The organism is Legionella sp. PC997, assembly GCF_014109825.1.
Lineage (GTDB): Bacteria > Pseudomonadota > Gammaproteobacteria > Legionellales > Legionellaceae > Legionella.
Map to the genome: position 1 here is coordinate 2,255,073 of NZ_CP059576.1, position 115,343 is coordinate 2,370,415.

Consider the following 115,343-nt stretch of genomic DNA (forward strand, 5'->3'; position numbering starts at 1 on the left):
AGCTGCTCAGCGGTCATCCCTTTATAAGGATTATTATCTTCATCATCTTTACCCCACCAGGTTTTACATGCTGACAAAGAGACAATAAGACCAATTAGGAACAACATTTGAATTCGTTTCATAAACTACACCTATCTAAATATACATCTGTTGCATCCGCGACAACAGCCACAAAAGTTGGAATATTATACCTAGGACTATTTAATTTGCGAACATTCTTCAGTTTTTTTTAAAAAATGGTAAAAATAAAAACAGCCTTGAAAAGGGGTTGCCAAAAATTACATAAAATATCAAAAAATATTTGCAAAACCAAAGACGTTAGGATAGTATTCACGCCTGGAGAGATGGCAGAGCGGTCGAATGCGGCGGTCTTGAAAACCGTTGAAGGGCAACCTTCCCAGGGTTCGAATCCCTGTCTCTCCGCCAAATCGTAATTCCTTTATTCTTCAAGTATAAAAACAACCATCTTTTCTCAATGTCCAGTTTCTTTTCACACTAATTTACATTTCGACAATAAAACCATATGGAATATTGAAATTATATAAGCCATTGGTATAGTAGGCCCATCTATTACCCGTGGAGAATCAATATGTTAAGGAATACCGTAAATCGATTTGGTAGTATAACTAAACTGCTGCATTGGCTAATTTTTATTTTAATGATCGCACAATTTTATTTTGTTTGGTCTCTTAGCGAACATTCACCGCTTACAGATCTTTATATCATGTTGCATAAGTCTGTAGGTCTGACTCTCTTAATATTAGGAATTGTTTTTTTTATTTGGCACATTATTAATAGCAAACCTCGTCCCCCAGAAGATCAACCTCTTTGGCAATACATTGTTTCCAAAGCGGTACACCATATTCTTTTCCTGCTTATAATACTTATGCCAATTATTGGATATCTATTAACGTGTGCGGATGGAAAACCTATTAATTTCTTTGGTTGGTTTACGATCCCTTGTCTTATCTCAGCGAATGAACACTTTGGAGGCATAATGTTTTTAACTCATGAAACACTTGCTTTTATTATTCTATTTTTTGTGGGAATTCATATACTAGCAGCTCTATATCATCATTTTATATGCAAAGATTCTGTAATGAAGCGCATGTTTCCATTTACGTCTAATGAATAAGTGGTATAACTAGGTCATTACATAGAAGGATTTAATCGGGCAAAGATAAACTTTACCCGATTAAAGCTACACCTTTAGATGTATTGAGGGGCTGTAGGCTCGTACGGGGCTGTAGGTTGTACTACATAATATTGTGATGATACTTGGGGCTGTGAATAAAAAGTTGGCGTATATACAGGTTGGGGAATTTCACAGTCAAACCATAAACCACCTACATCAACAATCTTCAATTCACCTTTACGTAATTGCCTTAATGTTTTCAGTAAGTCGTTAACTTGACTTCCATTTTTATCAAAATAGCGAGTAAAAAAAGAAGGTATTGGTTTTTCATTTTCTAAAAGTTTCGCCATTTCTGCACGCAATGCAACCATTGCACATTTGACGGCGAGCGGATCAATATTTTTTTTAAGTAAAGATGCTTCTTCTGCCGAAGTTAATTGAAATCGCTGTGGATCTGCGGGATCCATAGACTCTTCATTCTTCGATTGATTGATTGAATCATAAATCATGCTCATTGCCAAACATCCAATGCCAGCGCCGATTGTTGTAAGCAATACTGTGGCCAGTATCACTACCCCAACAGGATTAAATCCAGCTGCTACAGCAAGAGCAATTAGAGGTGCTGCAGCAAAATTAAGAGTCAAAAGGGTTGAACCTGCACCGAATCCAAGGGAAGTTGCGAATAACAATGCACCTTTTAACCAACCCTCCCCATACCAAAATCGTTCAATACCGTTTGCAAATTCATCAATCATGTAGGCTAAAGCAATGAACGCCAGGATAACTGCAAGCGCTGCTAATGCAATAATCAGTAAACCTAGGATTAATTTGCCCAAATCATCGTCCGAAGAGGAACTACGTCCGTGATGGTTAGAAGGAAAACAGCAGCTTGAGTCGTGAGAGTGAGAATGAGAATGATGGCGAGAATCGAGGATAGTGCTCAAAATCAACCAATTTGTTAGTGTTGAATCGTGGCAATTATAATAGTTATATTCATTAATTACATATTTAGCTTTTGGGTTAAATTCAGGTTTTTTAGGATTAAAAGTACGCTGATCTTCAGTCGGTAGCTTTCTAAATAACGGCAAAGCATAAAATATTTTATTAAAAGCAGCATATGCTTTAGCTTTTTCTTTTTCTTCTAGAACAGAAAGAGGGCTCATTGGGTTTTCTAACGTAAACTGAACCGCTAGATACATCTCATTATACATTTGAGTAACATCTAAACCACGATCAACGCATTTTTTATAATGAGTTAATACATGACCATAAAACTCCTTCAACTTAAGGTCGGTAAACTTTGTACGTAAATCAGACATAGAGAGACTCTCCTAATATTGGGTAACATCGGCAAACCATGCCATTTAGCTTCTAGAAGTAAGAAGCCGTTAACACGTTTGCTCTAAAAACTAATGCTTCACAATTTGTGCGCGACTAATTAAACTTTTTTCATACAAGTCATAATCCATCATGCCATAGCTCGCTTCAATTTGCTGAATTAAGCTATCTTGCTGCTCCCTGTCTAATGTACTTAATTTCCCATCATGTATCTGTTTCAATCTGACTACTACATAATCACCATTTGGCATAACTAGTCCATCACGACTTTCAGGTCGTAATAAATTAAATGCCGTATCATTGATATCAGTATCAACCTTATCATTATCACGGGTTGACTTAAGCTCGGATTTCCATAATAAATGATTTGAACTTATTAGTTCTTGCTGCTTCTTATCTACAACTGGACTTAATAAATTCATCCCAATCTCTTTGGCTTTAGCTTCAGCTTTTTTCTTAACTAGAATTTTATTAATTTGATCATGAACTGATTCCAAAGGCTGTTCTTTTTCATCCCAGTGCTGATTAATTCTAACAACTACAACTGAATCATTATCAATTTGTATTGGTTCACTATTATTGCTTAAATCAAGAACATCATGGCTGAATGCGGCATTTATTACTTGTTTATTTTTTGTAATATTATCGACACCATCCCCTCTTGAAAAAGGTTTTGTAGTTTGAATTTTCAAATTTAAAGCCTCTGCAACTGGCTGAAGTGAATCAGGGGATTGATAGCTTAAATCAGACAGCTGTTCCAAAGCTTGGGTATATTTGTTTTGGGCTGCTTCAGTGTTTAGTTGTTCTTTGATCGATTGCTCGACTTCAGAAAAAGATTTTGTTGAGACCGGCTTATAAGCAATTACTTTAAAAATTTCATAACCGTGTTTCGTTTTTTCAGGTGCGGAAATCTGCCCTGGCTTAGTTAAATTAGATAAAATTCGATTGTAATCATTCTGTCCTGCAGAAATCCAAGGCAATACACCCTTATCTGTTACAGAGAGTTTGTCATCGGATAGCGTTGAAACAAAATGGTCAAATTGCTCTGGATTTTTTTGTAATGCTTGATAGGTATCATTCGCTTTTTTCTGAATTTTTTCCAAATCGGCTTGACTTGCATCATCTGGAACAGCAAATAAAATATGGGCTACTTGCCAACTTGCAGGAGTTAAATAGTTGTTTTGGTTTTCTTCATAATAACGTTTTGCATCATCATCAGAAATTTTGATTTTGTTCTTAATATCATGCATTGATAGAGAAACATAATCCAAACTGACTTTTTCGGGAGTCATGAAATCCTTTTTATGCTTATTATAATAGTTAGCGATTTCCTCTGAAGATATCTGGACATCCTTCTCAAAAAGTGCTGCAGGGATAGTTAAATAATCATAGTCCCTGCTTTGCATATACAAACTTACAAACCGATCAATCTCATCAGGTAAAGCAAAAGAACTTCCCATAAAAGCAAATCGTTGTTGATTTAGGAGCATTCCCTGTTTTACTTCATTTTGGAAGCTTGATTGTGTGAATAACGCAGCATTTAAGGCTTGCTGATATTTTTGGGCGGAAAAATGACCGTCTTCTTGGAACTGGGGAATGCTCAAAATTGCTGCATTTGCTTGGTTCAAGCTGACATCAAACCCATTTTTGCGAGCGGCTTGCACTAAAACTTCATTAGTAATCATTTGGTCTAGAACTTGATTTTGCAGCTTTTTCTCATCAGCAGCAGTCATCTGTTCAATATCTTGCATGGAACGGGCGCGTCTGTAATTAGTCTCAAATGCTTGCATTGTCAAAGGCTGACCATTGACAACAACCTTGGAGTTTGTTGTTTGGCGTGATTGTAGATAGTAATCCACACCAAAAAGTGTGAACGTAATACCGATTAAAATAACTACTAACCAAGCTACTACACCCTGTATACGTTCATTTAACTTTTGTAACATGTCCCGAGATCCATATATTAATTAAGGCTTTATTTAATTAGCGAGGCAGATTATACCCCAGACTGAAAAAAATCAAAACAAAAACAACAGCTCTTATTTTTCAAAATTGGTTTTCCTAATTCAGCCTGAAATTAAGGTGTGGGTATGAATTTTTTTCTTCATACTACATCTAGCTTTCTCTAAATAGAAAGAAATCAGAAATGAAAGGAAATAAATTTTGACATAAAAATTCATTCCAGATAAAAAAAACGCGCCTTTCGGCGCGTTAATCTGGCGGAGTGGACGGGGCTCGAACCCGCGACCCCCGGCGTGACAGGCCGGTATTCTGACCAACTGAACTACCACTCCATTTCTTGGTGGGTGCTGTAGGGATCGAACCTACGACCCTCGCCTTGTAAGGGCGATGCTCTCCCAGCTGAGCTAAGCACCCAGAAAACTTATGCTTCTTGCACTGCTTCTTTCAGGTTTTTACCCGCTTTAAACTTGGCTACTCGTGACGCTTTAATTTGAATAATTTTACCAGTTTGTGGGTTTCTACCTGTTCTTGCTGAACGATTGCCTGTTGAAAAAGAACCGAAACCAGGTATTACCACTTGATCACCATTTTTTAAAACATTAGTAATAGTATCAGTAAAAGTTTCGAGAACTCGGCTTGCGTCAGCTTTTGTTAAACCCGAACCGCTTGCTATAGCATCAACTAATTCGCTCTTATTCATTGCTTCCCCTATACTGTTAATCTTCCATACTTCAAAGTTAATTTAACTTACTTCATTAAACTAACCGGTCGAGTAGTTACTTCCTTGCAATGCCCGCTAGTGGCGGGCTACGAAACGAAATATACCTCTAATTAATGGGTATGTAAATCATTATTTTTAATTTTTTTTGATTTTTTACCTACTAAAGCCTCAGACTGTACATTTGTTGGCTGATCCACCCAAGGAGTGCGTTGTAAAGCCAGCTCTAACACCTGCTCTATGGTCTTAACAGGATGTATGGATAGCTTTCGCAGAACATTGTCTGGAATCTCTTCCAGGTCTTTTACATTCTCCTCAGGAATAATGACATGTTTGATTCCGCCTCGATGAGCAGCCAATAATTTCTCTTTAAGCCCACCAATTGGCAAAACCTGACCTCTTAGAGTAATTTCTCCTGTCATGGCTACATCCGCTTTTACAGGAATATGTGTCACTACAGAAACTAACACCGTGCACATACCTATACCCGCACTTGGACCATCCTTGGGAGTAGCACCTTCCGGAACATGGACATGGAAATCATTCTTATCATAGAAATCATCTGGCAAATCAAATTTCTTGGCTCGGCTTCGTACTACCGTCATTGCGGCATGGATAGATTCCTGCATAACCTCACCTAATTGACCGGTATGCGTTACCTTACCTTTGCCAGGCATCATGGATGCTTCTATTGTCAGCAATTCGCCACCCACACTAGTCCACGCCAACCCTGTAACCTGCCCTACTTGATCAAATTCCTCAGCTAAACCATAACGGAATTTTTTTACACCTAAATATTTTTCAATATTGCTGGTGGTTACTGTCATTTTTTTAACTTTTTTATTGGATAAAATTTCTTTTACGACTTTTCTACAAACACTCGCAATATCCCGTTCTAAATTACGTACGCCTGCCTCACGTGTATAGTGCCGAATTACCTCTCGTATCGCTCCTTCACTAATATGTATTTCTTGTTTACTCAAACCATTCAAGACAACTTGTTTCGGAACCAGATATTTTTCAGCAATACTTACTTTTTCATCTTCCGTATATCCTGCAAGTCGAATTACTTCCATTCTATCTAATAATGGTGCCGGAATTTCTAGCGAGTTTGCTGTCGCAATAAACATCACGTCACTCAAATCATAATCTACTTCGAGATAGTGATCGTTAAAGGTATGGTTTTGTTCTGGATCCAAAACTTCAAGCAATGCCGCCGCTGGGTCACCACGGAAATCCATAGCCATTTTATCCACTTCATCCAACATAATAAGTGGATTTTTTACTCCCGCCTTACACAATTTTTGAATAATTTTTCCTGGCATAGAACCAATATAAGTTCTCCGATGACCACGAATTTCTGCTTCATCTCGAACACCACCTAAAGCAATACGAATAAAGGTGCGCCCTGTAGCATTCGCAATAGATTGCCCTAGCGAGGTTTTACCCACTCCTGGAGGTCCAACGAGACAGAGAATAGGACCTTTCAATCGTTTAACACGTTGTTGAACCGCCAGATATTCAATAATGCGTTCTTTAACCCGCTCCAGGCCATAATGTTCTTTATCTAATAATTTTTCTGCTTTAGGCAAATCAAATTGAATTTTAGTTCTTTTTTTCCAGGGCACTGCAAGCATCCAATCAAGATAATTGCGGATAACCGTGGCTTCAGCAGACATTGGAGACATCATTTTCAACTTATGAAGCTCTGCTATGGATTTTTCTTTAGCTTCCTTAGGCATGCCAGCTTTATTGATAGAATGTTCCAGTTGTTCAATCTCACTACCTTCTTCACCTAATTCACCTAATTCTTTTTGAATCGCTTTCATTTGTTCATTGAGATAATATTCTCGCTGACTTTTCTCCATTTGTCGCTTAACTCGTCCTCTCACACGCTTTTCTACGTGCAATAAGTCAATTTCATTTTCTATGGCTGACATTAAGCGTTCCAGACGAGTGCCAACATCCATTGTTTCTAGCAATTCTTGTTTATCATCAACTTTCAAAGTTAGGTGAGCTGCAATGGTATCTGCTAAACGTCCGGGTTCTTCTATACCCGCAAGAGGAGATAAAACCTCAGGTGGAATTTTTTTATTCAATTTAATGTATTGCTCGAATTGAGACATCAAGGAACGCATTAAAATTCCGATATCCGGTTCCTGAACTGCAGCATTTTCCTCCTCCAGCAATTCCAGATCCGCTTCTAAATATCCTTTTGCCTGATTATATTCCTTTGCTTTGGCACGCTTCTCCCCTTCAACTAGAACTTTCACAGTTCCATCAGGAAGTTTCAACAATTGAAGCACACTGGATAATGTGCCTACGTGGAAAATATCTTCTGCTCCAGGATCATCATTGGATGATTTTTTCTGTGCTACTAAAAAGATTTGTTTACTATCAACCATAGCCGCTTCCAGGGCTTTTATTGATTTTCCTCGCCCAACAAATAGAGGAATAACCATATGGGGGTAGACCACTACGTCTCTTAATGGTAATACAGGTATACTAGACAGTTTTTCTGTCTCATTCGAAGTCTCTTTAATTTCAGTGGACATAATGAACCCTTATTCAAACGGAAAACTTTAATATTTACGTGACTACTAATTATAATTTAAAAGGAAGGGAGAGTTATTGCAAGAAATCAAAGCGTTATAATTAAGAAAGTTTCGAAGAACCTCTCTCCCATCTTATGGATAGGAGAGAGATAGAGCAAAAATTTTACTCTTGGGCACCGGCTGCACTCTTCATCCCATCTTGTTCATAAATAAGGATGGGTTTAGATGAGCTAGTCACCGCACTTTCATCAACCACAACCTTAATTACTCCTTCAAGAGAAGGTAATTCATACATGGTGTCTAAAAGAATATTTTCAAGTATGGCACGCAAACCTCGTGCACCCATTTTTCTTTCAAGAGCTTTCTTAGCGATAGCATTCAATGCCTCTTCTCGAAACTCAAGCTCAACCTCTTCCATTTTGAATAAAGACTGGAATTGCTTAGTCAAAGCATTTTTAGGATTAGTTAAGATATCAATAAGAGCAGATTCATCCAGTTCCTGTAGGGTGGCGACCACGGGCAATCGGCCAACAAACTCTGGTATTAATCCATATTTAATCAAATCATCAGATTCCAGTTGGTTCAATACCTTGGATATTTCATCATTGTTTTCTTTTTTATTTTTTAATTGAGCAGAAAATCCAATGCCTGACTTGTCACTACGCTCTCTTATTACTTTTTCTAGCCCAGCAAACGCACCCCCACAAATAAATAAAATATTAGAAGTATCCACTTGTAAGAATTCTTGTTGTGGGTGCTTACGACCACCTTGAGGTGGGACTGAAGCAATTGTACCTTCAATTAGTTTTAAAAGTGCTTGTTGAACACCTTCTCCAGAAACATCGCGAGTAATTGAAGGATTATCTGATTTGCGTGATATCTTATCGATTTCATCAATGTAAACGATACCATGTTGTGCTTTATCTACATCATAATCACACTTTTGTAGAAGCTTCTGAATAATGTTTTCTACGTCTTCACCTACATACCCAGCTTCAGTAAGTGTAGTTGCATCTGCCATAGCAAAGGGCACATTGAGAATACGAGCTAATGTTTGTGCTAAAAGTGTTTTTCCACTGCCTGTAGGTCCGATGAGCAAAATATTACTTTTTCCAAGCTCAACCCCATCTTCACTTTTATGTTGTAATCGCTTGTAATGATTATATACAGCTACGGATAAGACTTTTTTTGCATGTGATTGCCCAATAACGTACTCATCTAAGAAGGTTGAAATTTCTTTAGGTGATGGCAAACGAACTTCTGCTTCTTCATGAGATTCGTGTGTTTCTTCACGAATAATATCGTTGCATAACTCAACACATTCATCACATACAAATACAGAAGGACCAGCAATCAATTTTTTTACTTCATGTTGGCTCTTTCCACAAAAAGAACAATACAAAACTTTATCGCCACTTCCGTTACCGGATTTACTCATAACCAAACCCCTTCTTACAACGATTATCGGAAAAATAGATAATATATGTAAAATATTAGTCAATCAGAAAAAGATATGCCACTGTCACTATTTTTTAAAACAAAGCGAATACGAAGAGGTAATAATGAATCAATCTAAAAAGGCCCCCTCGCATCCTAGCCTGGGTGCAGCGAAGCGGAACCGGAAAAACCTTAACCCAAACCCAGGTTCCGCTTCGTTACAGCCGGGCGATGATACATTATAGTTCAGTCTTTAAATTTAATGTAAATAATTACTCTACTTTACTTGCTGATTCACGATCATAAAGCACTTGATCAACTAGGCCATATTCAACAGCTTGTGTCGCACTCATAAAATTATCACGCTCTGTATCGCGCATAATTTGCTCAGGAGTCTTTTTCGTGTGCTTTGCCATAATGGTATTTAATCGCTCTCTTACAGCTAAAGTTTCACGAGCGTGAATTTCGATGTCAGTTGCTTGACCACGATAACCACCTAAAGGTTGGTGAATCATTACTCGTGAGTTTGGTAAGCAGAATCTTTTACCCTCTGCGCCAGCACAAAGTAGTAAGGCAGCAGCACTTGCTGCTTGCCCTATACATAATGTACTTACATCTGGTTTAATAAACTGGATGGTATCATAAATTGCCAACCCTGCAGTTACTACTCCTCCAGGTGAATTGATGTAAAGAGAAATATCTTTTTCAGGATTTTCAGACTCAAGAAACAACAATTGAGCAACCACCAAATTAGCCATATGATCTTCAACTTCACCCAATAGAAAGATAATACGCTCTTTCAATAATCTTGAGTAAATATCATATGAACGCTCACCGCGTGAGGTTTGTTCAATAACCATTGGGACTAATCCACTGGCATTCCTAATTATGTTCTCTGAATAGCCCGACATATAATTACTCTCCTTTTTTCTCAGTTGCATCAGTCTCTGGCTTAGGATTCATTACTGAATCGTAATCCTTATTCTTATATTTAACTTTTGCATCCTCAGCAATTTTATCTGCAACCATCTCTTCCATAACCAGTGCTTCAATTTCGGCCATATGTTCTTTACTGCTTTGATACCAAGAACGAAGCTCATCTGGATTTTCATAAGCACTAGCAAATCGCTCGATCACTTCCTTAACTTTATCTTTATCCGCTACGATTTGGTGCTTTTTAACATATTCGGAAAAGAGTAAGCCAAGATGAACACGACGTTTTGCTTGTTCAACGAACAATTCACGAGGAAAATCAGGAATCTGTTCGTTATCATGATGCTCATGTCCAAAAAGACGATGATACATATCATGTTTCAAATGTTCGATTTCTTTGTCAATTAAAGCAGTTGGTAACTCAATAGAATTAGCTTCCATTAATTTATCAAACAACTTTTCTCTATTCATCATACTAACCCGGCGCTCTAATTCACGCGCCATATTCTCTTTAATATCTTTTTTGAGTGCCTCTACGCCACCTTCCTTGATATTAAATTTCTCTGCGAATTCATCATTAAGCTCAGGAAGCTTTCCTTCCATTACATTATGAATAGTAATTTTGAATACAGCTTCTTTACCGGCTAATTCTTTATGACCATAGTCTTCTGGGAAGGTTACTTTGATATCAAAAGGTTTTTCCTTCTTATTACCGATAATCCCATCTTCAAATCCAGGAATCATTGATCCGGAGCCAATAACTAATTCATGGCCTTTAGCACTTCCGCCATCAAAAAGCTTATCGTCTAGAAACCCTTCGAAATCGATAACTACTTTGTCGCCTTTTTTAACAGCTCGAGATACATCATGCCATTCTTTATTTTGCTCACGAAGTTTATCCAGCATGTTATCAACATCTTTATCAGTTACTTCTGAACGTGCCAGTTCAACCATGGCTTGGTTTAATTCAACAATCTCGAATACTGGCATTACTTCAAATCTTGCAGAATATCTGAAGTCTTTCCCTTGCTCAATTTGTTCAGGCTCTACAGAAGGATACCCAGCTGGAACCAATTCGTTTTTTTGCAATGCTTCGAATAAAGTTGATTGTACCATGTCGCGAGCGACCTCTTCACGAACACTTTGAGAATAACGACTAACAACAACATGCATGGGTACTTTACCAGGACGAAAACCGTCCATTTTAGCTTTGCGAGCAAGATTCTTGAGACGTAAGCTCACTTCTTCCTCAACTTTCTCCGCAGGTACAGAAACTGTTACCTTACGTTCCAAACCTTCTAGGGTCTCAACAGAAACTTGCATTAATGTCACCTCTTGGAATTTATAATGATAATGGTGCGAAAGGAGAGACTCGAACTCTCACGGGTCGCCCCGCTGGAACCTAAATCCAGTGCGTCTACCAATTCCGCCACTTTCGCAAATCAGGTTGGATTATCAATCAGTAATTCGGTCTTGTAAAGACTCAGATAAATCTTTAGCGATAAACCATTTGTTTCTTTCTCAAATGGGGTGAACGATGGGACTCGAACCCACGACAACCGGGATCACAACCCGGGGCTCTACCAACTGAGCTACGCTCACCATAAAAACTTTTACCAGAAATTCTTATGATAAATAAAATCTGGGCTGGCACGCCCGGCAGGATTCGAACCTGCTACCCTCGGCTTAGAAGGCCGATGCTCTATCCAGATGAGCTACGGGCGCAAATTTGGTCGGGGTGGAGGGATTCGAACCCCCGACATCCTGCTCCCAAAGCAGGCGCGCTACCAGACTGCGCTACACCCCGTAACCCGTCCCAAGGACAGAGCGCAGATAATACTAGGTGCTTTCATCAAGGTCAATATCTTAAATCACTTAATTTTAATTAATTTAATTTTTTTGTGTTTGCTATTTATTTGGCTTGAACAACTAGGCTTTTTTTAAACCATATAGCCAATCACACATACAATATCTCAAGCTGGCCCTACTCGTATCTTCATCGTTTTTCAGCTAGCATTGAGAATTATATTAACCCCCTAATGAATTTATGAAATTTAAACTACTTCCTATATTTGACAACATAAATTATCTCCATAAAAATCATGAGCACGCTATATTGCCTGATTTACATTTTCAGCAGGATTTTAATTATGCTTTGAATTTTCTAAAAAGCTACACGGGGAGCCAGGGTACATTTAATAGTTACCGAAGAGAAACTGAACGTTTGTTGCAATGGACCTGGTTAATTAAAAAAACAACCTTAAAAGAATTAAAACGTGACGATATAGAACAATACATTCATTTTTGTCAAAACCCACTCAAATCCTGGATTAGTTTGAAAAAAGTACCGCGTTTTATTGAAAGGGATGGGAGACGTATTCCCAATGAAGAATGGAGGCCTTTTGTAGTTACAGTTAGTAAATCTGCACTAAAAAGCGGCCATAAACCTGAAATCGACCAATTCAATTTATCTCAGGGAGCGATACAAGAAATCTTCGCTATTTTAAGTACTTTATTTAATTTCCTAATCGCTGAAGAATACCTGGTTTCCAATCCAGTTGCCCTCATTCGACAAAAAAGCAAATTTATTCGTAAGAGACAACAAAATGCCCCCATCCGGAGACTTAGCCTGGTGCAATGGAGTGCCGTTTTAGAAGCCGCTGACTCACTAGCCGAAGAATCTCCCTTAAAACACGAACGCACTCGTTTTATGCTCAGTATGTTATTTGGGATGTATCTCCGTATCTCGGAACTCGCAGCAAGTGAGCGCTGGATTCCTAGCATGAATGATTTCTCTAAAGACAGTAACGGCCACTGGTGGTTTACCACGGTAGGTAAAGGAAATAAAGAACGCCAAATCGCGGTAAGTGATGCGATGTTAGATAGTTTAATGCGATGGAGATGTTTTCTAGGGTTATCCCCTCTTCCTTCCCCAGCGGATAATAGTCCGCTTATTCCAAAAATTCGTGGCAACGGCCCCATGAGTGATACAGCCCCGATACGTAGAATTATTCAACGATGCTTTGACTTGGCGGGTGAGCAACTTCGGATAAAAGGGTATACAGAAGAAGCCGATAATTTGGCTGCAGCTACGGTCCACTGGCTTAGACATACTGGAATCTCTGAAGATGTGAAAATTCGTCCCCGTGAACATGTTCGCGATGATGCAGGCCATAGTTCCAGCGCTACAACTGATCGCTATATCGACATTGAAAAGCAAGCTCGTTATCAATCGGCAAGGAAAAAAACTATAGAACCTGAGCCAAGTTAAAGGTATTTGTGTTAAAATTCGTAAAATATGCGTGATTCATAGCGAGGATTGAGCATCTGTCTTTTATTTCGTATTCTCTACACCCTGCCCTCGCGACTTATTACGTCTAACGCAGTTCCTCTGGAGTTGCGCAGACAAGTCGCAGACTGTCGAGAGCAACTTTTACTTTTTTTCAGAGATATGTAGAAGATTTAGATACAACACAGGTGACCAAGTTTTGCTATGAATTCTTAATTTTGTACCTACTCTATTTATGGCTAAAGATTTATCATGCTTACTCTTCGTCAAATTACTCTAAGTCGTGGCAATAAAGTTTTATTGGATCAAGTCAATGTCACCCTTTATGAAAAACAAAAGATAGGTCTTATTGGCCATAACGGCTGCGGAAAATCAACATTATTCGATTTTTTATTAGGAAAATTAGCTCCCGATACAGGTGAGTTTTTAATTAACCCTCAACTGAGCATCAGCCATTTATCTCAGCAATTACCTGACAGTGATGAACAAGCATTAGATTTTGTCCTGGGCGGTGATGATGGTTATATGAATTTGCTTCAACGCTTACAAAAAGCTGAAGAAACGGGTAACGATGCTGAAGTGTTAGCGTGTCATGAGGAATTAAGCCATTCAGGGGGCTACAGTAAACCCGCTCAAGCAGCTACGATTATGTCTGGTCTTGGTTTTAGTAGTGCACAGCAAAAGTCTTGCGTAAATAGCTTTTCCGGAGGGTGGCGAATGCGCTTAAGTCTAGCACGGTGTTTAATGAAGCCGGCGGATTTACTTTTGTTAGATGAGCCTACCAACCATTTGGATATGGAAGCCATTTTTTGGCTAGAACGCTTTTTAAAACAAAGCCCCAGTACTATTATTCTTATTTCTCATGACCGAGAATTTCTTGATGCCTTTGTCACTCACATTTTACATATTGAAAAACAAAATCTATCGCTTTATGGCGGCAATTACAGTTGTTTTGAAAAAACACACGCACAACAATTGGCCTTACAACAAACGATGTATGAAAAACAACAAACTAAAATCAATCATATGATGTCATTTGTAAATCGTTTTAGAGCAAAAGCAACTAAAGCAAAACAAGCGCAAGGACGTCTTAAAGCTATAGAAAAAATGGAAATTATCGCAGCAGCCCAAGTTGATTCACCTTTTTCTTTTGAATTCTTTCAATGTCCCCGTGCAGGAAACCCATTGATACAATGCACTATGGTTGATGCAGGATATCAATCAGAAAAAACGATATTAAAGAGAATTAATCTTTCACTCAATCCAGGTGACCGAATCGCTTTACTTGGTCCAAATGGCGAAGGAAAATCAACATTAATTAAGACTTTAACTGGTTCCTTAACTCCTTTGAATGGAACTATTCATCGTTCAGCTCATTTGAAAATCGGCTATTATGCACAACATCAATTAGAACAGCTTGATTGCAATTTAAGTCCTGTGGAAACGATCCAAGCTCTATCTCCAGAAACACGTGAACAAACTATTCGTGATTTTTTAGGTGGCTTCAATTTTGCTGGGGATATGGCGGTTCAGCCTATCACCCATTTTTCCGGGGGTGAAAAAGCACGCCTGGCTTTGGCAAAACTTGTGTGGCTTAAACCTAATTTACTTCTTCTTGATGAGCCGACAAACCATTTGGATCTGGGGATGCGCTCAGCTATCGAGCTCGCATTACAGAGTTATGAAGGCGCATTAATTTTGATTTCTCATGATCGTCATATGCTGAAAACGAGTGTAGATAATTTCTATCTTGTTTATCAGCAAAAAGTTCAACCTTTTGAAGGGGACTTAGATGATTATTATTCCTGGCTTCAAACTAAAGATTCAAACAAAGAAAATACAATAACTGCCCCCACAAATGATTATAAAGAAAAGAAAACGTTACAAAATCGTCTCAAAAAATTGGAACAATTGATTGAACAATATCAAAATGAACTTTCCAAACTGGATATACTGCTTGGCGATGCCAGTCTTTATGAGGACGGTTCCCAACAAAGTAAACTCAATCAGTTACTCCAAAAACGTACTGATTCACATACTTCTTTAAATAATGCTGAAGAAGAATGGTTAGAAATTAGTAGCAACTTAGAAGGTTAATTTAACTATGCCTGTGTAGCTCCTTGTAATACGGGATAAATAAATACCTATACTGACTCGCTGGACAAGTAAATCGTTGGCTCCGGATATTTTTCTTTGTAAAGCCTTTGATTTTTTATTACAGCTGAAATTATTTTTTATAGCCTATAATTTAACCATATGGGATTAAATTGAGGCAAAAATGGAAGCGAAACTACTCGAGAAACTCAAAAAAATCAATCCCTTAAATGCCCAGGGTATTCCTAAAAACAAAGGAAATTGCCAGTGGTGTGCTATTGAGGGGGCTCGGGTATTATTACAAGGCGTGGAGCCAAAGGAAATACCCGAATACGATGAAGGAAATGACCCTGTAGAAGGGTTAGTACATAAAGTCCATGACAGTGAGGAAGTCGATGATTTAGAGGAATTTTTCAAAAAAATACAAGAATTAAAAAAAGGTGAACTAATGTTAGTCAGTCTGGAAAGCACCAGTGAAGAAAAAGATAAGGATTTAGATCATACCTACATCATCTATGCAAGCGATAATGATAAAGCATATCTTATTGATCCCGACAGACAGGTTTTTGTTCAGTTAGAGGAGCGGGAGGATTTTCTCCAAAAAGTTAAGGGCTGGGATAAAGTTAACACAGTGAACTATCTGAATGGGGATCTGAATTCCGATTTTTCGGATCATGTTAACGTTTGCATATGTAAATTGACTAAAGAAGCCGTTAATGAGGTTAATGGCGAACCATTACCAGAGTATGGAACTGAGGTTCCTAGCTTTCGCTTTGGCTAGATTTTTTATTTCCAGCTACCCTACCCTTTGTGTAGATGGGTCTTAAGAGTAGCCAGAATGATAAATTATGAGTGGTTATAAATTTCAACGGCTACCTGGCTAACATCTTTTTGAATTAGGAAAGCGTCATTTAGAGATTCCAAAGGCGTATTAGAGACTGCAATAATAAAGGCAAGTAAATGCCCATTTTTCGCGCTAATATATCCTGATAATACTTCTGAAAAGGAATAAAACCGTTGGTTCGCAAAGTCATAAGATAACGAGGTACCTGTTTTCCCATGAATCTTTCCGACCGCAGGAATATTCTGGGCTGCTTTCGCAAGACTACCATCCACACCAAGTATAGGTAATCCATCATAGAAGGCATTAAATTGAGGTTCAGGAAGCTTATGCATATAAGTTAATAATTTAATAGCAGCCTTGGGAAGAAGCCTGTTTGTATCCCCACCAGCACCATCACCGAATACAAACTCATTTTTATTTAATCCTACTTTATCAAGTAAAAATTTTGCAATATGAGGCAACCCTTGAGCAAATGATGTTTCTTTATAGTGTTCGGCTAATATAAGCGGTAGTAAATCAGCGCCTATGTTATGACTTAATTTTAAAATAATTTTAATATATTCAGAAAATGGTGGAGAAATATATTGCGCAATTGGAGTAAGTTGCTTATAGGTCTCAGCATTGGGTAGCTGACTACTTTTATTATCAAGATGAACAATAATCCCTTGTTGTTTTAATGCCGCAATAAATGCTTGCTTGGCAAAAAGAGCAGGTTTAAGAATAGGTGCTACTCTCAATAGCTCTCTGGAATTGGCAGCAATTTGTCCTTTTATGACCAAAACAGTGTCACTATTTTTGCTTGAAATTTTGATATCAGTTTTTTCTCCATCACGAACCGTTATAACCTGGTTATCAATAGAATAACCTGGAGCTTGTGGGCGCCAATTTATTAAGGCTTTCTGGGCTACAATGGTCGGTTTAATTTGAAAATCGAACAAGTTTTCATTAATCATGATCGGGGAAATAATGTAATTGCGTAAATGTTCTGTTTTGAATAAACGGTTATCTACTAATACATCACCATTAATTTGTGTAATACCTTTCGCTTTAATTTGTTGAGCAAGGTTAATTAATCCATTAAGTGGGTTTTCTGGAACCATACCTGCTCCAGGTAACTCATTTGCATAAATATGATCGATGTATCCAAAAGTGAGTTTGTCCTCATGAACACGGCCGCCTAATTCTAAATCCCCTTTACCAACAAGAATAAGGTTGCCATTTAAGATGTTGTTCTCTTGATGTCCCATAAAATATACTGGTGTTTTAAAACGGTAGTCGTCACCTAAAACATTCAACGCAGCTGCAGAAGAGAATAATTTAGTTACAGAGGCAGGCATTAATAACTGGTTGCCATTTAATTGATAAACTATTTCTTGAGTATTCAAATCTTTAACTTCAATCCACCATTGTGCATTTTGATAACGCGGTTGATGCATGACATTGAGCATGTCCTGATGCAATAATTTCGCTGCGTGGGAAGAAGCAGATAGTAAGCACATCAAAAGAAGGATAAGCGTGTTGAACTTTATTTTTATTGATTTCAGTTTAATGTGCACAATTAATTCCCTATTTACCTAATAATCCTTAAGATAAAGTGTCAGATATACATCATCATATCAAGTTTCTTGAATTCTTTTTTAAGATCATTTAAAACAAAATTTAGGATTACGATTGCCATAGCTTAAGTACAGGCAGAGCAAAGTAAACATAAAGTGAACCTTATCTAATATAGGGAGCGCCTCTATGCGTTAAACAATCCAATATTACAGTGATTTGGGGGAACGCAATAGTTCCAACATTAACTTTGCAGCTAACTGTTCTGCTTTTCTACGGTTAGAGCCTTCGCCAAAAGTTTGTTGTTTTGTTCCCATTACTGTACAAGTTATGTAGAATATTTGATTGTGCTCATCACCTTCCACCTTAGTCAACGTGTACTCTGGAAGAGCCATTTTTTCAGCTTGCAAATACTCTTGCAATTGAGTTTTGGCATCTTTTAAACAATCGTTCAAATTAGAATCTTCAAGTCTAGAGCGATATAATTTTAATATTACCTCTTTTGAAGCCTCTATTCCCCCATCTAGAAATATTGCTGCAAAAACAGCTTCCATAGCATCTGAAAGAATCGAGGCCCTGCGAAAACCGCCGCTCTTCAACTCACCTTGTCCAAGAAAAAGGAAATCACCTAGATCAATTTCTTTAGCCAATTCAACCAGCATCTCGCCCCGTACTAAAAATGAACGCAAGCGGCTTAATTGGCCTTCGCTTTGTAAAGGAAAACGATGAAACAATTCATTGGCAATTACAAAACTTAAAATTGAATCTCCAAGAAACTCAAAACGCTCATAGTTTACACTTCCCACACTACAATGCGTTAAAGCTTGCTTAAGATAGGCAATATTATTAAATTGATAATTTAATCGCCTGCATAACCTTTCTAAATCAACTTTCACTGCCTGCTACAACCTCTTCAGTGTGATCAAAATCAAATAATAAGCTTATATTATATACTAGGGGTTTAATAACTTGATATTTAACTTTTACTCTAAATTTATTCGTCCCTATAGGCTCAATCATTAATTGATTTTCCTTTAGACTCTCAACCCCATTAATATTGAGGCGCTTATCTACGGTACTCTTTAAAACATTAACATCTGCCATCGGATCACCACTTAGTGAGGATACAGACATTGTATTCAATCCTTTTATCGATTTGATAACCGAGTAATACTGCAAATAAACAGGAATAACACGCATTACAACGATTGCAGCCATAACAATCACAGCTACAGTAAGTATCATCCCTATAAAAGTCATTCCCTTTTGTTTATGCATTTGCTTATTCCTTTCAATTTTAAGTGAGTGTTTTGCTCAGAGAATCGAAGTACCACATACTTACGGAATCAATTTTCCTATTCTAGACCAACGAACGTTATCTGTTTTACCATTCCAACTCATCCAAACTAAAAATGCTCTACCCCGCAGATAGGATTCCGGTACAAATCCCCAGAACCGGCTATCTGCACTGTCATCGCGATTATCACCCATCATAAAATAATTTCCCTCGGGGACCACGATATCAAAATCTACAGCTGGAACATCCGTTCTAACAAAAATATTATGTATTGTACCATTCAAATCTTCTTGATATTTTGCTACTGCTTTTCCTGAACTTTCATCAATAGTGTACTCAAGAAAAGTCTGTTCTGCTTTTTTTCCATTAATTGTTAGCACTTTATTATGATAACTAATTTTATCGCCAGGTATTCCTATTACCCTTTTGATGTAATCATAAGAAGGATCAGGAGGCCAACGAAATACTGCAACCTCTCCTGTTTTAGGATCAGAAATCGAAACCACTTTCTTTTCCCAAACCGGAAGTCTTAATCCATAAATAAATTTATTAACCGCTACAAAATCACCCACTAGTAATGTCGGTTCCAAGGAACCAGATGGGATACGAAACGGTTCAATTAAAAATGAGCGTAAAATTAATACAATGAAAAATACAGGAAAAAACGATCGTGAATATTCAATAATACGATTTGGTTTTTGATCCTCAGCACGTTTTCTTGCCCAAAAGAGAACATCTAAAAGATAAATAAAACCGCTGATGAACGATAGGACAACCAATATTAAAGCAAAATTCATAAATTATATCCTAAACTTAGTTTCGTAATAATACATCCAACAGCATTGCGTTTATGCTCTTGTACTATTTCTTTTTATCTGTTTGGAAAACAGCCATAAACGCTTCTTGTGGTATTTCCACGTGTCCGACCTGTTTCATACGTTTTTTCCCTGCTTTTTGTTTTTCCAACAACTTTCGTTTTCGAGTCACATCTCCACCATAACATTTTGCAGTAACGTTTTTACGTAATGCTTTTACTGTTTGTCTGGCAATAATATGGCTTCCTAATGCGGCTTGGATAGCCACATCAAACATTTGTCGAGGAATTAAGTCACGCATTTTTTCAGCGATTAATTTACCACGACTATGTGCTGAAGAACGATGAACAATAACTGAAAGTGCATCTACACGTTCACTATTAATTAAAATGTCCATTTTAACTAAATCAGCTTCTTGAAACCGTAAAAAATTATAATCAAGTGATGCATATCCACGGCTAACTGATTTTAATCGATCAAAGAAGTCCGAAACCACTTCACTCATAGGAATATCATAAGTTACAGAAACTTGACGACCACTGTAAGTCATATTGACTTGTATCCCGCGTCGCTCAACACACAAGGTAATTATTGAACCCAGAAAATCCTGCGGTACCAGTATGTTTGCCCTTACAATAGGCTCATACATTTCTTTAATTTGTGGCAATGGAGGCAATAGAGAGGGATTATCAATCAGCATCGTCTCGCCTTTGTGGGTCAATATTTGATAAACCACAGTAGGCGCAGTGGAGATTAAGTCCAGGTTATATTCTCGTTCTAAACGCTCTTGTACGATTTCCATATGCAACATGCCCAAGAAGCCGCATCGAAAACCAAAACCCAATGCTTCTGAAGATTCAGGCTCATAAAATAAGGACGCATCATTTAAGCTTAATTTAGCTAAAGCTTCGCGGAATGCTTCGAAATCATCGGAACTGATAGGAAATAGACCTGCATAAACTTGGGGTTTCACACGTTGAAATCCAGGAAGTTGTTTATCCGCTGGAGTTTTTTCTAAAGTAAGTGTATCACCAACAGGAGCACCTTGAATTTCTTTTATTCCTGCTACCAAATACCCTACTTCGCCAGCATTTAATACATCCAGTCTCGTGCGCTTAGGAGTGAATATGCCTACTTGGTCGACTTCGTAGGAACGTCCAGTAGACATTACTCTCATCTTATCCCCTTTACGGATTGAGCCATTAACAATACGTACTAAGGAAACAACACCAAGATAGCTATCAAACCATGAATCAATAATTAAAGCTTGTAACGGTGCATTAATATCGCCTTCTGGTGGAGGAATACGCGTTACTAAAGCTTCAAGCACATCATCCACCCCTAAACCACTTTTAGCACTAACTCTTATTGCATCATGTGCATCAAGACCAATGATGTCTTCGATTTCTGAGATAACGCGTTCAGGTTCGGCTTGTGGTAAATCGATTTTGTTAAGGACCGGCAAAACTGATAATGATTGATCAATCGCGGTGTAACAAACAGCAACCGTCTGAGCTTCTACACCCTGTGCTGCGTCAACAACAAGTATCGCACCCTCACAGGCAGCTAAAGAGCGGGATACTTCATAACTGAAATCCACATGTCCAGGAGTATCAATAAAATTCAAGAGATAGTTTTTACCGTCTTTAGCCGTGTAATTCAGAGAAACACACTGTGCTTTAATCGTGATGCCTCGCTCTCGTTCTATATCCATAGAGTCAAGTACTTGAGCACTCATTTCACGTTCGGATAAACCACCACAAATTTGGATAAATCGATCTGCCAAAGTAGATTTACCATGATCAATATGGGCAATAATTGAAAAATTACGAATTCGCTTTAAATCACTCAACTGAAATAACCTTTTTGCAAATAGCGCATTCTAGCTTAAATATGCGCGACCTTAAAGTATTTGCTAATATAGTGCATTTTTAATAAAATTTATCATTTCATTTTTATTAGGATGCGCTATGCGACGAAAACCAAGTTTGGGGTTCATGGCAATAATATTGCTAATTTTTTCATTCTCAACTTATTCAGATACCGCATTTACTAAAAGAAAAGATGTACAGCTTTTTATTAAAAGTATGGTCAAAGAGCACCACTTTACTGCTAAAGAGCTTACAGCAATAATGAATCAAGTCGTCATCCAGCCTGATATTATTGAATCCATGGAAAAACCTTATGAGAAGAAAAACTGGGATGTTTACAGAGATTTGTTTCTCACCCCAGCACGTTTAAAAGGTGGATTGGACTATTGGGTTGCTAATAGAGAAGCTTTAGATAGAGCACAAAAAAAATATGGTGTTCCACCAGAGATTATTATTGCAATTCTCGGCGTAGAAACACTATATGGAGAACGACAAGGAGATCATCGGGTTTTAGATGCTTTGGCTACCTTGGCGTTCAACTACCCCAAACGCTCGCCCTACTTCACTAAAGAATTAAAAGAGTATCTGCTTTTATGTCGTGAGCATGGAGTTCCTGCAACTCAATATAAGGGCTCTTATGCGGGAGCTATAGGGCAACCCCAATTTATGCCAAGCAGTTACCGTAATTTTGCTGTTGATTTTAATAACACAGGCAAGCGCGATCTCGTTTCTAATAATGCGGATTCTATAGGGAGCATCGCGAATTACTTCCACCAACATGGTTGGAAAACCAATGATGGGGTAGCGCAGAATGCTAAATTGGTGGGTTCACTGCATAAACGTATTCAAATGAATCCTAAAAGACCCAATTATTACTATTCACAGCTCCTTGCGCATGGAGTCAAACCAATAACCGCCGCGCATAACCACCCCTCTCGCGCAGCATTGATTGAATTGGTTACTGCAAAAGGAAATGAATATTGGATAGCTTATCCTAACTTCTTTGTTATAACCCGATACAATTCCAGTCCTCAATATGCGCTAGTAGTTTATCTTTTAGCACAACAATTGAAGCAGCAGTGGACCGCAATGAATAAAAAAAAACTTAGAGCATATGCTTAGGAATGGATACTCTTTTTCTCTTTACTAAACATCTTGATGAAACCGGATGTTTTTGTCTTCAATTAAATGAAGGTGGGACATTAACTCTCCCACCCTCACAACGGAGTTTTGCAGAAATTAAATCATTGCAAACGGATTGCAGAACTTTAGTGATCGAAACTTGTGAACAAGTTAGTCTTCTTGATCTGGAGTTTTCATGGCTTCCTGAAAGAAAAGCAAGAGCCGCAATTCCTTATGCTTTGGAAGAAAAGGTAGCACAACCCGTAGATGAGCTTCATTTCGCTTTCGATAAAGCTAGGTATCAAAACAACCACTATCTTGTTACTGTCATAGGAAAACAGCGAATTCGATATCTGATGGAATTATTCAATCAACAAAATATTGAATTTTTTGCAATTACTGTAGATTGGTTTGCCTTGGAACCCCAGGAACTATGTATCAATGAAACCACTTTACTCATCAATACAGATGACTTCAAAGGTGCACTTTCTGGAGAGTTAGCTAATATCTATCTAAAAAGCCATCCACAATACCAACCCTTACTTTTTACAGACAGCGCAATGCAAGTTGATACATCATCTGCAATAAACCAGGAATCATCGTATACCTGGATTGCTCAACGGATATTAAAAGTCAAATTGATGAATCTCTGCCAAGGAGAAATGCAACACGGGAATAAAAGTGATTTAATTAAAAAAGGCTATCAGCTAGTCGGCCTCCTTTTTTGTATCTGGTTAATTTCCCTACTTGTTGTAAATGGAATCAAGTTGCATCTCTTAAATAAAGAAACTCAGAAAATTGATGAGCAAATTGCAGTGATCTATCATGAGTTTTTTCCCGATGCCAAACAAATTATTAGTCCTAAATTTCGCATCACCCAGCTTTTAAAAAATAGTAACACAGAGGAACAAAATCGTTTTTGGTTTTTACTCAATCAATTAGCTAAAGTAATGAAGAATGATCGTAATACTGTAGAGCAATTGCGATATCAAAACAAAACCTTATCTGTAACTATAATAAGCATGGATTTCGCCAGTTTAGAAGAGTTGGAAAATGAATTAAAAAAACTGCAACTCAAAGTAAAACAAACTCAAGCATCAACTCGCGAACAACAAGTCGCCGCCACCTTGGAGTTAATGTGAAAGCTTATTTAAGTACGCTTAACGAAAGGGAGAAATGGATGCTAATTGGAGCAACACTTTGTCTTTTGCTCTATATTTATTATTTATTATTATATAGCCCATTGAGCCTGAAGGTCTCCCAAAAATCAACTCAGCTCGTAGAAAAAACTGCTACATTGGCATGGATGCAAAAAATAAAACAACAAAATCTACTCAAACAAACAAAGAAACAATCAGTAGATAACAGTCAACTCTTGACGACGCTAGCGACCCAACTAAAAAATGATCCTACGCTGAAGTTTCCTTATCAATTACAACAAACTGGCTTAGGAGATATTCAACTCACGTTTGATGCCGTAGCTTTTAACTTATTTATTGCTTGGTTGGAAAAATTAAATCAACGTTACGCAATTACAGTGAAGCAGTTTGAAGCAGACCGCTCAAAAACCCCAGGCGTAACTCGTTTAATGATTCTAATTAGTTCCGCTTCTAAAGCAACATAGCCTCAATTCACCCCAAATTAAGATATCTCCTAATTTGCGGTGAATTGTTCGTTTTATTGTTGTACATTACCCCAGTTAATTACTGTGGCATTACCCCTAATTTCAGGTGGTAACGTACTTAGGGCCTTTTGTGCTTCTTCCGCTGAACCGTAAGTTCCATACACACCCTTATAACGTGTTTTGCCATCACGCTCATATTTGATCTGAGCCATCCGATCTTTTTTGGGGGCTTTATAAAGGACTTGCGCTACTTGAGATGCCTTATCACCCTCTGTCAACTCAATAGTATACCCTTGTGGATTTTGGCTATTTACCCAATTCTGATCTCTATCCTTAAAAGAAACAGGAGAATGTAATTCACCAACATGATACGAATTGGGAACATTAACTTCACGTCTTTGTTGATACTTATAATCATAATTTACCATACGGTAGCTATTTATAGCATAGGGTTCAGTAATGTCCGTATATGAGTAAGCGGGATAGGAGAGATATTCACTATCCTTGGTACAAGAAGACATAATAAAAGCACACAGTACCATAAGTGCTAAGTTTATTTTCTTATCCATTGTTCTTCCCCTAGTTTATTGTTCTTATTATTAACTTCTTGATAACTGTATCTACATATTTAAAAAAAACTTTAGAAAATTGTGTTGTTAAAGAACAAATTTTGTCTTACAGTAATTATTTTTTCATTTCTACGGCCAAAAACTTATGTGGACACATCGACGTTCGGGACAAACTAATCAAAGAGGAAATCTGGATCATCGAGATCCTTATGAACGAGATCGAACCCGAGTGATTCACTGTCCTGCATTCAGACGACTGCAAAGAAAAACACAAATTTTAGGAACTGACGAAGGAGATTTTCATCGAACTCGATTAACCCATTCTCTGGAAGTGGATTCTATAGGACGAAGTATTGTCCACAATCTCTTGATGAATCAAGAAAAGCAGATTAGCCTAGCTGGCTTGTTACCCAATGATGATCTAATCTCCGTTATTTGTTTACTTCATGATATTGGTCATCCCCCTTTTGGTCATGGGGGTGAAGTAGCGCTAAATTATATGATGCGCGATTATGGTGGATTTGAAGCTAACGGCCAAACACTAAGATTGCTAACTAAAGTAGAAAGCAGCTATGGAACCTATGGTCTTGATTTAACCCGACGTGCACTGCTTGGCATTTTAAAATATCCAGTGAAGCGCTCTACGGTTGTTGCACCCAACCAAGCGCCAGTTCATGAATCCATCCATAAAACCATTAAGATTAATGATTGGCTACCGCCCAAAGCTTATTTTGATTGTGAACAACCCGAGATCGATTGGTTGCTATCGCCTTTTTCCAATAGTGATAAAGAATTATTTCAATCCCTGTCGCAAAAGCCTCAGGGCACAAAAACAGGAAAATCGGCCTATCATAGTTTTGATTGTTCTATTATGGACATCGCAGATGATATTGCTTATGGGGTTCATGATCTTGAAGATGCGATCCATTTACGTCTCATCAATCCCACACACCTAGATACGCTTGAATTTCGACAGTTATTAAACAATACAATGTTAGCCGGTCGTCAAAATCAATTAATTGAGTCTCTTTTTTCTGCAGATCTTTATTCAAGGAAACAAACCATCGGAGAAATGGTTAATTATTTTATAACTTCAACCCAAATCATAACCACGAATGAACAATTCGAAAATCATTTACTTAAATACAATTTAGCCCTTACTCCTGAAGCAAATGCACTTTTGAATTATTTAAAACAATGCATCTATAATAATGTCATCGATTCTCAAGAAGCCCGTACTTTTGAGTATGGAGGCCAAACCGTGGTGTTAAGACTCTTCGATGCCATCAGCTCCAATCCCGGTAGTTTATTAGACAATAAAAACAGAGTTTTGTTTAAACAAGCCGAAGATGAAACTACGGCTTATCGAATCGTTTGCGATTATCTGGCTAATATGACAGATGAGTATGCCTATAGGATGCATGAGCGCTTATTTGGATTTAACACAAGAACAATATTCGAAAGACTATGATCATTATCTATGGGGGTGGCGCATTCATTAAAGGTGAACAATACCTCTAGGAAAGCTTCAGGATGATTGGATAAAAGAAGAAACAATAGAATGATAAATATGGCGTCCCCAAGGGGGTTCGAACCCCTGTTACCGCCGTGAAAGGGCAGTGTCCTAGGCCGCTAGACGATGGGGACCTGGATCTTTATATTTTATACTTCTTACTACTAAACTACAACACCAATAATGGCGTCCCCAAGGGGGTTCGAACCCCTGTTACCGCCGTGAAAGGGCAGTGTCCTAGGCCGCTAGACGATGGGGACCTTGAACGTTTTCCCCATCAACATCAATGATGTTGATGGTGGAGCTAGGCGGGATCGAACCGCCGACCTCTTGCATGCCATGCAAGCGCTCTCCCAGCTGAGCTATAACCCCAAAATTAGGTTCGCAGTTTAATGAGCTCCCCAAGATCTGTCAAGTAAATTTTTGCACTTTTCCTAAAGAAGTTAATTTTGTAATCGAAAAACCAAGAATAAACTTTTTAAACGCCTTATTAACAGAAAAATCAATAGATGTGATAGCAACGAAGGAATAAAAACACGAACTATGGGTGCAAAATTAATCCTCAAAAAAATACTCATTAAAGCTCAACCTTAAATGAATAATTTTTTTACATATAGCATTGTATATATTCTTTTTTTTCCAATATAATACGCTTCACCATTAGCGAAATAAAAAAATATTCATTACATCTTTAACGCTTAATCTCCTGTTAATAATAGCAATGTATTCTTTTATTTCTTTTGATTCTGGGAGTTTTTGCTGTGCCACAATATTCAGAAAACAAATACATTCAGTCCCTACTAGAAAATCTAATAAGTTCATATGAAACTGAAATAAACTATACTCCCTTAGAAATAGAACTTGATTCAAAACAATTCACTGAAAAAGATATTGACGCCCTCCTCAACTTTATTAACGATGATCGTAAACGCCTCTTTATTTTTAAAATTCCAGAAAACCAACAGGCATCAAATCGACTTGGACTTATTGCACGTCGAATAATATTAAATAAAACTGCAGAAACCTTACTTAAAAATACATCCAACGAACCCAAAATCAACCCTTTAAAGTACGCATTAAGTTCTAGCTCTCCTGCGGTGCGTGCGCGCATCCAAATTCAAAAAAGCATTCTTTTACCTAAACCCCCAAGTATCCAGAAAGTCATTCACCTCGAACAGAGTGAACATGTAGGAGGCCCCGACCTCAATCTTGTTCCAATTGAATCAACTGAGATTCCTGAATTAATCAAACAACTCAAAGCTTTAGGGATTGATAATCTGCAAGAATCAGCACTCCCCTTAATAAAAGAACATATTTACGCGTTTAGTGACGGTATCATTCCTGGAAATCTTCCTAAAGGATTTTATATAAACAAAGATAAAAAAGCGCTTTGTTATACGGATGCACCAAGAAAACTACCCTCTGGTTTAGCCCCTGTACTCAAAAAACAAGAATTGTTAACCTTACCCTCAATTGAGGAGGCAACGGCACTGTTGCCCCATCTTCCACAAAATACTCTTTCTCTACTTTTGAGATCTAAGTTCTCATTAGCCAAAAAAAATATGCTTCTAAGTCTTACTCCTGCATATGAAAATGAAATTAAAACGTTTTTAATGGAGCTGTATAAATCAAATGGCTCTCTCTCCCCTAAACAACACGATGAATTCATCGTTCCTCTCCTTTGTAAGCAATATATACTTGGAGGTGAAGCACATACTGTTTTATTGGTCAGACTGCTAAATACTTGTTTAAATAAAAAAATAGATCTTGAGTTTCTTAAAAATCCTGAAGTACAAAATTCACTTTTGAGTACGCGTGGAATTAAAAACCTACAAAAATTAACCCAGCTTCCATCAGAACAAAAAGAATGGTGGAATACACTGGTTCGGTCGCATTTAGAGTTTGATAAAAGCAGTTTTGATTTTAATACCTTTTTTGATGCTTATACTCAAATCATTATTCCCCGGATCGCTGAAAAAAATCTTACGCTTCCCAATCCGTGTCCGATTCATCATAAGGGACATTTCCTCGTTACATTAAATAGGGTATTGGATGTAATCGAACATGCAAAAAATCCGCAGGAACAGTGTCTTTCTTTATCGGATCTTAATTGGGGAGCAACAGGTGTACATTATGCCATGTTGCAAAAACCAGCTTCAGAGCAATTTAGGCAAGTTGCTGCGTGTATGCAGCTTGAAAACCCTGAAGATACAATCACAGATCCCCTACTCGTTTATCAAAGAATTACCACGGAACCCTATGAGCTTACTCCCTGGCTATTTCGATACATGGGTCAGCATTGGAAAGCTGAAATTAGATTAGCCGACATTCAGGAACAACTTCGTGAAATTGAAAAACTTACTTCATGGACTTCCGCCCAGAAGAATCAATTAACATTTATTTTGGCCTGTACTTTTGCAAATGATGCGGCTTTGGATCCTGCGCAATGGAAAGAAACTTTAATTCATTGTATCCATTCATTACAAGGTCTGGAAGAAAACGAGCGTACTCATTTATTGCAAGGATTCTCTCGATGCTTTTTATTCAAACCTCAACCTTCATTGATGCAAATTAAAACATTAATGAAACAATGTCGGGAGTTTAAAACTGAATTTCCTGATAAAGACCTCAACGTTGATTTCATTGTTCCCCTGGTTTCATTTCTGGAAAATGAAGGGTTTGAATTACTCAATACACTGCAAGAACGTATTCAAAAAACTGCTCCAGCCGAAATCGATAAATTTTCTCTATCTGTTACTGCTGCATTTACAGCGATGTTGCAAAAAAATCGTCAGAACTTCTCTACGGAGATCATTAAATTGCTCGCAAAGCTCAATGAACCTGATTTAAATCAGGAAAGTCTTGAGCGGTTATTAGGAGCAATTCAAAGCATAAAAGATAAGAAAGGCGAGCTCTTTCAACACGTTATATTAAGTACTTTAAGTCAAATTAATCTTTCAAAGTCACAAACTTTACCGAAAGCAGAACAAATTCAACTCCTGCTCCAGGGACTTGCGGATTCAGCAGAGACAATCCCTGCTGAGTGCAAAACTTTAGAAAAACAGGAAGCATGGTTAAAAGCGCTCATCATTGAAAAAAATCCTTTTCCGGGTTGTGTGCTGGGTAATGGAGATATTTCTAAGCTCGATGATTTAATTGTTGATGCCCTAGTTGAAGCAATTAAAAAAAGAAGTGCTGTATTCAAAATTGATGTCCTCAAAAAGGCATTACAAAAAAACCTAGACAATTTAATTGTTCCTAAGCAATTACGTGATCAACTGAATAGAGAATTAATACCCCTATTTGATGCAGTTGAGGACTTAGTTAATCTATTACAAAGCCCCAATCCCAAATTTTCTGAAGTGATCGAAAAACTTCGATTTTTCGAAGAAAAAAAACCCCTCTTACTTGAAGGAATGTATAGTCTTCTCATTGGAGAGACTAAAGGGGAATATATTTTAAGTTTCCTACTAACTGGAAAAAGAAAAGCTACCGATCAAACAACTAACAAAACGTTTGCTACTGTTTTAGGTCAAGTACATAACCTGTTTCTTTCACAAATGAGACCTTTTTTTGACAATCCTTTGAATAAGCAAATTGTCAAAGATTTGGATTTGAATACTTGCCTATCGTGGATGGCCGCTTTTAATGAGACACATTCTTTGACATTCTTCTTCAAAGAGGAACTGATTCAGAAAAAAGTACTACCTGCCCTGAAAAAAACCTTACAACAATTAAATACTCAAGATTCTGAATTTGAAAAAAGCATTCTTGAGGAAGCGGCTTTAATCGATGAAAATGCTCCCGCAGATCAAGCATTAGAAGGTTATAAAAACAAAATTGAGTCATTAGCTAATTATCTCAACTTACTCATAGAGATCAATGATCGACTTCCTCAACAATTTATTAAAATTTACAAACAACTTAATACAGGAAGCTTAGCTCGTTTAAATTATCACCAAAAACATACCTTAGTTAATAAATTAATTAGTGACAGTTCGGAGAAACTGGATCTTTATTTGAAATTAACAACCCAAACTCTAGATGAACATCCTAATGCGGATAATATTTCCATTGGACGCGCTGTTGATGGTCTAGTTGAGCTTTTTGATTTACCGGATCTTGATCCCGAAACTCAAACCATGTTTTTCAAAATGAGCATGGCTCATAACTTGAAAAGTACTACAGCCTTCCCACTTGCAGCATTAAATAAATTCAAGAAATCAGATCTTTCAGAAGAGACCAAATCATTAATTATCAAACAAATTATTCAAATTTTAGTTGGGCTATCGACTACGGAATCGGGACTCATCCCAGAATTGGTTGAAAAGACTCAATTATTTTTAACTCATAATATCAATCAACATGAACTTTGTATTGCACTACTCAATAGAATCTCTCAGGATAATGCTACACAAAATATGAGCACTTATCCTCATATTCTCGAACAATTAGCTGAAATCAATCCAGAGGAGAAGAGAGCAAAAGTAGCTACAATTTTGACTGGTTTAGCTAAAAATAAAAAAGACTCCACCGTAACTCTAGTTTCTTTGTTAGAAATCACTAAGGGATTAAAACGGCGTTTGTCTGCTGATGTCGATCAGGTCCTTAAATTATTCAGTACACCTCCTTACCCCAATGCACAGAGTCTCAACGCTGCATTACTTGCGCACGACTCTGAAAAAATTAACGCCTATTACCTGAGCTTTGACACGAATCCTTTTGCTAAACCGGGAGAAAAAAGAGATTTAGTAAAACAGTTTGCAACCGATCGAATAAAAGATGCCTTAACTAATCTACAAGATTTGCTTCATGAAGAAGATTTACCTCACGCATTGCAAATGAAGCTTGCAAGACAATTAACGTTCATAGAAACTTTAGGTTATACCGATCCCCTAAATCCTGGTGATTTTACCGGCCTAAAAGGGTTAACTGCTTGCTCGCGTCATGACTTAAAAGTACAAGCCGAACGTCTACTTCAACAACTGCGTTCGCAAAGGATAGGCCCCAAAGATCGAGAGATAGCTCATTTAGAACTTTTAGCGTATTTAAGAGAAATCTATTTCCGCACCACGGGGATATTTCCTAACACCACACAAATGCTGGTCCTATTGCTTGCATTAGAAGATCCATCCTCAAATTTATTAATGCGTATTAAAACGGGAGAAGGAAAAAGCATAAATACTCCGATGCTTTCTGTTATACAATGGGCCCAAGGAGGTACGGTGGTTCAATGGACAGCAAACCCGACTCTACTGATTCGAGACTATGAAAACAGCTGCGAACCTTTTTTTAATTTTTTGAAAATTAAGTCCGCACTAATACAAAGTAATAGCCCTATCGAACGATTCATCCCTAATGGGATTAACTGTTCTACAGTTGAGGACATGGCCAGCTTTCACCTAGCTGCAAAAATGGAAGGAACAGAAAAATTACTTGAAACCGATGGTCCAGTCCACATTGTTTTAGATGAATGTGACGACGCACTTTTGGATCAAGTAACGCTTTATAAACTCGTTGCAGAAGTCGAGGATGCTAATGCAAACAATCCCGCACAATGGATTTATCCCCTTGCATACCAATTCATTAATCTTCCGGGATTTCGTAAACTCAACCCTGCCTGGGATGAAGATGAAGATTTGGACCAATTCAGACTCTTTCTCAATAAGCAAATTAATGAACAATTTAACGGCGATGTTGAAAAGCAAAATTATTTGATGGCATCGAGTAACACCCAATTGAAACAATGGATTCATGCCAGTTGTATCGCAGCAACTCTGGTTGAAAACAAGCATTTCATCATGCAACCGCTCAAAGAAAAGAATGAGGCTGGGCACGAAATTACGAAAAAAATTGCCTGCATTCCTTTAATTCGCAGTACTCCCAAGACTGGCTCAATTTTTACCGAGTCAGTTCAACAAGCGCTAGAAGCACGGCTTAAAGCAGAACGAAAAGATGAAGCCCAATATATTTGCATTGATGCTGTTCCTTCGGTACTTGGCAGTCAATCTGCACGAGGGTTAATCAAATTCTTCCAAAAAACTTTAGGCCGCCTCCTTGGAATCTCGGCCACTCCGGGAGATAAAACGGAACTGGAGAGTTTGGCTACATCAGTGGGAACTCAAGCAATCAGTGTGGCGCCCTATGCAGGCGATAAACGTATAAACCATCCTCCAATATTTACCTTCAATCGGGATGAGACCGTCAAGGCAATACATGAAACGTTTAAAAAAATTAAGCGCCCTGTCACAAAGCCAACTATGGAAATTAATCCTGATGAAACAATTCTTCCCTATGATGAAACCTTAATTTTACAAAGAAAAAATGCTATTGAAAAATGGAGTCACACACAAACCCAACCTATCCTTATCGTAAATGAAGATTTTGATGAAGCCCAAGCTATTGGTACCAGTTTAAAAATCTATGAGGAGCAAGGGTTTAAAGTTCAAATTATTACCGGGAAAGAATCCGCGGCAGAGTTAGACAAAATCATCAAGCAAGCAGGTCAAGCGAATACTATCACGGTAGGCACTGCAATGCTTGCAAAAGGCATCGACATTAACACAGGCGATCATCCTAAAGGTTTATTTGTAATACAAACTTATCCTGACACTGAACGAATGACCACCCAAATCGCTGGTCGCGCTGCACGTAATGGAAAACCTGGAGAATGGCTGCCAATTTACCAAGTAAAAGCTCCCAAGGATTTACTTAATAAGTTTTTCTATTATGTGTTCCCCTGGACCCGCCAACGTATTAATGAAAATACTATTGAAGAAGTGAGAGATAAACTCAAGCTACAAGCGACGGTCGATAGAACCTACACTCAGGCAATTGATGAGGCCCAACAAATTTTGATGCTGCAAATTGAAGCATGGGAAAGCTTGCTTCTCGAGATCTATCCTAATGATCCTAAAATGAAATATGAGCTTTATCAATGGCGTGAAATGCTGCTGAGTGAATTAACTCGATCCCAAGACGCAGCTGTATCTGAAACTTCCTTGTATGAAAGTATAACTCAGTTTAAAAAATCAGCGTCCAAATTTTGGGAGGCTGCACGCGAAGAACAATGGGCAGCTAAAGCTGCAAAAGCTCCTATGACGAATGAACAGGCTCTAAGATTTAAGTATTTGAAAGAATTAGATTTTGTTCAAGAATTGAACATTCAAACAAAGCTGCAACAAAAAGGCAAACAGTTCACTGCAGCAACAAAAGCATTAATGTACCAGAACCTTGAAACCGTGATTGCTGATAAAGCAGGGGCTGTTTTGGAGTATACAAATCCTTCTGAACAGATAAGAAAAAGTCTTGAATTGGCTCAAAGCAAACAAATTTTACCTAATTTAATTGGAGAGTTTTGCTCTATATGTCCCAATGCGATCAAAATATTTTTCCCTAAAAATTCGCCACAAAATTCTTCCTATATACCCGAAATAGTTAGAAATGTGATTGACAACCTCATAGAACAAAAAAACAAAGTGCTACATGGTGATGAGCAACAAGAAGTTTCTGAAAGTATCATCCAGTTTTATCAAAAGAAACTAAAAGATGCGGACAGTAAACAAATTCGGGAATTATTGGCTAAAATGAAACCTTTAATTCTAAATCGTTGCGCTGAAATTACAAAATTTTCACTGGTAGAACAATTTAAAATGCAGGGGTTGATCCTTTCATTTTCAGCTCTTTATCGAAATTTGGAGTTGCCTGAAGATGCAGATTTAAATAATCTGCAAAGAAGTTATGATGCAGAAATCATGAAAAAACTGGCAGAATATTTACGCAATGAATTTGCATGGATAAACGAAAAACCAGCTCCTTTTCATGCGATTTTTGAACGCACTGAAGCCAAGAAAGCAGCATTGGATATTTTTAACTTGGCTGGTAATCTAATCAATTCACCTCAAGATCCAGATCTAATCGGTGAACTGTATAAAGCGCTTCAACAACATAAAGTCATTTTAAAAAATAAATATTTATTTTCAATAAGTCACTCATCTCCTCGAAAAGTAATTAATGATGCACTTGATGCGATTGACTCATTAAATAATGCCCCGCACTGTGATCTTGATTTTCGCCAAAATTGTCATGATAAAGTGGTTTCCGAGCATCAGATCGCTGTATTTCGTAATTTGTTAACAAAAATGTCCCCTTACTTTTTTAAAACTTCCGATCCTACCTGGAACCATTTGAAACAAACGCTGCTTCGTATCAGTGAACAGAGTAAAGATAATCCAAGTCATGTGATCCATGAATTATATGAAGCCACTGTCCGATTTAGCACATATAAAGCATATCAGCCTTACTTAACGCAATTGAGTTCTTTACAAAAGCAACTTACACGCTCCATAGAGGAGTTGGGTAAAAAGGATGGATTAAATCAAGATGTTCAGGAAAGTCTATTTAAACAGAAACAAGCTCGATTTGCTGAATTACTACAGGTGGACCCCGGAAAGTTGCACATTCAAAATGGAACTGATGGCATTCAGTCCTACATAGAACTTCAAGTAGAAGATATGCCCTACCGAAAGGAATTTACCGGGTATCAATCCTCCTTTTTAGCCCGCGTAGATTTAGAACGAAACAAACTGAAAGCGGCTAAGGAAACACTGGATAAAAATAAAGACTCTCTACTTAAACTTGATGATAAAGCGATTGAAGTGCTTCCTGAACAAAAACAGGTTGAATTTAAAAAACTAGCCCGATTAAAAGCTCTTTTAACATTGGATTGGAATAATTTAAATATCGATCATCATGAACTTCCTGATTTAATCCGCCAAAAAATGGAGTATGTCGATGAAATAAAACAGTGGAATTGGAAATTAAACCCTGTAGATCAAAATCGACTTAAGGTTATTTTTGGCAAAATACCTGATGAGCGCTTTTTTGTTCTTATCACCAAACAAGGTAGAATAGAGGAGGATCTGGGGGGGATACGCCGTAGAATACAAGATATTTCCGAAAAAATAACTGCCCAGGAAAAAGAGATTGAAAATATAGATAAAACGATTAAATCTGCAACAAATCGGATGAATGAAGCCAGCTGTTCTTACCTGGAAAGCGGGCAATTGATAGCAAAGAACCTAATAAACCAACGAGCTATTCGGCATATTAAAGCACAGATTGAATTACTGAATGAAACAAAAATTTCTATCCAAGAACAGGAACGAGACTGTCTGCATGCTTTAAAAGATCACAATGAACTATTGGACACCCACCGAGGGGAGCTTGTAAGAAGACTTCTGGAGCAAACCAAACTCGATCTTGCATCCTTCATTGATGATACGTCTCAAAAACAAGTTTCTTTGATAGAACAAGAGTTCATGGAAACTGAACCTGTTATCGAAAGGATTGAAAAAGAAGAACGTCAAAAAACCAAGTATCAAACGCTTCGATTCTTCAAAACAAGTGAATTGTTACGTTATGAGGCAAGCTTGGCTCAAGAGGAAGCTCAAATACTACTCCCTGATCAGCAAGAACAGGTTCAAAGTGCAGAAGTACTTGTCTATTAGTACTGAATAAATTGCCCGGCAGGACCGGGTTGCACCAACCAGGTTGTTTTTTTATACTCGAAATCATGGATTATTAGCGCAAACATTATGCTAAATTTATAGTTTTTAAATAAATAGAATATTTTTATAACTATTGACAACCCATTGAAAACGATGATAAAAAAATCACACCCAAACTGATTAGGCATAAAAATGAAAAAATTCTATACTTTTCTTCTCTTGGGGTTAGCAACGGGTTCATCCTTAGCAAATCCATGTATCAGTTCACAAAGAAGTTGTTTAAAGCTCAAAAATCAACACCCTCAATCAGCAAAAATTGAGTGTAACTGGTTGAATGAAGTGGCTTCTGCCGGTAGATCGCAGGGCTCCACTCAATTGGATTTAAGTTATGGTGACGGTCTTGGAGCTCCGGAACCTCGACAAGTTTCTTGCAAACTTACCATAGGACAAACCAAACAAAGCTTCGAATTTCATAATCCATATTGGGGTTCATTAATTGAATTTAGTTTGATCTCTGAACGGCAACTCGAAGTACACATTACAGATGGATGGAGCACGAGAGAAACACGATATGCATTTACTTGGTAATTACCCCCTTAACTTGGGTGAAACGAAGTTCAGTTAGGGTAACAGCTTCCTTCACCGAAGCTAAAAAACATTAGTCCTAAGAGGATCTTGACGATAAAATTGAGTGAGTAAATCATAAATATCAGGATAGTACCGGTTGATTACTTCAGGTTTTTCAAAAAATAATTCAGAAAATACGGCAAAAAATTCAGCAGGTGAGGTAGCTGCATAGGGATCAATTGGAATAGGATCCTCTAGCTGGATACGGCTTATCAGATTTTCATATCCCTTGTTGAATGCCTCAGCCCAGTGTTTCGCTGACATTCCTTTATGAAGTGGAGGAAATCCATTCGCCCTTCCATTTTGCATATCTAATTTATGGGCAAATTCATGAATTACCACATTACGCCCTCCTTTTCCACCATGATGTAATGCATCATCCCAAGAAATAATGACTGGCCCCTGCTGCCATGACTCACCACTTAAGTAGGATCTTCCTAAATGTTCTATACCAAACTCATCAATTGTTTTGCTTTCATGCGAGTAGGCGCCGGGATATATCACAACCGAAATCCAACCGTCGTACCAATCGAAACCAAGATTCAAAATAGGGAGGCAGGCTTGTAGTGCAATAGTTAATTTCATAGCAAGTGTTATTTGCAGGTCTCCAACCGCTTCCAAGGATTTATAGTGAAGAAATAAAATTGCCAAACGCTTAAGCTTTATTTGTTCTTGCTCACTTAAACGTCGTAGTAACTGTAAGTTCTGAAATACGTCTTCCCATTGTTCGTCCCTGACAGGTGAATGACCTATGATTCGTTTGTACCGCCATCTTTTTAGCCAGTGAAACATTACTAGAACCTGGCTGGAACTAAGAAGATTAAAATTCCTTTTACAAGAATATCAAGGGATCGGCTATTTACATAAAAATGAAGTATTGTATTAATTTTTTTCCTTAATTCTTTAGCCATATGATCCCTTATAACTTATTGTTTCAATTATATTTATGTATCACAAAAAACCGTGATCAATCTAAATTAGCATCTTATATCCATCTTCTCCAAGAGAATGATCCGCTACTAAATCAAAATTGACTCTCATATCTTGACTATTAAAATGTCCTGGATCATCGCGGCCCAAAACATAGCTAGTCAAATCAGAGTATTCAATTGGTTTATCATCAAATTGGAGCAGTTCTTTAATTGCAATAAATTTGGATTGATTTAATGCATTAACCAATGCAAGTCCAGAAGTAGTTGTACTGTAAAAACTATAACTGTAACGATCGCGTTGCAATGCAACTGCCAGAATATCTCTAAGGATATAACTCAGCTGTTCTTCATCGAATGCATCTTCGCCTTCGCGTTGAAGATCATTTCTTATTTTAAGTAATAACCCACCTTTTTCACCTTGTTTACTTGTATTGGTCATCTTACTGTTAATAAATTCGATCAAATCGACCAATACTGCGTTTGTTAAAGGGGTCTTTTTCCTTTCTAAATAAGGCCGCTCTGGCTCTACTTTTAAACAGAGTTCCCCTGGATCCTGGGATTCAGTATCGATAAGTTCACGATGGGTTTTATTTAAATATTTTGCTGAATTCGAGACTGTAATCTTCGATTGATCCTGAGAATGCAAGACTCTACTTTTAGGGATGATGGTGGCAATAATTTCAGCTAAAATACATTTCCATTTCGCTCCCTCTCGTTGAAATTCATTAATGATCTCGGACAGTTCTATATTCTCTCCGGATTTTACTATGCTCCCCACCCTATCCAAGAACTGATACATAATCGCTTTACTCAGTTTTCTGATTACAGGAATCACATCCACTCCATAACGTAGATGAACGGCATCATTTTCTTTATCAACATCCTGAAATGCTTTTAAATGCGCACCTAAAATAACTTCTTCTCTAACCTGACAATGTTGAGGATAAGTAGGTCTTATAGGAATATGGAATTTTGCAAGGATCTGATCGACAAAGTCTTCAGTGTCATCACCCACTTCAAGATAAGGATAGAGCGTTTCAACATAATTTAAATTTTTAGAATGAGATAAATCAATTGCGTTATTGGTTAAGGTATACTGAAAAACATCTAAAAAAGGAACATAAAATAAATTACCAGGTACAGGATCTAAAAGAAGCAAATTGGTTTCCAAATGAAAATGATCAATATGAGCTAACTTTATAGCTGCCATAATCGCAGCAATACCACCTCGACTTAAACCGATGCCATTAAATTTTACTTTATATCCATCTTTAATTAATCTTTTGATCACTTCGACTACTTGATCACTTTGTTTTTTAACTCCAGCACCGAATAAAAGCCCTTTCACTCCATAATCAACACCGCATCCATTAAAACCCATTTTAAAATGGGTAGCATCTTTATATTGTTCAACCTCCTGAGCAGAGGTAATGCGTACCCCCTTACAATCTTTCGATAAAACTTGATGCAAATGAGTATTCGGTTCTTCAATACTGTAGATTGTTCCTTCAAATATCGCGGTTAGAGTGATCTCTTTCATTAATTAAAACCTTATAAATACAGATTGTAAGGAACCGCATTCTAACAACATCAAGCATGATGGGCAATTAACAATCAAACAAAGAACTTTTTTTATCCAGTTGTTTTATTTTTATAAGTCTGATTTAATCCGCTATGTATTTTAAGTAGAAGCTGTGGATAAAAAGTAATCCTTGCGTTTATAAGATAAACGAATTTTTTGTACGTAATCAAGATCGAACTGTAACCTAGATAATGAATCAGCCACTCACTTTTTTAATAGATAAATTAAACAAACAACTCCATGAACTGGACTTAAATTTACATGCGGCGCAGTGTACGAAGCAAGAGCTCGAACAACAAATCCAAAATATTGAAGAACAGATTGACCAAACACAAACTAACTCCCGTCTCGTTAATCCTGCAAGTGAAATCAATTGGCTTAACTTCATTATTCAACAGCAAGAAAAAAAAGAATCGATTACTCTGGATCTTAAAAATTACCGAGATGTAGAAAATAAATTAAAGGAGAAAATCAATCGAATTAAAATGGAATTAAGCATGTTAACGAATTATTTGCATCGACAATCAACTAATGAGCAGAAAAGTTCATTAGTTTAATTTTTTCTTAATTACTAATCCCTAATCGTTAAATAGACTTTACTTAAATGCATCGGAAAGCACACTCTTCTATACTAACTTCCGCCTTTACCTCATCATGAATTCCCGGCGCATCCACGACCTTTCCTGAAAATAATGCCTCTATTGAAGCAGTAGAACGAGTAACTACAGAAATTAAGCTATGAGGAACACTAAGAATTGCTAATAAAGCACTCACAGCAGCTGTAAAAAGGGCAACTCCAACAAACTGTACCATAAATCCCGTAAATTCTAGTGCGTCATCCCGGAGCGTCGGAGCATCAAATAAAGCACTGCCAGCTGCGACAAGCAAACCTCCAACGCAAATTACGGTAGAAAGAACTGAAGCATATACGGAAAATCCAGCAGTCACAACTCCAGAGAGCGGGTATATACCTGGAGCAATTAATTCACCGAGGAACTCATATCTATTTTTATACGGAGTGAAAAAACCAGGACGAGCTCTGTATGTGTTAATTGCTCGATGGGCGATATCCTCAATGGTTTCACCCTCTAAAATGAAATTTATTTCTTTTTCGCCAATCAAATAAAACATAAATCTTCCACATTTCATGTGTCCATTATTTTTAAATAAAACCAAAGAGAGTTTTTATTGCAGTTTACTTGTTTGTACTTCAGTAGTAGTTTCCATATTGTTCATGCATTCTAGTACTTCAGCGCCCATAGAAGCAAAACTACGAGTACCCAAAGTAATCAAAGCACAGGGAATGCTAAGAGCTGCAAGTAAAAGACTGGCTGATGCGACTAAAAGCGCATAGCCTGTTAAATATAAAAAAATAGAAGCGGCTCCAAATGCTGTATCGCAGAGTTCTGTATTTCCGAAGGCAGCAGCTCCAAGACCTAAAACCACCCCCCCAATGCAAATAAGTGGGGAAATAACACCTACAACAACCCCCATTATACCCAAAGCAGCAAACTCCAAGGGATGCACAACTGGAGCGAGCACACCGCCAAGAAACTCTTTATTGTCTTGATAGGGTTGAAAAAAACCAGGACGCTTTTTATAAAGCTCAATAAATCGTGCTCTTTCATAGGAAAAAAATGAAGAATCATCCGGATCGTTCATATCATTTAATAGATACCAGATATCATCTAAACTTATCATTCCCAGCATACAATCTCCCTCGCTTATTTTTTGCCCATGCTAAAGAGATGCCATGTGGATGTCAATCTATTATCTTCTTAGAACTGTCGTTATTTTCAAACTGAGGATGGAACAAATTCTTACTAAATTCCTTTAATAATCTCAATGCAGAACCTTATCCGATCGCTTTTTTATAAATATCACTTCACTCAAATAGAATTAAGTTTTATGCTTTGGTGGCCTATGGGCAACCCAACCGCCCCCTAATGCTTTAACCAAACCAATTGCAGAAGCCATTTGCAAACCGTCTATTTGTGTTGCAGCCTGCGCAAGTGTAAGAGCGCTAATTTGCGCCGTAAGTACATTTATATAAGGGACAGTGCCCGCTTTATATTGGTTTTTAACCAGTTTAAGTACGTACAGCGCATCTTTTGCTTCTTTATCTTGGACCCTACTTTGTTTTTCTAAAAAGCGTAACGAAACCAGGTTATCTTCCACATCCTGAAATGCAGTTAGGACTACTTGACGATAGTTGGCGACTTGGGCCATATATTGTTCTTTAGCACCCCTCACTCCTGCCGACCGGTACCCTCCATCAAAAATAGTTTCTGCTAATTGCATCCCTGCTGACCAACTAATTGTAGGTTTATGAATTAATTGATGAAAACTATGACCCGCTGCGCTGACAGTTCCATTTAAGGCTAAGTTGGGGAAATACGCCGCAACTGCAACTCCAATTAAGGCACTCGCTTGTTGCACCAACCGTTCAGCTTGGGCGATATCCGGCCTGCGTTCGAGCCAAACGGAAGGGACCTCCAAAGGAATCACGGGTGGTTTTAATTTTATAATGGCAGGTTTTAATGAGAAATTAGCAGGCGGACGTCCCATTAATACAGCAATGGCATGTTCATATTGACCTCGTAAAATTCCATTATTAATTGCTGATGCTTGAGCTGATTCAAGTTGGATTTGTGCCTGAACCACATCAGCCCGCGATACAACACCTGATGCATATTGGTTTCGTGTGAATTGTAAGACCTTTCTATAAGCGGTTAGTATGTCGTTTAAATATTTTTGAACTCGATCCAATGTGCGTAATTCAAAATAATACTGGGCCAAAGCACCTTGGGCTGATAAACGAGTCACACCAATCAACGCTTCATTGGATTGCGCAAATGCAAGATCAGATTCAATAGTTCGGCGAACCAGCCCCCAAAGGTCGGGTTCCCAGCTTGCATTCAAAAATGAGGTATAAATTGTCGTGGTGGTTGCTACAGAGGCAATATTTGTTGTAGCAGTTCCCGTAGTACCAGAAGAACTAATAATTGAGGTAGTTCCTCCTGCCTGTCGTTGTCGGAACAAACTAAATGCACCCACGACTGTTGGGTATAAATTGGCACGCGTTTGATCTACAATAGCAAGTGCTTGCCTGTAATTTGCCTCCGCATTCACAATATTTTGATTGAAATAATTCAACTGATTTTCCAACTCATTTAATACAGGATCATTGAAAATTTTCCACCATTCACCACGATTCATATTGTCTTGGGGCTTGATGGGTTTCCAATTTTTGCGCTTTTGTCCTATTGCTTCTTTACCTTTGGCTTCTTTGAATTGTGTTGGAACTACAAGTTTCGGAGGCACATAATTGGGACCGACCATACAGGAACATATAAAAAAAGAAAATAGAATTAAACACTGTAGCCTGAGAGCTTCCAGACAATAGCTATAGAGTGCTTTTAATCGATTATGATTGGCCATAGGCGCCTCGCAACTTAAGCCGGTTCATAAAATTTCGAAAACGTGTGCCTGCATTGTCCATTGCCAAATAAATAACTGGTGTCGTGTACAGGGTTAATAATTGACTCATAATCAGCCCCCCAACAATAGTTATACCTAATGGGCGACGAAGCTCTGAACCCACTCCAAAACCAATAACCAGAGGCATAGCACCTAAAATAGCAGCCATGGTTGTCATCATGATTGGGCGAAAACGTAATAAAGCAGCTTCATAAATTGCTTCGCGTGAGGATTTATTTTCTAAGCGCTCCGTTTCTAATGCAAAATCAATCATCATAATTGCATTTTTTTTCACAATTCCAATTAAAAGAATCATTCCAATCAAAGCAATAATGCTCAAATCGGACTTAAATAACAATAAAGCCAATAATGCGCCTACACCAGCGGAGGGTAATGTAGACAATATAGTTATTGGATGAATTAAACTTTCATACAGCATTCCCAGTACAATATAGACTGCTAAAATAGCAGTCATTATTATATATTTCTCATTTGCAAATGATTCTTGAAACGCTTGTGCTGTCCCCTGAAAAGTACCTCGCATGGTTCGCGGTAAATTCATTTTTTTGATTCCTGCACTAATTTGTTTCACTACTCCACCTAACGATACTCCAGGAATCAAATTAAATGAAAAGGTTGCCGCAGGGGCCAGACCGAGATGATTTACTGATAATAATGTAGAACCCGTCTCAAAACTGGCAAATACCGATAATGGAACTTCCTCTCCTATTGACGACTTGACGTAAATTTCTTCCAAAACAGCAGGATATTGCCAATATTTTGGGGCAACATTCATGACCACATAATATTGATTCATTGGCATATACATTACCGAGATCTGACTTTGACCAAAAGCATAATACAGCACTCGATCAATCTGTTCTGGGGTAATCCCAAAACGCGATGCAGTATCATGATCTACATTCACATAAGTTTGCAAGCCATTATTAAGCTGGTCATTATTTAAATCAGTAATTCCATGGATCTTTGCCAATTGTTCCATAATCCGTGGCGTCCAAGTAGCGAGATCGTTTAAATTATCAGAAGTTATCGTATATTGAAATTGAGCTGCCGTTTGTCGGCCCCCTATTGTTAAATCCTGGGCAGCCTGCATATACAAAGTAGCACCAGTAATTAAAGATAATTTGCTACGCAATCGCTCGATTACCTGAGAGGTAGTTGGACTATTATTTTGGACAGGCTTAAGCGTAATAAAGACAGAGCCTGTATTCGCTGTATTATTACCCGGCCCACTACCAATAAAGGCACCCACATTAGCGACAGCCGAGTCTTTGCGAATTTCTGAGACAAATTGAATTAGTTTCTTCTGCATTGCTTGAAACGAAATATTTTGATCTGCCCGTAAAGATCCTGCGATTCGATCGGTATTTTGTTGAGGGAAAAATCCTCTAGGTATCGCCATAAACAAACTTGCAGTCAGTAAAACAGTCGCAAAAGTAAGAATTAACATGACTCGTGGGTGAAGTAACGCCCAATGCAAACCCTTTGCATAATGCAAACGTACTTTTTCTGTAAAGCGCATAAAAAAATTGCTTTTCGTTCCTTCATTCTCATGCAACAGTTTGGAACACATCATCGGTGTCAAGGTTAGGGAAACAACCAGTGAAGTCAAAATTGCTACCGAAAGGGTCACAACAAACTCACGAAATAAGCGTCCAACTATCCCACTCATAAGAAAAATGGGAATAAAAACGGCAATTAATGAAATACTAATCGACAACACTGTAAAACCAATCTCTTTTGATCCATCAAAAGCAGCTTGCAACGGCTTTTTTCCCATAGCGATATGACGAGAAATATTTTCCAGTACTACAACTGCATCATCGACAACAAAACCTGTAGAAATGGTTAAAGCCATCAACGATAAATTATCTAAACTGTAATTTAATAATTTCATTACCGCAAACGTACCAAGTAAAGATAAAGGAACTGCAATTCCCGGAATTATCATCGCCCGAAAACTTCCAAGAAAAAGATAAGTAACAAAAATTACCAAACACATCGCTATAAGTAGAGTTAGCTCCACATCATGTAATGAAGTACGAATTGAGGTGGTTCTATCCATTAAAATATTTAATTTAATATCCTTAGATATGGAAGCCTCCAGTTGGGGTAATATTTGTTTAACATGATCCACTGTTTTTATCACATTGGCCCCAGGTTGCTTAAATAAAACTAAAAGCACTGCGGGTTTCCCATTTGCCAGACCCGCAGTATGAACGTCAGCAACTGAATCAAATACATGGGCAATATCAGAAAGGCGTACTGGTTGATTATTGAAATAGCTAATAATAAGCGGTCCATAGTCGCTTGCCTTTTGTAGCTGATCATTACTACGGATTATGGAAACAGTATCATCATGAATCAATTGTCCTTTTGCCAAGTTCACGTTGGCATTATTAATTACTCCTGCAAGCTGGTTTAATCCAATTTTATATTTATTTAAAGCTGTAGGGTTAATTTCAACGCGAACTGCGGGCAATGAGCTCCCACCAACACCAACCTGCCCTACACCTTCAATCCGCAAAATCTTTTGTTGCAAAATAGTTGAAGCGACATCATACATCTTTCCTGGAGTATATTTATCCGATGTCAATGCAAGAATCATAATTGGCGCGTCAGCAGGATTTACTTTTCGATAAGTAGGATTATTCGTTAAATTAGTCGGTAATTGACTTAAGGATGCATTAATTGCTGCTTGGATGTCTCGGGCAGCTCCATCAATATTACGGGATAGATCAAATTGTACGGTGATGCTGGCTTGTCCTAAAGTACTTGAGGAAGTCAGTTGAGTGACACCTGAAATACGCCCTATCTGACGCTCCAAAGGCGCTGCAACTGAGGTTGCCATAATTTCTGGACTACCTCCAGGTAATTGAGCTTGAACCATAATTGTTGGGAAATCAATTTGAGGTAACGGTGCCACAGGTAATAAATTAAATGCGAGAATTCCTGCGAAGCTTAATCCAAACGCTAATAAGATTGTGGCAATGGGTTTGTTAATGAATAAGGAAGATAAATTCACAATCCAGCCTCCGTAACACCTGGATTATGTTTACCATAACTCATTATCTTACGTGAGATACGATCAAATGTTAGATAAATAATCGGAGTCGTATATAAAGTAACCAACTGACTGACCATCAGCCCCCCAATTATCGCAATACCTAATGGACGTCGTAACTCACCACCAAGCCCATTACTAAATGCCAGAGGAATTGCCCCCAGCATAGAGGCCATTGTAGTCATCAAAATGGGTCTGAAACGTAATACAGCGGCCTCATAAATTGCATGTTCTGGTTTGAGTTTGTATTCACGTTCTTGTTCAAGCGCAAAGTCAATCATCATAATTGCATTTTTTAATACAATTCCAATTAATAAAATAATCGCAATCAAGGCAATGATACTCAGCTCATTGTTTGTTATATACAATGCAAGTAAAGCCCCCATCGAAGCTGAGGGTAAGGTTGATAAAATAGTTAGTGGATGGATGTAACTTTCATAGAGTACCCCTAATATAATGTAAACCACAACCACTGAAGCAATTACCAGCCACCCTTCATTAGCTAGGGATTTTTGAAAATTTTTTGTGGTTCCTTGAAAACCCGCTTCTACATTGAGAGGCATATTAAGACTATTTTTTATATCGTCAATCTGAGTCACTGCATCTCCTAAGGATGCATTATTTGCAAGATTGAACGAAAGCGTAGCAGAAGGGAATTGGTCTTTATGCGCAATAACTAAAGGACCTACAGTCTGCTTTAATCGAGCAAAAGTCTTAATTGGAACAGAGCCACTGGCTATCATCTCCGAAAAAGAATTATTATTTTGTGAGGTACTCGAGGAGCCGGAAGCGTTGGTAGAAGAATTAATTACAGAAGAATTAATATAAATATTGTCAAAAGCAATCGACTCTCTTTGCAGTGGGGGCAATACTTCCAATACAACCCGGTATTGGTTTCGTTGAGTAAACATAATAGATATTTGCCGCTGACCAAATGAATCATATAAAGTCTGGTCAATCGTCTGCATGGTAATACCCAGTCGGTATGCGGTATCGCGATCAATATCCAATAAGGTAACCAAACCTGTATTTTGTTGATCGGTATTGACCTCTTTTAAAATAGATAGTTGGCGCATTTTCTCTAACATTAACTGCGACCATTTAGTAACGTCCTCCCTATCAGGAGCGCTAATGCTGTATTGATATTGTGTGCGACTGGTTAATGTATCAATCGTTAAATCTTGTACCGGCTGCATGTATAAGGAAGCACCAATAACTTGATTGATTTTAGATTGCAAACGATTCATAACCTCGGTAACACCTGAACGTTGCTCAAAAGGTTTCAAATTAATCAAAATACGCCCGCTATTTAGCGTTATATTCGTACCATCAATACCAATAAAGGATGATACATTTTCAACAGCGGGATCAGAAAGCACTGCATGCACCAAAGCTTGTTGTCGGGTTGTCATTTCTTTAAATGAAACCGATTCAGAAGCTAGTGATATTCCTTGAATAATTCCTGTATCTTGAATGGGGAAAAATCCTTTAGGAATGATATATAATAAAATGCCTGTGATTAATACAGTAATGAAAAAGACCAGTAAAATAAAAGGTTGGCGCGAAAGAACCCAATGAAGAGAAATTTTATATCGCTCTATAAGAAAATCGGACTGACGTTTAAGAAAGCGCTCTAATTTATTGACTTTATTATCATTTTGTACCTTTAACAGTCTAGAACACAGCATAGGAGTCAGCGTTAACGAAACGAACGCTGAAATTGCAATAGTCATGGTTAAGGTCACTGCGAATTCACGAAATAATCGACCGACTATATCCCCCATAAATAATAAAGGAATCAGTACCGCAATCAGAGAAATAGATAAAGAAACAATAGTAAAGCCAATTTGCGCGGCTCCTTTATGAGCAGCATCCAAAGGGTCCTTTCCCATTTCGATATAGCGTATGATGTTTTCAATCATCACGATCGCATCATCAACTACAAAGCCTGCAGCAATGGTTAATCCCATCAAAGTAAGATTATTAAGACTAAACCCGAGTAAATACATTAAACCTAATGTGCCTACGAGTGCCAATGGTACTGAAATACTTGGAATTATTGTCGCGGATAGTTTACGTAAAAAAAGGAAAATCACCATTACAACCAAGGCAACGGACAACAGTAATTCAAATTGAACATTTTCTACGGAAGTACGAATACTGGTCGTACGATCGGTAAGAATTTTGATATCCATTCCTGCCGGAATTGCCAAGCTCATTTGTTTCAATAGAGTTTTGACTCGTTCGGCTACCTCAATGACATTTGCTGCTGGTTGGCGTTGGATATTGAGTATAATCGCCGGTTCTGTATCCATCCATGCTGCTTGCATTGTATTTTCTGTCCCATCTATAACATCAGCTACATCAGATAAACGAACGGGAGATCCATTCTGGTATGAAACAATTAAAGGACGATAATCTGCAGCAGACAAAAGCTGGTCATTGGAATTAATCGTATAGGCTAAGCGTGGGCCATCGAAATTTCCCTTAGCAGCATTCACATTGGAAGCTATAACGATAGAACGTATGTCTTCCATAGTTAATCCATATGCAGACAATGCATTTGGATTAGCTTGAATTCGTACCGCAGGTCGATGCCCGCCACCGATGCTTACCAACCCCACACCCGATAATTGAGAGATTTTAGGAACAAGACGTGTTTCTGCATAATCCTCTACTTGAGTTAATGGTAAAGTTCTTGCAGTCAAAGCCAAGGTTAGGATGGGTGTATCTGCCGGATTGACTTTACTGTAAACAGGAGGATTGGGAAGATCGATCGGCAAATAACTACTTGCAGCGTTTATCGCTTGTTGAACTTCTTGCTCTGCTACATCCAAACTCATATCCAAATTGAATTGCAAAGTTATAATGGATGACCCATTTGAGCTGTTTGAGGTCATTTGCTCCAAACCTGGCATTTGTCCGAATTGACGTTCAAGTGGGGCCGTAACGGTAGTGCTCATTACATCTGGACTGGCTCCAGGATAAAAAGTTGATACTTGAATTGTCGGATACTCCACGTCAGGGAGCGCTGAAATAGGTAAGAGTTTGTAAGAAAGAACGCCCGTCAGCAAAATAGCAAACATCAACAATGAAGTGGCTATAGCTCTTGCAATAAAGGGGCCTGAAATACTCATGTGAGGTTATTCACCTTTAAACGAAACTCGCTTTTTTGAACTGAGACACTTGCTGGATATTCTTTTTGGACCAATACTTTGGCCCCATTCATTAATTTATCGGCACCGTTTACCACTACTCGTTGATTGGGTAATAAACCATTTTTAATTACAGTTTCATCACCAAGGGTAGGTCCCAGAATTACCGTTTGAATATTTACTGTATTATCCTCATTAATGACGTAAATAAAATCTTCTGTTGTAGTATGTTGAAGCGCAGCTGTGGGCACAACCGTCGCTTGGGGCAACGTCTCAACGAGTATTTTCACATTCACAAATTGGTTAGGGAATAATTTGTTTTTATGGTTATCAAATATCGCCCTAAGTCGTACGGTTCCTGTTGTCGTACTAATTTGGTTATCCAAAGCCAATAATTTTCCTGTGGCAAGTAAGTGGTTTTGTTGTCTATCAAAAACGTTCACTTGCATCTCTTTACCACCATAGGCTTGGGGTGCAATAAGCGACACAAAATCTTCTGCTACAGGAAAAATTACCGTAACAGGATCATGAGTAGTGATCACTGCAATACCTTGGGTACCTGAAGTTTGAACAAAGTTCCCTGGATCTACCAAACGCAAACCGATTCGTCCCTCAATAGGCGAAGTAATATTGCAATAAATAAGGTTGACTTTAGTACTTTGAATGAGACCGAGGTCGGTTTTAACATTTCCTTCATATTGCTCTACAAGTGACTCCTGAGTAGCTAATGTTTGTTGGGAAATCGAATCTTCTTTCCATAATTTTTGATAACGTTTTAAATCAATTTTGGCATTCGCTAACAAAGCGGAATCCCGTTTGAGATCTCCTTCATATTGAGTGAGTAAGGCTTCGTAAGGCCGCTGATCAATTTGGGCAAGTAACTGGCCCTTTTTAACCAATTGACCTTCCTTGAAGAGAACCTTCATTAATAAACCATTTATTTGGGTTTGAACCGTCACAGTATAAACAGGTGTTACTGTGCCCAGTGCCGCAATATAAATAGGTACATCTCGAGTTGTAGAAATTCCTGCAACAATTGGAATAGGTTGAGGACTAACAGTTTGTGTTTTTTTAGTAGAGATATAGAACCATAATACAGCAACTAAAGTAAGTAAAATGATGATTAAACCTAAGGAATTTTCTGCCGGGAACTGTTCTCGCCACCGTCCAGTAATCACCATTTTTTTATTCCGGGTAGGTGATTTTTCTCCTTCCATAAGTCCTACGTCCCTTCAGCAAAATAATGAAATTCATCATAACGAATTTTCATTTGGGTAGCAAAAAAATCTAGATGAACCACTGCAACTCTTGTTTTGATTAAAATGAGGTCAATTAATCAAGAAAAAAACCAAAATTGACACTATACTAATAAAAACATTTTCTGATTGTCATACTTAGTTACAAGGAGTGCTTTATGGAAATAAAAGCCTTTCAATTCCTCAGAAATAAAGGATGGAGTTTGAAAGAATTTCCAGATCTTGATTCAGAGAACACCCTAGTGCTTATTTTTGCAGCCCCTGAGTTCATGGATTTTCAAGAGCCAATAATGAAGCTGGCTAACTTTTATTCTAAATCGAAAATCATCGGTTGCTCTACTGCTGGAGAAATTTTTGGTGATCATCTTTTTGACCACAGTATTACCGTGGCAGTAATCAAATTTGCTAAAACCTCTTTGAAAATTGCAAAAGCTGAGGTGAATAACGGTAAAGACTCTGAAAAAGCTGGCCAGCTCATTGCTGAACAGCTCAAAGCAGACGATCTGCACAGTATTTTTATTTTGTCCGATGGACTTAATGTAAATGGTTCCGAATTAGTTCAAGGATTAAATACAGTCAAAAGTCATCAAAAACTTGTCATTACCGGTGGCTTAGCAGGTGATGGCAGTCACTTCACAAAAACATGGGCAATTTTAAATAATAAAATAATGGACCATTATGCCGTTGCGGTTGGTTTTTATGGTGCGGATATTCATATTGGACATGCTTCTAAGGGAGGATGGGATATTTTTGGTCCGGTTCGTCGAATTACCCGGTCCGAATCCAATGTCTTATATGAGCTTGATTATCAACCCGCCTTACAACTATATAAAGAATATTTAGGTGAAAAAGCCTCTGAATTACCTTCTTCAGGATTACTTTATCCATTGGCTATTAATAATCCTCAGGCACATGATGATATCCAATTAGTGCGTACAATCCTTGCAGTTAATGAGAAAGATCAATCCCTGACTTTTGCGGGGGATATTCCAATGGGATGGCATGCGCAATTAATGAGAGCAAACTTTGATCGATTAATTGATAGTGCTAATGAAGCAGGTCTGCTCGCAAATAAATTGATGCTCAATGATAACTTAGAACAACTAGGCCCCGTTTTGGCGATTGATATCAGTTGTGTAGGCAGGAGATTGCTTTTAGGAGAACGAACAGAAGAAGAAATTGAATCCACTCTGACTGCTCTACCAAAAGGTTCTACGCAAGTGGGGTTTTATTCATATGGTGAATTATCACCTTTTTCTGTTGGGAATTGTCAATTACATAACCAAACCATGACGATTACAACCATTTATGAGACATAAATACTTAAGGCTAAAATAAGACAATATGGAAATTCATAAATTATTAAAACGACAACTTGAAAACTCAAATATTGCTCAAGATAAAAAACCAGAATCGGATGAGCAATGGGAAATTTTTCTCCACCGCATCAATAATACGTATATAGAAGCGGATCAAGAGCGTTATTTGCATGAACGTTCTATAAAAATTTCTTCTCGAGAAATGATGAGCTTGAATGAAAAGCTTGAGTTTGCCCAACATATTGCAGGATTAGGATATTGGTCGTTTGATGGGAACACCGGGCACACCATCTGGTCAAGTGAATTATTCAATCTGTTTCAGTTAAATCCAATTAATAAACCTCCTTCTTTGCAGGAATTTCTAGAGTTAGTTCATGAACAAGATCGATTTGAGTTACTCCAAAAGGTAGAGTGTGCTTTAAACGATAGAATGGATTATGAATGTGAAATACGGGTAAGGAAGTCTGATGGAAATTATCACTGGTATAGAACAATTGGGCGATGCCAAGAGGGAGATAAACAGCTTGCTGGCATTGTTATTGATATTCATAAAAGTAAAATTGCCGAAGAAAAAATCAAAGAATTAAATCAAAAAATATCATCTACCGCCCGTCGTGCGGGAATGGCAGAGGTCGCTACAACCATTTTGCACAACATTGGAAATATTTTAAATAGCTCCAATGTTTCCATCACCTTATTAAAAAATAGCTTTAAACAAAATTATGATAAAAAATTATTAAAAATTACAGAGATGATGGAGAAAAATCAACTCAATTTAGCTGACTTTTTAACCCAGGATCCTAAAGGTAAAATTATCCCTGAATATCTATTAACTCTTGCTAAAATTATTTTGGAAGAAAATAAAAAAAATAGTATCGAAGTACATAATCTTCAGAATGATTTACAGCATATAAGTCAAATCGTAGATACCCAAAAATCGATTAGTGGGCTATCGAGTATGAATGAAAGAGTCTATCTTCCAGAATTGTTAGAGACAGCATTGAATATCACTATGAGCTCCTCAAAAAATGGGATTAAGATAATTAAAGAGTATCATCCAGCACCTTTAGTCATTGTTGATAAATCCAAGTTATTACAAATATTGATCAATCTAATTCAAAATGCCAAAGAATCGATCTTGGAAAACGCGACTACTCCCATTAAAGAAATCAAATTGATAATACAAAAAACAGAAAAAAAATCAGTACAAGTTATTGTCAAGGATAATGGAGTTGGGATCAATGCAGATAATTTACAACGGATTTTTGCTTTTGGATTTACTACAAAACAAAATGGGCATGGTTTTGGATTACACAGTTCTGCACTATCAGCTCGTGATATGGGGGGGTCTCTTTTAGCAGAGAGTAAAGGTGAAGGATATGGCGCGCAATTTGTATTGACTTTACCTAACCGGGACAGGTTAGATAAATAGGGAGAACTCATGAGTGAAATAGCACTAAATATTATGATCATTGATGATAATCCCTCAATTCATCAAGATTTTATTAAAGTCTTGACTGCTTCGAATACAAAGTCGGAACTTCGCCATTTAGAACAACAATTATTTGATGACGAGCCTTCTTTAAACGGTTCCTATAACCCGGATATCGAATACTTTTTACCAAAATTTATTTTAAATACCGCGTGCCAGGGCAAAGAAGCAATTACCAAAATTAAAGAGGATGTAGAAAAAGGGATACATTATGCCCTGGCCTTCGTCGATATAAGAATGCCGCCAGGATGGGATGGTATTGAAACCATTAAACATATGTGGGAGATTGATCCCGAGATTCAAGTGGTAATTTGTACTGCTTATTCGGATTACAGTTGGGAAGAAACCGTAAAAGAATTAGGAATGGGAGATAATTACCTGATTTTAAAAAAACCATTTGATGTAGTCGCGGTAAGACAACTCGCTTGTGCATTAACAAGAAAATGGATTTTGGCCAATAATGCAAAACATCATGAACAAATACTGCAGCAGACGGTTAAGAAACGTACAGAATCCTTGCAGCAATCATTATCTCTTTTAAGGTCCACATTTGAATCTTCCGCAGATGGAATTTTAGTCATCGATTTAAATAACAAGTTAATCGATTGTAATTCCAAGTTTATCTCAATGTGGAATATTCCTAAATCCATGTTAGAAACTAATGATGGTAGCATCTTTTTATATTATATGCTGAATCAGATTGCTGAGCCTGAAGAGTATTTAGCGGATATAGAGCGTCTTAGAAAAAACATTGACGAAATCAGTAGAGTGATTATTACTTTCAAGAATGGCAAAATATTGGAGTGTTATACCCTTCCCCACAGATTAAACAAGAAAATCATCGGTCGTGTCTGGAGTTTTCGTGATATAACAGAACAAGCAAACCTTGAAAAACAGCTAAAATACCAAGCCCTGCATGATCCATTGACTAAATTACCTAACCGAGCCCTATTATTCGATCAAATACAAGCGAGTATTGATTATGCACGGAAACATGAACACCAATTTGCCATCCTGTATTTTGATTTAGATCGATTTAAATTAATTAATGACAGTTTGTCGCACGAAGTTGGCGATCAACTATTGCGTATGGTGGGGCAACGATGGTCTTCTCTAGTTAGGAAAGAAGATACCTTAGCGAGGATGGGTGGTGATGAGTTCGTCATGATTTGTCAGATATTTAAAAATGAGGATGTTAGTGTCATTGCTAACAAAATTATAGACTCCATGACAGAACCGTTCAAAATTGTAAAAAGAGATATAACTATTACTACCGCTGCCGGGATAAGTATTTATCCTAAAGATGGAAATACACCCAGTGATTTGTTAAAAAATGCTGATCTAGCAATGTATCAGGCCAAGAGATTGGGAGGAAATCAGTATGCTTTTTATGCTACTCAACTACATGAATATACTGATCAATGCTTTAAAATCGAAACCGATTTAAGGAAAGCCCTTAAAAACAATGAGTTCTTTTTACTGTACCAGCCTCAATTTAATGTTGATAACGAAAACCTATTGGCTGTAGAAGCCTTAATTCGTTGGAATCATCCAGAGAAAGGATTGATGTTGCCAATCGATTTTATTCCTATAGCTGAGGAAACGGGTTTAATTGTCCCTATAGGTGAGTGGATTATTAGTGAAGTGTGCCAGCAAATTAAAGCTTGGCATAGAAAAGGTCTGCCTTATATTCGCGTTGGCATTAATATTACTACTCGGCAATTACAACAGCCCAATTTTATTACGGTTGTAGAGAAGATTTTAAAAGAACATTTACTTTCTCCGGAACATATAGAATTTGAAATTTCTGAAAATGTGATCATTACCCATAGAGACATTATAAAGACACTAAATCAACTCAAACAACTTGGTATTCGGATTTCATTAGATGATTTTGGGACAGGAAACTCCAGCATCAATTATCTAAAACAACTTCACATTGATTGTTTAAAGATCGATCAATCTTTTATCCAAAATATATCGGCGTCGCGTAGTGATGAAGTAATTATTGAAGCGATAATTTCTATGGCTCGAAGTTTTAATTTTAAGGTTCTTGCTGAGGGCGTTGAAAGTAAAAAACAATTAGATTTTTTAAAACAACAACGTTGTGACGAAGTCCAAGGCTTTCTTTTCAGTAAACCATTAACACCTACTGCGCTTGAGAAATTCATAAAGCATCATATTTAGGTGCATCACCTGATTTAGGGAAGAAATTATTCCATACTTAAATTTAAAGTCCCCAAACTTAGATAGAGCTTGGGGAAACAGTATAAAGATGTTAACAAAACACATGGTTTCGTAACCGTCGATTAAGCTTCTGTAGGGAAATCCTCAATTGGAGGAGCTATCCATAGGCTGCAGTTTGGAGATGGCATGACATAAGTCGTCACCACATGAGAGTTCAGGCTATTTAGCATCGCTCTTCGGGTGGACTGCATCGTATTTTTAACCGTACAGACCATATTTTTTTGGGCTAAAAAAGCTGCGCAACCACTATTTCCTGGAGAATTAGTATAATCGATATCACGAGTTGTCATGAGATACACTCGTGTTTTTAAGGACGGTGATTCTGATATGAGCTTAAAGCTGAACGGGCCCGCGATGTGATGTTGCCCCCAAGACGTAATTTTTTCTGAGGCTGCAACAACCACTTCCGCAAGTCCTTGGGCACTCACAGTAACTGTTTGTGTACTATTCGGCTCTATAGGTAAGTTATTAATTGTTAGGGAAAAGTCCTGACTAAGTAAGTTAGGAAATTCTTGATTAAATATAAACGCCTGAGCCTCTGGATCGCCTCGATGCTGAGCCTTTACACTATCGAAAACATGCCAAAGCTTATTATAGGCATTAGTACAAAGTTGAGCATCTTTTGCGCTAGGAAGTACCCCCGCGAAAACAGAATGTGAACCGACAGCGATTAAACAGAGGGATAAAAATCTATATTTCATTAACAAGCTCCTTGTTATCTAGTTAAAGAAAAATGAAGCCTCTTTATTAACGGTTTTATATACGGTCGAATAAATGTGGCTCCATACGTGCCATTCCATGGCATTTACTATATTTACACAGCTAAAAAACAATTGTCAAAAAGCAATGACCGATTGGAGAGATCGTAGATAAAGGCCTATCTAAATATGAGATCTTACTTCTGGTCTAATTTTCTGCCATTGATTTAATGGTGAGTTATCAGGCGTTGCCATTTTATCGACAGGTAAGTAAAACGTTTGTTCTAACAAATGCTGACCACTCAATGCTGCATGCGACACATGATCGGTAAAAACTATCCAAGTGCTTTTAGGAGGAAAATCAATTTGCATCTTCTCAACATTTGCCTGATAAACATCATCCAACTTCATTGTGTCATGTAAATGAAGCATATAATGATCATACGGGGGTCTTAAAGTTTTTGTTGCTTTGACCCACTTCAGCATTTTGGCTTTTATTTTACTGTACGGCGCAATTTTAGGTGCAAACCGATTAAGAACCTCTTCAAATGGTTCACCAAGATTCCAAACTCGAGGTTCTGTAGGATTGATATTACAAAAAACTCGTAAAATCCTTAAACCATGGACAGGACTTGCCGAAAAAGAATCCACATGCAAACGTGTATCATCTTTACGTTTTGAGGAAACACGACCATTAATTTCCGCAGGTCTAAAACTGGTCCTGCCCCATTGCAAATGAGATACGTAAGAAGGAAGAGCACTCTGAATTAAATGGTGGGCAAATTCTGCATAACCATGCATCATATCCCTGAGTTTAACCTCAAGATCGCCAATATCTTTATTATAAGCGCTTAACTTTTTATTACGAATATCATAACTTACATTTTTACGACTACCATCCAAGACATTTTCAGATAATAAAAGCGTGTCTACGGGAGTAAAAAAATATTCTGGGAAAAACAAGACCTTGCCTGCTTCTAATTGATTAACGCTCTTTTGATGATCGATTTGTTCTACGCTTTGTGTAAATAAATAGGAATTCATTATTTTACCTTAAATAATGTGTAATTTAGTAAAAATTTGAAGCTATATCGAATATAATTCAAAATCCAATTTTTACTTTTAGCTGCTGGATCATATCATGTCACTTTGCCCTTGTGGATCACAAAATAAATATGAATTGTGTTGTGGTTTATACCTTGAAAAACAACAGCACCCACAAACTCCAGAACAATTGATGCGATCACGCTATACAGCGTACAGTATGGGTAAAATTGATTACATCAAAAAAACAATGAAAGGAAAAGCTTTAGTAGGCTTTAATGAACTTCAAGCGGAGCAATGGGCTAAAAGCGTAACCTGGGTTAGTTTAGAAGTGTTGAATTCGAATATCCCGGATCCCAATATTGGTTATGTTGAATTTGCAGCACGTTATTCCGAAGATAACACAATAAAAATTATCCATGAGTTAAGTGAATTTCACAAAGAAAATGACCGTTGGTTTTATGTAAGTGGAGTACATAAGCAGGGGTTAGAAAAAACCAAAAAACCCAAAGTTGCCCGGAATGCACCGTGCCCCTGTGGTAGTGGAAAAAAATTTAAGAATTGTCATGCCAAATAACAATCAGAGTTAAAATTATGAATGGTCACTTAATGCTTAATATCTTCATCTTTCTTGCCGCGGCCAGCATTATGGTTCCTATTGCCAGCCGTTTCAAATTGGGCTCAGTTCTCGGTTACCTCACTGTAGGTATTCTTATTGGTCCTTTCGGATTCAAACTCATAGCAAACTCACAACAAATTATGAATTTTGGTGAATTTGGCGTGATTATGATGTTGTTTTTGATTGGATTGGAATTAGAACCAGTCATGTTATGGAAACTTCGCAAAATAATTGTGGGTTTAGGTGGTTTACAAGTACTCTTAACTACAAGTATCTTAACAGCCATTGGGCTCCTTATTGGCTTTGATTGGCGAGCGACTTTAGCAGTAAGTATGGCTTTGTCCCTGTCATCCACTGCTCTAGTTTTGCAGATGCTTCAAGAAAAAAACTTGCTCAAAACCGCAGAAGGTGAAACCTCATTCGCTGTACTATTATTCCAAGATATTGCAGTAATCCCAATTCTAATTATTATTCCATTACTTGAACAACATGCAAATATAAAAATCAATATCCACGAAACGGCATTTATCATGAATCTCCCACGATGGATGCATGCAATTTTGGTAACGGGCGTGATTGGAGTAGTTATACTAGTGGGTCACTACTTATCTAGACATTTGTTTTCAATTATTGCTAAAACCAATCTACGCGAAGTATTTACCGCATTTTCGCTAGCTTTAGTAGTAGGTGTGACTTTATTAATGGAATCTATAGGGGTCTCTCCTGCTTTAGGCGCCTTTATTGCAGGTGTAGTGTTAGCTAACTCTCAATATAAACATGCAGTGGATGCTGATATTCAACCTTTTAAAGGCATTTTATTGGGATTATTCTTTATCTCTGTAGGGATGGGGATGAATTTCTCCCTTTTTTCTAATAAAGCCATGCTGATTATTATGGCTGTACTTTCTTTAATTACCTGTAAAGCAATTATCTTGTATATATTGGGACGTTTTTTTGATTTGACAAAATTGCAAAGCTTGGGTTTTGCTTTTGCCTTATCTCAAGGAAGTGAATTTGCTTTCGTACTTTTTGAATATGCAGGGGTGACCAAAGTAATTAGTCAAGAAAGTGCAGCTTTTTGCACTCTAGTTGTTGCATTATCTATGCTTGCGACTCCTTTTTTGGTGCTTTTTTATCATCGATTTGTGATACCCAAATTTATGAGCTTTTTACCGGAACGAGAATACGACTCGTTTAATGAAAAAAATGGGATTATTCTTGCAGGTTATGGACGTTTTGGGCAAATTATAGGGCGCCTGCTTAACGGTGAAAATATAAAAATGACCGTATTGGAAAAAAATCCAGAACAAATTGAGCTGCTCAGAAAATTCGGTTATGTCGGATATTTCGGGGATGCAAGCCGATTGGATATGTTAAAAAGCGCGGGGGCCGAACATGCAAAACTCCTGATAGTCGCCGTGGGAAATGTAGAGGCTAATTTAAAAATTGTGAAGTTAGCCAAACAACATTTTCCCCATTTAAAGATTTATGCCAGAGCTCGTAATCGACGCCATGCTTATGAATTACATCGAGTAGGTGTGGATTATTTTATTAGAGAATTATTTGATTCTTCTCTGAGTATGACCAAAGAGATTATGAAATTCTTAGGATATAATCAGGAGGACATTCAAAAAAAAGCAACAGCCTTCAAAGAACACGATGAAACTACATTAGTTCAATCCTTTGATTTTTTTGAAAAAGAAAGCGATTTAATCAGTTTCTCACGCCAAGCGAAAGGTGAATTAGAACGGATTTTACAATCGAATTAACAGACACGTTTGTTTACCTATGTTCCCGGGTCTTACGCAGTGGAATTAAGGCTACAAATGACTATGGAGTATTAACGACCCATGATCAATCTTCAGCAAATTTCTGTAGAAACTTTTCTTAGTGAATATTGGCAAAAAAAACCTCTAATAATTCGCAATGCTATCCCGGACTTTATTAATCCCTTATCTCCCGATGAGTTGGCTGGTCTGGCTCTGGAAGAAGATGTTGAAAGTCGGTTGGTTTTAGAAACACCCAATGAAAAACCCTATTGGCATTTAAAACGGGGGCCGTTCTTAGAACATGATTTCAATACTCTCCCGCCAACACATTGGACTTTGCTCGTACAAGGGGTTGATCGATTAATTCCTGAAGTTTATTCCTTGCTTGAACATTTTGATTTTATCCCACAATGGCGGATCGACGATATCATGATTAGTTATGCTGCACTTCAAGGGAGTGTTGGACCTCATTACGATAATTATGATGTTTTTTTATATCAAGGCGTGGGAAGACGAGAATGGTTACTTACCACTAAAAAATGCAATACTCATAATTATCTCAAAGATCTCGAACTTCGTATTATGGAGCAATTTGATGTCGAAGAGCGTATTGTTCTCGAAGAGGGCGATATGTTGTATCTTCCTCCCCATGTGGGACATCATGGCATTTCACTGACCCAGGATTGCATGACCTATTCTTTTGGTTTTCGCAGTTATCAAGGACAAGAATTATTGGAAAGTCTTAGTGAGTATTTAGCGGAAAAAGGTACATTCAAAACTTTATATCAAGATCCCAACTGGTCTCATTTGCGCAATACTTCTGAAATCACTCGCCCGGCCTGGAACAATGCGCAAAGATTGTTACAACAATTAATCAGTGATGAACACATTATGAGATCATGGTTCGGATGCTTTGCAACACAGTTGGATCAACAAGCAGAGCATCAATTACCTTTGCCATTAGAAGAAGATGAATTAATTGATTTACCAAGTTTTATTAACGAATTAAACACAGGATTAGATCTCTTTAGAGATGCCTCGTGTCGCTTTGCTTATCAAAGTGCAGATGAGCAATCCGAATATCAACTCTATATTAACGGCTGTGAGTGGGAAATAACGGGTGTATCACATGATTTACTTAGCTATGTGGCAAATCATCGTTACTTAACCCATCAAGTACTTGCGGTATATTTAAATACTACACAAAATCAAATATTTATTTATAATTTATGGAAATTGCAATGGCTACAAATTGCAGAGCATTAGAAATTAATAACCTTTTTTCTCAATCCATAATAGTGAGAAAAAACGTTAGAAAACTTGAATATAAATTGGTTAAACTTAAAATCGTAGAGTATAGTTAATATACATACTATAACAAGGATAGGTAATGAAAAAAATAATACTGGCCGTAATTCTAGTGTGTTCAACTGGGTTCTTAGTCAACTGTTCTAACGGTAACGCATGTTGCGGAACTTGTGCGAGTGATTGTGGGGGCTGCGGTGGTTGCAATGGAAGTTGGTATTAAAATTATCTGATCACTACAGTATGTGTCGTAATCCGGAGGCTCTTGCTTAGTTCCGGTTTACGACTGCGCCATCTTTCAGGTAGCCAGCATTTTACGAGGATGCTTATACTAGGGTCTAAAACAAAGCTACCCAACATCTTCACTGCGTCGTATGAACTCAAACTTTAATGAGCCCAAATTAATTTTATGGCTGAATAAAGTAATAAGTGCACCTGTCAATACCAATACCACTCCCACACCCCCCCATAGGCTCACTTTTTCACCTAAGAGGAATACTCCAAAAATGACCACAAACACGGGTTCTAGAACTGACAAAATGGAAGCTTTTTCTGAGCTGATGTATTTCAGACTGTACAACAACAAAATAATGGGAGCTACAGTTGCAATAATTGAAATTCCAAAGAGATGGTACCAAACATCTATTGATGAAGGAATTGTAAAGGAATGATTAAAAAGTGAAAAAAATAAACTGGTTACCATGCATCCCAAACAAACCATAAAGGTAGACATATTTGGAGAGAGCTTGTTTCGTTTACTGCCAATCACGTAACAAGCATAAAAAAAAGCTGAAGCAACGCCTAACAAAATACCCCACAAGTTAAAAGACAATGCATCGAAGTCCACCATAAGCACCATACCCATTAAAATTACTAGAATAGCGAAATAGTAAACACGTGGAATAGACTGCTCATAAAAGAAATAATTCAGCAACATAATTAGTACTGGGTAGGTGAAAAAGATAACCATTGCCAATCCAGAACCTATATATTGAGATGCTAAAAAGTAAAGCCAAGTTGATATACCGTAAAAAAAAGCACCTGTTAAAAAGGCAATCCCCATATTTTTGTAAGAATCGGTCGTTTTTTTTATTTTGGGCAGCATTATAAGCAAAATAATCATGCTGGAAATTAAAAAGCGCCAAAATAACATTGTGCTGGCAGATAGATTGCCATTAATCGCACTCAAACCAAAATAACCTATAAAACCGTATAGGAAACCGGATAAAATGGCATAGATAGAACCGCGATATTCTTGATTTATCATTTTGATACTGCCTGAAGACTAACTTAAAAAGCAGGTTAGATTATTTCCAACCAGAAAGCATGAAGGTTCATTTACCTACATAAAAATATAAAAAAGTAGTGTATCATTTTTTCAACATAATATCATGTTGAAAACAAATAATACATAATGTATCATTTGCTGACTTTTTATTGAGACTTTTCCCATGCTTCGATTTTTATTCATTATCTCATGTCTTTTTGTATTAGTTAATGAGGGTTATGCTGATCCTGCTGCGTGTAATGAACATCAATGTATCGCGGTAGTAGATGCTGGAAGTACCGGTTCAAGACTTCATATTTTTGGTTATGATCTTGATGAAACCAATACCCCATCCGGTATTGCAGAAATATGGTCCAAAAAGATAAAACCTGGATTTGCTACCATTGAGGCAAATCAAAATACTATAGATGCATATCTCACTACCCTTTTCTCCGGAGCTCCTGCACAAAACATTCCTGTTTACTTCTATGCAACCGCAGGAATGCGTCTTGTACCACAAACCAAACAAAAAATTTACTATCAAGAAGTACAAAAATGGTTTAACCAACAATCTGCATGGCAGCTTATAGAAGCCAAAACCATCACTGGACATGATGAAGCATTATACGACTGGCTAGCGGTAAATTATCATATAGGCGCACTCAAATCGTCCTCTAGTACTCCCGTAGGAGTCATGGATATTGGTGGGGCCTCAGTACAAATTGTATTCCCAATACAAAAAAATACTGAAGAGAAAGGAACCCAAGTTGAATTGGATCTCTACGGCCAACATATCAATTTATCCGTACATAGTTTCTTAGGACTTGGGCAAAATGAAATGGCCCATCAACTTCTCGATACTGCTTCTTGCTTTTCCGAGGGTTATCCACTTTCTGACGGACGTACTGGACAAGGTGATGCTTTACTTTGTGAGCAAGAGGTATCTCCTTTAATTAAAATGCATAAGGTCAAAAAAGAGGTACAACCTATTCTTTCTGCGAGTCATATCAGCTCTTGGTACGCCATCGGCGGTTTTCCAAATCTTGCAGAAAGCAAACCGTTCCAATTTCAAAACAATCAATTGACCATTCAAGATTTGTTTCAACAAGCAAACAATCTGATTTGTCATCAACAATGGGAACGTCTCAGTAATCAATTTCCAAACAACGAATACATTGAGTCATATTGTCTTCTACCTGCTTTTTATTATGCGCTGATGGTCGAGGGATATGGTTTAACAGCAAATCAACAGTTAAATTATGTTCCTTCAGCGGAAAATCTGGATTGGACATTAGGAGTAGCGTTACATCATTGATGTATAGTGTAACTGGAGTGACACCATTTAAATCCGCTGTAGTGCGCTCCACGTAACTATATGGATTCTATAGAGCTCATAATTCTTCTAAAGAAAAATCCTCAACCCTTAAAATTTTTGATTGCTCATAAAAGGAACTTAGAGCATCACGAAATTTTTGTGCGCGTGCGGGTAACCCATGCTGACAATAATAGACTACTTGCTCATAAACCGCTTTTTTAAAAGCAACCGTGTCCGCCTCCGCCTCTGCACCACCATTTAAATTATCTATACTGACATGAAATTTATGCCCGGCAGCTTTTGAGAGAATCCACTCCAATGCTTGCGGCTTTACTTCAACATGTTGAAATAAAGCTTGTTGTTCTGCACTACGCCCATCAGGCATATACCAATATCCAAAATCCACTTGCTTTCTACGTTCTTCTCCCGCAATAAGCCAATGAGAACATTCATGGAGCGCGCTGCTAAAAAAACCATGAGCAAAATATAACGCATTATAAGAATGCGCCTCATTTGCTGGGAGATAAATGGGCTCATCATCCCCTTTAATGAGCCTGGTATTAAATTCTTTGCCAAAGCAACGATCAAAAAGAGTTATTAAATCCTGATATTGATGCACAAATAGCTTTTCACTCATTAATTTACACATAATGCCTAATTTATACTAATATATTTAAAGAGTCATTATTTTTAATGAGTTTACGGAACTTGGAGTTTCGACGATAAACATGCAAAAAAAAGCACTGTCGTACCGATTAGGAAGATTTATAAATAAGCTTCGTTGGCCCATAATAGTTTTATGGTTGCTTGCAATTTTACTCTGTATCCCATTTTTGCCTCACATTATTACACCGTTTAAGACCACTGGATTTGTGGATGAAAGCTCTCAAAGTGCCCGTGCCGAAGAGTATATGAATAAACAATTGGGATATAATGATAAAAATAAATTTCTTATCATGTACCACAGCAAAAAGCTTTTAGCGACACAAGATAAATTCAAAGAAAAAATTAAAAAATCCTTGGCTGATTTAAAGGATTTTCCGATTAAACACAAAATTATTTATCCTGATGATACGCATCAAATTTCCAAAGATAAACATACAGCATATGTTGCCGTGATCATCAAAAGCAATAAGCCTCTTACTAATGATTTATTAAATCAATTTAAAGACTCCATAAAAAAACCAAGTCAGATGACTATGTGGATTGGAGGTGAACCGCTGTTCGTAGAAAATGTGAACAAACAAACACAAACCGACCTATATAAAGCAGATATTGTCGCCACGCCTATAGCGATTATCACCTTAATTCTGGTATTTGGGTCGGTAGTTGCTGCCACACTTCCAATTATTCTTGGCGGCGGGTGTGCGATCATTATTCTTACAACGCTTTATTTCTTTGGGCATCTTTTTACCCTTTCCATTTTCACCATCAACATCGCTTTATTGCTCGGCTTGTGTCTTTGTCTTGATTATTCATTATTTTTTATAAATCGCTTTAGGGATGAGTTAAAGAACGGATTAACGATTCAAGAGGCGATAGCAACAACCCAAGAAACAGCTGGAAAAGCAATTTTTTTTAGTGGATTAGCCGTTTTTGTAAGCCTGAGTGCTTTATTTTTGTTTCCTGTAAACATTCTTTTTTCCGTTGCGGTAGGTGGTTTGGCTGCCGTTTTCTTTGCAGTATTAATCTCTACAATATTTTTACCTGCCATTCTTGCCGTTCTGAAATCAAAGATTAATTTTCTATCAGTACATGTATATAAGAATAAAAATCGCTCCAGTTTTTGGCGTTGGCTCGCAGAGCGAGTTGTTCGGCATCCTTATCTTTTTTTCTTTCCTATTCTTATTTTCTTGTTAGTGCTTGGATATCCCTTTTTAGAGGCAAAATTTGGTATCTCTGACTATCGTATTTTCCCTGAGAAATCAGAAAACCGAGCGTTTTATGATAACTATGCAAAGAAATTTCAGCTTGAACAATTAAGCCCTATAGTCTTAGTGATCGAATCGCCCTCTTCATCTATCTTATCTCGCAAAAACTTATCCAAAATATATAATTTGGTACATAAATTGAAAGATAATCCACGTGTCAAAGAGGTCAATGGTATTATCAGTAGCACTTCCGACCTTAAAAAGAATCAATATTACACGCTTTATCATTTGAATAAAAAATTGCTTGATCCCCAGGTAAAACAATTATTAGATACTACAACGACCAAACATATGGCAGTCATTAATGTAATTAGCAAATATCCAGTTAACTCGGAAGAAACGAAACAACTGGTAAGTGAATTACAAAATATAAAAATAGGCAGCGGATTAAAGGTCCAACTTACTGGAGTAACAGTGAGTAATATTGATGTGTTACACAGTATTTATCGTTATCTGCCCTATGCCGTTCTATGGATTATTGTATTTTCATATTTGATCTTGCTTCTATTATTAAGATCTCTCCTCTTGCCTCTGAAAGCAATAATAATGACTTTGTTAAGTTTATGTGCTTCATATGGGGCGTTGGTTTTTGTATTCCAACAGGGATATCTATCCAGTATTCTTAACTTTCAACCACAAGAAATGCTCGATATCAGTTTATTAGTAATAATATTTTGTGCCCTGTTTGGTTTTTCGATGGACTATGAAGTATTTTTGCTCTCTCGAATCAAAGAGGCGCATCAATTAACTCGTGATAATAACAAAAGCATTATATTTGGCATTGAAAAAAGCAGTCGTATTATTACCAGTGCTGCACTTATTGTTATTGTGATTACCGGCTCCTTTTTAATTGCTGATGTTTTGATGGTCAAAGCATTTGGTCTTGGCATTGCTGTTGCTATTTTCGTCGATGCCTTTTTAATACGAAGTTTCTTAGTCCCCGCAACCATGGCCATTTTTAAAAATTGGCTCTGGTATCTACCTAAATGGCTGGATCGAATTCTACCCAAACTATAATCCTAACTCGAATTTGAATATCCAAAAAGGTTTACTATACTGAATTTAAAGGGTTTTTAATTATTATTTATAACCGATGAGGTAATTCCAATAATTTGAGGGCGATGACACTTCATAATAAATAAAAAATACTTTAAGACTTTAAATTCAGCATAAAATTTTGTTTACCGCTATTCTTTAACTGCCGAATTTAGGATAAGAAAATGGCGAATAAAAAAATAATACAAGCCTTATTTGAAGAACATGCGCATCATTTCCCAAATCATATTGCTGCTGTAAAGGGAAATGAACAACTGACTTATAGCGAGCTAAATCGAAGAGCAAATCAACTCGCTTACTACTTAAAAAGCTTAGGCTTAAAACCAGATTCTCCTATTGCACTTTGTTTGGAGCGTTCATTTGATTTTCTAATTACACTTTTAGCCATTTTAAAAGCAGGCGGTGCTTACTTACCGATAGATGCATCGCAACCTGAGGATCGTTTATTTTTTTTACTTCAGGATAGCAAAGCCTCAATTTTAATTACTCAATCTATGTTCAAAGATAAATTTAAACCGTATCAAGGAACTCTTGTGTTATTGGACATTGATAATAAGGTTATCAACCAACAAGCATGGAATAATCCATCTCCAACAAATACTCCAGAGCATTTAGCATATATCATCTATACATCGGGCTCTACTGGAACTCCCAAAGGCGTGCTTATTGAACACCGTTCGGTGGTCAATTATTGTCATTGGTTTGCCCACTATACACAGTGCAAACCGCAACAGCGTATCGATTTTTCTGCAAACCCTATTTTTGATATGTCAGTCACTACGACCGTTGTGCCATTAATGTTGGGATTAACTGTGGTTCTTTGCGAGGAAAAAACAAAGAAGGAAATTCACTCGTATTTGCATTATCTAGCGAAAGCACGCATCAATATTATTAAACTAACTCCAAGTTATTTTAAAGTGCTGTTGCACGAAATAAAAAATAATTTCATTACATTGCCGCACCTGCATTCCATTATTCTCGGAGGAGAAAATTTATCAGCTGCTGAATGTCAATCCTGGCTTAAATCCTATCCTAAACATGTTCTATTTAATGAATACGGACCCACTGAAGCAACGGTGGCGGTTTCAACATATAAAGTAACTAATTTGAACTGCTCCTATCTGGATACGAATGTCCCTATTGGCATTGCAGGCACTAATATGAGTTGCATTATTCTCGATGCCAACAATGAACCAGTTCCCGATGGAGAGGTCGGTGAGCTTTTTATTGGGGGGACATGTTTGGCGCGCGGTTACTTAAATCAACTTCAACTTACACAAGAACGATTTATTACCTTAAGTAAAACTCGTTTATATAAAACAGGGGATTTATGTAAAAAACGGCCTGACGGAACCATTGAATATTTAGGTAGAATTGACGAGCAAGTAAAAATACGTGGGTATCGTATTGAGCCAAGCGAAATTGAAAAATACATGATTGACCATCCCGGTATTGAAGAAGTTGCAGTACTGCCCCAAAAAGATGCTTTTGGAGAACAAAGATTGGTAGCCTATTACGTTTTAAAAGACCCTGAAGCTTCATTAAATACGAATCAAATACGTCAGCATTTACACCAAAAGGTACCGGAATATATGGTTCCTACAGTTTTTGTAAATGTGGATAAGTTTCCCTTGACTAGGAATGGAAAGCTGGATAAAGCCGCATTACCTGTACCTTTGTTAACTGCGAGTCATAATTATACTGAGCCTGTTACTGCACTTGAAAAAAAACTTGCGGGGATTTGGTCAGATGAATTGGGAGTTCAACTCATTGGTATTCATGATAGCTTTTTTGATTTAGGGGGACATTCTTTATCTGCGGCACGTATCATTTCAAAAATAAATGATGAATTAAATAGAACTATCAGTCTATCTGACTTTTATAAGGCCACCAACATTGCAGCTTTAGCTCCTATTGTTAAAAACACAAAAAGAAATAAGAAAAAAACAAAAAATAAAACAGTTAGCTATCATAAAGTAAGTCATCTACCTCTGAGTGATTTCCAGTTTTTACTTTGGATGTCACATATTTTTGAACCCAGAGCACAAAAGTTAAATATTGTCGCTAGAAAGAGATTCAGTGGTCACTTAAACGAAAAGGCTTTAGATTTTGCTTTTCAAGCGATTTTAAAAAAGCATGAAACACTAACTTATCAAATCTTCAAATTAAAACCGGCCCAAAAAACACAAAAAAAATGGTCATTTAAACTCGCAACTACTGATCTTACAATGCTTCCGTCCCACAAAAGTGAAAAAGAATTGCAAGATTCAATGACACAACTCATTGATTTTTATCCCTGGCCGAAAAAAACAGCTTTAATTATCGGCAAATTATTTTACTTAACTGAGAACGAATCTGAGCTTCAAATTTGCATACCGCATTTAATTTCTGATGAGCATTGTACTGATATTTTATTCGCTGAGTTATCTCATTTTTATGAACGATACACGCACTTAATGCTTGAAGAAATTGCACTGGACTCACACTTTAAAGAACATATTTTTAATGAACGATCTGCAATGAAAATTCACCTGGATGAAGACATTCCATTTTGGGAGAAGTATCTAAAAGATACCCATTTATTTACTTTTCCCGAGGAGTATATAGTTCGTAATATGCAAGCTGAACAAATTCCTTATTCCACGTACTCAGTCATACCAGAAGCCTCTTTAAATCATTTCAAGCTTTTTTGCGAACTAAATCATATAAGTATCAATAACGCGTTATGCGCTGTAATTGCATTGGCGTTACGAAATTGTTCCGGTAACTGTAAAAGTGAGACACCTTACACCCTCATGAATATCATTCAATCAACACGTGATAATCCAATGTATGATAATACAATTGGCTGTTTCCTGAGAGTCGAGCCGGCTAAAATTATCCTTGATGAGGCGGCAACTTTGACTGGTCTATCTCAAGAACTACGTAATTCGATTATTGATACAAGTAACTATCAGCACTGTTCAAATTTAATAAAACTGAGTTCCATAGGTTCCTTTAAACCCAACATACTTGAAAATATATTTACCCATTTAATCACTCCACTCTATCTAAAACTACTCAACATACCCTCCATTTATCGTAAAATCTTAAAACGATGTGGCAGTCGTATGATTTCATTTAAACGAAATACCAAATTTGTTATTAACCTCAACATCCGTACTAACTTTACTGACCTGACTAATAAAAATTTAAAATTATTTGGTTTGAATACCAAACAAATTAAAAATAATAAGGATGATTTACTAGCAATAGATTATATTTTCGAAGCCAGTTTTATTCGAGATGACAATGAAAACGTTCATCAATTAGTTATTTCCGCAAATTTAAGACCCGAATTTCGCGAAAAAATTGCTCTAGAAGCAATTCAGATTATGAATTCAGTAGGTTTTGAAAAAAATCTACACGAAGCCTCACTCAAATATGAAGAAGAAGAGCAGTTGCTTTCATAAACAATAAATCAAAAATACTTTTACCGCTTTCAATATTCGCATATTAAAATGCAATATTAATATCGATGTCTTTTGCAGGCAGATTAATTTTCTGATAGAGTAACTTGCATAGAATTTCGAGTTAAATAGAGGATATTAAAAATGATACGAGGATTTTTTGCAGGTTTAATGTGCTTACTCAGTTTCTCTGCTTTTTCATATGGTAGTTCTTGTGGTAATGCAGTTCCTACGAATGATGTAAATTTTTGCTCCTCATTTAAGAAAGTTGCAACTTGCTACTGTACTTCTTCCGGTTTGCCTTCTGGTATGTGTCAAGATATGAATATGCTTTATGCACGTATGGTGAGTGTCTATGGATCCCTGGATAAAGCATGCGCAGCTCAACCTTATACTACAAAACAAGATTGTCTTGATAATTGGAATTGCTATCGTCTGGGAGGAGTTGATTCTCGAGGCAGAATATGTAGTTCTACCAAAAAACCCTGTCAGTAATTTATATAAATTAAAATCATAACATGATTAAGGTTGGGCTACGGCCCAACACAATGCTAACGATCTAAGGAATCCTGGTAGAGTAATTATTGTGCGTGATAAAAAATCGAAATTATTTTTATTCTCATTCTTATTTCTTTCTACGTCGTATTGTCTGGCTGAGACAGAAAATCTACCACATCACCCTTTTTATATCGGTGCCATTGGAGGATTTGGTTCAACTACCTGGACGGGTTTGGTACCCACTAAGGAAAATCAAAATGTTGCCCTAATGTTATCCACACCTACAGATGTTGAGGAAGGTGGAAGTGTTTGGGGAGTAATGGCTGGATACGAATTTACTCGATATTTTGCAATTGAAGTAAATTACGTGCACTTTCCTGAAGCAAATGTCTTTTTCGATCCCATAAGTTTATTCAGTTTCGAGCATGATGGTTTAGATACTTTAGCATCTCAAACTGAGACTTTAACTTTGATGGGAAAACTTATGGTCCCTATTCCGCACTCGCAAATGAAAATTTTTTCTGGCGCAGGAGTGGCTGGTGTCCATCGTAAAGATATCGTGGTAGATGATTGGCGACCGGGACCTGCTTTTAGTGTGGGTGTTAATTATAATTTTACTGAACGAATTATGGGTGAAATTGCCGGAAGTTTTACTGCAGGTTATGGAGAGTCGCAGCTTAATCCTGCCGACGCATATTATCCATTTCTTTATTCAATCGCCGGACATCTAATTTTTCGTTTTTAAGTGATGTTTATTGCCATCAGTGTTAGAGAAGGGTTCGCAAATAAGAACCTAATTCTGGCGGCACAGCACTCATGCTAACATAGTTAATGCTTACCTAAACGATAGGTTTCATAGTGTTTTTCCAATATAGATTTTAGTTTCTCTTTATTATCCAAACCTAATTGGCGAACCAAACTTAAAGTAGATAATATATGGGATGCCTTAGCTTTGGTGGCTTTAAAAGGGACCTGTAAATGAGCATTCTTAGTATCGTCACTTTCGGTCAATAAAGTTTTTTTTGTAATTCCTTGCATATGTTTATTTTCCTGTTCTTTTCTTGGTAAGAAGTTTTTATCCTTTATTAAGCATCGTGTTATCTGATAATAAGTATTGAGTTGTTGGTATGTAAGTTTAATTTCAACAGTATTATTTGCATGATACATATCCATTGATTGATTTCGCATCAGCGAGGGATGATGTATTTTGGCTAATCCCATGATGTTCTTTTCTAACGAAGTCTCAGAGCTTTGAGGAAGCAATTTGTTCAACATATAATATCCAAATGGACGAACTGCATAGGTGTAAGGAACTAAAACGTAATAATAAAGAAAGGATCTCGCAATCGCATTAAATAAAAGATGGTGCGTTTTACGTTGATTATTGTCTTCTTCCGCAGAAACATATCGAAACTCGGTATCTGCAAATCCTGCATAATTTAAACAGTGATCGCAAAATGCATTAGGTCCTTGTTTGTCTTGTGGGGGTACAACTTGAAGAATCTCCCAATCCTTTTTCCAAATCCCAAAAGCTGAAACCGGATCATTACCTTGTTTTTGAACTACTACCCTAGGTTTATCTTTTAAGTCATCCCAATGATCATAGCTTCTTTTAAATAGAGGCTCATAAAGTCCAGGAGGATTTAAAGCATCCACCCGTGATAGCTTATAATTACCTTTATCGATAGCAAGCAATAGACTTAAAGCACCTCCCAAACTTACCCCACACACATGAATCGTGTTTTTCTGTTGGTTTAGCCACGTTCGTATTCTCTCTCGTCCACTACGATATAAAGAGAGACCAACCGTTTCAAATCCCATTGTGTCAGTCTTTACTTGGGTAAGAAAACCTTGTCCTGCAGGATAAGTAGTGCCCATAAAAATTAAATGGGATTCTGCTTTCTCATGGAAAAGGGGCTTAAGTCCATAAGCAAAAACACGGTCATTATCATAAGTAAAAAAACTCTTCCACCAACGTGGTTCTGTTAATTCAATGGGGGTAACTTGATATTCAACCAAGTCCCAATGTCCGTCAATACATTGAGGTAGGGTAATGGATTCATAGGGGGTTAAATCACCATAAGGAAGCATAGACAAACAGTTACTTAAATAGAGTTGTACCTGTTCCCCCTCTTCCCGACTTAAATTTTTGCCTTGCAATTGTTTAAAGAGTTCCAAAAACCCTTGTTGCATGGCGAAACGAACTTCTCTTAACAAAGCAGTGTCGCGTTGAAAGAAAAATGAATATAGGACAGCGGGGGTTAAAAATTGAGTCCAGGATTCAGTCCATCCCATAGTGAAAAAACGCAATATATTACGCGCTAAAATAGGAGCGTAGTCAGCACGATCCACTCCATCAAGCGATTCAAATTCTTGTGGGTCAACAAACTTTAGTTCTAAGCCCCCTTTAAAAACTGTTCCTTCAGACAAATTTATCTCCTCATCCCTAATAATCATAAAATGATATACCTAGTACAAAGAAGTCTAAATCGAGTACGAGTGCAACTATTTATGCTTGCCAATAGAATATTGAGTGTAGTATTTTTCTAAACTTGGCTTTAATTTTTTATTCTCAACTCCAAGTTGTTCCACTAAAGTTAAAGTATGTCGAATATGAGCTGCTTTGGCTCGGGTAACTCTAAAAGGCACTACCAAATCCTGATTTTGGGGCTCCGAGCATTCTTTTAGTAAGAATTTTTTAGTAACTCCATCAACATGTTTGCTTTTCTTTTCCTCGCCCGGCAAAAAATGTTTCCCTTTTACAAGACGACGCATCACATCATAATAGGTATGGATTTGTTGATAAGTCAAATCGACTTCTACAGCATTACTTTTATTATAAATATCCATAGTGGGATTACGAGCAAGAGAAGGATCGTGTAATTGAGCTAGTCCTTCCTTTCCAGCAAGCTCAGGTTGTGCTGACGATGCTTTTGAAATGCCATTTTTAGGAAAACAAAAGGAAGATATAAAAATACTAGCAAATAAACCTCCAACTATGCCCATAAAGGCAAGTAGTGGTAAAACACCGGCAACTGCAAGAGGGGCACACACTAAAATTCCTAATACAGGCACCGTAATTTTCCAGTTGTGCGCGAGAAAATAAAAAAGTGGCCGTACTAGATAAGTATAGGGAAGTAAGAATAGACCATAAATTAAACTTCTACCGAGATTATAGAGCCAAAAATTACGTGTTTTTCTTTTCGCATTATCCTCTTCTGCCTCAATGTAATCGAACTGTGTTTCGGCAAAGCCTGCATAATTTAAAAAATGGTCACAAAATCCATTAGGGCCTTTTTTGTCACTTGGCGGAGTGACTTGGATAATATACCAATCATCCTTCCAAACCCCAAAAGCTGAAACTGGATCATTTCCTTGTTTTTGTACGACAACTAGAGGTTTATCTTTTAATTTATCCCAATAATCATACTTTCGTTTGTTGGCATGAAGTCCTGCTGGGTTTAACGCATCAACCCTTGAAAGTTGATATTCTCCTCTATCAATAGCAAGCAATAAGCTTAAGGATCCTCCCAAACTTACTCCACATACATGTATCTTATTTTTTTGGGATTTCAGCCATTCGTGAATTCTCTTCCGCCCCATTTTATAAAGAGATTCGCCGACTGTTTCAGAGCCATTAGAATCAGTATTCACTTGAGGGATAAAACCTTGCCCCGCTGGGTAAGTTGTTCCCATAAAAATTAAATGCGACTCCGCATCTTTATGGAAAAGTGGTTCAAGTCCATAAGCAAATACACGATCGGTATCTTGAATAAAAAACCGCGCCCATCCTGAGCGTTTTGTTAATTCAATGGGTTTAACCTGGTACTCGATAAGCTCCCAATTTCCATTAATACATTGAGGGATTTTGATGGATTCATAAGGAGTTAAATCTCCATAAGGAAGTAATGTCAAACAATTACTTAAATAAAGATGAGCTTGTTCTTCTTGCTCTTTAGTTAATTGTTTATTTTTCAATTGCTCAAAAAGCTCAAAAAAGCCTTGCTGAAAAGCAAAACGTAATTCTCTTAATAATTCATGATCGCGTTTTACAAAAATGGCATGAGCCACTGAAGGAGTTAGAAATTCAGTCCACTGCTTCGTCCAGCCCATCATTAAAAAACGTACGGCATTGCGAGCAATAATAGAAGCCTGATTTTCTTGAGCCACCCCTTCTATGGGTTCAAAATTACTTTGTGAGGAAAAATTTAAATCTATTCCACCCTTAAAACTAGGTTTTATAGGCATATCTCACCTCTTAAATAACCACTGTGAGTAATGATCTTACCCCGTGAAGTAAAAAGAACGATCGAATTAAACACGTATTAAACGAAAATACGAACGTTCTTAATTCAGCTAGAAATAAATACTTATTATCATTTTTCTTGTTGCAATGAGGTCACAACAGCTGGACGTTCTGCAACAACTTTCATGAACTGTTCTAAATGTTTATACGACGAAAGATCTATTTTAAAATGATAAGACCAGCGCAGCACTACAAATAAATAAGCATCTGGCAGTGTAAAATCCTTGCCCATTAAATAGGGTCCTTTCGCAAGATGCTCGTTAACAAATTTTAGTTTCGTATTAACAAGCGACATAAACATGTTTTTTGTCTCTTCATTAAGATTTGGATTAAAAAACATACCTAGTGTCTTATGTAATTCGGTAGCAACATAATTAAGCCATTCAAGAGTATGGTATCTTCTTAAATCACCCACTGAAGCTAATAGTTTTTGACCTGGTGTACTATCTGCCAAATATTGTAAAATGACCTGATTTTCTGTAAGTATCTCTCCATTATCGAGATAAAGTGCGGGTACTGCACCTTTAGGATTAATTGCTAAATAATTTTCATCAGACTTCGTTTTTTTAGCTTTTAAATCAACCTCTTCATCCTGAAAAGTACGACCTAATTCATTAAGGATAATACGTGCCGCTAATGAACATGCTGATTTAGCATAATAAAGTTTCATATCCACTCCTTTGATTCATTGTCAATTATCAAGGTTACAATTTCTCAGCTCAGATAATAGCTTGGGTAAAGCGGGGAAAAACCCAGCTTTAAAAATAAGTTCCCGTTCCGTCTCGCTTTACCTAGGCTACTCTGATGGGTTTCGATAAGAAACCCCCTAGAATTATCTATAATAATCTTTTTAGATTCACAATAGAACACCCAATATACTCGCTAACTACTTAGTTCAGGTGTTTTATTTTTTTGAAGCTCTTCTTCAAGTTGATTTATCAGTTTCATAGTGGACGATTGTCGTTTAATAAAAGGAAGATCATCCCAAAAGTATGTTTTTCTCAAAACTTGTAAATCACCTTTATTTTGATCTTTCCAAGTCCGGATATATATCAATAATTGCTCTATAGATGAACTTTTACTGGGTCCCACTATGTCTAAATATAATTCTTTGAGTCTCAAGAATTTCTTCTGAGTACTAGAAGAGTTAGGCTCCAGGAGTAGCATATTTTCCATTCTTGAGTACAGCATTGTAATTACTTTCTTCTTTGTGTTATTTGATTCATCGATGGTTACTGGGGGTGGTGGAAGTACATAGTATGGGATTCTTTTACAAGGCTTCCCATATTCCAACACCGTTTCACAAGGTAAATCCATAAAAAAGATAGATGAAACCAAAGAAGATACTGGGGCATGCCGAATTGTCTCAAGAAGCGCTATTGCCGAATGTCTACATGTATTACCAATATGTAACTCACTAATACTCGCTTTTATTTTATTTAAACGATCGTTCGGAATTGGTTTTACATCGGGGGAGGATTCAATTTTCGTGCTAGTTAATTTTAATGTGACTTCATCCCCGCTTGTTGAGTCGGGCTTGTAATATTCAAATTCGTTATGGGCGCGCAAACTTTCTAATATGCTGACAAACTCGAGATATTGTTCATAGGATATATCGTACGCTTGATAACTAATTCGATCCCTTTGTATTTTTTTTCGAAAGATCCCTTCATCCGTTAATTGTCCCCTATTCTTAAAAAAAAGAGAATTGCATAGGAAACCCATTTGCCTAAAATAATCTGCATTTATAGTCTGAACATGGCCTCCATTAGAGTTAATTATTTGAAGAACTTGCTCAGCACTTAGATGTAATCGGGCAGCTTTCTGCGGGTTAATTTGATTTATATTTGTATTCAGTTCATCATAGTCAGCAATATTTACTTCTTCAGCATACGGTACTTTTTTAGTTTTTGCTCCATCGGTGTCTTTTCCATTTTCAGTAATCTTTACTACTTTTTGGTGAACGTAATACAACTTTTGGATACCTTGATCCTGACAATATATATAGTCGTATTTATATGCTGTGAGATCTTTTGGTAGTTGAGGCATTAAATGAAGGTCACACTTCGCCCCACTGGGATAACCAAACTTACCTACGCGGCAAAGTAAACGACGGACTTTATTTTGGTCATATACTCCCAGCATTAGAAAAGCATGCGGTCCTTGTTTGTTAATTGAAATAAAAAAATGATCCGTTTTTTTATTAACTTTTAGCAAATCAGGCGGTGGGCTATTTTTTGACATAATCATTATCTTTTGAACTTAGAGCGCAAATTGTATCACATGAAATGTACGCAAACCAACTAGAATCGAATTTATAATAAAAGGTAACGGTTTTATCGGTGAAATTAGAATGAGCCCCTTCTAAATGGAAGCGAAGGAGCAAAGAGGATTACTCAAGACATGCACTGTAATTCGGGGTAATTTTGCAAAATTACTTTATACAAATCCCGGTTTGCTTTAATAATCTCGTCACCGAGTTTAGACTGAGGATTTCCCTCCCCTCCCTTACCATTTAAAGCAACCACGGTAGTCACATTATTGCAGGGTTGCCAAAAATACATGACCCGAAACCCTAAGGTACTGCCTTTATACACCCAAAAACGTTGCTTCAGATCTTTATCGTAAAGATATCCCACACCCAAGCCAAATCCAGAAGGATCGTTTTCTGTCACTGTAGGAATAGTTTTTCCTGTTTTCATTGATACAACGGACTCTAATTCGGCTAGAATCCGCTCTCTGAAAATCGGCTTAATTAATGTGCCATGATAAAGCTGTTGAACCCACCGAGCGACATCTTCAGTTGTACCCACAATGGCACCCGCAGCTCCAGCCCAAGAGAGATCATTACTTAAAGTATCAATTAGTTTATTCTCTGTTTCATCATAAAAATATCCATGAACTCTTCGAGCCTCAATCGATTTTCCTAGAGACTGACCATCAGGCCCAGCCAAATAAAACATATCATTTAAACCGTTTTGAGAATTAAGAATTCGCAATTTTAATTGGTTGGCAAATGTATCATTGGTTACTTTTTCTATAACTAAAGCAGCTAAAATATAATTAGAGTTTGAATATTCAAAAAGATTTCCCTTTTTCGTCTCAAGTGGTTTTTCCGGATGGGCATACTTAAGTAACTCTTCATCCGTCCAAACAGCATCCAAATGAGACTCCATTTTCTTAGAAAATTCATCATCTGCAGAGTAATTGGGGATCCTGCTGGTCATGTTTAATAGCTGTCTTAAAGTGACATTTTTCCAATTAGGATATTGTGGTAACCATGTTCCTAAATGATCATCTAAAGACAATTTATTTTCAGTTTGCAATTGCAGAATAATCAACGCCGTAAATGATTTAGTAATACTACCAATATCAAATAAATTGCTTGGAGTAATAGGTTGGGATAGAGGAGGATATCCCATAGTCCCGTGCACCACCGTTTTGATTTCTTTTTGGTAATTGGTTTGATTCTGAGGAATTAAAACAGAGGCTGCAATAGCAGTGAATTTTTCTTTTTGATTGTACTTTGTATAATAATCATCGATTACGTTCTGTAATTGAGCTGTAATATTAGAAGTTGCCTCTGAAGCTGCGAACAATATTGGCGAAATCAAAGAAGGAATTAAGCCTAACCCCAGGAGTATTGATTTTAATTTCATAAGATACCATCCTTGTTACATAAAAAATTTCTCTCCTATTAATTCAGTATGTGATTTAATACGAGCTTGCATCTGCAGGTTAATATTCTAAATCAACCTGCAGTCCATAAGTGGTTATCAGCTAGTTGCCTGTGCTCTAATTTTTAACTGTTCTAAGGCATTGTTGAGACGGGTTAATGCCCTTTCTTTGCCTAATAAAGTTAATGTCATATCAATAGATGGTGACATACTCGAGCCAGTTACGGCTACTCGTAAAGGTTGGGCTATCTTCCCCATATTGATATCAAATTTTGCACTGACATCGTTAATGCATTCTTGCAAATGATCTTTTTCCCAGGAACTTATCTTGTGCAACTGCTCATAAAGTGCGGTCAATGGCTCCAGAATCACCGGACGTAAATGCTTTTTTACCGCAGCTTCATCGTACTCAATCGAATCAGTGAAAAAGTATAAACTCATTTGACACATTTCATTCAAGTTTTTGCACCGCTCAGCTTGAATAGAAACCAAATCAGTCAATTTAGGTCCATTGGATATATCAATTCCCGCCTGCTCAAAATGCCAACGCAAGGACTCAGCAACATCCTCAACTGGATCATTTTTTTGATAATGTTGATTTAACCAATATAATTTCTCATAGTTGAAACTGGAAACACCACGACTTACATTTTTTAAATCAAAGCGCTCGATCATTTCATTAATGCTGAAAATTTCCTGATCCCCATAAGACCAGCCTAAACGAACTAAATAATTTAACAACGCATGGGGTAAAACACCTAATTCTTTAAATTGCAATACACTGACAGCACCATGCCTTTTAGACAAACGTTTACCATCTTCCCCTAAAATCATAGGCAAGTGAGCGAATACGGGGATAGAAGCGTTCAATGCCTGAAACAGATTAATTTGTCGTGGGGTATTGTTAATGTGATCATCCCCGCGAATTACATGGGTAATGTTCATGTCCGCATCATCGATAACCACAGCAAAATTATAGGTTGGATGGCCATCAGAACGCACCAAAATCAAATCATCCAACTCATTATTGGCTACATGAATTTCGCCATATACTTCATCGTGAAAGGATACAGTTCCGTGCTCCGGATTTTTAAAACGGATTACAAAAGGCTTATCCGATAAAGGCAAATTTTTATCTCGACAATGGCCATCATAACGAGGTTTTTCTTTGGCAGCTAATTGTTCCGTTCGTAACGCTTCCAAACGTTCTTTGCTGCATTCACAACGATAAGCTTTTCCTTCATCCAAAAATTGTTGCGCCACCTGGTTGTATCGCTCATAACGCGCCGTTTGATAATAAGGACCTTCAGCATAATCCATACCCAACCAAGCCATACCATCTAGAATAGCTTGCACCGATTCTTGAGTAGAACGTTCCTGATCGGTGTCCTCTATGCGCAAAATAAATTCACCATGATGGCGTTTTGCATAAAGCCATGAAAATAAAGCAGTTCTTACCCCACCTACATGTAAAAATCCAGTTGGGCTTGGTGCAAATCGGGTTCTAACAGTCATAATCTGTTCCACATTGTAAGGAATAAAATAATCGGGCTATAATAACTGACTTTGCAGCCTGGGTGAAGCAAGTCACTTGATATTGTACAATCATTTCAGGTTACACTATGCCCTACTCAGGCTAAAATATAAGTATTACTCGAACTATTGGTGAGTTATCTTGAAACGCATTGGTATTAAGTATCAACTGAGAATTACCACCCTCATTCCAGCCTTTCTAGTCGCCCTGCTCCTCGCTATTTTTTATAATGGACTATTTGGTAATGACTTAAAGCAACACATGTCCCGATTAGGAGAAGCGTATATCCGCCAACTATTACCTGCAGCACAATATGCTATGCTGCGGCGTGATGATCGTACTTTACAGGGTTTAATTAATGCATCCACCATTAATCCCGAAGTAATCGCACTTGCCTTTTACAGTAGTGATGGACAATTACTTGCATATCGCGGTGGAAAACACTCTTTGAATAAACCGTTTAATCCCCCTAAATTCACGGGAGATTACATTGAAAGCAAACAAATAAATCCTTTTACGATTAATTTTATTGCACCCGTTACTATTCCAAAATTCAATCTTTATTCCAGCTCCCCTCTCAAGAAGCTCTTAAGCCCCATGGCCACACGGGCGGATGACATTCTAGGATGGTTATCCATCGATATTGATACGCGTTCTATGATAATAAAACGCTATCAAATGCTCATCGTTACCATCTTTATTACCTTATTTGGTTTGCTAATGGGACTAACCATTCACTATTTTCTTTCCAAACGTATTTATTTACCTATTTCCCGTTTACGTCGAAGTATGAAGCAAATTTTACGGAATGAATTTGAAACCGAAATTAAAACAACAAGTCCAGGTGAGTTAGGCATTATTGAGCAAGGTTGTGCTCATCTGCAAAAAAAATACCTCGAAACAATCCGGGATTTGAATCAACATATTGAAGTTGCTACTGAAGATTTACAACAAAGTCTCGAACTGCTGGAAGAAAAAAATATTGAACTCTCACTTGAAAAGAAGAAAATTGAAGAAAAAAGCCGGCAAAAATCAGAATTTATTGCCAATATGAGCCATGAAATCCGTACACCGATGAATGGAGTAATTGGATTCACCAATGTTTTATTGGAAAGCAAGCTTGATCCATTACAATTGGATTATGTAAAAACGATCAAAGCCTCTGCCCAAGATTTATTAGGAATAATTAACGACATTCTTGATTTTTCCAAAATCGATGCCGGAAAGCTTCATCTAGATTGCATTCCGTTAAATATTCGTCACTGTATTGATGAAGTTCTTACTCTTGCAGCGCCCACTGCTCATAAAAAGGGAATTGATTTAATTCCTATAACCGATGTCAATGTACCCAAAATTATTTTAGGCGATCCTTTTAGGATCAAGCAATTTATTACTAATTTGGTGACCAATGCGGTTAAATTTACCGATCATGGTTATGTGTTAGTTCGCACAAAAGTAGAGCAAGAAACTGATAAGGATTACACTTTAAGTATCACAATTACCGATACAGGTCTGGGTATTTCTCCTGAGGATCAAAGTAAACTATTTACAGCCTTTAACCAGGCAGATACAAGCATTACGCGTCGATATGGCGGCTCGGGTCTTGGTTTGGTTATTTGCAAAAAACTTTGTGAAGAAATGCATGGCCGTATTTCTTTTACCAGTGAACTCAATAAAGGCTCAAGCTTTACTGCTCAGGTCAAAGTTGAAAAGCTGGCTGCTTATGAAATAGAAAAAAATCAAATACACCCTTTCGCTCAGTTTAAAATGTTGTGCTTTGATGATAATTCCCTGCATTTAGAAGCGCTTTGTAATGGTTTAGGTTATTGGGGAATACAATGTGTCGCGGTCAACTCCTTTAATCGTCTTGCGAAGGCTCTGGAGAATAACAAAGACTGTAAAATTGCATTTCTCAATATTAACAAAGGCTATGAACAAAAAATTGGCAAACTAATCTCAGAAAATAATTATTTCCCCTATGTATTGGTTTCTAAATGGCTTATTAATGATTATACCGCGCTTGGAGCTCAAGGATTTTTATATAAGCCAATTAGTATTCAAAAACTTCAAGATGTAATTGAATCGCTTACCAGCTTAGAAAATGTTGAAAAACCAACAAATCATGAATTAGATAGCCTAAGGGAGCAACTACGTTTTATGCGGCTTAATTTGCTCATTGCAGAAGATAACCCAGTGAACAAAATGCTTCTTAACTCGCTATTAGGTACTCATGCAGACATGACTGCGGTAGACGACGGTGAGATGGCTGTCTCGGCTTGTAATGACAAAAAGTTTGATCTCATTTTACTTGACTTACAAATGCCTAAAATAAATGGATTAGAAGCGTCTCGGCTCATTCGTCAAAAATCACAACTTAATCGGCATACCCCCATTGTTTTAATCAGTGCAAATGGAAGAGATGTGAATAGTATTGACTTGAAAAAATCGGGCGTCGATTTTTGTTTGCAAAAACCTATTGATGAAAAACAATTACTCACCCAAATCATTCGAATCGCCGATAAAGCAAAACATGCTGCGATTGATTGGCAATTATGCGTACAGAAAGTTTCAGGAAATCAAGCGTTGGCAGAAGAGTTTCTTGCGCGCTTTGTGGAAGAATTACATCAGAACCGAGAAGAATTCATTCAATTAATGCATGATAAAAACATTAAAAAATTAGGAGAAGCGGCTCATAAACTTCATGGAGCATGTTGTTTTTCCGGCGTGCCCACATTACAGAAAAAAGTAGTTCATGTAGAAAAACTGGCTGCACATGCTGCTTCAATTGAAGAGTTGGCTACTCCTTTTGCCGAATTAATTCAGAGTATTGATGCAGTGATAAATGAATATGAAAATCAAAAAATAAGAATTTAAAAGTTTACTTGTCTCATTTGACGTTCATAGAAGTAAATGGAGATAAGCGATGACCTTTAACCAGGAGAAAGAATGACTATAAAAAATGCGATATATGCTCAATCTGGTGGTGTAACAGCTGTGATTAATGCCTCTGCATGTGGTGTGCTGCAAACTGCTCGGTTATATCCTCAACACATAGGCAAAGTATACGCCGCTAAAAATGGAATTATCGGTGCCTTACACGAAGAACTTATTGATACATCCCTTGAGAGTGATGCCGATATTGCCAAATTATTGCAAACACCTTCTGGAGCATTCGGTTCCTGTCGTTACAAACTTAAAGATGAAGGTGCAGAATATGAGCGTCTGATTGAAGTATTTAAAGCCCATAATATAGGTTATTTTTTCTATAATGGTGGTGGGGATTCACAGGATACAGCTCATAAGATATCGCAATTAGGGACAAAAATGGGATACCCAATTACATGCATTGGAATACCCAAAACCGTTGATAATGATCTTCCTTATACCGATGCTTGCCCAGGGTTTGGTTCGGTCGCCAAATATGTAGCTATTTCAACCAAAGAGGCAGGTTTTGATGTGGCTTCTATGGCTGCCTCATCGACCAAAGTTTTTATTCTTGAAGTGATGGGACGTCATGCAGGATGGATTGCCGCAGCAAGCGGATTGGCCAGTCAACAACCTGATGAGCCTCCCCACATTATTTTATTGCCTGAAGTCCCTTTCCAACAGGCAAAATTCCTGAGTAAGGTTGATGAATGTGTCAAAACATATGGTTATTGTGTCATTGTCGTGTCAGAAGGAATTCGTAACACAGAAGGTAAATTCTTAAGTGATGCAGGACTTCGTGATGCATTCGGACATGCTCAATTAGGTGGTGTAGCACCAGTCATCGCTCAGCTCATAAAAACTGAACTCAATTATAAATACCACTGGGCCGTTGCAGATTATTTACAACGTGCTGCTCGTCATATCGCTTCAAAAGTGGATCTAGAACAAGCCTATGCGCTTGGCAAAGCTGCAGTAGAATATGCAATAAAAGGTGATAATGCCATCATGCCCATCATTATCCGTGAGCAAGATGAGCCCTACAAATGGTCTATTGGACAAGTTCCATTGGCTAAGGTCGCAAACCAAGAAAAAGCGATGCCAGCAGAATATATCGGAACTGATGGTATGAGTATTACTGATGCGTGTAGAAAATACTTGTCTCCCTTAATTCAAGGAGAAGCATACCCGGACTACATTAATGGGTTACCTGATTATGTTCGTTTGAAAAATCAATTAGTCCCCAAAGTACTTAAATAAATTAAAAGAAAGCCTGGGTGTAGCAACAGCTAAGTCCAGGTTGTCTTATATTTGAATTGATCCGCTTTACAATCCCGTACCCTATCTAATAATTTATTAACTAGTCTCATTCTTAAATTAAGCAACCAACCATCACATCTGCTACAATTAAAATAAAGGCGAGTAAAGAGGACTTCCTTTTTTAGCCAGGGCAGGTTGTATTTGGCCTAAATGAGTTGTAAATTATTGATAAATGGCATTTTATTTGCATATTTATCGTTGTACCAATCATTAGGAGCAGATAATGAAAGAAAAAGGCTTTACTTTAATTGAATTAATGATAGTGGTAGCAATAGTTGGTATTCTTGCAGCAATTGCTATCCCTGCATATCAGGATTACGTCGTTAGAGCTCGTGTGACAGAAGGATTAAGTCTCGCCTCCTCCGCAAAGACTACGATCTCTGAAAATGCTTCAACTGGGTCTGCTGCCTTGGACTTAGGTTGGAGTGCACCCCCAGCTACAGCGAGTGTTGCAAGTGTTGCTGTTACACCAGCTACTGGTGTAATCACTGTCACTTATACCGCTCTAGCTAATAACGTTGTCTTAACTTTAACTCCTACAGCGAATGGGAACCCTCTGGTTGCCGGTACACCACCCACTGCACCAATTACCTGGGCTTGTGCGGTGAATAATGCCGCCAATAACCGATACGTTCCTGCAAACTGCAGAATTTAATAGTATCTTGTTTAAAAAGCCGCTTGATGGCGGCTTTTTTATTATAATTAACTAAGAGTTGTATATGTCACGTAAGAATCGGATTGTAGAATTAGTAAATCAAGAATTGGTTCCTGTTTATTTAGATGTCGAAGATGAATCAGCGAATCATCATGTTCCTGAAGGGGCGCAAACTCATTTTAAGCTGACTGTTGTTTCTTCTCGATTTATTGATTTATCGCGAGTTGCACGACATAGAATGTTAAATCAATTGCTCAAAGAAGAATTTGATCATGGATTACATGCCTTAAGTATGCATTTATTTACTCCAGATGAATGGGAACGCAGAGGAAACATTGTTTTGATTTCCCCAGTATGTAAAGGTGGTTTTAATAAAGAAAATAAAAATCCGTAATTGTTTTAAGTACTCTTTAACGTCAAAATGAAAACGGCATATTTTTTGCTTTTTATTCATGAGGTTAGGAAACCTATTTTATAATCTAAAAGGATTGAAAATGAAAATAGAAGCATACAAAGCACAATTTTTCGAATTTACCGTACAAGCTATGAAATTACGCGATCATTGCAAATCAAAAAATGATTTACACCAAAAAATAACGAGGCTAAGCGGTAAAGCCGTGGAATTTTATAAAGAGAACAGCGATCACAGAGAATCCGATTATCAATTAAAAATAGAAATTTTTCTCGAATTCGATAATCATTTAAAAACCATTAAAAGAGAGTGTTTATCTCCATCCAAAGAGAAAGGGAAATTCTTTGCACGTCCCAAACAAATAAAGGTGGATGAGTCTAATGAGAAAGTGTCCAGTTTGGGCCACTCCATAACTCTATAATTTTAAAGATTATCGACAGGTTTTTAGCTATTGATACAACTTAAATTTTAACCGTCAAAAACCTGTCTCTAGGAATATGATAAAAAAGATTCCACTTGTTCTGTGAAGATATAATATCTTCAGGAGTCGCTTACTTTACATAAAAGTAACAAAGGTTAACTCTTTATGATAAAATAAACAGTAACGTCCTTCACCAACTTCCTATATAATGCCTTGCATTTTAATAAGTCGTTTTAATTAATGAACAATTGGTCTTCTGAAAAAATATCTGTATTTGCTTTAATCTTACTCATTACGGGTGCAATTGACAGCATTAGAAATCTGCCGGGTACTGCCCTATTTGGCTCTTCATTAATTTTTTTCTTTATCTTTTCAGCAATTGTTTTTTTAATTCCTGTTGCGTTAGTAGCTGCTGAATTATCCTCTACATGGTCTGATGAAGAAGGTGGAATTTATAGTTGGGTAAAACATGCGTATGGCGAAAACTTAGCTTTTTTTACTATTTGGTTGCAATGGATCAATACATTAGTCTGGTACCCAACTATTTTATCCTTTATCGCAGGGGTGTTAGCTTATTTAATCAATCCTGAATTAGCCCAAAATAAATACTATCTCATCACAGTGATCTTAGTAATATTTTGGTCATTAACCCTAATCGCTTTATCTGGCTTACGCGCCTCAGCACACTTTGCTGGTCTTTGTGCCATATTGGGAATGATACTTCCTATGGGCTTTATTATTGTTTTAGCACTGATTTGGGTCCTTAAAGGAAATCCTATCGCAATAGATATGAGTTTTTCTCATTTAATACCGCACTGGAAAGACAGTCAATCCTGGGTATCGCTCACCGCAATTATGACTTCGTTCTTGGGTATGGAACTGGCTGCAGTTCATGTTCGTAACGTACATAAGCCACAAACTAATTTTCCGCGGGCAATGTTTTTCTCTGTGCTGCTCATTTTAACCACGATGATTTTTGGTTCTTTAGCTATCGCTTTCGTTCTCCCAAAAGAAAAAATTAGTCTAATTGATGGGGTACTCCAAGCCTTTAATAACTTTTTTCAAGCTTATAATCTAGAATGGCTGTTGCCAATTCTTATCGCATTACTCCTATTAGGAAGTTTAGGAAGTATGATTAATTGGATCATATCACCTGCTAAAGGTCTACTGATGGCAGCCAATCATAATTTTCTTCCCAAGTTTATGTGTCAATTAAATAAACGAGGCATGCCTTCGCGAATATTAATTATGCAGGCTATTTTAGTAACCCTTTTATGCAGTGGTTTTCTCCTATTTCCTAGTGTCAATGCCATCTATTGGTTATTTACTGCTCTAAGTACCGAACTCTACATCATGATGTATGTTCTCATGTTTATTGCAGCTTGGAAATTAAAAAGCAAGTACGCCCACCTTGAAAGACCTTTTGCGATCCCAGGGAAAAAATTAGGTTATTATTTGACATGTATTTTAGGCTTATGTGGATGTAGTATGACCCTAATCGTAGGTTTCATCCCGCCCGTAGAATTTATGAACTTTGGTAGTGCCGCTCACTTTCGCCTGGTTTTTTCTTTAGGAATCCTCATGATGATGATCCCCGCATTTATACTGTACTGGCGTAAAAGATTTCTCACTAATCATAAGACGGGCGTGGTTAATGCGGAATCGGGTTTGAGATAGGATAAAAACCCACTCCGGTTCCGCTACGCTCCACCCATGCGACTTTATTCCTTTGTTATAGCTCATCCTTTTCTTCTAAGGGTATAACTCGAGCCTCATGCTCTAACATAACTGGAATATCATCGTGAATAGGAAAAGCCAGTCGATCAAATTTACAAATAAGTTCTTGCTTCTTTAGCAATAACTTTCCCTTACATAAAGGACACACTAATATTTCCAATAATTTTTTATCCACAAAATTTCTCCTATGAGCTTAAGTCACTTTATTCCGTACATATACAGGTTGCGCTTCAGCAGCTGAAAGCGGTTTTTGCCCAGAACTCTGAGCAAACTGAATCATGGCTGCTGCAGAAGGGTTCATAGTTATTTTATCACTGATGTGGGACTTAATTTCTGAAGTAAAATCATTCCAATATAGATCTATTCCCACTCCTGCAAGAATTACTGAGTGATTCTCAGGGAGGTGAAGCTCTTTAACTGGATTAACGTGCTCCCCTGCTTCCCACTGATTCTCAGCAAAATAAGCCCAATACACCTCATGCATACGTGCATCTAACACCGTCAATACCGATATATGGTTTGTTTGTTTTTGCTGGCGAACTGACCAAGCAATTGCGGCAAGGCTACTCACAGGAATCAATTGCAAGTCATTCGCATAAGCCAAACCTTTTGCAATACTGCATGCGATGCGTAAACCGGTAAAACTACCAGGGCCTCGACCAAATACTATGCCGTCTAGCTGATTCATTTGTAAACCAGCGTTCACCATCAACTTATCGATCATCGGTACAATAAATTGTGCATGTGTTTTTTGATTATTTTGTTCTTCACAAAATAACTCTTCCCCAGTAAACAAAGCCACGCTAGCAGTCTCTGTAGATGTATCAATCGCTAACAGTTTCATAATCCAGCTCTAATTCTTTAATAAAGTTAAGTACCTTTTGTTCATCGCGAGTTTTCGGTAATTGAGGTAAGCTGGCCAAAATACGACCACCGTAATCTCTGCTGGTCAAGCGAGGGTCCGCAATCATTAAAACACCTTTATCTGTATTATCACGAATTAAACGTCCTACACCTTGTTTTAAAGCAATGACTGCTCCAGGTAAAGATAACTCGTCAAAACCCGACAGGCCTTTTTCCTTTAAATAAGCCATTCTCCCACGAACTACCGGATCCGCTGGGCTAGAAAAGGGTAATTTATCAATAATAACACATGAAAGAGCTTCACCTTTAACATCCACGCCTTCCCAAAAAGTTGCAGTCCCCAATAAAACGGCATTGCCCAATTGCCTAAAACGCTCAAGTAAAATGGGTTTTGCTTCGGTTCCCTGAATTAATAAGGGATATTTTAAAATATTGCCCATCATTTGAGCAACTTGTTTTAACGCTTTATGACTGGTAAACAGAACAAAGCAACGCCCGCCCAGAGCTTCAATTAGAGGAATAGCACGAGATACTAATAATTCATAATAAGTTGAATCCTTAGGATCAGGTAATCCTCTGGGCAAGTATAATAATGCTTGTTGTCGATAATCAAAAGGACTCGGCAATAATAGAGTCTTGGCTTCAAACAATCCTAAAGGCTTACAAAAACAATCAAACGAATCTGCTATGGTTAAAGTTGCGGACGTAAATACATACGTACTGTCTTGGCGCTTGAGTAGCTCACTAAATGGTTCAGCCACATCATAAGGAGTAACATGAAAAACTAGCGTATGTTTAAAGCGTTCGAGCCAACGTATTTTATTATTACTATCTTGAGTAAAAAATAATAAGACCCGAGTTAACTCCAGCAAACGTTCTTTACAACGCGCAAGACCTGGGAATTCGGCAAGTGAGAGGTCACTGAAGCACTCCAACACCTTGTCTTTTAATGCTAACCACTCATTCCACACACTCATAAATGATTTGTTATTTTTTAATTCTTCCCAGCTTATTCGATCATCTATTCCCGGCAAGCTAGTCAACAACTCATCCATTAACGTATCTGCTTTATGACTTAATGCTTTTAAAGGTTGATTTGCAAGATCTACAGCAGGCCATTCCTTAATAAGATCATCTAATAAATCACGAAATTGACGCGTGCCAATTCGCTCGCCATTAAAATGCGTGGCTATTTCAGCCAGCTGATGTGCCTCATCAAAAATAATTACATCCACACCCGGCAATAACTCTCCAAATCCCTCTTCTTTCAAGCGTGAATCAGCAAAAAAGAGATGATGATTTATCACGACTACATCCGCATCCAACGCACGTTTACGAGCCTTGAGCAAAAAACAGGTATCATGATTTGCGCATTCAATACCCAAACAATTATCTACAGTTGAAGTCACAAAAGGCCAAACCGGAGAGTCTTCACTTAACTCAGGTAATTCAGATCGATCACCGTTTTTCATTTGCGATAATTTACTGCGAACATGTGCGATTTCGTGGGCACATTGTGGGCTTTGAAATTGCCCTTCTTCAGAGTGCAACTCCACACGATATTGACATATATAATTCGATCGCCCTTTGAGATTTTGGATGCGCGCAGATAGGCCCAAAGCTCTTACTAAAGTGGGTAAATCTTTTTGATAGAGTTGATCTTGTAGTGTTTTGGTTGCTGTAGAAATTAGCGCTTTTTTTCCGCTTAACAAACAAGGAAGTAGGTAGGCAAAAGTCTTACCAGTTCCAGTCCCTGCTTCAGCAATTAAAATTGACTTATCTTCAATTGCTGTAGCAATTGCTACAGCCAAATCGGACTGTGGCTTTCGCGCCACAAATCCAGGAATGGCAGTGGAAAGTCTTCCTTTTTCACTGAGATATCGCTGACAAGATTCAGCAAGCGAATTGATTTCTACCACTCTTTTTGTAAGTATTGAAGTTTATCCTTAACCTCTTCCCAATCTTTGGCGTCAGGCGGTCCATCTTTTTTAGCAGTAATATTAGGCCATGTTTTAGCGAGTTCCGCATTTAATTCTTTAAATTGCTGTTGTTCGGAAGTTAAATCATCTTCAGAAACAATTGCATTGACTGGACATTCAGGTTCGCACAACGCACAATCAATGCATTCATCAGGATGAATCACCAAAAAGTTCGGTCCCTCGTAAAAACAATCCACAGGACATACTTCAACACAATCAGTGTATTTGCACTTGATACAACTTTCTGTTACTACAAAAGTCATGATAACCCTTTCTTATACTGGAAATAGTCAATATTAAATCATAAAACAGACTATTTAAGATAGTAGTTTTCTTAGGAATTACATCCTCTCAAAGGCTCTTGATAAGCTAAAATACGGAACGACTTTGTTATAAATTTTTGAAAAGTCGATTTGATGCAATTATTACCTTCCCTACTCATATTTCTTGAAAGATAAAGAGGACTATGTTGTAATTTTACGCAATTTTTCAAATTACTGATGGGATTGATATTTAAAGTTTCAGTAATTTATTTCTAAACTTCTCAAAAAAGAAATGAATTTCTCATATTAAAAATATTAACTCTATCTTTTCTGATTTTTTGACGTTGGAGTACCCCCATGGGATTAAGAGTAGAACCAATTAGCGCGAAACACCGAAGGCTAAGAAGATTAATACAAGAATTTAATAAAATACCAGCCGAAGATGTAGTTCAACGTTTATTTCAATTACAGAAGATCAATTATTCCATCAATTCAACCCCTATATTTGAGGGTGAGTACAAGTGGCTCGCAGCAACCGATAAAGATAGTTGGCAAGCTCATCTGAAAGCTTTTGGCATAAATCCTGACGGCTCGTTTTTTTTTAAAGGATTTCAATTTGCAAAAGCAGTAGCACAGCAAATAGATGCATCTGAAATAAAGGTGATGGAATCCCGAGAAGATCTCTATGAGCTGATGCAAAAACGTGACACATTATTAAAAAGTAATGAACCGTTTTCCCAAGTAAAATCGCAATTTTTGGCAATAAGTTATCGTCTTAATCAATTGGCTGAAAAGGATACCATTCTGAAAAAAAGCCTGGATGAGCATAAGCAAATTTTACGCCTTGCCAAAAGAAAAATTAGTGCAATCAAAGGCGAAAGTGATCTGCAAAGCTCTGAGTATAAAACAGAACCTCTAGGCGAGAAACATGTCAATAATTACAATTTCAAATTCAAAATGAAACGTTGGAAAGATCTTGTGATTCGAGTAGAAGATAGAAACGATTTGGGTTTCGAACAAGATCTCCATTCTTTTCCTGTAGCAAAGTATTTCATCAATGATGCTGCTCTGTTTATGATGCAATTCAAAACAGAAGATAATAAAGAAATTGAATACAAACCTGTTGTAATAAGTCAATTTGCTGAACAGGGAAGTTTGGTTGACGTCGCGAAAAAATTAAAGGGACAGTCACAACAAACCATTGCGGCAATAACTAAATATTATTTCAGTCAGATTAATGACTTTTGCCTTAAACTTCAACAAGCCGGTGCTTATCATCCAGATATCAAATTAACTAATTTTTTGGTCCACAAGAACAAACTGCTGGTGAGCGATCGCAAAACTTTTGTTCGCTCTCCAAAACCACTTGCCAATGACCTGCGCAGCACTCCGCGATATGCTCCCCCGCAATATCTTGCCTGTCTCGATGATGAATGTGAAAATTACACACCTACAGCGCGGACGACACGAATTGACGTAAAACAATTAATGTCCTATCAGATAGGTAAAGCCCTCAAAGAATTTCTGATCGTGACCCAACTTAGTAGATTACCAGAGAAATCCCGTGAGGAAAAAGGTAATGTTCTTGCTCATTTTCATAAACCCTATCGTGCCGTAACTAACTTGACCATCCTTGTTGACGAACTAACGCGTTTTGAAGAAGGGAAAAGGCTTACTATCGAACAGTTCCAAAGATTACTCCCCTATATTAATCATGAGACCGACTTTTTCTATCAACAACTTGAACAGGAACTGTCTGCGAAAAGTTTAGGTATTGAGCAAGAGTTACATGAGGTTAAAAAACTTCTATATTTCCAGGAGCTTGAAGGTATAAACTATTTAGAACGAGCAAACGTAGTTTTTTCTGCCATTTCAGACCGTTATCCTAGCGAGCCGCGTTTAAACTATATTGCGGAAAAGTTAGCAACCAAATGTTATCAAAATTATTCGAAAAAATATTTCTCTGAAATTTCTCAAGCAATTGAAACCGCCCTTTTTACCCAGGATTGGAACTCTGCAAGTTGGTGGCGACAAATGATCCATACTCTCTCCTTTGGCTTTTTCAGAGTTGCAAGAGTAACCACGGCAGACAAGATCGAAATTTCACTCGATTTTAATGATCAAAACTTTCAAACTCATTTTATTCAATTTGAATTCTTACCCGCAGAAGAACTTGATAGTTTGGGCCTCACTGAAGCAAAAAACTTTAAAGAATACTTTAAGGTCCATTTGGATGAGATACGAGAATTAAATAACAAGGAATCAATCTGCGAGGAGGAGGAAGCTATAGATGAAACCGAAGTAACCAAAGTTTCCCAATCCCATATGCTTAAAAAAGAAAAGGAAGAGGCAGAGGAATCAGATGAGGATCTCTTACCCTCTGAAACTAGAATTATAAATGATGTTGCTACGAAAAAGGATACTAAAAATTCAGAAGAAGACTCTACTTCCATACAAAGCTCTGCTGCTGTACCTCCCACTGAACCCCAAAAGGTTGCGTCTCCAACTGAAGAAAAAACGCAGCATACCAGGAAGGATTCAGTTACTCTTGCAGAAAATTATAGATTTTTCCAGGCACTTGCAAAGGCCTATAAGGACGTAGGCGACCCACAAAGAAAATCTGCCCACCGAGTCCCCTCCACGCTTTTTCGAGGCGAGATAGGCTCGCGCCATCCAAGAGTTGAGGACATTTTTAAAACAAACAGCCCAGAACACGTAAGTGTTAATGCACGTAATTAAATGACAACAAGGGGCTCAAGGAAGAGCGCTTACTCTCCAAAACTTATTTTAAGATTTAAAACCCAATAAAAAGACCCTTCCACTAAGTTATTGTAATTTAATATAGTTTTCATCTTTATTTGTATTGATTATTATACGTAAATCCCTAAAGTATTTTTTGACCAAAAATAAAAAAATTGTCTATATTATAAATAGGTCAAATTGGTTTTATAAGGATGTAACCAATGGAGTTGGAGCAAAAAAACAGGATTATTAAACGTTTTTTAAAAGAAAAAAGTGAAAATCCTGTTGCAGTAAAAATGCAAAATATGGATCGGACGCTGTATACCGATTTTGAAAAATTATTAGATCATATCGATCTTCATCATAATGGTTTATTTAACCTGCAAACCCTGGAAACAGACCCAGATCAGTGGCGTGAGTTTTGTGGCATCATTAAATATTCTACTACTTTTGAAAAAGGGGGCTCCCCTCCTCTATTAAAAAGCGTTGATCTCAAAAAAGCTGAAGAAGGCATACGTTATACCCGGAATGCCCATGAAATTCTTCAATTACCCAAAGATGACTACTACGAACGCCCAACGTATATTCCTCAAAATATAGATACTGAGTTAGAACATTTAATAGTTAGCTGTAGAGCAAAACTTTATACCCTGACCCAGACCTTTCCAGACGCTAAACCCTTTGACGCATCAAACTCAATACATATAACATCATTAATCCAACGGTATGAGGAAGAAATAGAGCGATTATCTAATGATAAATCACAAAGAGAAAAGTTAGAAAAAAAATTAAATATACTTTTGGATCTCAATAAAATAAACGAATTAAAGCGAATTAATGTTCCACAAGATAATGGAACAGAACTTTACTATTGCACCCTCCAAGAAAACGTAGGCGGTGTAACCGAAAAAATCTCGTTAATTAGTCTTTGGACTGTAAACGAACAGTTGCGTCGTCTTTGTGCGAAAGAGGACGGTTTCAGCATTGAGGATTATCACACTGAAAGAGAGCTCTATAAGCTCAGCACCGAAGCCATTATAAAATTACCCAAACACGGTGATATTAAAGAAGTTCAACATGAGGCTATGGCACTAAATATTTCCCGATTACTTGGATTAGATACGACGGCCACAACTACAATTTTCCATAATGGACACCCTGCCTTATTTATCCCTTTTTCAGAGATTCGTTTACTTAGCGAGTTTTCTTTAGGAAAATCATTCTATGCATGGTTAGCAGGAAAAACTTATACACATTATTCAACGATTAAACCCCTAGGTGAAGGAATTCAATCGGATTGTTTTATTAATGATTTTGGGAACGCTCTTGGTTTGCTTTATCTATGTAGTGATACCGATACAATTGGTGGCAACTGTCAAAACAAGGCTTTAAAAACAGCAAAATCACTTTTTATTTTTGATCAATCGCTTATGGATACACACAAATTTATTCTTGATTCACGCTTGTGTTTGATACCCGTAGAATTTTTTAAAAAACATACTCGCCATGGTTTAGGACGCAATCGTACTATCATTGAAGATTCCTCAATGAGTTCCAAATTTCAAAGCATCATGCAATTACGCTCCATAGGCGAAAAACTGAGTCAATATCTCACTCATGTCGCATGGCAACATCAAAAACAACAAAACCGGATTAAACGCCAATTTAAAAAGCAATTAAGCCTCGAAAAACAAAGCCAATTAACAACTAATCTGAGCGACTTGATCGTGCTTGAAAAAGACGCAGAGATACTCCGAACTCGAATTATGGAGCGTCTTAAGTACATCGACGAAATGCTGCCGCAAACAAGCGGTAATGTAGGTATTTTAGAGATTAGACAAGTCTTAATTTTTGAAAAGTTACTGCATAATCCTATATTATTCAGTGATGATGGTCGTCCATTTAAATATCCATGGACTTACAGACAACTGAATAAAATTAAGAAAATAGAAGACCTAGGTGATAACTTAATCCAATTAACTTTTAGTGATAAGGTTTCTTCACTTCTGTTGGATTTTATTAAGCGACGTGGTGGGGGTGAATCTATTACGAGTACCTCTTCTAAAACAATAACTCTAACTAAAGTTCATCTAGCAGCTTTAAGAGAGGATTTGCTTCATCCCGAACATAGACTGGTACTGGATCTTTCTACAAACTATTTGGATCCAGCGGATTTGGATCTCATCAAGGAAGCATATAAAGCCGGAAATAGAACTTATATTATGAACACGATTTCAACGTATCGTGAAAAAATGAATTCTTCAATTCCTATTGATGAACAGTTGAAATGCATCACGGAAACCGAGAAACACCTCAAAGAACATATTGATAGGGCTTATGATAAAGGTTTTGGCATGCATCTCCTTAAAAAATTCTTTTTTGACGCGCAACAACAACTACAAAAGCTAATGATTCCTTCAAAAATCCCAAAAAATCTAAGTGCAGCATTTATTGCCGCATTGAAGCTGGATAGAGTATCTGAATTTAATGCTGTAGTATTAGAAGCAGTAAGGCAAGATAAAATAACAAATCCGGAATTCACAGACTTTCTGGACGAATGCATCCTCAGAGTGGAAACTGCAACCAATTACACTGAAGCACAACATGAAAGTCGAATGCTCTCTGACTCTGCGAAAACAGTGATATTGAAATTGGAAGCACTGTTAATGCCTTGGATGCACGTTTTAACAACAAGTTTGTTTCAAAATGAATCGAATCAAACTGAATCCAATGAAATCAATGAAACAAAGGAAGAGAAGAAAGAAGATGAGTGGATAACACAATCATCATCAAACTCATCAGCATTGGATATGAGACAAGAAGAACAACTAAGTATGTCGTGTAATTGAAGTCAAGGAGACTTGTTTACTAAAATGCAGTTAATGGAGCTACTATGCCTATACATGAAAGACGTCAACATTTTCGGGTAGAAGATCATATTTATTTTAACTACCGAATTATGGAACCAGGGGAACTGTGTCCTGATCGCGCAGTTGTAGATCAACTTTTAGGAAAAAATGGACAGCGATATCTTGAGGCAGCACATTATTTTCAAGAAATTGATTATGAGTTGGCAGAGTTGACCCAAGTCATTGCCCTCAAAGAACCAACAGTAGCCCATTACCTGAACCTACTCAACGCCAAAATAGATTATTTATCACGACAAATGTTAATGACAAATACCATTCAACTGCGCAAAGTCAATATCAGTTTAGGTGGAATGGCATTTAAAACTCCAGATCTCATTAAAGAGAAAACTCTTTTAAAATTAGTCATCTATACAAAACCCAAAATGATACCCATAATCGTTGAAGGAACTGTAGTCTATAGTCAGTACCAAAACGAACATAATTATCGTACAGCAGTATGCTTTAATGGATTAACGAATGAACAGGAGCAAATTTTATCCCAACATATTTTACTGGCGCAGGCAAAACACCGGTCCGACTAAAAATATATATTTTTAACTACACAAATGCCGAATAATACGTAAACTATGCAACGTTTATAGGTTGGAAATAAGAGGCAAAATATGACCAGAATAGTACATTGCTGTAAGTTAAAACAAGAATCCGAAGGTTTATTAAAACCCCCCTTTCCTGGTGCATTAGGAGAACGGATTTATAACGAAGTATCAAAACAAGCTTGGAATATGTGGTTATCCCATCAAACCATGATCATCAATGAATACCGTCTCAATTTAATGGAAGCTAAAGCCCGTGAGTTTTTAAAAGAAGAAATGCAAAAATATTTTTTTGGTGACGGCTCTGAAAAACCAGCAGGTTACACCCCTGAATAATTCAAAACGAATAAATATTTAAATCCCGTTATAAGGTCGGGCTGAACTATCCCACCAGCTACCCTGTTATTTGTTTTTTGGTATTTGCTAATTGTTAATTCTATTCTTATAAAATTTCCTACGTCCTGCGGGCTTGTCCGCGGGATCCAGAACTAAATGGATTTGTACTTAATCGATTAGCAAGCATATAAGTTTCCAAGAAAAAGCGTCAGAATAAATGATAGTGCTCTTAAAAAGTCCAAAGGCAAAAATAATTTTCAAAAACCTCCCTTTACTCCAAAACACTGAGCAAATACAACACAAATAAGAAGATCCCTCCCAACTTGATCGAGAATAATCCATAAAGCATTCATTTAGAACTTAAATAAGGACAACTATTAACCATAAATCGAACAAAAAACATAAAGTGTAAAATAAAGTATTCCTTAGTACTTAAATGTAAAACCCAATCTCCAAAAAAAAATGATTTTTTTTAAAAAAAAATGCATTCAACACTTGACTCAAAACGCTTCTCGGAGTCTAATAGCAACCCTCGGGGCCAGATAGCTCAGTCGGTAGAGCAGAGGACTGAAAATCCTCGTGTCGGCAGTTCGATTCTGCCTCTGGCCACCATGAGAACCGAGTATAATCAATAAGTTGCAATCGATTTACCCTACCCTAAAGAAAGCATAGTTTTCTTGGAGCACTAATAAAAAAGGATTTATTCCTTTATGATGCTGCTCAAAATATTAAATGTAATTGATCCTTCTGTAATGCTCATGGAAACTACCTAGAGAAATTGGGCTTGATATTGGAAGTTTCTGGTGGTGAGGAGCTAAATCAAGACATAACTAGTCCAGACGCACCATTTTAACAGGAGCCATTATTTTTTCCATAGATTCATTTTTAGACAAAGAGTCTCGAATTACCCTGAAATTTATATGGCTCGGTTGACTAAATGCATCAATAATTTGCAAAGTATTCTTACTATGATTCCTTTCTTCTGATTTATTTATTTTATCCTTGATTTGTATAATAGCGGCGGCAATTTTTTGATCATCTGAATAATCCATACCCTCAATAATAGCGCGTATGTCTTGAATAATAGTAGGAATAGTACCATCTCGTCCTTTCATTAAATCATCATTATTTAATACTGCGCTTACAGCGAAAATGTTTTGCTCTCTCTCACTAGTAGGAATTTTAATAATATTACCCCTAACTTTTAATTGATCCGGAAGAGCATTAGTTGGAGATAACGAGGAAGTTATTCTAGTTTCTTCTATCTGAGGTACATTTAATGCAGTTGAGGTTGTCGGCTTTTCAATCTCTTTATATAAAGGCAAGTCACTTATTACTTCACTCGCTATAAGAGTTCTTTCGAAGTTGTCAATTTCTAATTCCATTTCGTCTAATACGTCGGGAAGATTTTGTAAGGCAATTAATTCTTCTTCGCTCAATTCTCGAGTCAAATTAGGTTGGTCTATTTCTTTACAAATTTTGACAATATCTAAAAAATTAGAGTTTACTTTTTGTATATCGATTCTCAAACGCATATCATCTGGTTTTCTAATTTCATCGTTAAATTGTATAAATTCTTTAATAATTTGATCTATGACTAAAGGATTTTGATTAATGTATTGCCTAAATTCAGGGATAGCGAGTAGTGTAGTTTTTAATAAGACAGTTCTTTCAATTTTATCTGCAACAAGTTGTTCTCTCAGTGCCTCTGAACTAACAGTTGCGTTTGCTATTTCGATATAATTAAGGTCATCAATAAGAATGCGTTTCAGAAAAGTATAGTATTTTTGTGAGATAAAATGTTCATTATGAACTAATTCATCAACATCTAATAATTTTGGTGGATATTCATGGACAAAGCTTGCGGGGCCTGCGTCTTTTAATTTTGGGAAGTTAATTATATCATGTGCAGTAATAATAAATTGACTTTTAGTAGGTATATCCATTTGCTGGGATAAAACAGGATATGTACTTTCACCATGATCTATTTTAACCGAAATTATCTCACCTTCCCTATTACGTCCAAACCCAAAATTTTCTGCGTTTAAATCGTTTTCTTCTTCGCAATAAGCTGCAACTAAAATTTGTGGAAACTTGAATTTAATAAAATCTTCGGTACTTATTCCTACCTTGTTATTCTGTTTATAATAGCTGTAAAATGATAAATACTCAGGAATAAGTTTTGAGACGGCAGCAATGGTAACATTTGAATCATCATGAACTCCCCTCACTTTCGCAGCATGTTCTCCGAGTAGCATGCGATAACATAAGCCATTAAAAGCTTCTATTTCACTATAGTTAGAATCTAGGGCTTCTTTGTATATATAAGAGCGATCTGGATGTTTTTTTTCCTCTTTTCTTTTAACAATAGAAATCTCAGAGGTAGACTTTTCTATCTCATTAGGTTCCTGTTGTTTTGTGAATAAGCCTGCACTCTTACTTTTATAAGCCTTTTTTTTATGTTTCATTTTATGCGCATTATTTAGCGTATCCTTATATAATTATATTAGCTAATGCCCAAATTTCCATGTTATGTCTCAGAAGGCAAAATCCCCTTCGCTACCTTTACAGACTGTATTTGGGAGTTGAGAATATTCTCAGTCTGCATCAAAAACCACTGCAGTTTAAGGTTTCAGCAAAGCTCAATGAATGAAGAAACCGAAATTCAAATGAATATAAACGACCTGCTACTCATGCTTAAAGTGGAAAGAAATACTCGGTTTTTCCTTAATTTGTTCCGAAGGATCTTCTTGGGTAGTCACTTTTTTTATTGTCTGTAAGGTTTGCTTTGATAACTGTGGTGAATTTGATAACTCATCGTAACTTTGTGGTTCCGAAGCTACACTCGGCTGTCTTCCAGGTCTTGAGTTTTTTAGTTCCAAAAGCCGTGCTTTAGATCCCTGACTAGGCCTTTCAGTTACTTCTTCATTGAACGCATCAAGAGGAACCCATGGTTTCTCTTGTTCAAGCCTTACCTCTTCAAGTTTATCACTTGGGAAAGCAGGTTTTTGTATAGGGAAACCATCACATGGAATCCAAGATTTATGGGGTTCTGACATCAGTGCCTCAGGTTTTTCTTGTGTGGGGAATGCATCCAGTGGAACCCAAGGTTTACCTGGCTTAGGCGGCTCCTCAGTTTGATCCGTGGATTTCTCCGGAGGTTTGTAAGAAGAAACCAATTCCTCCATGGGTCTAAAGTCGTGTAAATTTTCTATTAGTAATTGATAGGGAATAGATCCCTTCCCTTGTTCTTTAAGGGTCTCGGCATCGTTACCCTGTGCTGGTTTATAGGGAACTTTATCTCTAACGGGATTCACATCGCCATCTAAAATGGCTTGACGAAAGATAATATGAGGAGTTAGTGGTAAATCACTTGTTGCCCTATGTTCACCAGCTTTGGAGTGGTATAAGACATTTTCGATTTCTTTGCATACTTGGGTGATTTCAGATAAATACTGAGGATTAGTGGCTTGTTCGTCATTGAGATAGATAACAAAGGGGTTATTTTGTTGTCGAAGTGCCTCTGGACTCAAATCTTCTTTATGATTCCTCATTACATCATAGGTTTTATAGGTGATAATCGAACCTTTTTTTATTGCTCTATTGAGTATCGTATGAACTTGATCTTCAACCTCCGGAAATACCTTTGGATCAACGCTGACATGTAGCTTATATCTGTCATGTAGCTCACGTCGACGATCTGTATTTTGAAAATAATGCCAGTTATAGTTATTCTTTTGACTAAGATGTTCATTGTAGTTTTTTTTATCCCGATAATCGATACGAGTATTAGGATTAAATTCAGGATTAGGCATAAATCACCTCAACGATTTACATGGAAAGTCACACCAGTTTTCTCAGTACTTTGTTGAGAAGTAACTGCTGGTGTTACCGTTGGAGTACCTTGGCTTTTCAAGGTTTGCATTTGATCTTTCATTGACTGCGCTGGGTTTACTTCCCCACCCTGAGGATGCGCTACATGACCGGACTTTTGTTGTATTTGCTCACTTTGTTTTATCTGTGATTGGAAACCTCTAATATCATCCACTAGGAGCGAAGCATATTGTCGCATAAAATTTAGGGGACCGTTCTTTTGACAAGAATTCTTGGTGATCTTTTTGTATTGTTTCAATGGCTTCAGAACTGTTCGCATTCAGTTTTCTCACAAGACCTATTTTTTCCATGAGCCGATCATTTATGAACACTTATCCTTTTTTTATGTTCTTACTGAACTCGGTAGAATACAAAGCCCCCTCCAGAGACATTTTCAAAATTTTTCTTGTAATTAAAATGCCTTTATGGTTTGTAATAGTTTGAAATTTTCCTGGAGTAGCGCCTTTTTTGTCAAAAGCATAAAAGAAAGAAAAAAGCCTTCTGGTGAACCGGTATTTAATCTGTCATATAAACATTGACGAATTTATAAGGCAGTTTTTTTATGTCCTGAGGATCTTTTAAGTCAGAGGATTTTGCAAATTGGTATTTCCAGGTTCTTCTAATGATTAGAATCTGGAAATTTGCGCCAATATAAAATGCTTCAAAAAGTAAGCATGAAAAATTAAAATTTTTAACCAGAATGAATAATATTTTGAAGTAGAGATTCCAGGCCAGTTTTTCTAAAGTGGTTTCCTTATAATAATTCTCAAAAATCCAAATCTATTGGCATTTTTTGGGGATCAAAATTAATAATTTTTTTAGTGTCACACTGTTTAAACACTATTTTTTCTTTTGCTATCCCTTTGCATATAAGGATATTTCCATATTTATCGTAGATGAGCAAAGTAAACTCGCTTGCAACGGTTTTGCTAAAATTTTCATCTTTCATCAATACATGATATCCATTAGGGTTATTTACACCTCTCATTTTCTTTAAAATACATTCCGCTAATTCAGTACCAAGCTTATTTTCATCTTCATAACAATGATTCATCATTTGGATTAGAAATTCAGGTGAGGATGCAGTTTCCTCTGCATGTACTAATAGGGGGAACAAGAATGACACCATTAAGACAATAAATCTCATAGAAACAATCCTTTGTAATCCTAAAGTTTTAAACTTAATCATAAATGCCTTATTTCGTCAACTTAAGATTAATAAAAAAGGTGAGTCTGATTGGGGCTCTTGCATGTAGTAAAAAGATTGAATCAGAAACCATTTAATCTATAAAATCCCTGCAGCAAACCTATTTACAAATTAGGTTTAGTAGAGCGGTTTAGTTTAATGCTTAAAATAACGACTAAATAACTCTAGCGCTAGAGGTTTAGAGAGATCATTAAATAGATCTTGTGCCGTATATTGAATGAGCATTTCTCTTCCCTCCTCGGTTCTATTAGGATAAATTCTTTTTATACTTTCAAAATAATTTTTTAAGGAAAAATCCATATCGAGAGTTATATTGTTTTTTTGGGGAATAAAGCTACGATTTAAGCGCATAGGAGAATTGCTAAATTGTTTGAGAAGAGATTTCTTTTTTACAATCAATTTATTTTTATCGCCGCATATTTCATCGATAAGTTTGAATTTTAGAGCTTCTTGTGCATTCCATATTTTTCCTGATAAAAAGGGAAAAATTGCCAGATTCCCCATTCTAGGAATTAAATAGGGCAAACTAACAGAAGGTTTGAGACCAATTTTTCTTTCTGGATAACTAAATTTTGCATTTGGAGCCGCAATAGAATAGTCACAGAGTGCGGCAAGTGTAGCACCTGCACCGAAGGCATAACCTTTAATAAAACCTAAAATAGGTTTATTTACCGCAGCAATAGCATCGAGCATTCGTGCAAAATCGAGACAAAATTTTAAACCTTTACCAAATTCTAACCCTTGAAAAATTTCTTTAATATTGATCCCACTACAAAAATTATTTCCCTGTGCCGATAAAGAAATGACTGAAATATCCTTCCTCATTTTTAATTGATGAAATACGCTAGTTATTTCAATTTGCATCTCATTATTTAAAATATTCAGGGGAGGGGCGGCTAATTGTACCCAGGCTTTATCATTAAAAATATGAACTTTCAGAAAGTGAAAAGAGAACTGAATTGAAGATTGATGTTTTACTATTTTCGGCGCATTAGAAAGCATCATACTATCTTCCATCACCAGGCCCATAACCATATGCAGGAACACTTTTTAAATTAGTATAGAAGATAATAGGAAATCTGCTGCTCATTGGATTGCCAATACTTACAATTAACCTAACATTCGCTATAAAAGGAAAAACTAGGAAGCATCTTACTATTGCAACCCATGTAAGGATTCATTTATGGTTTTGTAATCAAATTCAAAGCCATTCTCGAGTAATCTTTTCGGAGATACACGTTCTGAGTCAGTTAATATAACTGAGGATTCGCCAATGAGTAATTTTAAAACTGCTCCTGGCAGTGGTATCCCGAGTCCGGATTTAACCCATCGTAACTCCTTCAAAATCTCAGAATTAGTACAAGCTTGCGGAGCGGTTATGTTTATTGCTCCATCTCTGATTTTGTCATTGTTAGCAATAAACTCAATGGCTTTGACAACGTCTTTAACATGCACATAAGGAACAAATTGATCACCAGAACCAAATCTCCCTGCACCAAAGAATCCTGAGTATCTATAATAGGGCAAAAGACCACCCTCATTCGATAACACATGTCCAAGTCTTAAATTAACTACAGGGCAATTTGCTTTATTTGCTCTATTTTCAATTTCCTTACAGACATCCACTCTGAATTTAGTTCCAGGATCACTACCTGGGACTGATTCACTTTCTTCAGTTAAAAGGGTATCGCCCGCATTTCCATAAAACCCCACAGCAGACGCTTGCAGATACTTTAACGGTTTTTCGCGAGCTTTATCAATATTGCGAATTATGGTATCAATGACCCGAAAGCGAGATTCTGCTATATTTGATTTAACAGTAGAGGTCCATTTTTTTGCGCCTGGATTTTCGCCACTCAAATTTAATATAATTGTGTTTTTATCAATTAGCTCAGACCAATCCTCATCAATTTGTCTGACTTTGACCCCTTCAATATTTATTTGGGTATCTGAAGAGCGACTTAAACAATATACATCATATCCTTTTTTGATAAACTCCAAACAGGCTTCTTTTCCGATCATTCCAGAGCCACCGGCTATAATTACTCGTTTATTCTTCCCAACATCCATTCTGTTCACTTGGAAATGACCATAGTAATGCAATAAAGTGCCAATCATAGGAAAAGAAACTTTGCCATCAAACTTCCATCCTTTTTCTGTTGGCTTTTCGATCCACTCTGATTTGGGTAATAGAAAAGTAGGTAAAGGTATTTTAAATGAATCAAAAAATGTTATACCTTGAGATTCATATTTTAACGAATTATCGGGTTGTAGCTGTATTTTATAAATAAACCGAAACGCTTTATCTAGCCCTCCTCCTATGCCTTCACTTAAATGCATTTGTCGATTAAAGCCACTGTAGAGTGAATGTGTGGTTGAATATGTTTTCTGCTTGGGCGTTTTATAGCCAAATACCCTGTTCCAACGTTGCACATCTTTAGATAAATTAATTACTTCAGCGTAAAATGGTTGCTGGCACATGTCCCTAGGAAAACCTGCAACATAGCCTATTATTTTTGCTAAAGAGGTCGGCTTTTCTACAGTGACTACCCCTACCCCACTACCGCCAATGCGAGACGTTTTAAAATCTTTTATCTGATTGTCAAGTAAATGAGTCTGTGGAAAAGCTCTTCCAAAGACAGATGAGGACTCATTATCAGTTATCGATAATGAAGGAACCTGCCAGTATGGTGACTTCGTTGATCCACCAAGGCTGTAAGATACTAAATATTCAAATATCCCCTGTTGCAATGAAGGAAAAAAGTGACTACCGGTACGCATAGCGCCGTTTCTTAACATTTTCAGAAATGAATTTTGAACTTGGCCGGTGGAAGCTACCAAATCAGCGATACTCTGAACTGTTTTAGCCCGTGGTTTTCGTTCTTGTTCGTATTCTGTGATGCCCTGTAAATAATCAACTCGATCCAATTTAGATGCCAAGCACGCTGCATCTTCGATACATAAGCCTGCCCCCTGGGCTATATTTGGTGCGGTAGCATGAGCGGAATCTCCCATAAGCACGATCCGATTATCTCGTGATGTCCAGGGAAACTGTTCCACTCCTTCAATTTTAGCTATATCAGTTCTAATTATTTCAGTGGTCGAATTGATTAATTCCTGGTAATCCACTGCGACATCACCAGAGTCCGTGCGCACAGGCCTCCATTCCCTAACCAAATCTTGCAAAAATCTCTTAGTATTCTCGTCTACTAACCGAACGCCCTTAATTGGCGATAGATACTTGTGATTTTCTTGGGTTTTAACAGCGATAAACCAAAAGATGTTGGGAGCTTTTAGTGGCACATAACCAAACCGAACTTCATGCTTGCCGTACTTTTTGGATTGGTAAGTTCCCCATGTTTCGAATGATGAGGACCACCATTTATGTTGGGAATCCATTGGGAGCTTCACATTTGCACGAAAATAAGTATAACCCAGATCTGTTTCATGGACTGGGGGTAATTTTAATTCAGACATCAGACAATTTCGTATTTTTGAATGGATGCCATCACAGGCGATTAGTAAATCTCCTTTATATGATGTACCCCCATCAAGAGTAACTACCACCTCATCTTTATCTCTTTTATATCCATTGATTTTCTGTGATGTAATGATTTCAACATCGTCTCTATTTTTTAAACCTTCCAATAGCATATTGATTAAATCATCGCGATTTAAACATTGAACAGGAAATCGGTTTCCAAAATCATCGTTTGCTCTAGCCAAAATCCTTCCCTCTGAATCTCGATAGCTTGGAAAAGGCATGGGAAAACCAAATTTTTGAATGAATTGTTGATAGTTTGGTATATAGTTCAACACCAACTGACTAGGAGGCCAAAGACCAATACCGCCACCAATACTGTCTTGGGTGTTATTCAAATTGGGTCGTGAGTCGAATAGGGTAATGTGAAATTTTACATCTTTACCAATACGGACTAATAAATTAGCCAAGGTTAAGCCCGATATACCCCCACCTGATATTAGGACATGAACTACTTTACGCACTTTCTCTACCCCCAATACTATATGAGTTGTTAATTATACAAAATAACTTTGGAATGACCAAAAATTTACCGAACTCATTAATCCTCCCACAACCTAAAGCAAATACATCGAGGCTACATAACTGCGAACAGAGGTGAGGTCTGTTATTGAATAAGTAGTGGCCTTGTACACCTACCAATAGCATAAACCTGAACCAATCTTCTCAAAAATCATACTATATTTTAATTAATCACTATTTTAATAAGTAATTTTTTTGAGAAAGTCATGAAAAAAAAATTTGAACAGTTAAAGAGTAAATTTAAAGAATTAATAAAAGAAAGAGAACCAATAGATTTGCCCGTTTATACTGAGCCCGGACTTGATATGAATCGCGGCAATGCTAAAGGGGGAACTAGCGCTTCTACAGCGAACAAGACTAAAAACTCTTCTGCAAATATACCCCAAGATAAATTATTTATCTCTGAAAGTGGTTATGCATATCATATTGATGACATTATTCATAGCCTAGGAAGTCGAATCGAACCTCAACTGTTTGTGGACTTTTTAAATCCAGATAATAAAAAAGCCCTTGTCCTATTTTCTCCCACCGATATAAATAACTTATTAGAATACCCTTCTGTAAAAGATGCGATCTATAAGTATTCTAGTTTAAGGATTCAAGGAAAGTTTGATCCGGAGGACATATTCACTCAATTAGCAGAAACAGCGAGTCTAATTAAAGAGGAAACGTTACAAGCCATGCTTAACATTTATGAGGTTGGCAAATCAACCCCTTTGGTCGTTAAAATAGGAAATCCAGAGGTATATACTCAATTAATGGTACCATCTATGCTCGCTTTAAAAGAAACCATTGATAAAATGGATAAAAGTGAAAAAATAGCTTTAAAATGGTTTATGGATACTATGCCTTATGATTACGGTATGGTACGTTCGGTCTCAGCAAAGGATACTAATGTTTCTCTATTAGAAATGGATTTAGTAAACCAAATGCAAAAGGAAAAGTGTGGTTCAGGTTTTGAGGCGGCGATGCAAAAATTACCCGCTATAATTCATTCTTTTCAACAAGTACAAAAGGCAATAGAGGCAAATCACGCTTTAGAGGGCAAAGAAGACAGAGGGTATTCTCTATAAGTTTGAAATACCTCTATTGAGAACACCTTATTGATTTCTTACAACAACTTCTCTCGTCTCATTGGCCTTAAATACTTTTAGCAAATTATTAGCTGATGAATCATCGTGATTCGAGCGCACATATTTTCCATCGACCTGATGAAAACTCGAAACATAAATTTTGCCATTCTGCATCAGCCTCGCCAATTCTTGCGCACGAAATTTTCGCCGGTCGTCGAGTTCAAAAATTACGAAACGTCTTAATTTGTGAGAATATTCAGCTGAGCGCATCCGTGCCATCATTGAAGTGATAATAACCTGAGCAAACAAAACCATGTTGCCATTCACTACTAAAGCTGAATCTGGAGTACCATCAACAGAGAGTTCACCGGCTGGTGTTGAATCGTCTAGAGATGCAGCCAGTAAACTCAATTGAGCCCCAAGACCGGAACCGAGGCTCTCTCGTAGGATATTGGGAGCATTGTCCAGTTCCACACCGCCGTTCCAAACTTTCTGAACCAGTGTGAGCCACAAAAGAATACCTAGAGCAGTGAAACTCCCCACTCCAGTGAAGAGAAGTGCTGACGCACCGACTGTTATAACCCATCTCAGCGCTCCATAGAAGATCTCATCGCTATCATCAACATCTACGTCAATGCCAGAGGTATCCATTGTCATGCCTGTGGTACCACGGATTAGCACTGGAATAGCCACCCCATTAAAATCAATATCAACATCGGGAGCTACATCTATAACTGGCGTATCAATTGCTCGAATCACATGTCCCGTTATTTGAATTCCATTATCAGCCATTGACATGGACAAGGATGTTATCTTAGCCCCATCGACTTCCTGGCCTATTTTAGCTGCCACCCCTCTATCTAAAACCAGGTCCAAGAAATTCCTGTTATATGCGATAGCAAGTCCAGTACGTGGAGCGACAAAACTTTTTGTTATTGTTAATGTTGCGGAAGCTTCTGGTGGACTGGCAGATACCACAAAGGCATCGACACTATCAGAGTCAGCCGGTGTTAAAGTAATCTCAATATTCCATTCAGAAGGGTCGGGCTTTGTACCTGGATCGATAAATCGTGTGTTATTCAGCCCTTCTACGAGGCTATCAGCAATTGGCAACCGTGTATTCGCTAATATATCCTGGACTTCTGAGCTATTCATGAAGTTGTCGATATCATTTGCAATCTCAGCAGGTGAAGGCGTGCCCTCAATTCCATCATAACGAAAGCCTATCTCCGCTACAGGATCAGAGTCGACCAAGATAATGGTTAATTTTGCCGCTGCATCAAGAGGCACAGTCAATGGAGTGGCATTGGGGTCTGATGCTGGTCGTATCTCAAGGGTTCCCAAAATACGCAATATACTTCGTGGTGTGTCAGGCTCCTGGGTTATCATTACAAACTCAAAAGGTTCGAAAAGAACAATGATATGAGAGGGTTGTCCTCCAATGTCGCGGTCAAATTCCAAATGGTCCGGTAATCGCCCAATACGCGTTAACTCACGAAGAAAATCAGTAATTACATTAAAGGAAATTCCAACTGCGGCATCTGCGCTTCCTAAATCAATATCCATGATAATCTCCCTATTTCATGATATTAGGACGCTTTTCTATTCATTAATTTGCCATTGCTTAAATTACAAGCAACGGTTTGATATTAGCGGACCAATATTAAGAAAGATCTGTACAATATTATTCCATATCTTATAAAGTATAGCCAAATTTTCAGAGTCGGAAATAGAAAAGAAAATGATAAATATTGGTTATTGCCAAATATTTTCTGAACAATAAACCTGATAAGCCCCGTACGGGGCTTAAATCCTAAATAATTCAAAGAATGAGCGCGTTCCAGTGAGAAATGATTGTGCAGTCACCTACATTTGTCTAACTTTTACAACTCAACTAAAGTTACCAGCTTAAACCTACTTTAATTTGTTCTAATGTAATATTAGATGCCCTTCTAAAGGTGGTGTAGGTATTTAAATTTGAGTCTTTAATTAGTGATTGGTTGGTAAAATTTTGCAGGCTATTCCATACCCATTCGATACGGGCATTCAGTCTTGAGTTCAACGGCATTTCCACTCCCAGTCCCAATTGTACCCCTTGACAATTCTTATCTGAGGAAAACTTCCCAGAAAACCCGCCCAAAACTCCAGTTTGGGTAATTCCGCCACTCAGTTGTATGTTGCTGATGAGATATCCAACCCGTCCATATAATTGGGCGTATTCATTAATATTAAATCCGGGTCGTGCGACAATGCCGTATTGCCATCTTTGGCGAAAGGTCCCGTGAAGGTTTCGCGTGTAAAGTGTATTTGAGTCAATGAATTTGATATTTCCCTCATTGGAACTGGCGTCATAAAAACCTTCTACAGCGAGGGAAACATTTTTTATAACCCGTTTACCATATCCCAAAAAAATCTCCCCCCCATAACCTGAGCCATACCAGTCAAAGCGATCAAAATCTAGATAAAGTGAGGAAGTGCTCGATTCAGCGCGTCGAAAATTATAGGAGGAATTATCCTTAATCCCTGACAAACCTAAATATAATCCAGGAATATTTATTAATCCTTTCTTTTCTATACACCAGCTTAAATTAGGAAAAACTAAGACTAAAACCAAAGTGGTAATTATCCTTTGTACCATGCGGCGCATCCTTGACGAATCTAGTAAACTACTTTTGCTGCGAAGAATATAAAATTACCAAGAAACTTGCAATATTCAAAAAAAATGCAAACCTCAAAAATCTCTTTTTGCTTTCTAGATATATCCATTATTAGTAAATATCCCCAACTTCTTAATATTCGCTTAAGGTTTTTTAAATACAATGCGGCAAATTTTTGATTCATAACAATTCATACAAGGGGATGACTGTGGGATTTAGAATAGATCTAAAATCTAAAGAAGGTGTTTTTATTTATTTAGTCGTGATAAACGATGTGATTAATGTCAATTTTGAAACTGCTGATCCAGCCAACAAACATTTAGCTGCACAGGTGAGGGAACGGTTTAATCATTTATTGTCTGAGCATGCTTCATTGGAACATCTCCAAAACATGGTTCGTGGAGAGGATGCTGAACACATAAAACGTCATCATGTAGTTGGAGAAGAAACCCATACACCCCATTTTCATTATAGTTTTGATCAAGAGGTAACACCTGAATTACTAAAGCATTTTTTCGAACAATTACTGAGTGCTCAGAAATCACCTGGACATGCTAATGATCAATTCGTTACTGAGGAAGAAGTCAATACACTCTTAAAAGCATTTGGAATTTTTTATACTGGATTTAAAGATTCCCCACTTGAAAAAGAATTTTTAAACGAACGTAAATTAACTAAGGAAGAGAAAGATAGTCTTGTGCAACATGCAAAACAAGAGAAGACAAGACATTTATCCAAAAAAGATATAAATGAATTAACCGAATGTGGGTTTTCATCCGCTGAAATACATGAACCAACGGAACAACCCGAGCAAGACTCTCTAAATCTCCCATTCAATCTTTCCAGTATGGAGGAAATGGTACTCGCAATAAGATTGATTGGGCTTCTTCAAACCTCTGGATTCAGACCTGACCTCTTCCAAAGTCAACAACAACCTGGTCCAATGGAAGCTGGAAGACAAAGTAATACGACCAGTTTTATGGGATTGAGACCTGGGTTTTTCCAAAGTCAACAACGTCCTGCCTCAGTTGAGACTCCACGACAAGGTAATTCAAGTGGCATTTTTGGATTTAAACCTGGATTTTTGTTCAGTAAGCCTGAGGTACAAAGAAAAGACGAACACGAGCCATCTCCAACAAAATCATCATTAAGATAACACTTCCTGCTGGGCTAGCAGCCCAGCTTGTCTTTCGCTTCAATCCTTCTTGATCGATTCAAACATGAAACAATTATTGAAGATTGCAAAAGTAAATGGGACAACTGGGTGGATCTTTTCGATCAAATACGTACTACATTAATAGGTTGTTCATTAACAAAAGAAGCAATATTTTCACATACTGTATTTAACAAACGTTTACGTGCTGCTACAGAAGCCCAAGCAATATGAGGCGTGATAATGCAATTAGATAAACCAATTAAAGGATTATCAATACTTGGAGGTTCTTGACTCAGAACGTCAAGGTAAGCAGCATTTATTTGTTTTGATTTTAACGCATTTGCCAGGGCTGTTTCATTTATCAAACCACCGCGCCCAGAATTAATGAGCACTGCTGTCGGCTTCATTTGTTTCAAAGTATTACTGTTTATAATATTTTGTGTTGACTCCGTCAGCGGGCAATGCAAACTTAATACGTCGCTTAGTTGTAGAAGATCTGCAAAACTCACCCACCTTACTTGTTTATCGTAAAAAGGTGTCGGCTTGTGAGCAATAATGTTCATTCCCAAAGCATTGGCCACTAGGGCAACTTTCTTGGCCACTCTTCCAAAACCCATTAATCCTAAAGTCATTCCCGTTAATTCTATTATGGGATTTAGCCAATAGGCAAAATAAGGCTGGGTTTGCCACTCACCCTTTTGGATAGATTGATTGTGAGCTTCAACACGGTTAGTGTTAGCAAGTAACAAAGCAAGCACATGTTGTGCCACACTGTCGGTACTGTAATCAGGGACATTCGTTACAAGAATATTATGTTTTACAGCCGCCCTAAGATCAATATTGTCAACACCAGTGGCCATTTCGCCAATATAACGAAGGTGTGGAAGCTCACCCAAGTGCTGTTCCGTTAATTTCACTTTATTAATAAGGATAATTTCAGCCTTTCTCGCACGTTCTAGAATGAGTTCCGGAGGTGTTTGATCGTAAAGATGAACTTCCCCTAATTCATAAAGACTATCGAGACATAAACCATCGCTAATTAAAGGCTTAGCATCCAAAACAACAATATTATTTTTTTTCATGATGAGTAGTTCCTCAAGCAAAATCGACAAGGGCGGCGGGTTTGCCAACAACTGAATTCTCTACCCATCGCGAATTCATCACCCCTAGGCCTCACCGCTTGTCCGCAGGATCCAGAACTATCCTAAAGCGACGAACCTTCGGGGACAAGAAAATAGGCGGTTGCTTGCACCCAAAGATTATTAAAGTTTACTTGCAAGAAAGAATAGAGAGTTATATTCCTGGTTGCAAGCAACCTGACTACATTCATTCCCTGTGCAAATGGATTTTTATTCTAAAATCATAATAGGGATAGTTTATTCACAGCCAATGGAGATATTATGACGCATACTAAGATGCCCGTTTTGTTTATCGGACATGGAAGTCCTGTCAATGCGATTGAAGACAATCCCTTCACAAAAATGCTTAGGAAGTTGGCAAAAAAACTACCTCCTCCAGAGTCAATTCTTTGTATTTCTGCTCATTGGCTTACTGCACGCACATGGATTACCCACACCCCTTTTCCCAGGACAATACACGATTTTCACAAGGGTCCTACTGAATTATTTAAAGTAAACTATCCTGCGCCAGGTGCGCCGGAATTAGCAGAGAAAGTCAAAGCAGCAATTCAAACACCACATATTCAACTGGATAAACATTGGGGATTTGATCAGGGTATTTGGATTGTATTTAATCATATGTATCCTAATGCCGATATACCCATTATTCAATTAAGTATTAATATGGCAGAACCAGCTGAGTATCATTTTGAATTAGGTAATCGCCTCAGATCATTACGTAACCAGGGAGTACTCATTGTCGGCAGTGGAAATATTGTTCATAATGACAAAATGATCATTTGGGATAATCCCAATGCGCCCCCTTATCCATGGGCAATAGAATTTGATGAACACGTAAAACAATGTATTAGCCAAAAAAATTATAAACCTCTGCTTGAAGAATTACTGTTTACAGAGGTCGGTCGGTTAAGTGTTCCTTCGCCGGACCACTACTTCCCTTTACTGTACACTTTAGGCGCTTCAGAAGCGGATGATTCACTAGACTTTGAATTTGAAAAAATTCAATTTGGCTCAGTTTCCATGCGCTCGTTCAGCTTAGGCCGTAATTAATAATTTTACAATGAGAGGCTTTGAAGACTTTGTGAAATTGGAAGTACTCTCTTTTACCTGCTTACTTGTACTTATTACCTCATTCATCTATTCTTATTTAGCTGTTAAATTAACTAGCTGTATATAACAATATGGAGATTAAAAATGGATAAGCGAAGTTTAATTCTTGCCGCTACAGCTGCAGCCTTGTTTACTTCAGGGGTTTATGCCTCTTCTGCATCCGACAGCAATATGAGTAACTCTAACTCCCCAATCAATTTAGCAAAAAACAATTGCAATGGTAAAAACCATTGTAAAGGTAAAAACTGCTGCAAAGGTCATCATAAATGTAAAGCAACTCACAAATGCAAAGGACATAATAGCTGCAAAGGTACCAATAAGTGTAAAGGTACAAACGTATGCAAAGGTACTAACAGCTGTAAGAGCGACCACAATAGCTGCAAAGGCACAAACAAATGCAAAGGTACTAATAGTTGCAAAGGTACAAATAGCTGTAAAGGAAAAAGCAACTGTAAATCATAATGTATTAAAATTGATGTCTCTTTGAGACATCAATTCACCTCTCTACCTCTCTAGGAAAAGTAAACAGATGGAAAAAAATACACTAACTCATTCTAAAAAATATTCCGCTCTAGGAATGGGACTTGGTTTACGAACAGAACATTACCAATATATTTTGGAACACACCCCGCCAATAGAATGGTTTGAGATTCTCACTGAAAATTATTTGGTTGACGGAGGAAATCCTCTTCATTATTTAGATAAAGTGCGTGAAAACTATCCAATAGTGATGCATGGGGTATCGCTGTCGATTGGTAGCACCGACCCTATTAACACAGAATACCTAACGAGAGTGAAACAGTTAGCGGACAGAATTGAACCAAAGTGGATTTCTGATCACTTATGCTGGACGGGTGTTCATCAACGTAATATCCATGATTTATTACCCCTACCTTACACCGAGCACACCATAGCTCACGTGGTAGAGCGAGTTAAATGGGTACAAGATTTTTACCAAAGAAGGATATTACTCGAAAATGTATCGAGTTATATCACGTACAAAGAATCAGAAATGACTGAATGGGAGTTCCTCTCAGAAATTGCTAATCGTGCAGATTGCTTGATCTTGCTTGATCTAAATAACATTTATGTTAGCTCCTATAATCATGGCTTTAACCCCGAAACGTATTTGAACAACATTCCAGTTGATCGTGTTCAACAATTTCATTTAGCGGGACATCTGAATTGCGGTGATTACATAATTGATACACATGATCACCCAGTTATCACCGAAGTCTGGGACCTCTACAGTCAAGCGATTAAACGATTTGGGGAAGTATCTACGATGATTGAGCGTGATGACCGTATACCCCCCTTTGAAGAGTTATGGCAAGAATTAGAATACGCCAAAAATATTAAGCTAAGTTGTTTATCGCACGAAAAAACGGGTTTAGCACATGAAACTATCTGAACTACATACATTATTACAAAATTCTATTCTGACATCTGAGCCGCTGATTAATCCTCATCTTGATGCTCCACCTCATGGCTCCATTGCAGATAGAGTGGCCATCTATGCCAATGGATTTTACAGCCGGCTTGAAGAAACATTAATGAGCGACTACAGCACCTTGGCAGCGCTGATGGGTGACGAAGAATTTAGCCAAATGAGTGGAAATTATAGTCATTCATATCCATCATACTCCTATTCGCTCAATAATTTTGGGTCAAATCTTAATCAATTTTTGACTGAAACGTTGCCTTATAAGGAAAAACCTTATTTAGCTGAAATTGCTGCATTTGAATGGGCAGAATATCAAGCTATTGTAGCGCATGATGCAAACATACTCTCCGTGGCTGATTTGCAATCTTTACCCTTAAATCAATGGCCTGAAATGAAATTTTATCTGCATCCATCCTGTAAAATAATTACTATGGAATGGAACAGTCTTTCTCTTATTAATGCGTTACGCAGTAATAAATCCCTTCCCAAGCCTAAGAAGCTTCAAATGCCACAATGTGTAATGGTTTGGCGTCGTCATCTTGATGTACGATACCGGAAGTTAGAACATTTAGAACTCACCATGCTCAATGCAATTATTTACGAATCGTCATTTGTAACTATTTGCGAGATTCTAAGTAATCACATGCCCGAAGATGAAGTAGCAAATTATCTTGTCAGTGAA

The 115,343-nt window shown here is 37.3% G+C and carries 83 protein-coding genes and 11 tRNA genes (2 of these 94 cut by a window edge); 40 read left to right on the forward strand and 54 right to left on the reverse strand.

Features of this window, described 5'->3' with window-relative positions:
* Positions 1-122, reverse strand: partial view of an outer membrane protein assembly factor BamD gene (locus HBNCFIEN_RS09710; protein WP_182390906.1) — the beginning only. Its footprint begins 652 nt before the window's first position; 122 of the gene's 774 nt are visible here — the first part of the coding sequence; the start codon lies at positions 120-122; the stop codon falls past the left edge of the window.
* Positions 123-338: 216 nt separating this feature from the next.
* Here HBNCFIEN_RS09710 and HBNCFIEN_RS09715 point away from each other — a divergent pair.
* Together HBNCFIEN_RS09715 and HBNCFIEN_RS09720 are read left to right on the forward strand one after the other, a co-directional pair.
* Positions 339-426, forward strand: a tRNA-Ser gene (locus HBNCFIEN_RS09715).
* A gap of 163 nt (positions 427-589) precedes the next feature.
* Positions 590-1,135 (forward strand): cytochrome b, encoded by a 546-nt coding sequence (locus HBNCFIEN_RS09720; RefSeq protein ID WP_182390907.1) that lies wholly within the window; start codon positions 590-592, stop codon positions 1,133-1,135.
* 74 nt (positions 1,136-1,209) lie between these two features.
* On the opposite strand, the gene HBNCFIEN_RS09725 is transcribed toward HBNCFIEN_RS09720, so the two are convergent.
* The 13 genes from HBNCFIEN_RS09725 to HBNCFIEN_RS09785 form a co-directional block, all read right to left on the reverse strand.
* Positions 1,210-2,454: a hypothetical protein gene (locus tag HBNCFIEN_RS09725; protein ID WP_182390908.1), complete on the reverse strand. Its 1,245-nt coding sequence runs from the start codon at positions 2,452-2,454 to the stop codon at positions 1,210-1,212.
* A gap of 90 nt (positions 2,455-2,544) precedes the next feature.
* Positions 2,545-4,419 carry a SurA N-terminal domain-containing protein gene (locus tag HBNCFIEN_RS09730; protein WP_182390909.1) on the reverse strand — a complete coding sequence of 625 codons (1,875 nt, stop codon included), beginning with the start codon at positions 4,417-4,419 and terminating at the stop codon, positions 2,545-2,547.
* Between the two features lie 271 nt (positions 4,420-4,690).
* Positions 4,691-4,767: transfer RNA gene (locus HBNCFIEN_RS09735), tRNA-Asp, on the reverse strand.
* A gap of 6 nt (positions 4,768-4,773) precedes the next feature.
* A tRNA-Val gene (locus HBNCFIEN_RS09740) sits at positions 4,774-4,849 on the reverse strand.
* 7 nt (positions 4,850-4,856) lie between these two features.
* Positions 4,857-5,135: an HU family DNA-binding protein gene (locus HBNCFIEN_RS09745; RefSeq protein ID WP_182390910.1), complete on the reverse strand. Its 279-nt coding sequence runs from the start codon at positions 5,133-5,135 to the stop codon at positions 4,857-4,859.
* A gap of 131 nt (positions 5,136-5,266) precedes the next feature.
* A complete protein-coding gene (gene lon, locus HBNCFIEN_RS09750; protein ID WP_182390911.1) occupies positions 5,267-7,708 on the reverse strand; it encodes an endopeptidase La in 2,442 nt (813 codons plus the stop codon).
* Between the two features lie 163 nt (positions 7,709-7,871).
* Positions 7,872-9,146 (reverse strand): ATP-dependent Clp protease ATP-binding subunit ClpX, encoded by a 1,275-nt coding sequence (clpX, locus tag HBNCFIEN_RS09755; RefSeq protein ID WP_182390912.1) that lies wholly within the window; start codon positions 9,144-9,146, stop codon positions 7,872-7,874.
* Between the two features lie 271 nt (positions 9,147-9,417).
* Positions 9,418-10,056, reverse strand: coding sequence for an ATP-dependent Clp endopeptidase proteolytic subunit ClpP (clpP, locus tag HBNCFIEN_RS09760; RefSeq protein ID WP_182390913.1), 639 nt, complete (start codon positions 10,054-10,056; stop codon positions 9,418-9,420).
* A 4-nt stretch (positions 10,057-10,060) separates the two neighbouring features.
* A complete protein-coding gene (tig, locus tag HBNCFIEN_RS09765; protein WP_182390914.1) occupies positions 10,061-11,401 on the reverse strand; it encodes a trigger factor in 1,341 nt (446 codons plus the stop codon).
* A gap of 31 nt (positions 11,402-11,432) precedes the next feature.
* Positions 11,433-11,517, reverse strand: a tRNA-Leu gene (locus HBNCFIEN_RS09770).
* An 87-nt stretch (positions 11,518-11,604) separates the two neighbouring features.
* Positions 11,605-11,680, reverse strand: a tRNA-His gene (locus HBNCFIEN_RS09775).
* A gap of 46 nt (positions 11,681-11,726) precedes the next feature.
* Positions 11,727-11,803, reverse strand: a tRNA-Arg gene (locus tag HBNCFIEN_RS09780).
* A gap of 5 nt (positions 11,804-11,808) precedes the next feature.
* Positions 11,809-11,885: transfer RNA gene (locus tag HBNCFIEN_RS09785), tRNA-Pro, on the reverse strand.
* 240 nt (positions 11,886-12,125) lie between these two features.
* Here HBNCFIEN_RS09785 and HBNCFIEN_RS09790 point away from each other — a divergent pair.
* The 3 genes from HBNCFIEN_RS09790 (at position 12,126) to HBNCFIEN_RS09800 (ending at position 16,242) form a co-directional block, all read left to right on the forward strand.
* Complete coding sequence (locus HBNCFIEN_RS09790) at positions 12,126-13,349, forward strand: site-specific integrase (RefSeq protein WP_182390915.1); 1,224 nt, start codon at positions 12,126-12,128, stop codon at positions 13,347-13,349.
* A 270-nt stretch (positions 13,350-13,619) separates the two neighbouring features.
* Complete coding sequence (locus HBNCFIEN_RS09795; RefSeq protein ID WP_182390916.1) at positions 13,620-15,464, forward strand: ABC-F family ATP-binding cassette domain-containing protein; 1,845 nt, start codon at positions 13,620-13,622, stop codon at positions 15,462-15,464.
* 181 nt (positions 15,465-15,645) lie between these two features.
* Entirely contained in the window at positions 15,646-16,242 is a 597-nt protein-coding gene (locus tag HBNCFIEN_RS09800) for a hypothetical protein (protein ID WP_182390917.1), read from the forward strand.
* A 65-nt stretch (positions 16,243-16,307) separates the two neighbouring features.
* Here HBNCFIEN_RS09800 and dacB read toward each other — a convergent pair whose 3' ends face one another.
* The 5 genes from dacB to lepA form a co-directional block, all read right to left on the reverse strand.
* A complete protein-coding gene (gene dacB, locus HBNCFIEN_RS09805; RefSeq protein WP_182390918.1) occupies positions 16,308-17,861 on the reverse strand; it encodes a D-alanyl-D-alanine carboxypeptidase/D-alanyl-D-alanine-endopeptidase in 1,554 nt (517 codons plus the stop codon).
* Between the two features lie 207 nt (positions 17,862-18,068).
* Positions 18,069-18,755: a ribonuclease III gene (rnc, locus tag HBNCFIEN_RS09810; RefSeq protein ID WP_182390919.1), complete on the reverse strand. Its 687-nt coding sequence runs from the start codon at positions 18,753-18,755 to the stop codon at positions 18,069-18,071.
* A complete protein-coding gene (locus tag HBNCFIEN_RS09815) occupies positions 18,745-19,137 on the reverse strand; it encodes a DUF4845 domain-containing protein (RefSeq protein WP_182390920.1) in 393 nt (130 codons plus the stop codon). The genes rnc and HBNCFIEN_RS09815 overlap by 11 nt, the downstream gene beginning before the upstream one ends.
* Before the next feature lie 60 nt (positions 19,138-19,197).
* A complete protein-coding gene (gene lepB / locus HBNCFIEN_RS09820; protein WP_182390921.1) occupies positions 19,198-19,953 on the reverse strand; it encodes a signal peptidase I in 756 nt (251 codons plus the stop codon).
* 64 nt (positions 19,954-20,017) lie between these two features.
* Positions 20,018-21,823, reverse strand: coding sequence for a translation elongation factor 4 (gene lepA / locus HBNCFIEN_RS09825; RefSeq protein WP_182390922.1), 1,806 nt, complete (start codon positions 21,821-21,823; stop codon positions 20,018-20,020).
* Positions 21,824-21,941: 118 nt separating this feature from the next.
* Between lepA and mltB the strand changes: the two genes are divergently transcribed.
* The 3 genes from mltB to lspM are packed head-to-tail and all read left to right on the forward strand — an operon-like array spanning position 21,942 to position 24,588.
* On the forward strand, positions 21,942-22,964 hold the full coding sequence (gene mltB / locus HBNCFIEN_RS09830) for a lytic murein transglycosylase B (RefSeq protein WP_182390923.1): 1,023 nt from the start codon (positions 21,942-21,944) through the stop codon (positions 22,962-22,964).
* A gap of 2 nt (positions 22,965-22,966) precedes the next feature.
* Entirely contained in the window at positions 22,967-24,106 is a 1,140-nt protein-coding gene (gene gspL, locus HBNCFIEN_RS09835) for a type II secretion system protein GspL (protein WP_182390924.1), read from the forward strand.
* On the forward strand, positions 24,103-24,588 hold the full coding sequence (gene lspM / locus HBNCFIEN_RS09840; RefSeq protein ID WP_182390925.1) for a GspM family type II secretion system protein LspM: 486 nt from the start codon (positions 24,103-24,105) through the stop codon (positions 24,586-24,588). Before gspL ends, lspM begins: the two co-directional genes overlap by 4 nt.
* Positions 24,589-24,641: 53 nt before the next feature.
* Here the strand turns inward: lspM and HBNCFIEN_RS09845 are convergent, their stop codons facing one another.
* The gene (locus HBNCFIEN_RS09845; RefSeq protein WP_182390926.1) at positions 24,642-25,157 is read right to left on the reverse strand and encodes an SPOR domain-containing protein; all 516 of its coding nucleotides are present in this window, start codon (positions 25,155-25,157) and stop codon (positions 24,642-24,644) included.
* 145 nt (positions 25,158-25,302) lie between these two features.
* Here HBNCFIEN_RS09845 and HBNCFIEN_RS09850 point away from each other — a divergent pair, with 145 nt between their 5' ends.
* Positions 25,303-26,628 carry an anti-phage deoxyguanosine triphosphatase gene (locus HBNCFIEN_RS09850; protein ID WP_182390927.1) on the forward strand — a complete coding sequence of 442 codons (1,326 nt, stop codon included), beginning with the start codon at positions 25,303-25,305 and terminating at the stop codon, positions 26,626-26,628.
* A 100-nt stretch (positions 26,629-26,728) separates the two neighbouring features.
* Here the strand turns inward: HBNCFIEN_RS09850 and HBNCFIEN_RS09855 are convergent.
* The 3 genes from HBNCFIEN_RS09855 to HBNCFIEN_RS09865 form a co-directional block, all read right to left on the reverse strand.
* Positions 26,729-26,804 (reverse strand) — tRNA-Glu (locus HBNCFIEN_RS09855).
* Positions 26,805-26,854: 50 nt separating this feature from the next.
* Positions 26,855-26,930: transfer RNA gene (locus HBNCFIEN_RS09860), tRNA-Glu, on the reverse strand.
* 36 nt (positions 26,931-26,966) lie between these two features.
* Positions 26,967-27,042, reverse strand: a tRNA-Ala gene (locus HBNCFIEN_RS09865).
* A 389-nt stretch (positions 27,043-27,431) separates the two neighbouring features.
* On the opposite strand from HBNCFIEN_RS09865, the gene HBNCFIEN_RS09870 reads away from it, so the two are divergent.
* Both HBNCFIEN_RS09870 and HBNCFIEN_RS09875 read left to right on the forward strand, forming a co-directional pair.
* Positions 27,432-36,179: a helicase-related protein gene (locus tag HBNCFIEN_RS09870; protein WP_182390928.1), complete on the forward strand. Its 8,748-nt coding sequence runs from the start codon at positions 27,432-27,434 to the stop codon at positions 36,177-36,179.
* Positions 36,180-36,371: 192 nt separating this feature from the next.
* The gene (locus HBNCFIEN_RS09875) at positions 36,372-36,767 is read left to right on the forward strand and encodes a hypothetical protein (protein ID WP_182390929.1); all 396 of its coding nucleotides are present in this window, start codon (positions 36,372-36,374) and stop codon (positions 36,765-36,767) included.
* Between the two features lie 60 nt (positions 36,768-36,827).
* Here the strand turns inward: HBNCFIEN_RS09875 and HBNCFIEN_RS09880 are convergent, their stop codons facing one another.
* Entirely contained in the window at positions 36,828-37,598 is a 771-nt protein-coding gene (locus tag HBNCFIEN_RS09880; protein ID WP_182390930.1) for a zinc-dependent peptidase, read from the reverse strand.
* Positions 37,599-37,778: 180 nt separating this feature from the next.
* Positions 37,779-39,278 (reverse strand): hypothetical protein, encoded by a 1,500-nt coding sequence (locus HBNCFIEN_RS09885; protein WP_182390931.1) that lies wholly within the window; start codon positions 39,276-39,278, stop codon positions 37,779-37,781.
* Between the two features lie 233 nt (positions 39,279-39,511).
* Here HBNCFIEN_RS09885 and HBNCFIEN_RS09890 point away from each other — a divergent pair, with 233 nt between their 5' ends.
* Positions 39,512-39,877, forward strand: a complete 366-nt coding sequence (locus HBNCFIEN_RS09890; protein ID WP_182390932.1) for a hypothetical protein — start codon at positions 39,512-39,514, stop codon at positions 39,875-39,877.
* A 43-nt stretch (positions 39,878-39,920) separates the two neighbouring features.
* On the opposite strand, the gene HBNCFIEN_RS09895 is transcribed toward HBNCFIEN_RS09890, so the two are convergent.
* From HBNCFIEN_RS09895 to HBNCFIEN_RS09920, 6 genes are all read right to left on the reverse strand, one after another.
* Positions 39,921-40,451: a hypothetical protein gene (locus tag HBNCFIEN_RS09895; protein ID WP_182390933.1), complete on the reverse strand. Its 531-nt coding sequence runs from the start codon at positions 40,449-40,451 to the stop codon at positions 39,921-39,923.
* Positions 40,452-40,505: 54 nt separating this feature from the next.
* Positions 40,506-41,030: a hypothetical protein gene (locus tag HBNCFIEN_RS09900; protein ID WP_182390934.1), complete on the reverse strand. Its 525-nt coding sequence runs from the start codon at positions 41,028-41,030 to the stop codon at positions 40,506-40,508.
* A gap of 189 nt (positions 41,031-41,219) precedes the next feature.
* On the reverse strand, positions 41,220-42,662 hold the full coding sequence (locus tag HBNCFIEN_RS09905) for an efflux transporter outer membrane subunit (protein ID WP_255464184.1): 1,443 nt from the start codon (positions 42,660-42,662) through the stop codon (positions 41,220-41,222).
* 85 nt (positions 42,663-42,747) lie between these two features.
* Entirely contained in the window at positions 42,748-45,846 is a 3,099-nt protein-coding gene (locus HBNCFIEN_RS09910) for an efflux RND transporter permease subunit (RefSeq protein ID WP_182390936.1), read from the reverse strand.
* The gene (locus HBNCFIEN_RS09915; protein WP_182390937.1) at positions 45,843-49,022 is read right to left on the reverse strand and encodes an efflux RND transporter permease subunit; all 3,180 of its coding nucleotides are present in this window, start codon (positions 49,020-49,022) and stop codon (positions 45,843-45,845) included. The genes HBNCFIEN_RS09910 and HBNCFIEN_RS09915 overlap by 4 nt, the downstream gene beginning before the upstream one ends.
* On the reverse strand, positions 49,019-50,257 hold the full coding sequence (locus HBNCFIEN_RS09920) for an efflux RND transporter periplasmic adaptor subunit (protein ID WP_182390938.1): 1,239 nt from the start codon (positions 50,255-50,257) through the stop codon (positions 49,019-49,021). Before HBNCFIEN_RS09920 ends, HBNCFIEN_RS09915 begins: the two co-directional genes overlap by 4 nt.
* Positions 50,258-50,454: 197 nt before the next feature.
* Here HBNCFIEN_RS09920 and HBNCFIEN_RS09925 point away from each other — a divergent pair, with 197 nt between their 5' ends.
* The 3 genes from HBNCFIEN_RS09925 to HBNCFIEN_RS09935 are packed head-to-tail and all read left to right on the forward strand — an operon-like array spanning position 50,455 to position 55,294.
* On the forward strand, positions 50,455-51,615 hold the full coding sequence (locus HBNCFIEN_RS09925; RefSeq protein ID WP_182390939.1) for an FIST signal transduction protein: 1,161 nt from the start codon (positions 50,455-50,457) through the stop codon (positions 51,613-51,615).
* A 25-nt stretch (positions 51,616-51,640) separates the two neighbouring features.
* Positions 51,641-53,047, forward strand: coding sequence for a sensor histidine kinase (locus tag HBNCFIEN_RS09930; protein WP_182390940.1), 1,407 nt, complete (start codon positions 51,641-51,643; stop codon positions 53,045-53,047).
* 9 nt (positions 53,048-53,056) lie between these two features.
* Positions 53,057-55,294, forward strand: a complete 2,238-nt coding sequence (locus tag HBNCFIEN_RS09935) for an EAL domain-containing protein (protein ID WP_182390941.1) — start codon at positions 53,057-53,059, stop codon at positions 55,292-55,294.
* A gap of 122 nt (positions 55,295-55,416) precedes the next feature.
* Here HBNCFIEN_RS09935 and HBNCFIEN_RS09940 read toward each other — a convergent pair whose 3' ends face one another.
* On the reverse strand, positions 55,417-56,055 hold the full coding sequence (locus HBNCFIEN_RS09940) for a hypothetical protein (RefSeq protein ID WP_182390942.1): 639 nt from the start codon (positions 56,053-56,055) through the stop codon (positions 55,417-55,419).
* 180 nt (positions 56,056-56,235) lie between these two features.
* Positions 56,236-57,096, reverse strand: coding sequence for a Kdo hydroxylase family protein (locus HBNCFIEN_RS09945; RefSeq protein ID WP_182390943.1), 861 nt, complete (start codon positions 57,094-57,096; stop codon positions 56,236-56,238).
* 97 nt (positions 57,097-57,193) lie between these two features.
* On the opposite strand from HBNCFIEN_RS09945, the gene HBNCFIEN_RS09950 reads away from it, so the two are divergent.
* The 3 genes from HBNCFIEN_RS09950 to HBNCFIEN_RS09960 all read left to right on the forward strand — a co-directional run bounded on the left by HBNCFIEN_RS09950 (position 57,194) and on the right by HBNCFIEN_RS09960 (position 60,750).
* Positions 57,194-57,673: a YchJ family protein gene (locus HBNCFIEN_RS09950; protein ID WP_182390944.1), complete on the forward strand. Its 480-nt coding sequence runs from the start codon at positions 57,194-57,196 to the stop codon at positions 57,671-57,673.
* Between the two features lie 17 nt (positions 57,674-57,690).
* Entirely contained in the window at positions 57,691-59,484 is a 1,794-nt protein-coding gene (locus tag HBNCFIEN_RS09955; protein WP_182390945.1) for a monovalent cation:proton antiporter-2 (CPA2) family protein, read from the forward strand.
* An 81-nt stretch (positions 59,485-59,565) separates the two neighbouring features.
* Positions 59,566-60,750: a cupin domain-containing protein gene (locus HBNCFIEN_RS09960; RefSeq protein ID WP_182390946.1), complete on the forward strand. Its 1,185-nt coding sequence runs from the start codon at positions 59,566-59,568 to the stop codon at positions 60,748-60,750.
* A 388-nt stretch (positions 60,751-61,138) separates the two neighbouring features.
* On the opposite strand, the gene HBNCFIEN_RS09965 is transcribed toward HBNCFIEN_RS09960, so the two are convergent.
* Positions 61,139-62,056, reverse strand: coding sequence for a DMT family transporter (locus tag HBNCFIEN_RS09965; protein WP_182390947.1), 918 nt, complete (start codon positions 62,054-62,056; stop codon positions 61,139-61,141).
* 184 nt (positions 62,057-62,240) lie between these two features.
* On the opposite strand from HBNCFIEN_RS09965, the gene HBNCFIEN_RS09970 reads away from it, so the two are divergent.
* Positions 62,241-63,371 carry a multidrug DMT transporter permease gene (locus HBNCFIEN_RS09970; protein ID WP_182390948.1) on the forward strand — a complete coding sequence of 377 codons (1,131 nt, stop codon included), beginning with the start codon at positions 62,241-62,243 and terminating at the stop codon, positions 63,369-63,371.
* A gap of 76 nt (positions 63,372-63,447) precedes the next feature.
* On the opposite strand, the gene HBNCFIEN_RS09975 is transcribed toward HBNCFIEN_RS09970, so the two are convergent.
* Complete coding sequence (locus HBNCFIEN_RS09975) at positions 63,448-63,990, reverse strand: elongation factor P hydroxylase (RefSeq protein ID WP_304599273.1); 543 nt, start codon at positions 63,988-63,990, stop codon at positions 63,448-63,450.
* 109 nt (positions 63,991-64,099) lie between these two features.
* On the opposite strand from HBNCFIEN_RS09975, the gene HBNCFIEN_RS09980 reads away from it, so the two are divergent.
* From HBNCFIEN_RS09980 to HBNCFIEN_RS09995, 4 genes are all read left to right on the forward strand, one after another.
* The gene (locus HBNCFIEN_RS09980) at positions 64,100-66,319 is read left to right on the forward strand and encodes an MMPL family transporter (protein WP_182390950.1); all 2,220 of its coding nucleotides are present in this window, start codon (positions 64,100-64,102) and stop codon (positions 66,317-66,319) included.
* A gap of 203 nt (positions 66,320-66,522) precedes the next feature.
* Positions 66,523-69,810 (forward strand): amino acid adenylation domain-containing protein, encoded by a 3,288-nt coding sequence (locus HBNCFIEN_RS09985; protein ID WP_182390951.1) that lies wholly within the window; start codon positions 66,523-66,525, stop codon positions 69,808-69,810.
* A gap of 141 nt (positions 69,811-69,951) precedes the next feature.
* Complete coding sequence (locus HBNCFIEN_RS09990; RefSeq protein ID WP_182390952.1) at positions 69,952-70,302, forward strand: hypothetical protein; 351 nt, start codon at positions 69,952-69,954, stop codon at positions 70,300-70,302.
* 91 nt (positions 70,303-70,393) lie between these two features.
* Positions 70,394-71,050: a hypothetical protein gene (locus HBNCFIEN_RS09995; protein WP_182390953.1), complete on the forward strand. Its 657-nt coding sequence runs from the start codon at positions 70,394-70,396 to the stop codon at positions 71,048-71,050.
* 83 nt (positions 71,051-71,133) lie between these two features.
* On the opposite strand, the gene HBNCFIEN_RS10000 is transcribed toward HBNCFIEN_RS09995, so the two are convergent.
* The 6 genes from HBNCFIEN_RS10000 to gltX all read right to left on the reverse strand — a co-directional run bounded on the left by HBNCFIEN_RS10000 (position 71,134) and on the right by gltX (position 79,803).
* Positions 71,134-72,762: a hypothetical protein gene (locus HBNCFIEN_RS10000; protein WP_182390954.1), complete on the reverse strand. Its 1,629-nt coding sequence runs from the start codon at positions 72,760-72,762 to the stop codon at positions 71,134-71,136.
* A gap of 48 nt (positions 72,763-72,810) precedes the next feature.
* Entirely contained in the window at positions 72,811-74,553 is a 1,743-nt protein-coding gene (locus HBNCFIEN_RS10005) for a hypothetical protein (RefSeq protein WP_182390955.1), read from the reverse strand.
* Between the two features lie 128 nt (positions 74,554-74,681).
* The gene (gstA, locus tag HBNCFIEN_RS10010; RefSeq protein WP_182390956.1) at positions 74,682-75,281 is read right to left on the reverse strand and encodes a glutathione transferase GstA; all 600 of its coding nucleotides are present in this window, start codon (positions 75,279-75,281) and stop codon (positions 74,682-74,684) included.
* A 212-nt stretch (positions 75,282-75,493) separates the two neighbouring features.
* Positions 75,494-76,855 (reverse strand): hypothetical protein, encoded by a 1,362-nt coding sequence (locus tag HBNCFIEN_RS10015; protein WP_182393730.1) that lies wholly within the window; start codon positions 76,853-76,855, stop codon positions 75,494-75,496.
* Between the two features lie 152 nt (positions 76,856-77,007).
* On the reverse strand, positions 77,008-78,270 hold the full coding sequence (locus tag HBNCFIEN_RS10020; protein WP_182390957.1) for a serine hydrolase: 1,263 nt from the start codon (positions 78,268-78,270) through the stop codon (positions 77,008-77,010).
* Between the two features lie 117 nt (positions 78,271-78,387).
* Entirely contained in the window at positions 78,388-79,803 is a 1,416-nt protein-coding gene (gltX, locus tag HBNCFIEN_RS10025; protein ID WP_182390958.1) for a glutamate--tRNA ligase, read from the reverse strand.
* A gap of 157 nt (positions 79,804-79,960) precedes the next feature.
* Between gltX and letS the strand changes: the two genes are divergently transcribed.
* From letS to HBNCFIEN_RS10055, 6 genes are all read left to right on the forward strand, one after another.
* Positions 79,961-82,696 carry a two-component system sensor histidine kinase LetS gene (gene letS / locus HBNCFIEN_RS10030; RefSeq protein ID WP_182393670.1) on the forward strand — a complete coding sequence of 912 codons (2,736 nt, stop codon included), beginning with the start codon at positions 79,961-79,963 and terminating at the stop codon, positions 82,694-82,696.
* Positions 82,697-82,768: 72 nt separating this feature from the next.
* Positions 82,769-84,007: a 6-phosphofructokinase gene (locus tag HBNCFIEN_RS10035; protein WP_182390959.1), complete on the forward strand. Its 1,239-nt coding sequence runs from the start codon at positions 82,769-82,771 to the stop codon at positions 84,005-84,007.
* A 283-nt stretch (positions 84,008-84,290) separates the two neighbouring features.
* On the forward strand, positions 84,291-84,722 hold the full coding sequence (locus HBNCFIEN_RS10040; protein WP_304599254.1) for a pilin: 432 nt from the start codon (positions 84,291-84,293) through the stop codon (positions 84,720-84,722).
* Between the two features lie 64 nt (positions 84,723-84,786).
* Positions 84,787-85,116 carry a BolA family transcriptional regulator gene (locus tag HBNCFIEN_RS10045; RefSeq protein ID WP_182390960.1) on the forward strand — a complete coding sequence of 110 codons (330 nt, stop codon included), beginning with the start codon at positions 84,787-84,789 and terminating at the stop codon, positions 85,114-85,116.
* A 100-nt stretch (positions 85,117-85,216) separates the two neighbouring features.
* Positions 85,217-85,555: a hypothetical protein gene (locus HBNCFIEN_RS10050; protein WP_182390961.1), complete on the forward strand. Its 339-nt coding sequence runs from the start codon at positions 85,217-85,219 to the stop codon at positions 85,553-85,555.
* 240 nt (positions 85,556-85,795) lie between these two features.
* Complete coding sequence (locus HBNCFIEN_RS10055) at positions 85,796-87,232, forward strand: APC family permease (protein ID WP_182390962.1); 1,437 nt, start codon at positions 85,796-85,798, stop codon at positions 87,230-87,232.
* A 55-nt stretch (positions 87,233-87,287) separates the two neighbouring features.
* On the opposite strand, the gene HBNCFIEN_RS10060 is transcribed toward HBNCFIEN_RS10055, so the two are convergent.
* From HBNCFIEN_RS10060 to fdxA, 4 genes are read right to left on the reverse strand one after another with little or no spacing between them, the layout of a single operon-like run.
* Positions 87,288-87,467 carry a Trm112 family protein gene (locus HBNCFIEN_RS10060; protein WP_182390963.1) on the reverse strand — a complete coding sequence of 60 codons (180 nt, stop codon included), beginning with the start codon at positions 87,465-87,467 and terminating at the stop codon, positions 87,288-87,290.
* A gap of 18 nt (positions 87,468-87,485) precedes the next feature.
* Positions 87,486-88,136, reverse strand: a complete 651-nt coding sequence (tsaB, locus tag HBNCFIEN_RS10065; RefSeq protein WP_182390964.1) for a tRNA (adenosine(37)-N6)-threonylcarbamoyltransferase complex dimerization subunit type 1 TsaB — start codon at positions 88,134-88,136, stop codon at positions 87,486-87,488.
* Positions 88,117-90,075 (reverse strand): ATP-dependent DNA helicase, encoded by a 1,959-nt coding sequence (locus HBNCFIEN_RS10070; protein ID WP_182390965.1) that lies wholly within the window; start codon positions 90,073-90,075, stop codon positions 88,117-88,119. The genes tsaB and HBNCFIEN_RS10070 overlap by 20 nt, the downstream gene beginning before the upstream one ends.
* The gene (gene fdxA, locus HBNCFIEN_RS10075) at positions 90,069-90,398 is read right to left on the reverse strand and encodes a ferredoxin FdxA (RefSeq protein ID WP_182390966.1); all 330 of its coding nucleotides are present in this window, start codon (positions 90,396-90,398) and stop codon (positions 90,069-90,071) included. The genes HBNCFIEN_RS10070 and fdxA overlap by 7 nt, the downstream gene beginning before the upstream one ends.
* A gap of 357 nt (positions 90,399-90,755) precedes the next feature.
* Between fdxA and legK7 the strand changes: the two genes are divergently transcribed.
* The 5 genes from legK7 to HBNCFIEN_RS10100 all read left to right on the forward strand — a co-directional run bounded on the left by legK7 (position 90,756) and on the right by HBNCFIEN_RS10100 (position 97,551).
* Positions 90,756-93,137 (forward strand): LegK7 family Dot/Icm T4SS effector kinase, encoded by a 2,382-nt coding sequence (legK7, locus tag HBNCFIEN_RS10080; protein WP_182390967.1) that lies wholly within the window; start codon positions 90,756-90,758, stop codon positions 93,135-93,137.
* Between the two features lie 224 nt (positions 93,138-93,361).
* A complete protein-coding gene (locus HBNCFIEN_RS10085) occupies positions 93,362-95,989 on the forward strand; it encodes a hypothetical protein (RefSeq protein WP_182390968.1) in 2,628 nt (875 codons plus the stop codon).
* Positions 95,990-96,033: 44 nt separating this feature from the next.
* The gene (locus HBNCFIEN_RS10090; protein WP_182390969.1) at positions 96,034-96,591 is read left to right on the forward strand and encodes a PilZ domain-containing protein; all 558 of its coding nucleotides are present in this window, start codon (positions 96,034-96,036) and stop codon (positions 96,589-96,591) included.
* 81 nt (positions 96,592-96,672) lie between these two features.
* Positions 96,673-96,939, forward strand: a complete 267-nt coding sequence (locus tag HBNCFIEN_RS10095) for an oxidative damage protection protein (RefSeq protein ID WP_182390970.1) — start codon at positions 96,673-96,675, stop codon at positions 96,937-96,939.
* A 536-nt stretch (positions 96,940-97,475) separates the two neighbouring features.
* A tRNA-Phe gene (locus HBNCFIEN_RS10100) sits at positions 97,476-97,551 on the forward strand.
* Positions 97,552-97,769: 218 nt separating this feature from the next.
* On the opposite strand, the gene HBNCFIEN_RS10105 is transcribed toward HBNCFIEN_RS10100, so the two are convergent.
* The 6 genes from HBNCFIEN_RS10105 to HBNCFIEN_RS10130 all read right to left on the reverse strand — a co-directional run bounded on the left by HBNCFIEN_RS10105 (position 97,770) and on the right by HBNCFIEN_RS10130 (position 106,024).
* Positions 97,770-99,407, reverse strand: a complete 1,638-nt coding sequence (locus HBNCFIEN_RS10105) for a hypothetical protein (protein WP_182390971.1) — start codon at positions 99,405-99,407, stop codon at positions 97,770-97,772.
* A 219-nt stretch (positions 99,408-99,626) separates the two neighbouring features.
* Positions 99,627-100,754 carry a hypothetical protein gene (locus HBNCFIEN_RS10110; protein ID WP_182390972.1) on the reverse strand — a complete coding sequence of 376 codons (1,128 nt, stop codon included), beginning with the start codon at positions 100,752-100,754 and terminating at the stop codon, positions 99,627-99,629.
* Between the two features lie 8 nt (positions 100,755-100,762).
* Positions 100,763-101,092 (reverse strand): hypothetical protein, encoded by a 330-nt coding sequence (locus tag HBNCFIEN_RS10115; protein ID WP_182390973.1) that lies wholly within the window; start codon positions 101,090-101,092, stop codon positions 100,763-100,765.
* A 486-nt stretch (positions 101,093-101,578) separates the two neighbouring features.
* On the reverse strand, positions 101,579-102,001 hold the full coding sequence (locus tag HBNCFIEN_RS10120) for a hypothetical protein (RefSeq protein WP_255464187.1): 423 nt from the start codon (positions 101,999-102,001) through the stop codon (positions 101,579-101,581).
* Between the two features lie 153 nt (positions 102,002-102,154).
* Positions 102,155-103,024, reverse strand: coding sequence for an enoyl-CoA hydratase/isomerase family protein (locus HBNCFIEN_RS10125; RefSeq protein WP_182390974.1), 870 nt, complete (start codon positions 103,022-103,024; stop codon positions 102,155-102,157).
* 150 nt (positions 103,025-103,174) lie between these two features.
* Positions 103,175-106,024 (reverse strand): TIGR01777 family oxidoreductase, encoded by a 2,850-nt coding sequence (locus HBNCFIEN_RS10130; RefSeq protein WP_182390975.1) that lies wholly within the window; start codon positions 106,022-106,024, stop codon positions 103,175-103,177.
* A 264-nt stretch (positions 106,025-106,288) separates the two neighbouring features.
* Here HBNCFIEN_RS10130 and HBNCFIEN_RS10135 point away from each other — a divergent pair, with 264 nt between their 5' ends.
* On the forward strand, positions 106,289-107,155 hold the full coding sequence (locus HBNCFIEN_RS10135) for a hypothetical protein (RefSeq protein WP_182390976.1): 867 nt from the start codon (positions 106,289-106,291) through the stop codon (positions 107,153-107,155).
* Between the two features lie 27 nt (positions 107,156-107,182).
* On the opposite strand, the gene HBNCFIEN_RS10140 is transcribed toward HBNCFIEN_RS10135, so the two are convergent.
* Positions 107,183-108,544, reverse strand: coding sequence for a hypothetical protein (locus HBNCFIEN_RS10140; protein ID WP_182393731.1), 1,362 nt, complete (start codon positions 108,542-108,544; stop codon positions 107,183-107,185).
* Positions 108,545-109,055: 511 nt separating this feature from the next.
* A complete protein-coding gene (locus tag HBNCFIEN_RS10145) occupies positions 109,056-109,793 on the reverse strand; it encodes an outer membrane protein (protein ID WP_182390977.1) in 738 nt (245 codons plus the stop codon).
* 227 nt (positions 109,794-110,020) lie between these two features.
* On the opposite strand from HBNCFIEN_RS10145, the gene HBNCFIEN_RS10150 reads away from it, so the two are divergent.
* Positions 110,021-110,968, forward strand: coding sequence for a hypothetical protein (locus HBNCFIEN_RS10150; protein ID WP_182390978.1), 948 nt, complete (start codon positions 110,021-110,023; stop codon positions 110,966-110,968).
* A 122-nt stretch (positions 110,969-111,090) separates the two neighbouring features.
* Here HBNCFIEN_RS10150 and HBNCFIEN_RS10155 read toward each other — a convergent pair whose 3' ends face one another.
* On the reverse strand, positions 111,091-112,050 hold the full coding sequence (locus tag HBNCFIEN_RS10155) for a D-2-hydroxyacid dehydrogenase (RefSeq protein ID WP_182390979.1): 960 nt from the start codon (positions 112,048-112,050) through the stop codon (positions 111,091-111,093).
* Positions 112,051-112,368: 318 nt separating this feature from the next.
* Here HBNCFIEN_RS10155 and ygiD point away from each other — a divergent pair, with 318 nt between their 5' ends.
* The 4 genes from ygiD to HBNCFIEN_RS10175 form a co-directional block, all read left to right on the forward strand.
* Positions 112,369-113,157 (forward strand): 4,5-DOPA dioxygenase extradiol, encoded by a 789-nt coding sequence (ygiD, locus tag HBNCFIEN_RS10160; protein ID WP_182390980.1) that lies wholly within the window; start codon positions 112,369-112,371, stop codon positions 113,155-113,157.
* 277 nt (positions 113,158-113,434) lie between these two features.
* Positions 113,435-113,704, forward strand: a complete 270-nt coding sequence (locus tag HBNCFIEN_RS10165; RefSeq protein ID WP_182390981.1) for a hypothetical protein — start codon at positions 113,435-113,437, stop codon at positions 113,702-113,704.
* Positions 113,705-113,746: 42 nt separating this feature from the next.
* A complete protein-coding gene (locus HBNCFIEN_RS10170; protein ID WP_182390982.1) occupies positions 113,747-114,628 on the forward strand; it encodes a DUF692 domain-containing protein in 882 nt (293 codons plus the stop codon).
* Positions 114,615-115,343 carry the 5' portion of a putative DNA-binding domain-containing protein gene (locus HBNCFIEN_RS10175; RefSeq protein WP_182390983.1) on the forward strand. It continues 57 nt past the right edge of the window, so 729 of the gene's 786 nt are visible here — the first part of the coding sequence; it begins with the start codon at positions 114,615-114,617; its stop codon lies off the right edge, out of view. Before HBNCFIEN_RS10170 ends, HBNCFIEN_RS10175 begins: the two co-directional genes overlap by 14 nt.

Coding starts and splice junctions, on each gene's coding strand:
- HBNCFIEN_RS09915 (WP_182390937.1), bottom strand. CDS start 49,022: ATGAGTATTTCAGGCCCCTTTATTGCAAGAGCTATAGCCACTTCATTG.
- HBNCFIEN_RS09920 (WP_182390938.1), bottom strand. CDS start 50,257: ATGGAAGGAGAAAAATCACCTACCCGGAATAAAAAAATGGTGATTACT.
- HBNCFIEN_RS09955 (WP_182390945.1), top strand. CDS start 57,691: ATGAATGGTCACTTAATGCTTAATATCTTCATCTTTCTTGCCGCGGCC.
- clpP (WP_182390913.1), bottom strand. CDS start 10,056: ATGTCGGGCTATTCAGAGAACATAATTAGGAATGCCAGTGGATTAGTC.
- HBNCFIEN_RS10105 (WP_182390971.1), bottom strand. CDS start 99,407: ATGAAACATAAAAAAAAGGCTTATAAAAGTAAGAGTGCAGGCTTATTC.
- HBNCFIEN_RS09900 (WP_182390934.1), bottom strand. CDS start 41,030: ATGCTGGGAATGATAAGTTTAGATGATATCTGGTATCTATTAAATGAT.
- HBNCFIEN_RS09895 (WP_182390933.1), bottom strand. CDS start 40,451: ATGTTTTATTTGATTGGCGAAAAAGAAATAAATTTCATTTTAGAGGGT.
- HBNCFIEN_RS09970 (WP_182390948.1), top strand. CDS start 62,241: ATGCTTCGATTTTTATTCATTATCTCATGTCTTTTTGTATTAGTTAAT.
- HBNCFIEN_RS09850 (WP_182390927.1), top strand. CDS start 25,303: ATGTGGACACATCGACGTTCGGGACAAACTAATCAAAGAGGAAATCTG.
- HBNCFIEN_RS10050 (WP_182390961.1), top strand. CDS start 85,217: ATGAAAATAGAAGCATACAAAGCACAATTTTTCGAATTTACCGTACAA.
- HBNCFIEN_RS09990 (WP_182390952.1), top strand. CDS start 69,952: ATGATACGAGGATTTTTTGCAGGTTTAATGTGCTTACTCAGTTTCTCT.
- HBNCFIEN_RS09730 (WP_182390909.1), bottom strand. CDS start 4,419: ATGTTACAAAAGTTAAATGAACGTATACAGGGTGTAGTAGCTTGGTTA.
- HBNCFIEN_RS10035 (WP_182390959.1), top strand. CDS start 82,769: ATGACTATAAAAAATGCGATATATGCTCAATCTGGTGGTGTAACAGCT.
- HBNCFIEN_RS10115 (WP_182390973.1), bottom strand. CDS start 101,092: ATGCGAACAGTTCTGAAGCCATTGAAACAATACAAAAAGATCACCAAG.
- HBNCFIEN_RS10110 (WP_182390972.1), bottom strand. CDS start 100,754: ATGCCTAATCCTGAATTTAATCCTAATACTCGTATCGATTATCGGGAT.
- HBNCFIEN_RS10155 (WP_182390979.1), bottom strand. CDS start 112,050: ATGAAAAAAAATAATATTGTTGTTTTGGATGCTAAGCCTTTAATTAGC.
- HBNCFIEN_RS10055 (WP_182390962.1), top strand. CDS start 85,796: ATGAACAATTGGTCTTCTGAAAAAATATCTGTATTTGCTTTAATCTTA.
- HBNCFIEN_RS10040 (WP_304599254.1), top strand. CDS start 84,291: ATGAAAGAAAAAGGCTTTACTTTAATTGAATTAATGATAGTGGTAGCA.
- tig (WP_182390914.1), bottom strand. CDS start 11,401: ATGCAAGTTTCTGTTGAGACCCTAGAAGGTTTGGAACGTAAGGTAACA.
- HBNCFIEN_RS09935 (WP_182390941.1), top strand. CDS start 53,057: ATGAGTGAAATAGCACTAAATATTATGATCATTGATGATAATCCCTCA.
- HBNCFIEN_RS09945 (WP_182390943.1), bottom strand. CDS start 57,096: ATGAATTCCTATTTATTTACACAAAGCGTAGAACAAATCGATCATCAA.
- HBNCFIEN_RS10020 (WP_182390957.1), bottom strand. CDS start 78,270: ATGAAATTAAAATCAATACTCCTGGGGTTAGGCTTAATTCCTTCTTTG.
- lon (WP_182390911.1), bottom strand. CDS start 7,708: ATGTCCACTGAAATTAAAGAGACTTCGAATGAGACAGAAAAACTGTCT.
- HBNCFIEN_RS10085 (WP_182390968.1), top strand. CDS start 93,362: ATGGAGTTGGAGCAAAAAAACAGGATTATTAAACGTTTTTTAAAAGAA.
- HBNCFIEN_RS10045 (WP_182390960.1), top strand. CDS start 84,787: ATGTCACGTAAGAATCGGATTGTAGAATTAGTAAATCAAGAATTGGTT.
- HBNCFIEN_RS10125 (WP_182390974.1), bottom strand. CDS start 103,024: ATGATGCTTTCTAATGCGCCGAAAATAGTAAAACATCAATCTTCAATT.
- HBNCFIEN_RS09940 (WP_182390942.1), bottom strand. CDS start 56,055: ATGAAATATAGATTTTTATCCCTCTGTTTAATCGCTGTCGGTTCACAT.
- HBNCFIEN_RS09845 (WP_182390926.1), bottom strand. CDS start 25,157: ATGGATAAGAAAATAAACTTAGCACTTATGGTACTGTGTGCTTTTATT.
- HBNCFIEN_RS10145 (WP_182390977.1), bottom strand. CDS start 109,793: ATGGTACAAAGGATAATTACCACTTTGGTTTTAGTCTTAGTTTTTCCT.
- HBNCFIEN_RS09890 (WP_182390932.1), top strand. CDS start 39,512: ATGAATCAGCCACTCACTTTTTTAATAGATAAATTAAACAAACAACTC.
- HBNCFIEN_RS09800 (WP_182390917.1), top strand. CDS start 15,646: ATGGAAGCGAAACTACTCGAGAAACTCAAAAAAATCAATCCCTTAAAT.
- gstA (WP_182390956.1), bottom strand. CDS start 75,281: ATGAAACTTTATTATGCTAAATCAGCATGTTCATTAGCGGCACGTATT.
- HBNCFIEN_RS09905 (WP_255464184.1), bottom strand. CDS start 42,662: ATGGTCGGTCCCAATTATGTGCCTCCGAAACTTGTAGTTCCAACACAA.
- HBNCFIEN_RS09950 (WP_182390944.1), top strand. CDS start 57,194: ATGTCACTTTGCCCTTGTGGATCACAAAATAAATATGAATTGTGTTGT.
- HBNCFIEN_RS10120 (WP_255464187.1), bottom strand. CDS start 102,001: ATGATTAAGTTTAAAACTTTAGGATTACAAAGGATTGTTTCTATGAGA.
- HBNCFIEN_RS10140 (WP_182393731.1), bottom strand. CDS start 108,544: ATGATAACCCAGGAGCCTGACACACCACGAAGTATATTGCGTATTTTG.
- HBNCFIEN_RS10135 (WP_182390976.1), top strand. CDS start 106,289: ATGAAAAAAAAATTTGAACAGTTAAAGAGTAAATTTAAAGAATTAATA.
- HBNCFIEN_RS09875 (WP_182390929.1), top strand. CDS start 36,372: ATGAAAAAATTCTATACTTTTCTTCTCTTGGGGTTAGCAACGGGTTCA.
- HBNCFIEN_RS09720 (WP_182390907.1), top strand. CDS start 590: ATGTTAAGGAATACCGTAAATCGATTTGGTAGTATAACTAAACTGCTG.
- HBNCFIEN_RS09815 (WP_182390920.1), bottom strand. CDS start 19,137: ATGCATAAACAAAAGGGAATGACTTTTATAGGGATGATACTTACTGTA.
- HBNCFIEN_RS09960 (WP_182390946.1), top strand. CDS start 59,566: ATGATCAATCTTCAGCAAATTTCTGTAGAAACTTTTCTTAGTGAATAT.
- gspL (WP_182390924.1), top strand. CDS start 22,967: ATGGATACTCTTTTTCTCTTTACTAAACATCTTGATGAAACCGGATGT.
- HBNCFIEN_RS10170 (WP_182390982.1), top strand. CDS start 113,747: ATGGAAAAAAATACACTAACTCATTCTAAAAAATATTCCGCTCTAGGA.
- HBNCFIEN_RS09930 (WP_182390940.1), top strand. CDS start 51,641: ATGGAAATTCATAAATTATTAAAACGACAACTTGAAAACTCAAATATT.
- HBNCFIEN_RS09795 (WP_182390916.1), top strand. CDS start 13,620: ATGCTTACTCTTCGTCAAATTACTCTAAGTCGTGGCAATAAAGTTTTA.
- HBNCFIEN_RS09745 (WP_182390910.1), bottom strand. CDS start 5,135: ATGAATAAGAGCGAATTAGTTGATGCTATAGCAAGCGGTTCGGGTTTA.
- HBNCFIEN_RS10095 (WP_182390970.1), top strand. CDS start 96,673: ATGACCAGAATAGTACATTGCTGTAAGTTAAAACAAGAATCCGAAGGT.
- HBNCFIEN_RS09880 (WP_182390930.1), bottom strand. CDS start 37,598: ATGTTTCACTGGCTAAAAAGATGGCGGTACAAACGAATCATAGGTCAT.
- HBNCFIEN_RS10015 (WP_182393730.1), bottom strand. CDS start 76,855: ATGTCAAAAAATAGCCCACCGCCTGATTTGCTAAAAGTTAATAAAAAA.
- HBNCFIEN_RS09790 (WP_182390915.1), top strand. CDS start 12,126: ATGAAATTTAAACTACTTCCTATATTTGACAACATAAATTATCTCCAT.
- HBNCFIEN_RS09885 (WP_182390931.1), bottom strand. CDS start 39,278: ATGAAAGAGATCACTCTAACCGCGATATTTGAAGGAACAATCTACAGT.
- ygiD (WP_182390980.1), top strand. CDS start 112,369: ATGACGCATACTAAGATGCCCGTTTTGTTTATCGGACATGGAAGTCCT.
- legK7 (WP_182390967.1), top strand. CDS start 90,756: ATGGGATTAAGAGTAGAACCAATTAGCGCGAAACACCGAAGGCTAAGA.
- fdxA (WP_182390966.1), bottom strand. CDS start 90,398: ATGACTTTTGTAGTAACAGAAAGTTGTATCAAGTGCAAATACACTGAT.
- tsaB (WP_182390964.1), bottom strand. CDS start 88,136: ATGAAACTGTTAGCGATTGATACATCTACAGAGACTGCTAGCGTGGCT.
- gltX (WP_182390958.1), bottom strand. CDS start 79,803: ATGACTGTTAGAACCCGATTTGCACCAAGCCCAACTGGATTTTTACAT.
- lepB (WP_182390921.1), bottom strand. CDS start 19,953: ATGAATTTTGCTTTAATATTGGTTGTCCTATCGTTCATCAGCGGTTTT.
- HBNCFIEN_RS10165 (WP_182390981.1), top strand. CDS start 113,435: ATGGTAAAAACCATTGTAAAGGTAAAAACTGCTGCAAAGGTCATCATA.
- HBNCFIEN_RS10005 (WP_182390955.1), bottom strand. CDS start 74,553: ATGCCTATAAAACCTAGTTTTAAGGGTGGAATAGATTTAAATTTTTCC.
- HBNCFIEN_RS10090 (WP_182390969.1), top strand. CDS start 96,034: ATGCCTATACATGAAAGACGTCAACATTTTCGGGTAGAAGATCATATT.
- HBNCFIEN_RS09985 (WP_182390951.1), top strand. CDS start 66,523: ATGGCGAATAAAAAAATAATACAAGCCTTATTTGAAGAACATGCGCAT.
- HBNCFIEN_RS09980 (WP_182390950.1), top strand. CDS start 64,100: ATGCAAAAAAAAGCACTGTCGTACCGATTAGGAAGATTTATAAATAAG.
- mltB (WP_182390923.1), top strand. CDS start 21,942: ATGCGACGAAAACCAAGTTTGGGGTTCATGGCAATAATATTGCTAATT.
- HBNCFIEN_RS09725 (WP_182390908.1), bottom strand. CDS start 2,454: ATGTCTGATTTACGTACAAAGTTTACCGACCTTAAGTTGAAGGAGTTT.
- HBNCFIEN_RS10000 (WP_182390954.1), bottom strand. CDS start 72,762: ATGATTATTAGGGATGAGGAGATAAATTTGTCTGAAGGAACAGTTTTT.
- HBNCFIEN_RS09965 (WP_182390947.1), bottom strand. CDS start 62,056: ATGATAAATCAAGAATATCGCGGTTCTATCTATGCCATTTTATCCGGT.
- HBNCFIEN_RS09925 (WP_182390939.1), top strand. CDS start 50,455: ATGGAAATAAAAGCCTTTCAATTCCTCAGAAATAAAGGATGGAGTTTG.
- clpX (WP_182390912.1), bottom strand. CDS start 9,146: ATGAGTAAATCCGGTAACGGAAGTGGCGATAAAGTTTTGTATTGTTCT.